This is a genomic window from Levilactobacillus fujinensis, from assembly GCF_003946335.1.
Taxonomy (GTDB): Bacteria; Bacillota; Bacilli; order Lactobacillales; family Lactobacillaceae; genus Levilactobacillus; species Levilactobacillus fujinensis.
The window spans coordinates 57,672-147,413 of sequence record NZ_RHNX01000002.1 but is presented as its reverse complement, the minus strand read 5'-3'; the positions used below and the strand labels follow the sequence as shown (position 1 = coordinate 147,413).

Below are 89,742 nucleotides of genomic sequence, written 5' to 3'. Positions count from 1 at the left end.
GCGGCCCATACTAAAAACTCCTCCCTAAGTAAACAAGCTTTGATTATTTGCTTGTCTACCTAAGTAGGAGTATAGCCCTGACTATAAACGTCCTTTGTCACACTCTTTTTTAGATTCTTACGTTATTTCGTTTTATGGATAAGCTGGCTGAGATTGTGACTGAGACGGCGAACGGTAGTCATTTTACGTTCCGCGTTGAGTCGGTGGACAATTTTAGGCAATGTTGTTGTCGCTGTTTGATCTTGACGGAAGGAATGGACGATCATGCTATCATAGGTGACCTTGCCATCCGTCGTGAGCTTAAACCAGTTGGGTTCCAGATTCTTTTCGGCGGTCGTGATATTTTCATCAGGCCAAACTAGATACTTATCAGGGTTGTGCTTAAGATAACGCTCTACTTGCCACCCAAGCTTGAAGTCGGACAATTCTTGCCAGCGTGGGAGCTTAGTATATTTGATGGCAAAATAAATAATACAGGCTTCCCGGAGCTGAGAGTTATGGTTGAGTTCGGTAACGGTGAGTGGACGAATGACCTTGTGCTTGGTTGTTGTGGACTGGGATGATGGCTGTATTGCAGGTGGTGTAGCGGATTTATGTTGGCTTGGTAAACTAAAAGTTAGCCCGCTGATTAGGATAATGCAGCCAAGCAAAATGATAAGATTGCGCTTTTTCATATTAACCCGTTCTTTCTCGAATTAGACTATGATTCCAGTTTACGAGAATTCATAGGGGAGAACAATAAGGGCAGAAAAAAATGACTAACCCTTAAACAATGGATTAGCCAAGAAAGTGATATTTAAATTTTAGTACCAGTGGTGACTCTGCCAGAAACGCTTAGCGTTAGTCCAAGTCCCATAACGACCAGCCACGTAAGAGTTAGCGGTCCGTTCCTGGTTGACTGCGGATAGGTCACCATGTAAGTAGGCCTTCAATAGTTGGTAACGACCATAACAGTTTCCATTACGAGCGGTGTACCGGTAGCCGGATTCACGTTTTGCGATCCAGTTCTTGGCAGCCTTTTGCTTACTGGACAGGCCAGCGTTAATTGCTGTAATTTGCTTCTTTTGACTAGCGGAAAGCGTTGCAGCTTGGGCGGTCGTCGTTTGTTCTGGTAAAACATTAGCTGTGACGTCAGTGACCATACCGAACGAAAAGCCGAATAGTAATAAGAGTGTTGCAAATTTTAATTTTAGTTTTGACATTTTTATATAACTCCCTGACTTGTCTCTTAATACTAATAGCATACCCGATTAGTATTGCAGTCATGTTACTAGGGAGTTAAAAGGACGTCACATCTATTAGCTTTATACGTGAGATTGGGTGATTAAAAGCCGTATTAAATCAAGACTTAACGTGTTCTAGACACTTGATTACTATCGCCGTAAATTAATCGCTTGGAACTAAAGAATCGACCTGTAATCCCTAGGGAAAGCCGGTCGATTGAGAGGTCAACGTATTAATCCAAAGTAACTAATGACGATAATTCCTAAGCCAATACGGTACCAGCCGAAGGGCTTGAAGTCATTATTTCGAATGTAATTCAAAAGGAATTTAATGGACAGGTAGGCAACCACAAACGAGATGATAACGCCGGTTAGAAGCACCATGAGTTGGCTGCCAGTAAAGGTATTACCGCTGACAAAGTATTTCAAAACTTTAAGTAGTGATGCGCCAAACATTGTGGGAATGGCTAAAAAGAATGAGAACTCAGTAGCCACGTAGCGTGAGGCACCAATCAAGATGGCGCCTAAAATAGTTGCTCCGGAGCGAGATGTCCCTGGAACCAAGGATAGTACTTGAAAGAGACCAATCATCAAGGCCAATTTATAGGAAATTTGATTGAGGTCCGTAAAGCGAGGACGCCTTGTCCGATTGAAGTTTTCAATCACAATGAAGAGAATCCCATAGAGAATCAGTGTAGCGGAAATGACTTGCCAACTGGTTAAGTCGCCGTCCTCCCATCAGTCATTTAAGGGAAGTCCAACAATGACTGATGGGAGGACGGCGACGATGACCTTGAACCATAACGTCCAGGTTTGACTGCGTTCAAGGTGATCTTTTCCGGGTGCCCACGGGTTGAGTTTGTTGAAATAGAGAACTAGAACGGCTAGAATCGCACCGAGTTGAATGACCACCATAAACATATTGATGAAGGCAGTCGATTCATTTAATTTAACGAATTCATCGGCTAGGTAAAGGTGACCGGTGGAACTGATTGGTAGAAACTCAGTGATTCCTTCGACGATGCCGAGAATGACAGCTTTAATAATTTCTAACACGACGAGGCTCCTTTGCAGACACAGAATGAAGTAAGTAACTCTAATCATAGATAATGACTGTGTAGAAGAGGTTACGTTTGTGTAAAAGCTCTGTAAATTAAAACGACCACCGGATAACGTTCAGGGTGGTCGTTTTTTTTAGTTATGTTCAGCAGTTACTTGTAAGCGAGTCTGCAATTGGCGGTAGATCACAGTGGACCCGAGGAAGAACGTGGCCGCGAGAAATGCGGACAACGGTAGTCGGTAGAACATGCTGGTTGGTAATACCAATGCCAACAAGGGGAACGCATAAGCAGCGGGGAGTTTGATACGCAATAATTGCAATAAGACAAAAACCACAGGCAGACTGATCAATGTGGTCAGTAACCAAGAGGCAAGTAAGAGGTGAACCAGCACACCGATAGTTGCCGCACCGCCTAAGGCAATAACGTGTTTGATTGCCGTTTTTAGAGTGTAGTTAGGCATTTGTGAAACTTCGAAAAAGACGACCAGAACGGGTGGAATACCAGCCATTTGCGGGTAACCGCAGGCCCAAACGGTGATTGCCCAGGCCAGAGCAGTGAGACTAAAACCCAGCATATGAGAGAAGCGTAGGGGCTGGCCTACAGGAAGCCCTTTATAATGGCCTTGAATTAAAACACCGATCATTAATAAGGCAGTAAATAAAAAAATAGCGAGAATAAATGACCAATGCGTGGCGTTGATGATGATGGGCAACAGGCCTGTAGCGAAGGCGGGGGCTAGGGTCGAGTGCAAAACGCGAAGTAAAACTAGGATTAGGATGAGTGTGACTAGGACTTTCTCTGGATAGTTAATCGCGATTTTGTTGACCAAGAAACCAATGATCGCTGTTCCGGATGGCGCAAGAAATATCTTGATGGGTTGGCGAATCCAAGTTTGATTTTGATAGATCCACATTCCAGTCGTGAGTGCGGCGATTTCGGGTAGGATGAGTTCGTCGTCATTGAGCCAGCTGGCAGCGGTGACCATGAGGAGAACAAAGGTAAAGCCAATGAGATAATTACCAAGTTCTCGTTTTGTGAGTGACATGTGAGTTGCGAGCCTCCTTTGACTGCTCTTTTCTGAAATTTTAATAGATTTAGTGCAAGTGAGTATGATTTTAACATACATTTTCAGAAAGCTCAGGTCGGAATTATATTTTGTTTACTTTCTGAAAAGAAAAAAGCTGAAATGAAACAATCTAAAATACATAAGAAATTATGAAGGCGGCTGCTGTAACCGCTGTTATATAGACGTTTTGATAATTAAGTAAAGGTTGTGTAGATGAACTGTACAGGGTTAGTGTAGTTGCCCAAATCGAATGAAAACTCAGGTAGACTGTGCAGTATGTTATTTCGATCGCATGAAGATAAAGCGGTCGAAATGGCCAATCGGTTAATTGCAGACAAATTCAGAAGGGATTTTGAGATATAGATGACTACCCGAGGAAGACAATTACGAGCAACGCTTGCAACTGCCCTAGTACTGATGCCCTTATTGACGCCAGTCGCTCATGCGCAAACGAGTATGACTCATCAGGTCTTAGCAAGCCAAGTGGCAGCGAAGACTCAGGCTGAACCAGCTAAAGCAGTGGACGTCAAGGGAAATACCATTGAACAGACAGGCAATCAATTAGCCTCAGGAATTAGTGAAAAGAAGATCACCTACAAGAACACAGCAGGTGATCGTACGGTCATGCACGCTGTATCGGTTGATCTAAAAGATAAGACAGCGGGACTGTATGCTGGAACGTTAGACGACAGTAAAGATATTGGGTTACAGACTGTTCGTGGCGAAGCCGAAGCTGCCATTAAAAATGGCCATCAGGTCGTCGCTGGACTCAACGCGGATTTCTTCAACATGGGAACGGGTGAGCCATCCGGAAACGTTGTTAAGGATGGTACCGAAATTCATGCAGCCAAAGCGAATAGTGGTGAAGCCTTCTTTGGGGTTAAGAAGAATGGTGAAGCCATGATTGGCGATCAGGGCCAATATGACGCCGTGAAAGGCGACTTACAACAAGCACTGGGTGGTCTAGGCATCTTGGTGAAACAAGGTGTCGTTCAGACTGGTTTGACTCAGTACGGCGACAACTTTGCCGCGCGTAGTGCCGTGGGTATTCGTCAAGATGGGACGGTTTTCTTCGTCACGGTTGACGGGAAGCAGTCCCCATACTCAAATGGGATGACGACGGCCGAGTTAGCAGAAACGATGAAGGATCAAGGTGCCGTTGAAGCACTTAACCTTGATGGTGGTGGGTCCGCAACGTACCTGTCTCGCACACCTGGGGATAAGGACTTAAGTTTAAAAAACAAGCCATCGGATGGTGAAGAACGTAAGGTTGCTAACAGTTGGCTGATTACAACGACTGAAAAATCCGACCATACGTTTGACCGTGCTCAGGTGTCGCCTAAGGATCAAGTCTATACGCCGGAGTCAACGATTAACTTTACGGCTAAAGGGGTTGATAAGGCCGGTTATGATGCAGAACTACCGGTTGATACAACTTGGTCGCTGCAAGATAAAGGTTTAGGTGAAATTGATGCGAAGACCGGGGCATTTAAGTCAAACGGTAAGACGGGTGACGTTACCGCTAATTTGATTCATGACGGCAAAACGGTTGGTCAAGCCACGGTAACGGTTGCGACACCAGATGCGATTGAATTTTTAAACAAGAAGCTGAGTTTAAAGACGGATTTTGTGTCTTCATTGGGCATGACTGCCCGTTATAAGGGGCGCGATGTCACGTTGAAAACGGGCGACATTGCGTGGGCACTACCTGCCGAATTAGGCACAATTGACGATCAGAATCAGTTACATACGGCTGGTAAGCATGCTAAGGGCACCATCACGGCCACGGTTGCTGGAACTAAAATTTCAGAATCGTTAGAAGTCCAGATTGGTCAACTACCAGTTGTGCTGTACGACTTTGAAAAAGGTTTGGACGATTGGAAGGTTAGTGGCTCAGGTCGTGGCGAAGAAAACAGCCTCTCACTGGCGAGTCCGGAAGATGGGCAAGTCCGCTTTGGTGACCACGCGATGGAGGTTAAATTTGACTTCACGACTGGACAAAAGGGAACCACACTGGGTGCCTATGCCGGACCAGAGGACAAGAAAGAAATTCCGGGCGTGCCAACGGCAATTGGCATGTGGGTTTATGCAACGCCAGAGGCTCAAGGATACTGGCTGAGAAGTCAAATTTATGATGGTAAGGGATCACACCAAGGACTTAATTTTACCGACCAAGTGAATGGAATCAACTGGACAGGGTGGAAGTACGTAGAAGCTGAAATTCCTGCTAGCTATCAAGGGCCATACTCAACTTTCCCTAAGCAAGTTGTGCGAATGATGGCGTTGAAGTCGGGTAAGCCTGGTGGTTCGCCACAGACTAAGGGTAGCATCTACGTCGATAACATCCGGGCGGTCTATGGTGCTAACGTTGACGATTTGAAGAGCCCAATCGTGGACAACATCTCCGTTGATGGTAAAACATTTAAAGATGGTAACATTACAATTACAACTAAGGTTCATGACGATAAAAATGATCCTAACATGTCCGGAATCGATTGGGAAAAGAACAAGATTTACGTTGATGGCCAGGACTTGACTGGTGATAGTACCAAGTACACTTTTGATCCAGATGGTACATTCACGCTGAAAGGGTACCAATATGCTAACGGAACGCATCATATTAAGGTTTCCGTGTACGACAAGTTTGGTAACCGAACGGATAAGGATGCCTACTTTGAAGTTCATACGAGTAATCAAACAGGAATTAATTTAGAAGTTGCCAAGAATGCGTCGGCTAAATTAGGAAGTACAGTTGGCTTTGATATCATGGCGGAAAACTTAGCCAAGGTTAAGTCAGGCGAGTTCGTCATTAATATCGGCAAGGGTTTCCCGGTTAAGGATGTCAAATTTGCTGTAGACTCTAAGGATAATACCGTTGAGTACGATAAGAATACTGGCATTTTAAAGTTACACGTTAAGGATAATACCACCGGAAAAGGAACGAATAAGTCGCTGGCTCATGTGACGTTAGATGTACCGACAGATACCGAGGCAGACGCTAAACTCGTTTTGCAATTAACAAACGGAACCGCTGAGTTTGTCGATGCAAGCAGCAATGCGGACATGCTGAGTACATTTGCATCGAAACCTACTCATATTAATATTGAAGCTAGCTATCAAGTGAAGCTTGGTCAAATGATTGTTGGAGCGGCAGGGATGTTAACTGTAACTGATACGCACAACAAGCCAGTTGGTGGTGCTGTTGTGACCATGAAGATGGCCGATGGTAAGACCGTTGAAGTGGGTAAGACTAACAGTCAGGGACAACTTAAGAGTGATAAGCTAACTAAAACCCCTGGAAAGTTCACTTTGACTGCGACTATTGGTAGCCATAGTAGCTTCCCAACACCAGCCCAGGCATTTGCACCAGAGAAGTCAGACACACCGTCTAATCTGCTGACTGGAGCAACGCAAGATCCAACAACCCAAAAGACGATTACGTGGTTCTCTAATCCAATCGTAGGTAAGCAAGCAGCAATTATGCAAATTGCACCTACTAAGGACTATACAGCTAAAAAGGAAAAGGCCTTTAAGGATTATAAAGGCGAGCAAAAGACGTTTACGTATGTTAGTGATAGCAAGGCTATTCGCGTAAATAGCGTGACGGCAAAGGGATTGCAACCAGGAACTGAATATACTTTCCGTGTCGGAAATGGGGAGAAATGGTCAGCACCACGTCAGTTTAAGACATTAACGGATAGCAAGAAGCTGAGCTTTAATATCTTTGGTGACACGCAGGTAAGCAATGCGACGCAATTAGCAGACTTTGACAAAATCATTGAGCGGCTAGAAACGTCTAAAAACAAACCGGACTTTGCGCTACACGTTGGAGATTTCAACGATGACCAGGCCGTCTTCAATGAAGCTGACATTACATCACAAATGTTTGATAAGCATCCCGTTTATGATTCCTTAGATATGATCCACGTCTTGGGAAACCATGAATACATGGGGGATGATGGTAGTAAGGCAACGGCAATGCTGGGAACACCAAGCCATAACGGCGCGCCAGTCAACAAGAAGGGAACTTTCTCAGTTGATTACGGCAATATGCACATTGCTTCGCTGGGTTGGACGAACAATGTTGATGAAATGAAGCAAGAATTAGATTGGTTGCGTCAAGATATGCAGGCCTCTAATAAGACTTGGAAGATTGTTGCGACCCACCAACCACCATACAACAAGAATCCATCTGATTCTGAGTCAACAATGTTCCGGAAAATGTTACCGCCAGTTTGTGATGAATTGGGTATCGATGTTGTCTTCAGTGGTCATGATCATTCTTATGGACGCACGAAGAAGCTCTTTGATAACAAGGAGAACCCAACCAAGGGGACCACGTATTTAGCGGCTGGACATACAGGGGATAAGACGTATGATATCTTGCCAAATGAGCCAGACGCTTGGAAATTCTTGCAAAATGAAAAGGACAAGAACCAAAAGGTTTACCTGACGGCCGAAGTTAACGACAAAGAAATGAAAATCGTCACGCGTGATCCAGATGGAAAAGAAGTGGATGCAGTAGATTTAGTTGCTAACAAGCATCCGCAAACAATTACCGGTGGCAACAATGGGCAAGGTGGTGGGCAAACAAATGGCGGAACCGATGTAGGCAAGCCAACGCCACCAACGAAGCCAACGGAACCAGGCAAGCCAACGCCACCAACGAAGCCAACGGAACCAGGCAAGCCAACGCCACCAACGAAGCCAACGGAACCAGGCAAGCCAACGCCACCAACGAAGCCAACGGAACCAGGCAAGCCAACGCCACCAACGAAGCCAACGGAACCAGGCAAGCCAACGCCACCAACGAAGCCAACGGAACCAGGCAAGCCAACGCCACCAACGAAGCCAACGGAACCAGGTAAGCCAACGCCACCAACGAAGCCAACGGAACCAGGCAAGCCAACACCACCGACGAAGCCAGGGAAACCAACGAGTTCAACATCGTCGACGAAGCCAACGGTGCCAGTGAAGCCAGTAACACCGGTGGATTCATCAAAACCAACTACGACAGCTTCAGCACACAAAAAATCAGTTCCGGCTGTCGTTACCGCAGTAAAGGGAATGGCACTTTACCGTAAGCCAGACTTTTCTAAGGCGGGTCGACTTATCGCCTATCGTCAACAAGCACAGATGCATCAACCACAATTTAAGGTCTTAGGGATGGCCAAGTCTAAAGCGGGTCATTTACGTTACCATGTTCGCGACATGAACAAGAAATCTAAGAGCTATGGTAAGACTGGGTACATTACAGCTAGTTCCAAGTACGTACAATCGGCTGAATATACCAAGGCAGTTAAGCTAGTCACAGTGATCAATGCTAAGGGATTGAATGCTTATAGCAATGGCAAACTAGCTGGCAAGACGAAGCACCATTACCATCAAGGCCAAGTGTTAAATGTAAAACGAATTGTGCGTCAAAACGGCAAGTATCGTTTCCAATTAGCCAATAAGCAGTATATTTCAGCTAACAAGCAAGATGTTCGAACTGGTAAGCACACGCAGCCAAAGACAGTTACTGTAAAGCAAAGCATCAATCTTTACCGCGATGTTAACTTCAAACATAAACTGCATCAAGTCTCAGCGAAAACAGTACTCAAGGTAACTGGATGGGACTACTCTAGCAAAGGTGTTTTTCATTACCGAGTTGCTGGGGGATATGTCACCGCGAGTCATACCTTAGTAAAATAGTCAGGCAGAATAGATAGCAAAGAAGCCATTACTTGTAGTGGCTTCTTTGCGTTGTCTGGCTTAAGCTAGACTGTCTTCCGCTCAATAATGGTGTAAAATCAAGCTACGGTTTCATCATTTGCTAGAATCAAGAAAGCTGGTTAAAATATGTTTCAAGACATCGCTCCCAAAGTATTCGATAATCACTATGAACAAAGGCGGCCACCGCGCATCGATGATTATGTCGTTATTTACAATGATCGTCAAGTTGTGTTGCGTCAAGAACGTGCGCTGCCGACATATCAGGAAGCTACGGCTAAATGGCAGTTAACTTCAAATCAGATGACGTATCTTTTTCAAATCGATCAAACGGCATTTTATTTAGTAGCAGCTAAAATCACACCAGATGCAGATTACCAATATGCTAATGCCCGGGCTTTTCGGAACTTTACGCCGGCTTGGTTGGGCTATGCTGGCGCGACCGCTGCGCATTTGGGCTGGTGGTATGAGACCAATCAATTTTGTGGTCGGTGCGGGCACGCCATGGTTCCCGACCAGCAGGAACGGGCCATGGATTGCCCAGAGTGTGGTCAGAAAATCTACCCGCATATTTCGCCGGTCGTTGTGGTCGGTGTTACCAGTGGCGATAAGATTCTACTGACGAAATACTTAACGGGTTACCAGCCTTACACTTTAATTTCGGGTTTCGTTGAAATTGGCGAGACGCTTGAAGATGCTGTACGGCGCGAGGTTCGTGAAGAGGTGGGGCTAGACATCCATCACATTCACTACTATGGTAGTCAACCATGGGCCTTTTCCGAATCGCTTCTTATGGGCTTTTTCGCAGAACTTGACCATCAAGAAGCCATCCAGTTGGAACACGACGAGCTGTCACAAGCGAGATGGTTCGACCGCAACGCCATGCCGGATGACGGTGCTAAGTTTATTTTAGCTTGGGAAATGCGGCAAGCTTTCCGTAACGCTAAGGCATAGACCACCAAAACTTTTCTTTTCGGTCAGGTAAGGTATACTAAAATTAAGTATAATTACCGTTCAGGAGGGACATCATGATTACTTTAAAATCAGCCCGTGAAATTAACGGGATGCAGGCCGCTGGCGACATTTTAGCTGGCCTCTTTCATGCGTTGGCCGATTATATCAAGCCCGGAATTACGACCTGGGATATCGACCACTTTTCTTACCAATACATCATCGATCACGACGCAACGCCGGGGGAATTGAATTTTGAGGGCTACAAGTATTCGACCTGTGTTAGTGTCAACGATATGATCTGTCACGGATGCCCCAGCAAGGACATTCTGATCAAACAGGGCGATTTGATTAAAGTCGATACGGTCATCGACTACCACGGTTACCTCAGTGATGCTTGCCATGCTTTTGTGGCCGGTAAGGCTTCCGCCGAAGTTCAAAAATTAATGGATGTGACGTTGAAATCCCTGTATCTCGGCATCGACCAAGCCGTTGTCGGCAATCGAATTGGCGACATTGGGCATGCGATTCAAGCCTACGCCGAAGATGAGCTGGGCTACGGCGTCGTCCGCGACTACGTGGGTCATGGCATTGGACCGACCATGCATGAAGATCCAGATGTTCCCCACTATGGCAAAGCGGGTCATGGGACACGGCTAAAGGCCGGCATGACCATTACCATTGAGCCCATGATCAACGTGGGCGATTGGGGATGTAGTGATCCCGCCGATGACGGCTGGACGATTCGGACCATCGATGGTAGTCTGAGCTGTCAGTACGAACACACACTGGTCGTAACCGACAATGGACCGAAAATCTTGACGTCGTTTGACCATGAGCTGGATGCCCAGTATTTAGGGTAATCTACGGACAAAAAAATTTCGTAATTAGCGGTCCCATTCGTAGGTAGCTTGAATAAAGTGAACTAAAAATAAAATTTCCCTTGGAATTTTTCGAAAATTAATGCTATGCTAATAACCAATTCGAAAAGTGCGTATAATTGATCAGCACGTCGGCTAGTTTCTTTAGTCGGCGTGCTGATTTTTTTGGCACTAATTTGCTAAAGGAGTGTTTATTTTTTGGAATTTCAACAACGATTACCACAGAATTTACGGGAAACAGTTTTATTTATGGCGGTTATCTCACTGATTTCGGTTAATATTATCGCACCGGTCATTACCGGACTTGAGGTTGGGTTTTCCGTTGCCCACTGGACTATGGTGTTACATCAGTTACCGCTACTTTGGCTGAGCGTCATTATTTTAGTCGTTTTGACGCAACAACCAGCAACTAAGATGGCCGGATACTTTTTGGGGAAGCGCCCAAGTTTTCGATCAGCCATGTTGATTACGACACTTTGCAATGTTTTTCTCATGTCTCTCGTGCTGACGATTTTGGGAACGTGGATCGGTACCGGTCAAGTTACGCTTGATCCTGTCATTCATTTTGCGGCGAAATGGCCGCGGAATTTCACTATTGCCTTTGTCATTGAGGCATTCGTTGCCCAACCTATCGCGCGATCCGTGATGGCTGGTGTCCACCGACTTTCTACTAATGGTGTCACGGATAAGGTGCGCTAAACGCTGTCATACCGCAAATGCTACAAAACCGAGCTTGTCGTTCAACGTGATTTTCGGTAAGCTGGTTTGTGGAGGCGGAGCTAATGAACTTTGCGGATAACTTAAAAAACATTCGCCATCAACAAGGGATGACTCAGGCTGATGTTGCGACGGAATTACATGTGTCACGAAAGACCATCTCAAGTTGGGAAAATGGGCGGACCTATCCGGATATCCTAACGCTAGTTAAACTGGGGGACGTTTATCAGATTTCTTTGGATCGCTTAATGAAAGAAGACTTAGGGATGGCACAGCATTATCAACATCAAGAAAAGGTTAGTCGTTGGAATGATCGCGTTGTAGAGCTGACAATTTACAGTAATATTGCTCTCTTATTTCTTTTTTACGTGCTCATGTTTTTGCCAGGCCATAGGTTGGCTGGCATTGCCGGTGTACTGTTGCTGATCAACCTCATTATTTTAGCGCCAGCATATCAGGATTTCGGAGCGTGGCGGGTTCATGGTTGGCATCTGGCATTGATCACGATCATGGCAATTATCTTGAACACCGTCATCGTTGTGACAATCACCGGACGACCAGAAGTTAGTATGTTGGCGTCTAACGCGGCAAATGGGGCCGTGGGTGCTGGCTATGCTTTTGGTTACGTGGTCGGACGTGCTATTTGGATCGGTACGTTGACGGTTAGCGGTATCTTTGCCATCTATGGTCGGGCCAAGCAAGTGTAAATTGGCCTATACCAAGTCGCTTACTCATGGTATAGTTGACCTAAACGAAAGCCAGAGGAGCGAAGCGAGTTGTACAAGATTATTACGAGTGATTTAGACGAAACGCTGCTGCGAAAAGACGGAACGGTTTCACAGGCTAACATTGATGCGATTGCGGCAGCTTCAGCACAAGGGGTTAAATTTGTCCCCAATACAGGTCGCAGTTTTACCAGTATTCAAGGCTTACTGCGACAGTTACATCTCTACCAGCAGCCTAACGAATACGTCGTATCATATAATGGTGGAGCCGTTATCGAGAATCAGGATAACCGCGTCATTGTTAGCAACGCCATGCCCTTTGAGGAGGCACAGCGAGTTTTTGACATCATGTGTCACTACGACGTCGATATTCACGTCTATACGCTAGACCACTTGTACATTTATCAGCCGCGGGATGACGACCAGCATTACCTGCAAACGCGGGGAGTCCACTTTGATGAAATGGTTGGAACGTTTGACCAATTCAAGGATGATCAGATTATGAAAGTCATCGCGATGAACCCAGACTTCGGTGTGCGGCAGCAGATGTTGCAAGCCGTGATGACGGCCTTCGACCAACACATTAACTGCACTTACTCCTCTGGTATTTACATGGAAGTTAACCACTACGGCGTTGATAAGGGGACGGCAATTTTGGACCTTGGTCAACAACTAGGGGTAACCGCCGCCGAAATTATTGCCATCGGGGATAACGCTAATGATTTGGGCATGCTGACCAAAGTCGGCTTACCAATTTCTGTGGCGAACGGTATTGATGAGGTTAAGCAGGTCGCTAAATTTGTTACACCGAATGACTACGAACGTGGCGTGGCGGATGCCATTGAAAAATTTGTTTTGTAAGCAATGAGGTCGGAAGTAAAACTTCTGGCCTTTTTTTCGTGACTTGACAGGATTCACAATCTCTCGTATGGTAGGACAATATTACGCAGAGAGGGGGATAGCCCCATGGATTTAGAAAAATTAATGGCGTGTGTCCCCGTAAATGGACAAGGACGTTTTTCCGTAGAGTAAATTTTAAGGAGAAATTACGATGAAAAACGTCCGTTACACAGTTCCATCATTGGGATTGATTATTGTTCTCGTTGGTTTTCCACAAATCAGCGAATCTATCTTCACCCCGGTACTTCCACAACTCCAGCGTGTCTTTGCGGTGAGTGCTAACCGGGTACAGTTGACCATGAGTACCTACTTTATTGCCTTTGCCATCGGTGTCCTCATTTGGGGGCAACTAGCCGATAAATGGGGCCGGCGACCCGCCATGCTAGCTGGGATTGCGGTTTACTTGCTAGGTAACTGTGGCCTGTATTTGAGTGGTAGTTTTCTGCCATTTCTAGGCTGGCGACTAGTTCAAGCCTTTGGTGCCAGCGCCGGTTCCGTGGTGACACAAACCATTATGCGCGAGAGCTTCAGTGGTATTACGGGTGCCAAAATTTTTGCACGTACCAGTGCGGCCATGGCATTAGCGCCAGCCTTGGGACCACTGATTGGTGGCCTCGTTCAGACCTATCTTGGGTACCGTAGCATTTTTGCCACGCTGGTAACGATGGCCGTTGCCGTGGGTCTGTACGCACTTAGCCGACTACCTGAAACGCGGTCGTTTCAAGTAGCCGTTCCACGTGTCAATCAACGGCAGTTAGTCAGTCGTTTGCTGACCGACTCGGTCGTGTGGGGGTACGGCATCCTGATTGGTGGTATCAATGGGATCTTATTTAGTTACTACGCAGAAGCCCCCTTTATCTTCATGACGCACTTTGGTTATTCTGCCGTACATTATGGCTGGTTAGGCCTGATTTTGGCGAGTGCCAGTCTGCTTGGTGCAGGCATCGTCAATATTACCCTGAATTTCTGGTCGCCCGAACGTGTTGCGATGGGGGGACTAGTCCTGAGTGTCATTGCTGGGACTGGTTTGCTAGTTGCGGCTAGCTTCCAGGTGGCAGTCGGCATGATTGGCAGCATCTTCATGACCTTTTTAGGCCTAAATATCACGTTGCCTAACGCCTTGAATCGGGCGTTAGTCGGTTACGAGGACGTTATGGGGAGCGCCAGTGGGTGGTTTAGTCTCGGCTACTATTTACTGGTCAGTGCTGTGACGTATGGGCTGAGCCGCCTGCACAACGGGTCAATCATCACGTTACCGGCATACATTCTGGGGATCTGTGCAGTGATGCTGGTCGTGTATGCACGGTTGGGCTGCCAGCATGGTGAAATTGATGTGGTTGATGACTAAATAGAACTGAAACGGCGACCTCACGGCGAAAACTGGGAGGTCGTTTTTATGAAATTATTTGTAAGACGTTCTCTCAGAATCCGAGCAGAAAATATGCTAAACTGGCCGTGAAATTCAGAGAGGAGCCGAAAATTGTGCAGAAAAAGTTAGAAACAGTGGCATACAGTGGACCCTTGAAGTTGCAGCGCGATGCTGTGGAAGGCAGGCAGGTCACTGTTCAGGCGAAAGTGGACCTGGACACCGGAAAGGTTCAGTTGATAGTGAATGATCGTGACCTCCAGCAGTTGCGACAGGATGCACATCAGAGTTGTCGCTAGATTTTGATGATGAGAGCAGTTATTGGTCTAAGCGCCGATAACTGTTTTTTTGTAGGGAAAAGTAAATGGCCATAATTAGTCCACCTGATTAACGGGCACAAGGTCGATTAAGCGTAGTGGCTGAACGGCTGGTTAGCGAATTAAATGTGACACTAGATACGTTAAAGTTCGCTTATTTTTATTTTTTATAGCTTTAAACGCGGCTATCTGGTATAGTTTTGAATGTAATAGCTAATAATTATCAATTATAATTTTATTAATGTTCGTATTTTAGGAGGAATCCACCGTGGATAAGTTTTTCAAGCTTAAAGAATCAGGAACCACCGTTGGCACCGAAGTTGTTGCCGGCATCACGACGTTCTTCGCAATGTCGTATATCTTATTTGTTAACCCCCAGATCTTAGGCCAGACGGGGATGCCGCAACAAGCGGTCTTCTTAGCGACCATCATTGCCTCGGTTGCCGGGACGTTGGTTATGGGATTATTCGCAAACGTCCCCTATGCCTTGGCGCCAGGGATGGGATTGAATGCCTTCTTCACCTATACCGTGGTGATGGGACTGGGGTTCAAGTGGCAACAAGCCTTAGCCCTAGTTTTCTTCTGTGGGATTATTAACATCATTATTACCGCCACTAAAATTCGGAAAATGCTGATCTCAGCGATCCCGATGAATCTCCAACTTGCCATTAGTGGTGGGATTGGGGCCTTCATTGCTTACGTGGGCTTAAAAAACGCGAACTTCTTACAGTTTACTAGTGATGCTAGCAATATCCTTTCGATTAACGGAAAGGCCTTTGATACAACCCAGAAGTCATTCAGCCAGGGCGTGGGAACTGTCGTAACTGGCGGCGGAATTGTACCTGCACTGGAAAACTTCAACTCACCCGCGCTCGTTTTGGCATTGATCGGGCTAGTTATTACGGTCATCTTCAAGGTACGAAAGGTGCCGGGGGCACTACTTATCGGAATCTTAACCACAACTGTAATCGGGATTCCGATGGGCGTAACCAATCTGCATTTAGCTAGCAGTTATTCGATTGGCTCTTCCGTGCACCAGTTGGGGACGACTTTCCTGGCTGCCTTCTCTCACGAGGGAATGGGGTCACTGTTTGCCGAGCATAACCGGGTCATCTTGGTGCTTATGACGATCCTGTCCTTTAGTCTTTCCGACACCTTCGATTCACTGGGAACGTTTATTGGAACGGGTCGGCAAACCGGTATCTTTTCTGGAAGTAAAGAGCTCGCCTTGGAAGGGCAACCGGGGTTCAAGTCTAAGCTGGATAAGGCACTATTTGCTGATTCCATCGCGACTGGCGTGGGTTCTATCTTCGGGACGTCTAACTTGACGACTTACGTAGAAAGTTCTGCGGGAATCGGTGCTGGTGGTCGAACCGGGCTGACCAGTGTCGTCGTGGCGATTCTTTTCCTTCTGAGTTCACTGGCATCGCCGTTGCTCTCCATCATTCCAACTGCCGCAATTGCGCCATCCTTGATTCTGGTCGGTATCATGATGATGAGTTCACTCAGCAAGATTCCATGGCACGACTTAAATGAAGCCATCCCGGCCTTTATGACCACGTTCATCATGGCCTTTGCCTACAACATCACCTATGGGATTGCCGCTGGGTTCATCTTCTACTGCCTTGTAAAAGTTGTCTTGGGAAAGGCAAAGGAAGTCCATCCCCTGATTTGGATTGTCTCCATCCTGTTTGTCATTAACTTTACGGTGTTAGCTCTAGTTTAAGCAATAAGAAAAGCGTCGTTACTGGTCTTTAAGATCGGTAGCGACGCTTTTTGGTGTACAGGGCTAAGACGGCAAGCTCTCAAACGTCTATTAGGGCGGCTGTAACGGCGTGACTCACCTTACCGGCCGCCGAATATGGACTGGAAAAGAAGCATGTCATAAAAGATAGGGTAATGAAGTCGATTTTGTATCTGTAAAGTTAACCAGTCATAGATTCTCTGATGTCAGTTCTTCCTATCGCCAGCGTAGTGCGACTAATTTAGCTTTCAAATCTTTAGGCATAGCGTTAAAGTGGCCTGAAAACTGACAAGCCTAACTAGTTGATATGCACAACTAGATGTCCTAAAATCTAAGCAGAATTAAGTAATTCGGCAGAGAGAACGGAAGGGACGACGCAAGGTTGAAATTTTTCAGGCGATTCATATTGGTGGTGACGTTAGCGATGGCACTTTTCGTTGTCAGCAATTGGCGTTCACTCAGCTACTACCGCACGGCATTAACCACGCTGATCGCCGGGGTAGTGACGGGGAAAACAACGACGACCAAATCAGCTGACTACCGATCAAGTGGGTACATCTTACGGAACACAGCCGATGCAACAACCCAAACTGGGGCCGACAATACGCCGGTCGAGGAAGCCATGCAGGGTGTCTTATTACAGAAAACGTACCGCTACCATTACGTCGCAGGCACACCAACGCGGGTGCAGCAAAAGTTTAACGCAGCGATTAAGATTTACAATCAAACTGGTATCGTCAAGTTGACCACTGGCACAGCCAGCACAAATGACAATCAAGTGACGTTGAGTGCCTACCGTAAAAAAGAGGAGCTCAGCCAGGGCACTGTAGAATTTGGCCACGGTGGTCCCCAGATTACGCAGCGTATCAGTTGGCGGGGCATCCAGACGACCAATTCCGGTAAAGCTAAACTCAACGTGACTTATCCCCAAGCAGTTAAGCTGTCCGTGGCCGTACACGAGTTGGGTCACGCTCTGGGTCTCGATCATAGTTCCGATAAAGATTCCGTGATGACCCCGATTGATCACGGCAATACGCAATTGTCCACCGCCGATGTACAGAGTTTGAAGCGTATTTATGACAAATAGGGATTAGCGAATCATCTATAGAAAACGCCCAATCATCAGTGCAAAGGGGCTGATGATTGGGCGTTTGTAGATTCAGTTAAAAGTTAGTATTAGGCTAGTGGCACTTTCCGGTCTAATTTTGGTGTGGTAATCGGACTGTGCGTCTGGAGGTAAGTCGTCAGAAGGTCAATATCCTGGCCGGCATTATCAACGATGGCGCCATGAGTAAAGGCGGCGTAGCCATCACCACCCGTGGATAGGTAGTCATTGGTTAAGACGTGGTACTTTTGGGTAGGATTGATGGCGTCACCCTTAGCTGTCTTGACGTCGGAGACTGTGAAGAGTTGATCGCCAGTTGTGGATGGACTGTACTTGTAAGTCAGGCCAGAAATCTGGAGGAAGTAAAGCTGAGACTTGGTGTACTGCTCGTTGAGTAGATCGACGATGTCCTTCCCCGTCATTTCAACGATGGGTTGGCTATTGCCGTAAGGCTGCATGTCGTAAAGCGTTCCCAGTGTCACTTTTCCAGCGGCATTCACGTTCATATCGCTCCGAATGGAATCGTTGCTGGTCACGGCGAAGTCGACTTGATGATTCTGTTCGTTAGCGGTCGTCCGTTGCGCATCAACGACCACGTAAGCTGCAGCGGATTCCTTGTTGTTGGATAGCTCGTTACTGATCGTCTTACCACCGGCGATGGCGCCGACTTCGGTGTTGATGATTGGGGCCACGCGGTTGTTAGCGTCAGCAATGATACCGTTGATCTTTTTAACGGTCTTGTCCTTGGTAAATGTTGCGGTTGGGTCGTCCTTCACTGAAAAGACTGGGGAAACCTTGGCCTTAACACTACTCTTGACGAAATCGTGCGTCTTGGTGCTGAGCTTAGCCGTAATGTTGGCATAGCCACGGCCCTGCATGCCAGCCTGAACGACTGGGACACCCTTGACGCGACCGTTAGCATATTGATGGCTATGACCGGCAAAGAAGATGTCGACGCTGTTCTTGGGGTCGATCTTATTCAGCTGTTTGAGGTCGTTGACGGCATCCCCAGTGGTCTTACCATTTTGGGTGACGGCGCCGGTATGACCGAGGACCACGATGGCTTTAACGCCCTTAGCCCGTAACTGTTTGTCGTATTTGGCAATGGTCTTGGCTTCGTTGAGTAACTTGTAGTTCTTAGCGATACCCGGCAAATTGGTGTTCAAGATACCAATGTAGCCAACCTTGACTGTTGCTTTGGTCTTTGGATCCGTGATCTTTTTAATCGTATAGGGTTTCCAGTTAGCCGGAATCTTGTTGGTCTTTTTGTCACGAACGTTGGCGATGACAATCTGCATGCCAGTCTTTACGAACGGATATTTCTTGATGGCTTGGACTTGTTGGGGATTCTTGATGCCCGTGGTGCTAGGCTTCTTCCCATTAACAAGGTTGCCATATTGACTTAATCCGTGGTCAAATTCGTGATTGCCAATGACTCCAACTTTGACGTTCATCGCTTTCAGTGTGCTTAAGGTTGGGCCGTCATCGAGTAGGGCCGAGTTGGCAGGGCTGGCACCGACCATATCGCCGGATTGAACGCGAACGGTGACGCCGTTGGCATGGGCCTTCTTAAATGACGTCTGTGCCTGATCGAGGTAACCGCCTAAACGCGCCACGGTTCCGGCGCCCTCAATCGTCTTGCTGTCCATGAAGAGTTTCCCAGTAGCTTGTAGCCCACCATGTAGGTCGTTGATACCTAAGAATTGAACGGGAATCTGGACATTCTTAGTCTTCTTAACGGGTTTAGCTTTTTTAGTAACCTTTTTGGCATATGCCGTGCTTTGCGGGCTTAGTGACGATGACGGACTCATTAAGCCACCGGCTACTGCTCCTAAACACCCTAATGCTCCTAATATGTATAACGTTTTACCTGACAAACTAGCCATGTTGTTGGCCTCCCTGAAATAAAGTGATAGCGCTTACAAATATGATAGTAGCATAGTTGAAGCAGATAAACAATATCACCCTTGTTGCTTTTGATGATTTTCCCATCCACAATAACAGTGTCTTGCGGTAGACTAAGGATAAAGATATTCGAGAGATGGGGGACGAACGATGGTAAATGAGACGGGTTACCTAGTGCGACACAGTTTACGGACGGAGTACTTTTCGACCGGATGGATGGTGTTTGAATTTCTAGTGGGGTTCTATTCCGGCGTGAAGGCAGGGTCGATCTTACTGATTGCCTTTGGCCTAGATAGTTGTTTGGAAATTGTGTCTGGGAGTACACTGATTTGGCGACTACGCAAGGAAGCAAATGGAGCGCCAACGGCCGAGATCGAACACGCAGAACGGCGGTCATCGTTGATTGTGGGAACGATTCTACTGTTATTAGCGGTCTACGTGACGGTGGTTGCTATTGCAAACTTGGTTCTTCATCAGGCTGCAGATACCAGCTTTTCCGGTATGGGAATTGCGATTGCTTCGGTTATTTTGATGCCATTGTTAACGATTCGAAAGCGGTCGCTGGGCAAGCAACTTCATTCGGCAGCACTAACTGAGGATGGCATGTGCAATATCACTTGTGCCTATATGGCTGCCACGGTGCTTGTGGGGGCGGCGTTGACGGCATGGGTCGGTTGGTGGTGGAGTGATTCCGTTGCCGCGTTGGTCTTAGTTTACTTCATTGCGAGCGAAGGCTGGGAGGCGTTTCAAGCCGGTCGCGGTCGCACAGATTGATGAACGGGTGTATGGCAGTTCGTCGTGGGAATTGGATGCACGGCTACACTGGTAAAATGATGGGATCATTCTGAAAAATGATACGGATGCGTGCTTCGAGACGGAGCTGGCTGAACGATTGCGACATAGGAATGTCACCAGTATTGAGGTGGGTGGGCTGCGAACCGAATACGCCGTGGACACAGCAATTCGCGTGGGGGATGGTCAAGGTTTTCAGATGGTGATTCAGTCTGGGCTGGAAACGACTTGTCATACACGCGAGCTAACTGCCGAGCAGATTCGCCGTCACCATGAGTGTATTTGGGCGGAGAGCTTCGCGACAGGTTGCATGCAATCCCTAGCAAAATAGAAGCTAATCGCAAACGATTGATGTATGATATTCTTGTGCACAACCGTTTTTTTAATTCAGCTGATTTAACGCGAAAGGATGAGGCGTTATGGCAACGATTTATGATTTTAAGGAAACTGAAATGAGTGGCCAGACCATTGATTTCAAAGACTATCAGGGTAAAGTATTATTAGTCGTCAATACCGCTAGTAAGTGTGGATTGGCGCCGCAACTAGAGGGAATTGAAGCTCTGTACAAGCGATATCACGACCAAGGGCTTGAGGTGCTCGGCCTGCCTTCCAATCAATTTCACCAGGAGTTAGATTCGGATGAAGCTACTAGTGACTTTTGCCAATTACATTATGGGGTAACCTTTCCGATGACCAAAAAGATTGCGGTCAACGGCGATGATGAAGACCCACTGTTCACCTATCTCAAGGAAACTGCGGGCCACGGACGTATCAAATGGAATTTCACCAAGTTTCTGATTGGGCGCGATGGCCAGTTGATCGACCGTTACGCCCCGGTTACTAAGCCGGAGAAGGTTGAGCCGGATATCGTTAAGGCTTTGGCTGAAAAGTCAGTTGCCCCTGAATAAATTCAGGGGATTGTCGCTCACATGTCTTGCAACACAGTAGTTCAACATACTATATTTAAAAAGGGCTTAAATTCTGGCATTCATCCCACGATTGAAATCGTGGGTTTTCTGCATTAACTTTAATAAATTTTGATGACGAAAAAGAGATTATCCAGTGACGGCTATGGCCAGTCAGGGTAATCTCTTTTGCACTTAATTATTTAGTTACTAATGACAGATACCACATGTCTTCACCTAGTGTGTAATCAAAGCGCCAACGCCAATCGCCACAATCATATAGACGACAGCGACCAATGCCGTCAGCCAGGTGCTTTTACTCCAAAATTTTTCTTCCATGGTAAATTCCTCCTAAGCGACAGTGGTTGCTGGTGTGGACGTCAGTTTCGACGTATTCAGCAGCAGAGAACTGGCAACGACCGACAGGGAACTGAGGGCCATCCCCAGTCCGGCAATCTCTGGACTCAACGAAAGGCCAAGGGCGAAGAATACGCCAGCAGCTACTGGAATGCCCAGTGTGTTGTAGACGAATGCCCAGAACAGGTTCAACTTGATTCGGCCAAACGTCTTCTTGCTGAGTTCTAGCGCACGGACGACATCTTGCAGATCGTTCTTGACCAAGACGATACCACCGGATTCAATGGCAATATCGGTGCCGGAACCCATGGCAATGCCAACGTCGGCGGTTGTTAAGGCTGGTGCGTCGTTGATCCCATCACCAACAAAGGCCACTGGACCGTCTTCCTGCAGGCGTTTTACATTATCGGCCTTGTCACCGGGTAACACGTCCGCAATCACATCGTCAATGCCGACTTCGGTGGCGACCGCCTGAGCGACTCGCTGATTATCACCGGTCAGCATGACGGTCCGTAAGCCGCGCTTCTTTAAGGCAGCGATGGCACTAGCAGAACTGGCTTTCGGTGCGTCTTGAATCGCAATTAGCCCAATGAGCTTACCAGCTAAGCCAACGACAACGACCGTCTTGGCCTCGCCTTGGAGCTTAGCCATTTCTCTGCTGAGTTCTGGCGTCAACGTGTAATCGGCGACTAATTTGTCATTACCGATGAGGGCGGCTTGACCGTTGACCGTGGCCTGAACGCCCTTACCTTCGATGGCTTTGAAATTAGTTGCGGCAGTGACGGGTCGTCCATCAGCCTTGGCTTTGTCCAGAATAGCTGCAGCGAGAGGATGTTCCGACGATGCCTCCAGGCTGGCAGCAACGTCGAGGACAGTGGTCGTGTCGCCCACGATGTCCGTCACTTGTGGATGGCCGGCGGTAATGGTTCCAGTTTTGTCGAAAACGACCGTCTTAACGCGGTTAGCAGCCTCAAGAACCTCACCATTTTTAATTAAGATACCCATTTTTGCGCTCCGTCCAGTACCGACCATTAAGGCCGTTGGGGTTGCAATACCGAGGGCACAAGGACAGGCGATGATGACAACGGAAACGGCGAAGAGCATGGCGCTGACCACGCTGGCACCAAGGAAAACGTACCAGACCGTGAACGTTAAAATGGCAATGATCAGCACAGCTGGGACGAAGATATCCGCAACCTTGTCGACCGTCTTTTGAATGGGGGCGTGACTAGTTTGTGCCTTCTTGACCATCTCAACGATCTGCGACAACAGGGTATCACTGCCGACTTTGTTGGCCCGAAACAGGAAAGTTCCTGTGCTGTTCATGGTCGCGCCGATAACGTGATCGCCAACCTTCTTGGTGACAGGCATGCTTTCACCGGTGACCATGGATTCGTCGATGGTCGAGGTGCCTTCGGTGATGACACCATCCACGGCAACCTTTTGACCGGGCTTTACGCGAACAATGTCACCAACAACGACTTCGGCCAGCGGAACCTTGACTAACTGACCATTACGCATAACTTCGGCGTCCTGCGCCTGCAGGTCGATCAGCTTACTAACGGCGCCCGAGGCCGAGTGCTTCATTTTTTCTTCGAAGTATTGGCCGAGCAAGATGAAGGTGACCACGAAGGCAGCACTTTCGTAGAAGACGACCTTACCCGTCAGCATTGCGTAGAAACTGTAGAGGTAGGCCGTGGCCGTTCCGACAGCGACCAACGTGTCCATGTTGGCGTGGTGGTGACGAAAGGCTGCCCAGGCGCTCTGGATGAAGGGGCGAGCAGAAACACCCATGACGGCGGTCGTCAGGAGAAACATGGTCCAAGCGCCACCGGGAAGCATGAAGCCAAAGGGAGTTGCCAGCATCTCCACGAGCATGGGGAGCGATACGATTAGTGAGAAGACGAAGCGGTTCTTAATGCTCATGAGTGAATGACCACCTTTCCGTGGAACATGTCCATGCCACAGCTGAAGTCAAATTCACCAGACTGGCTAGTATCGATAGTCACGGTCCGTGGTGTATTGAGTGGTAGGTCTTCGCTGAAATTGAGCGCTTGGGAGTGGACCTGATCCAGACAACCAGCGTCATTGATACGGTTAAAGGTCAGTTCGGCAGGAATGCCTTGTGTTAAAACAATTGTAGCGGGTGAGTAGCCGCCATCAACGGTAATAGTTGCAGTTTGCTTGTTTGTCATAATGAAGACCTCCGTTATTTGATAATGACCTTGCCATGAAACATGTTCATACCACACGCGTAATCGAACTCGCCGGCCTTGCTAGTATCAATATCGACGCGTTCATCTTGATCCTTAGGAAGAAATTGATTGATTCCAAAGTCAGGAAAGACGACTTGTTCCAGACAACTCGATGGATCTTTCCGGTTAAAGGTGATGTGGGCGGGAACGCCGCGTTTCAATACAACCGTGCTGGGGGAGTAACCACCGCTGACTTCAACGGCTACGTCTTGGGTATCATTCGTCACGGCGGCATCGACGGCTTGGGTTGTGTGTTTACCGAAGAACCACCAGGAGATGAAGCCGATCAGAGCGGCGGCAACAATGAGGACGATTAATTTGATCATGGGAAATCCCTGCTTTCTTTGTTTACATTTGTAATCTATAAAAGTAGCTTACCGCCATCGATTACATTTGTCAACATAAAATGTTTGTTGAATTTAGTTGTTGGGAGAAAATTATGTGTCGATCGGACGGTATTGTGGCTGGAGGCGTTCCTCACAGCAAATGGAATCTCTGACAGCTGGCGTGCGACTATTTCAACTAGGTCAGTGGTGACAGCGCCCACTGTCGCAAGAATAATTTGGCTTTCAAACACTAGCTGAGGGCTAAAAAAGAGCCACGACAGGTTTTGTCATGGCTCCAAAGTCGCTAGTTACTTGTTGAGATTCTTCACGATCTTAGGGTTGTACATCATTTTTTGGATGTGCGTAGTAATCTTGGCCATTCGGGGGAAGCCACTGAAGCCATTTTGGCCGTGGCCGTGGGTCATGATGACCAGTACATAACGTTGGCCATTGGGGAGGGTGACGATGGCGGCATCGTTGTTGGTGTCCCCGAGAAAGCCAACCTTGTCAGCAACGACCGTGCCCTTTTTGGCGGTGGCGGCACCAGCCGGAATCCCGGTCCGGTAGATCTGTTTATTCATGAGTGAGAGTAACCACTGTTGGTCGTGGGCGTGGTTAAATGGCGCCTGTTGCAATGCTAATTTCTTCAAGAGTAACGTCAGACTATAGGCCGTGGTGACGGACGCTTGGTTGGCAACAAAGGTCGGTGCATACCAGCCCTCACTGGCAATGAAGTCGTCGACGGTGGTTAAGCCATAAGCATCCAATACGCCTTCCGCAAAGTCATTTTCGCTATTCACGATCATGCGCTGGAAGCCATCCTTTTCGGTGAGCGTCCAATTGTAGTTGCCTAAATGATTCTGGTGGAATAAGTAGGCCGCGATGAATAGCTTGTAGGTACTAGCGGAGACCTCTGGCGTGTGGGCGTTGGCCGAAGTGGCGAGCTTGCCTTGCTTATAGAAGCGACGCGCTGTCTTGGATTTAGCCGCCGAGCTACCGGTGGTTGGCCCTAAGTTGTAGAAACTGACACTGGCAGTGTCATCAGCTGTAACCGATTTCAAGTACCGGTTCACCTTGTGTTTGAGCTGCTTTTGTTGAGATTTGATTTCGTGAGCAGTCGGGCCCTTAGTCTGTGCGACCGAGGTGGAATCAGCCTCTGTAGCGTTCTTCTGATGTGCCTGAACGCCGACGATGCTGGCAATACCGACTACTAAAATGACGAGTCCTAGCAAATAAGTGCGGTACTTATAGAGCTTTTGTAAAAATGATTGCGGTTCATTATGTCTCATCGGCTAACTCTCATTTCTTTAATTTATATGTCATGTGAACTAATTAATGGTTTTAATTATACGCTCAAAGTTTAGCGGCGTATACGAGAAATTCTTAAGTAAAACGCAAACATTTAAGAACGTCGTGTTACAAAAATTCAGTGGCATCTGGTTAGTAAGCGTGTGACCTCATTGTGCTTGGACTAAGCCATCAAAAAAGTGTTTCAATGAGGTTTTTCCCCCGGTCGTTCGGGTGCCCTCCAGATAGAGCATCTCGTTACGAACATTCTTATATTCATACAGGGTATTCGCGTATTCGACCACGATCTCGTCACCCATATCGTCCAAACACAAGTTGGCGAGGTTAGTGAGGCCAGTTTTAATGGCGCGGCGAATACGCTGGAACATGATTTTCTTCTCACGCTCGTCGATGTGATATTCCACGGCAAAGTCGATGTCGCGAAAGCTCAGATTTCGGTCGAGCATCATCTGACAAATGGAGAGAATATCAGCGGAACCAGCCTCGGAAGTGATCCCCAGAAACCGCAGAATGGAGAGAATCTTATCCTTTTGAACCCGATGGCGATCAACGGCTGGAGTGGTAACGTCGCCGCCTACGAGGGATTGAATGTGATTGAGCTTGGCTGCCATTTCGATGCTTTGGGTGACCTTTTCAATGACGGTCTTCACTTCAATGACGTTGATGGGTTTATCGATAAAGAATTCGATACCGGCTTGGTAGGCTTCTGCCCGCAGATCGCTGTCACGGACTTGAGAGATCATGATGAAACGCAGCGTAGGCTTGGCCGGTTTGAGCTTCTTAATGAGTTCAATGCCAGAAATCTCGGGCATCAGTAGGTCGGCCAACACAATGTCGATATCTAACAGCATCACCTCAGCCAGGGCCTGCTTGGCGTCGTGGGCGATGCCGACCACGGTATTGTTCGGATCCTTTTCCAATATCTGTCGTAGAATCATGGGGATGGATGGGTCGTCGTCAACGATGTAGAATTTCATGATTGCACCTCCTGAATGAGTCGTTGCTTGTTGAGCCGAACTTGAAAATTAGTCCCCTGGCCGAGCTTAGATTCGACGCTGATATCACCGTCAAATTGTTCTTGAACGATCAACCGGACGTGGGATAGGCCGATTCCCCGGTAAACATCACCAGTATTTTCGTTGAACTTTGTTGTGAAGCCGGGCGCAAAGATCATCGCCATGGTTTCCGCGGTCATCCCACTACCGTTGTCACCAACGTTGATTAGAATATCATCACCGGCATCGTTGACGGTTACGCGAATGATGCCACTGGGCTGGTCCAGCATGGCGTCCGCACTGTTAAAAATCAAATTGGAAAGAATAGAGACCACGTAGTAATGATTGGGAACGATGAGGTCGACTTGATTGTGGACCTCGATGAGCACGCTACGTTGCTTGACGTTCAAGCATTCGCGAATATAGCTGGTCGTGATTTTCAGAATTTCTGCGAGCTGCATGGGGACGTCTTGATCATCGTCGAAATAGTCGCCAAGGCCCCGAATCACGTTGAGATAGTTTTTCTTGATCTCGTGGACATCACGGGCAATGCCCAGGGCCATATCGCGGTCTTGTTCGTTGACATTAGCCTTTTCCAAGCGCTGATTGAGTTGGTAGGCATTTTTCATAATATTTTCAATTTCACTGATACTCTTGCGCATGAAGTAGACCTCACTTTTCACCGCCGAGGCGACCCAGATGAAGTGATAGTAACGTTCCTCGTGGTTCTCCTTGCGCATCATCAACGTGAAGTAGTGGTAGAGAAAGGCGAGTAGACAACTGACCAAACTACGGATCAGCGCGGTGATAAAGAGAATCTGAAATAATCGGTAGGTGTAGCCACTAAAGTTGGTGAGAATACTGACTTCGAGCAGGTTGGAAAGGTAGTCACATAGGAGAATTGCGAGGAAAAATGTGGTGTTACTGCGCTGCCCCCGGCGCCAGTAGAGCAGGTAATACAGGACGCCGTAACAGATATAAAAGGCGATGTCGGCTAGGACATAGAGGAGATTGGCATGCGGCGAAACGTCGTGACCGATGAAAAGTAGTACGCCACGAAAGAGTGGTGAGGCCACGGCGACGGCAAACAAAAGGTGCAAGGGATTCAAATCGGCGTTGAAATAAAGAAAAATGGGCAGTAAAAAGACCGACAGCGTCAAAATGAGGCCGGGAGTGTACGCAGAAATATTGACCTGTGAGGCAAGGGCAACGCACACGGCGGCAATTAAAATACGGCGGTAGCGTTCATGCACGATGAACCGAGATTGTTTAAACATGGAATGCTCCTAACTTTAAGTGGGGGTATTGGGGAAGAAACGGATGATGTCAGTCGCCTTACCAGGTGGTTTACATGAGATGTAACTGGCACTATTGGCGTCAAATCTAACAGTTGTCAGGATTATAAGTGACGCAACGCGCGGAATGGTCAGCCGTCAACCATAAAAGGATGACGTCCTTCAATGGGCTCAACGTCTAGTCATTGAAAAATTTAAGGTAGTCCGGGGGTGTTGTCGGCGTGCGACAATTTCCAGTAAACATAACAATTTTGAAATTATTTTACGACAGGTTTGAAGTAATTTGAAGTTCTGTGAAACCGCTTGCGTATACTGCCATTGTAAATAACAAAGGAGGAAATCACAATGTACAATTTACGTAACCGAAGTTTCTTAACCCTACTGGACTTTACCCCTAAGGAAATGGGTCACCTGCTACAACTGGCCGAGGACTTGAAGCGCGCCAAATATGCCGGGACCGAACAACAGAAATTGGTTGGTAAAAACATTGCTTTGATTTTTGAAAAGAATTCGACGCGGACGCGCTGTGCCTTCGAAGTGGGTGCTTACGACCAAGGCGCGCACGTCACATACTTAGGCCCAACTGGGACGCAAATGGGCAAAAAGGAATCTGCTAAAGACACGGCACGGGTGCTAGGTGGCATGTTTGACGGCATCGAATACCGTGGCTTCTCGCAACGGACTGTAGAAACACTAGCAAAGTATTCTGGCGTGCCGGTTTGGAACGGTCTGACCGACGAAGATCACCCGACTCAAGTACTGGCTGATTTCTTGACGGCTAAGGAAGTCCTGAAGAAAAATTACAGTGACATTCACTTTACTTATGTTGGCGATGGCCGGAACAACGTTGCCAACGCCCTGATGATTGGTGCGGCTATCATGGGGATGACCTACCACCTGGTATGCCCAAAGGAACTGAACCCGACACCAGAATTGTTGGCTAAGGTAAGAGCTATCGCGGCGAAGACCGGCGCAACTATCTTGGTCACCGATGACGTGGATAAGGGGGTCAAGGATTCGGATGTGCTCTACACCGACGTTTGGGTATCCATGGGTGAACCAGATGAAGTTTGGACGGAACGGATCAAGCTCCTGTCGCCCTACCGAATCACGGCGGAAATGATGGCCAAAACGGGCAACCCAAATGTGATTTTCGAACATTGTCTGCCTGCCTTCCACGACACTCAGACCAAGGTCGGTCAAGAAATCGCCGAAAAATTTGGCATTACCGAAATGGAAGTGACCGATGAAGTCTTCGAAAGTGACGCTTCAGTGGTCTTCCAGGAGGCCGAAAACCGCATGCACACAATCAAGGCCGTTATGGTCGCTACCTTAGGTGACTAGGAGGAAATCAACATGGCAAAAATCGTCGTCGCTCTCGGCGGTAACGCGTTAGGAAAATCCCCCGAAGAGCAATTAAATTTAGTGAAACATACAGCAACCTCGCTGATTGGCTTGGTTGCAGCGGGCCATAAGGTGGTTATTAGTCATGGAAATGGACCACAAGTCGGAGCCATCAATCTGGGAATGAACTTTGCGGCAGAACACGACCAAACGGCAGCCTTTCCGTTTCCCGAATGTGGTGCGATGAGTCAGGGCTACATTGGGTATCACCTGCAGCAGAGCCTGCACAATGAACTGCGTCACCGGGGTATCGACAAGGACGTCGCGTCGGTCGTGACTCAGGTCGAGGTCGACGAGACCGACCCAGCATTTCAGCACCCAACAAAACCGGTCGGCGCATTCTACAGTGAAGAGGATGCCCACCGCATTGAGATGGAAAAGGGCTATACCTTTGCTGAAGATGCCGGTCGGGGTTGGCGACAAGTGGTTCCATCACCACTTCCCAAGGCTATCGTGGAACTCAAGAGTATCAACGATTTAATTGAAAACGACAACCTGGTCATCGCTGGTGGCGGTGGTGGGGTGCCCGTCGTGACGACGGCTACCGGACTCAAAGGCGTTCCGGCCGTGATCGACAAGGACCGGTCGAGTTCGTTACTGGCAGCCAACATTGCGGCCGACCAACTGATCATTTTGACTGCGGTGGATGATGTGTACGTCAACTATGGCAAGCCAGATCAGAAGTCGCTGCGTAAGTTGTCCAGTCAGGATGCTAAACGGTACATCGACGAGGGGCAATTTGCTCCTGGTAGCATGTTACCCAAGATCGAAGCGTGTTTGGACTTCGTAGCCTCAGGCGCAGGCCGCACGGCATTGATCACGTCACTAGATCATTTGGACGACGCCTTAGCGGGCAATGTCGGAACGTTAATCACAGATTAAGCAAACTATAGAGCGTGGTCCAAAGGACGTTTTGGTAACGCCCAACTTGGACTGCGCTTCTTTTTAGCCATTATTTGAAAAGTAAGGGGTGGAAATTGTGGATACAACGACGCAACCAAAGAAAAAGTTCAAATTAAGAATGCCCGGGGCCTTCGTCATCCTATTTATCTTGACGATTGTTGCCGTCATTGCGACCTGGATCATTCCGGCCGGCTCGTATTCCAAGCTGGCTTACGATTCTGCAAAATCAGAATTGGTGATTACGAAGCCGTCTGGTAAAACGGAAGCGGTTCCGGCAACCCAGAAGCAACTCGATAAAATGGGAGTGAAGATTCAAATTGGGGAGTTCACTTCCGGGGGAATCACGCAAGCCGTTTCAATTCCCAATACTTATGAACGGTTGAAACAGCATCCGGCCGGTCCGGGTCAGATTACGAGTAGTATGGTCAGGGGGACGATTGAAGCCGTTGATATCATGGTGTTCATCTTCGTGCTCGGGGGCTTGATTGGGGTCGTCAAAGCCAGTGGGGCGTTTGAGTCCGGCTTGATGGCACTGACCAAGAAAACTAAGGGTCACGAGTTTATGTTGATCTTCATGGTAGCTGTCTTAATGGCTCTGGGAGGCACGCTCTGTGGGATTGAAGAAGAGGCGGTCGCTTTCTACCCGATTCTGGTACCGATATTTATTGCGATGGGGTATGACTCTATTGTCTGTGTCGGGGCGATCTTCCTGGCCAGTTCGGTGGGGACAGCATTTTCAACGATCAACCCCTTCTCTGTCGTGATTGCATCTAACGCAGCCGGCATTAACTTTACCGAGGGGATTAGCTGGCGGATCGGTGGGCTGATCGTTGCGACGATTTTCGTCCTGTTTTACCTGCACTGGTATAGTAAGAAAGTTAAAGAGACGCCCGCGTTCTCATATACCTATGAAGACCGGTCGTCCTTCAATAAAATGTGGTCCGTGGTATCTGATGAAGGCAGTGAACATGCCGACTTTACTTTTCGGAAGAAACTGATTCTGATTCTGTTCGTAGTGACCTTCCCAATCATGGTTTGGGGTGTGATGTCGCAGGGGTGGTGGTTCCCAACCATGGCCTCCTCATTCTTGCTATTTGCAATTATCATCATGTTCTTAACGGCCACTGGTAAATACGGAATTGGTGAAAAGGGAGTTGTTGATGCCTTTACCAATGGGTCTGCCAGCCTGGTCGGGGTCTCACTGATTATTGGGCTAGCCCGCGGAATCAACCTGGTGATGAATGAAGGCTTGATTTCTGACACGATTCTTCAGTTCTCTTCAACGTTGGTCCGAGGCGTAAGTGGACCCGTATTTATCCTGATTCAAATGCTGATCTTCTTCGTTCTCGGCTTCATTGTGCCATCATCATCCGGATTGGCTGTACTGGCGATGCCAATCTTCGCGCCGCTAGCCGATACGGTTAACATTCCGCGTTTCGCCGTGGTGACTGCCTACCAATTCGGACAATACGCGATGCTCTTCTTAGCGCCAACTGGTCTAGTGATGGCCACGTTACAGATGCTGGACATGAAGTATTCACATTGGTTTAAGTTCGTTTGGCCAGTCGTGGTCTTTGTCTTAGGTTTTGGTGGCGTGATCTTGGTACTGGAAGTGTTATTGAGCTAATTTGATTGCACGCTGTCGGCCTGTAAGGCGATGATTGGACTATCTCAGCCACAGTAACCATTAGTAGTGATTCAGAATTTCAGTCCTACATCGTATAGAAGAACACGTTTAGGCCAACTGATCGCCTGAACGTGTTCTTTGGCGTGCAAAAATGGGCATATAGCGGGATAAGTTAGCAAAAAGGTTGCCACGTACAAATATTTCACACAATATTAGTCAGGTTACTGACCTAGCCGGACGAAATCTGGTAGACTAAATTTATGACGTTGTGACACCGCTTCCATTTAGAGTGCATAACAAATTTAGGAGGATTTCACATGAAGTATCGGCATTTAGGAAAACAAGGATTACGCGTGAGTGAACTGGCATTGGGGAGCTGGATGACTGATGTGAGCGCGGGCAACAAGCAGGACTTGGCTGCCCAAAGTATCAAGTTAGCTTATGAAAATGGAATCAACTTCTTCGATTGTGCAGACGCCTATAGTGGTGGTGCGGCTGAGCGTTTCCTGGGTAAGACGTTGAAACAGTTTCCTCGCAAGGAATTGGTGATGTCCAGTAAGGTCTTCTTCCCAACTGGGGAGGGCGTGAACGATGGCGGCTTGTCACGTAAGCACATTACAGAATCATTGGATCAATCGTTGACCAACATGCAGACCGACTATCTCGACCTGTATTTCTGTCACCGCTTTGACCCGGAAACACCGCTGGCCGAAACGTTGACCACACTGAGTGGGTTGATCGATCAAGGAAAGATTCTCTACTACGGTGTTAGTGAGTGGCGGCCGGTCCAAATCTTAGAAGCGCAATTGATCATCCAGGAACGCGGCTTGCACCCAATGTCCGTAGTCCAACCCCAGTACAACATGTTCGATCGCTACATTGAACATGAATTGCTGGATGTTTGTGGCAAACTTGGTCTTGGGGTTGTGCCATTTTCACCGTTGTCACAAGGACTGTTGACTGGAAAGTACCGTAAAGGCCAAGCAATTCCGGCCGGGTCACGGGCAACCTATCAAGGACAAATCAAGGCATTGCTAACCGATGACAACTTGGATAAGGTCGAAGAATTGGTCAAGATGGCCGACAGCTTGGACACAGATCTATCGACGTTTGCCTTGGCTTGGGGCTTACGCGACCCCCGGATTTCTAGCTTGATTACTGGGGCCAGCAAACCGAAACAGTTGCAGAACAACCTAAAAGCCATCGACTTGGACATTCCAACAGAATATTTTGCCCGGATCGACAAGTTGTTCGGTTTTAAGAAGTTCTCTCGTCAAATTGGCTAAATATACAACTCCTGCATTAAAAAGCGTGTCGTTACAGACGCGCTTTTTTATCGCCTGATTAATGTGAAATTCGCAAATAAGCGTCATACCGGATATGTCCGGCCTCGCTTCCGGGTAGTGGGTGTGGTATACTAACGGTTCGTAAGAAATCCGGAATGTATAAAATTGTTAATTTTAAGACAACTTGAAACGACTATTTTTAGTCACAGTTCCAGGTAGCCTAAACCATCAAGGAGGAACCACGCGTGACACTCACGACCGCAACAAACTACTTACTCTTGACCGAAAGAATCGGGCAGAAACCGACTCTGCGGACCCGATTTACGGCCCAAGCCTACTTTGTCTTGGGCGCCTTACTCGATTTGATCGATCAACGAGTCCTGGTCGTGACGGGGGCCAATCTAGCCATTGCAGATGACGCGCAGTGGGAGAATCTACCGTCCTACTTGGCGGCCTTCAAGATGCGGCTACGTAATGATCTGATGCAGACGCCCCAACTGAAATCGATTCTAAAGCTAGTGACCAGTTGGGACATTGCCAATACCATTTACGATGGAATCGGTGCGGAGACGTTAGCCGCTGGAACCACGGCACGCGAGTTATTTCAAAACAACCTCACGCCGCATGTCATCTACGAGCCTAAGGATGCCAGTCGCGAGCAAGCAATTACGACCTTAAAACAGCAGTTGCAGTCCGGCCAAGTGACCCACACGACGTTGAACCTTTTGATCATTTTAGAGCAAGAAGACGCGCTGAAATGGTTGTTTGGTGAGGCCGACATGGCTGCGCTGGCAGGGCGATTACAACAAGTGACGGCCAATAGCGCTTATGCCCAGATGGTTAAGCAGCTGACCGCCGCTGCAAGCGAGATTATCGTGACCAAAAAGTTCTGGATGGATGGCTGGTTGAGTTAAATGTTAAGAAGACGAGGTCCTGCGGCGGTTCGTGAAGACGGATTGACACGGGGCCTTTTTACGTGGCACATTAAGGATGAAAGAAAACGTAAATTTTATAAATCGACTCCCGGATCGTTGTGCACCCAATTCATGGTCGACCAGAATCGACAGGAATTTTTTCAAAGCCGACAAGGAGTTATCTCGTTTGGCGAATGTTTAAATTCTGAGGACCCGTTAGCAACAAAATTTATAACTAGTGGATTGACTAGTCGTCACCAATGATATGGATGGTATTGACGATTGATCCCATTTTTTGCGAAAATAGTCAGGATAATTACCCTAAAATTGGTCAAATTCGGCAAAATATCAAGATATTTATCAATTCGGCCGTTCGAGCATTGTTTTGCGCCCGAAAATGCCCTATAGTTGAGTTGTGAAGACTTTATCAAAAGGGGATGTATGGCATGTCAATTACCATTTCGGCTTTGAAAGAAGCACCTGGCGAGAATCGGGTTGCTCTATCACCGGACGTTGTTCGCAAGCTGGTCAAAAGTGATTATCAAGTGCTGATCGAACAGGGGGCTGGTGAACGAGCCTTCTATCAAGATGCTGTCTACACGGATGCGGGGGCGAAAGTTGTCGATCGCGCCTCTGCTGTGAAGCAGGCGACCATTATCGCGACGGTTGACCAACCTGGCGACGACGTGGTTGATCAGTTACAAGCTGGCCAGACACTTTTAGGCTTATTATCACCATTAACGGATTTAGACTTCGTTAAGAAATTAGCGGCTAAAAAAGTTAATGCACTGGCATTTGAACTCTTGCCACGGACGGTTTCACGGGCGCAAACGATGGACGTTTTAAGTTCACAAGCCAGTGTAGCCGGTTACAAAGCAGCCCTGTTGGCGGCGGATCGATTCTCACGGTACCTACCGATGATGATCACTGCTGCCGGGACTGCTAAGCCAACCAAGGTCTTAGTCTTAGGGACCGGGGTTGCTGGTCTGCAAGCGATTGGGACTGCAAAACGATTAGGGGCAATGGTTTCCGGATACGATATTCGACCAGCATCACGGGGCGAAGTTGAATCCTTGGGGGCAACGTTCCTAACGACTTCTGTTTCGGCCACTGGTGAAGGCGGTTACGCGCGGGCATTGACTCCTGAAGAAACTGCACAACAACAGGCTGAATTAGCTGAATTTATTGCTCAGAGCGATGTGGTCATCACGACCGCACAAGTTCCTGGACGTCGGCCACCTTTACTGGTTACCCAGAAGTCGGTGGACGAAGCTAAGGCCGGAAAGCTCTTTATCGATTTAGCCGCCAGTGAGTTAGGCGGTAACGTTGCGGGGTCTAAGCCTAGCGAAACGGTGACGACGGCAAATGATGCCCAGATCGTTGGTGCTGGTGACATGGCCAGTCAACTGCCTGCTTCTGCTTCTGACATGTACGCCAAGAACGTTCAGTCAGTCATCACGGATATTACCAAGGATGGCGAACTGGTCTTTGACGTGGACGATGAAGTTGTTGGGGAGTTGCTCGCGACGTATCAAGGTGAAATTATTAGTAGTCGCGAACGTTCGGCGATGGATTTACCAGAACGTCACCCTGCTAGCGCGGAGGAGACGCCCGCCGATCAACCAGACGATAAAAAAGGAGTTGATCAAGCATGAGTGAAGAACTATTTACGAACTTAGCAATCTTTGTTTTGAGTCTATTAGTCGGATTTGAAGTTATGAGTAAAATTCCAGCAACCTTACAGACCCCAATGATGTCTGGGGCCAATGCGATTCACGGGGTCGTTGTCGTGGGGGCATTTGTCATCGCGGCCGAGGCTAATAGCTGGGTCTTCTATTGTTTAGCATTCTTTGGTGCCTTCTTTGCGGCCGTCAACGTTGCGGGTGGTTATACCGTTACCGACCGGATGTTAGGAATGTTTGACCGCAAACCAGCAGCCAAAAAGGAGGATGATCAGAAATGAGTGCCCTACAGACGATTTCTTCCTTAATTTATTTGGTATCCGCGGTCTGCTACGTTTTAGGTGTTCACATGATGCGTTCACCAAAGACCGCTCGGCACGGGAATGGCCTGTCAGCCGTTGGGATGTTCCTAGCCGTTATTACGATTATTGTCACGATTATTATTGAAGGTAAAATTGACGCCATTGGCTGGATTGTTTTACTCTTGGGCCTAGCGTTGGGGATCCTTTACGGGGTCGTCAAGGCGCGCAAGGTGCCAATGACCGACGTGCCACAACTGGTTAGTCTGTTCAACGCCGTTGGTGGTGGTGCTGCCGCCGTTATCGGGATCTTCGATTACTTACTTAAAGGTGACGGTGCTAGCTTAAGTATCGCGTTCTCCCTGCCAGTTCTGCTGGACGTTATTATTGGGGGAATCACCTTCTCCGGGTCATTGATTGCGACCGGGAAGCTTTCAGGTCACGTCTCCGGGAAACCAATTACGGTACCTGGGGCACGGATCTTAAACATCATTGTGGTCATTGCCATTTTAGCTTCAGCTTGGTTCATGATCGGTTACCCAACCAATATCTGGTACGTTATCTTAGCCTTGGCCATGAGTTTGGTCTTTGGGCTGTTGATGACGTTGCCAATTGGTGGGGCCGACATGCCCGTCGTGGTTTCTCTGTTAAATGCCTTCACTGGCTTAGCGGTAGCCTTTGCCGGGTTCGTTATCAATAACCAAGTCCTGATCATTGCCGGTGCCTTAGTTGGGGCTGCCGGGACCATCTTGACCTTACAGATGGCCGATGCCATGAACCGGTCCGTGGCCAACATTTTGGCTGGGGGCTTTGGGACTGGCGATAGTGACACGAGTAGTGCTGCCGATGCCGTTCCGGTTGATGTCAAGGAAACCTCTGCCGACGATATTGGGTTACAGTTAGCTTACGCTCAAAACGTTATGATCGTTCCTGGGTACGGCTTAGCTGCTGCCCAAGCACAACATGAAGTTGCCGAATTAGCCAAGGTTTTGACCGATAAAGGAATCAATGTGAACTATGCCATTCACCCAGTTGCTGGACGGATGCCTGGTCATATGAACGTGTTGTTGGCCGATGTCAACGTGCCTTATGAACAAATGAAGCAGTTGGACGATGCCAACCCAATGTTCGAAAGTACTGATGTTTCGCTGGTCATTGGGGCCAACGATGTTACCAACCCGTTAGCTCGGGAAAGTGGTAACGAAATTTCTGGGATGCCAATTCTGGATGTCGACAAGTCGAAGTCCGTTGTGGTCATCAAGCGTTCCATGAGTACAGGGTATGCCGGCGTGCAAAACCCATTGTTCTCCATGGACAACACGCAAATGTTCTTCTCCGATGCTAAGAAGGGGCTACAAGATATCGTGGCTTCTACTAAGCAATACTTGGAGTAATCGTCAGCTTGTCTGATTGCGTAATAGAATGTGTTAAGGCGTCACGTTAGTTACCAGTTATGGTTGCTGACGTGGCGCCTTTTTGCTGACGAAAATGAATCAGTTGGTTAAGGATGGTCGCACGCCGACGCTGGTTGTGCTGGATTATTCTGGACGTCGAGACCGTAGCAGCCACGTTAGACTTGGAATGGGGAGTGTGGCCATTTCGCACTAATTTAACGTTCGCTATTGCGAATCGGGTAACCGCATGTTATAGTGTAATAGTAAAATATAACACTAGGGAGGCAGGACAATATGAAGTTTGATGATAAGGTCCCGATTTACTATCAAATCAAGAATCACCTCTATCATGAAATGATGACCGGCACGCTGGAGCCAGGGGATAAGCTGCCGGCCGTTCGTCAATTGGCGGTGGATTTGACGGTTAACGTCAACACCGTTCAGCGGGCACTCGGGGAAATGATCACGGAGGGCACCATCGAGTCTCAACGGGGAAAGGGGAATTTCGTCACGATGGACAAAAATCGAATTACCCAATTAAAGGAGCAGTTGATTGTGGAGCAATTGGAGCGGGTCTACAACGAATTACATGCATTGAATTTGACGGATGAACAAATTATTTCGAGCCTGAAGACTTATATCGCAGGAAGGGGGCAGCAACATGACTAACGTTTTAGCGATTGAGAAGTTGACGTACAAGCACAATTTAAAAACGATTTTGAATGGTATCGACCTGACCCTGGAGACCGGGAAGATTGTTGGTCTGTTAGGGGAAAATGGTGCCGGAAAGACGACGCTGATGCGATTGATCACGGGGAGCGCAAAGGGGTCTGGGACGATTGCGGTGTGTGGTGATAGCGTGACGGCACACCACAAAAGCAATGTGAGCTTCACCGAACAACTGCGGGGATTCCGAGCAAACACGCGGATCGATCGCATTGCCGACTTTTATCGGACGGTTTATCCGGACTTTAGTGGGCAACGATATGAAGAGTTGGTGACCTTCCTGCAGATTGATACGAGCCTCAAGTTGGGTGCGTTGTCGAAGGGGATGAAGGAAAAGGTCGTTATTGCCTTGACCTTAGCGCGGCAGGCGCACTTGTACCTGCTAGACGAACCGTTTAGCGGGATCGACAGCATGAGTCGTAAGAAGATTATTAGCAGTATTATCAAATGGAAACCAGACGACGCGACGATGGTCATCAGCGATCACTACGTTTCAGAGATCGCACCGATTTTAGATGAGATCGTCATTGTCAAGGACCAAACGATTTACGCACACAAGCAGAGCGATGAGATTCGTGAGAAATTTGGGATTGGCATTGAAGCCTACTACGAAAGCTTGTACGAGGGGAGCGTTAACCATGACTAGTTTTGGGTCATTATTTAAGGTACTCGGTCGGAGCCGATTCCGACTGGTCAATAAGATTATTCTGGCAGAACTAGCGGTGATTGCCGTTACCCTGCTGTGGAGCTTGGCAACTAGGGGCATTGCCGATGGTGAACTGCTTGGGGTCACTGCGGCTTGGTCTGTACCCACAATCTGGATCGTCTTTATTATGCTCAGTATCGAAACTGAACGGGTCTATACGCGCGACACGTACCGGTTGATTCCAATTGGTGAAACGCAATTATATTTGAGTAACCTGATTACGACGTTCGTCATGTTTATCTACTTCGGCGTCATTCAAGTCGTCCTTTACTTGATTACGGCAACAGTAGAAAACACTTATTTTACGAAAATCTTGGCACAAATGACGGGTCCTGAATACACCACGCTTGAAGCAACTAAAGTTGTTTTCGGCGTCTTCGGCATGGCGCTGGCCATTTTCATCATGGGCTGGACAACCATCTCACTGGTCCATCTAGCGGTCAGTGCGACGAATAATTTCTTGCCAAATGTGAGTCGGCGGGCAGTGGACGTGGTCTTATACATCGTTGTCATCTACCTGGTGACGCGCGTGGCCATCTTCATGTTGAGTGAGTTCAACAATCTCGGCGGAATTCTGAGTGGCGGGCAACAAACTCAGCTCCTGATCAATATTGCTGGGGTGCTCGTGGTGGCCTTAGTTGAATCGGTCATCAATGTTTTCTTGTTGAAGAAGTGGGTTGAAACGATTCCGAACTAACGCGTAAAAGATAACTGGCAACTAGACCAAATCAGCACTGTAAAACCAATCTGGGTTTACAGTGCTTTTGCTTTACAGTGAAGATGTGGACCAAAAGAGAGCTGATTGTACTTAAATATGTCTAGTCATCGGGTGGAAATGGCTTGGAGCGGTACGACGTGCTTGAGCCCATAGCCGACGATCTTTTGGTCCACACGATTTTGTCGAAAAATGACTGAGTGGGTGAGCCATCTCAAGTTGACAAACGGTGAGGGTATCCATATGCTAAAAAGAGTGCTTTTGAGGGCGGAGGATAATCTACAAATTTTAGAAGGTTGTTTGGGGGCAGTTCCGCTCAAATTTTAGTACGAAATTACATATGAAGGTCGTTGGGCAAGTTATGCATAAGAATCGTTTTTCCTTCGCACTGATCATGGTCGGTGCGTTTCTCAGCGTCCTGAACCAGACATTGATGTCCACCGCTTTACCCGCAATTATGCGGGCGTTTCATATCACCACGGCGCAGGGACAGTGGCTCAACAACGGCTACTTATTGATCAATGCGCTCATGATTCCGACCACCGCGTATTTGATCAAACGGTACACGACCCGCCAATTATATTTTACGGCGTCGTTGATTTTTATCTTGGGCTCACTGATTGGTGCGACGGCACCGATCTATCCGGTCTTAATTGTTGGTCGGATGATTCAGGCGTTGGGAGCGGGTATCATTATTCCACTGGTCAACGTGGTTGTTATGACGTCGACCAAGCCCAGTGAACGGGGAGCGGCGATGGGCATTGTCGGATTGGCGCTGAATTTAGCCCCAGTACTGGGGCCAACGGTGGCCGGGGTTATTTTGGCCCATCTGAGTTGGTCCTATCTGTTCGGCTTAACGTTGCCGTTGATGGCGCTCGACGTGCTGTTAGCGCCTAAGTTCTTAGCAAATGTGGGCGACCTACATCGCCAGCCGTTGGACCGCACTGGGTTGTTCCTATCCGGACTGGGCTTAACGCTTGCGCTCTATAGTTTTTCAAATGTTGGTGAGACGGCATTTTTGTCGTTAAAGGGCATCGTTCCGCTAGCCCTGGGGATAATTCTGCTGGGATTGTTTGCCAAGAGTCAGTGGACAAAGACGGCGCCATTGTTGAATTTGCACGTGTTTCGTTACCGACAGTTCAATCTCCCACTGATCATTAACATGTTACTGATGGTCACAATGTACGGCAATTCCATTATTATTCCGGTGCTGGTCCAAAATGTGTTCCATCAAAGCGCACTGGTATCGGGACTAACGCTATTACCGGGGTCAATCTGCACGGCCATTATTTCGCCGTTGAGTGGTCGGTTTTACGACAAATATAATTTTCGACGAATGGTAATGGTCGGATTGACGATTGATATGAGTGGATCGTTATTGTTGAGTGCCACAGAGAGTCAGTCGTCAATGGCTTACGTAATTGCTGGGCAGACGATTCGCCAATTAGGATTAGTCCTAGTGTTGATTCCAATTCAGACACATGCCTGGTCAATGCTGCCGCTGCCGATGATTCCGGATGGCGTGGCAGTTTACAATACGTTGCGCCAGGTAGCAGCTTCGTTTGGGACAGCGCTATTGGTCGCTATCATTAGCCTGACGAGTACCAGTCACATTCACTGGTCAATGAATAGTCAGCTGGTGGGCATCAAGTTTAGCTACTTGTTGTCGACGGGGATGGTGTTTGTCTGCTGGCTATTGGCACGACAATTGAAAAAAGCAGAGTAAAAGAAAACGGGTTGATGGTGGTTTCCATCTGACCCGTTTTTTGTTGATTACCAAGGTTGAACGCCAAATTATGTACGCTATTTCTGTGACAGTAGAAGATTAGTACTGCGTTAAATTAAGGGGCAATGACCGCGCTCGGTTTGCCAGAAATTTCGCTTGCTGAGGGGATTGTCAACGGCAAATGGACGGGCTTTTGACTCAAATTAAGGTCAACCTCACTGCTTAGAAGAATAGATAGTAAACACCACTGACGCCGATGAAGAGGTAGACGAGATGCTGCACCATAACCATATTCATGCGGTTCAGCAGGTGGTTAGCGACAATTGTCCCACAGACGGCACCCACCATGCCGACGAGGATAATGGGGATGTCTTGAACAATCAGAATACCGGTGGTGACCCGCAGTGTGGTGATGTAGATGATATCAATCAGAAAAAAGGTTTGAATGCTGGCAATATATGCCGGCGTTGTTTTCGCCAGGGAAAGAAAATATAGCGCCATCAAGGGACCACCGATGCCAAATAGGCCGTTGAAAAATCCGGAAACAATCATGAAAATACCGGCGATGAGTAACGGGTATTGCCGATTATCGGCGTGCTTGAAGACCGAAAAAAAGAGGGCCAGGATCACGAGTAACCCGCCGAGCAGTGTTCGTAGAAGATGAACATCGAGGACATTACCGAGGTGAACGGACCAGGACGCGACACCAGCGTAGATGAGAAAGGGAATAATGATACGTTTGAGTCGAATTTCGTGGTGATAGCGAATCACCAGGGTGAGCACGCTGGCTGACATGATCAGTGCCGCTACACCAGCACTCTGGTCGATGGGAAGCAGTGACGGCAGGAAAATCATCATGATGATTGCGGCCCCAAATCCCGTGAGTCCTTGTACGAGGCCGGCGAGCATGCCGGGGATGATAATGAGTAACCAGGACATCTGGAGACCTCCTTTAAAATCTTTAAATTCAAGTCTGGACGTCCCAGTGAGAAAAGTCAACGGACCGGGATTGATGACCTTTTCATTATGTATTTGATAAGATATCATACAAAACACTTACATAAAGTTTGTCGGTCCTTTACATGAAATTGCTATTCTAAGACTATTCAGAAAGGGGAAATTATTAACTATGCGATTCCAGACAGTACTGGCAACACTCGGCTGCTCCTTAGTCTTAGCGACTGCGGTGACACCAGCCTACGCCGCTACCGCAACACCGACGGATGCACAACTGCAACCCGCTATCTCACAAAAGGTGAGCCGGCCAATTCATTTGAGTGGTCCCGAAAACATGCGCGACATGGGGGGCTACAAGACTAAGACCGGTCAACGGGTCAAGCTGGGTAAACTGCTTCGGAGTGACTCCTTAGAAAAGATGACAATTTCCGATCAGCTCCAATTGACGGCTAACTATCATTTGAGTGAAATCGTCGATTTACGGACGACGGAACAAATCTTGAAGAAACCGGATCCCGTGATGGATGGTGTGAAGTACATGCAAGCTTCCGTTCTGGGAACCAAGTCCAACTACGATAATGATGACGAAGGCATGTACTTCGACATGGCTACCAAGGGTGCTGCCCGCCGCAGTTACCGCAACCTGTTAGTCCAAATCTCCGAAAACAAAAAGGGTGCGTTATTATTCCATTGTTCCCACGGAATGGACCGGACGGGAACGTCGGCGGCCATCATTTATAGTATCTTAGGTGTAAGTAAGAAAGATGTTCAACGTGATTACTTACTGTCCAACACACAATTAAACGTGACGTGGGCTAAGCCAGCGTTACTGAACGCCTTCTACAAGCAGGTAAACAAGCAATATGGTTCCATGGATAACTATGTGAAGAAGGGCTTAAAGATTACGCCAGCACAAATCAAGGCAATCAAGGCCAACTTATTAACCAAAGCCGCTCACTAGTCAGAATAAAAAAAGCGACCAACTCACCTTTGCGAGTCGGTCGCTTTTGACTAGTTTAATAGTTATCCGGTATCCCGAGGGTGTGGACCTCGAGGTTGACGAAGAACCGGAAGAGAATTCCGGAGTAGTGACGAACGACCTTTTCAAGTTCTTTGCTTTGCATGTCACCGTTCCAGGTCATGACTTGGTAGGGTAAGCCTTGTTCTTCAATCCAGAAATCAGCCATTTTGAAGCCGTGATTTTCGAAGAACCGCCGCCGTTGGACACGTTGGGTGTAGTTGTCGGCCCGCGTGCTGAGATATTCGATGGTGACACTGAGCCGTTTCTGCGGGTAGGTGGCTTTTAGTTGCTCTAGTAGTTCGCCGCCATAACCCTGTGTTTGGCTGGCCGGTTCAATTGCCAGATAGAAAATGTAGATTGTGTCCTCATGAAAAATGAGGTAGGTGAACCCGACGAATTGATTGGCATCGTATAACGAGTAGAAGTGAACGATCGACGATTGCGCCTTGAATCGAAGAATGGAAAAAGGAACCTGTTCCGTTGTGGGCCAACTCTTCAAATATAAGCGGCGAACAGCAATCTGATCCTTGATTGACGTATGGTTGAATGGGGTTAAAGTAAGCGTAATCGTGACCTCCTAGGGTTAAAACTTGGCGAGAATCTTATCAATAATTTGGGCAAGCTGGTCGGCATTGACATCTAAAGTGCCAGTGAGCCAGTCGGAAAGAACCCCGATGGCACCAGCTGTGGTGAACGCAACAGTTACTTGAATCTCGGAATCGTTAGGGTCAAACTGTCTTTCGGTCATGACCCGCTGGGCAAAGAGATCTTTGAGTTGCCGCATGACTTTACCGCTCTTTTGGTTTCGTAGGAGAACGCCGAAGAGGGTGGCGTTAGTCGTCAAATATTGGGTAACGGCGCGAAAAAGAGCAGTAAAATTTGCATCGTCGGCATCACTAGGGTACGTTTGGTCAAATAGTTCAGTGAGATTGTCGATAGCCTCATTGATGATTTGATCATACAAGCTGTCGACGTCTGGATAGTGAACGTAGAAGGTTCCTCGTCCAATATTAGCGATTTGTGTAATCTCCGAAACGGTGATTTTGTGTAATGGTTTTTGCTGTAAAAGTTGTAACAAGGTATCTTTGATTAACCGTTGTGTTTTAAGCGTTCTACGGTCCATTGGTCGCCAACCTCCATACGCTATTTTGAAGACAAGTTACTATCTAATCTAATCATTATCGAAATGGTTCTAACTATGTTTAATCAACATAACGATATACAGTATAGGCACACAGTTTCAAAAAATCAACACCTGTTCAATAACTTTTAGTGAATTGCCACTTTGTAAGCGATTAACCGCGTATTTATTTAAAAAAAGGTACAAAAAAAGCCCCCATCAATCCGAGATGGAGGCAACTAGTTGATCCATAGGTTACATTTTGGAATGTACAGAGCAACTAGGCAGGTGCAAACCTGCATAGATAATCATACCTGTTCTATCGTAGAAAAGCTAGGGAAACTTGCAAGTTCTCCAAATTTTAGTTTTTAATGGTAGGATATGAGTTATCAAAAAACGAGGTGAATCAAATGCAAAAAACACGAATCATGCTCTACGTGACAGATGTTGATCGGACTGTTAGGTTCTGGCAGACTTACTTTGCGTTACCGGTTGCCGAGACAATGTCGTTACCAGATGGCTCCCAGAATGTGGTATTGACGCTGAATGCGGGCACTGAGCTCTCCTTATTTGCGCGTAGCTTCATTGCGACCTATTCACCAGAAGTTCTCAACAATGTGCCATCACTGATGTTGTTCGGCGAGCGCTTTGAGGAATTACATGACGAGTTGCCCGGCGCGACTGAAATCGTGGATGATAATGGTCAACGCGCATTTGGTTTTCCAGATCCGGACGGGACCTATTTCGCAGTTGGGCAAGTAAACTAGTGATTTTTGAAAAGTTGCGGCGTGAGTCACAACTTTTTTTCTCTGGAAAATACTGATATGACGGGGTTCTTTGATATTTAGTTAGTTTTTAGTTAGCTTTTGTTGTCAAAGGCTAACTAAAGTGCTAAGATAATGACACGAATTTAAAAGAGGAGGTTCAAAGTATGTCAGACGAAAGTCGTGATTTGTTGCAGAGCTTTGGTAAATTGTTTCAGAACCGAGAATTCTTAATGGTAGTTGGCCATCAACCTGGGATGGGTGGTCACGGCGGGCCTAACGGCGGTCGCGGCCAGATGCGATTACTGCAACTCTTACATCATGCCAAAAATGGGATGACCAATGCTGATATTGCGGAAATTCTGGACATTCGACCAAGTTCGGTCAGTGCCACTATCAGTCGCTTGGAGGACATGGGGTTGGTTGCGCGTGTCCCAAGCGAAGCGGATAAGCGTGCCGTTATTGTTAAATTGAGCGACCGTGGTCAAGAGATGTTTACCCAGTATGATCAGCGGGTAGATGGCCTGTCAGAGAAAATATTCGGTGGGTTAGATGCGGATGAACAGTCCGATTTGGAGCGGCTACTGACGAAGCTCAATCATCAGGTTGGCGACCTTGATTGGGGTGACCTGAATCGTCGTGGCAATGACTGGCCACATCATGGATTCGGTCCCCACTGGTTTTAAGCATATTTGAAATGAGGCGTAAGAGAAATGGAACGAAGAGTAGCAGCACCAAGTGTTAAGCGGTCACGAGTTGGCAGCAAATTTGATTTTCGGGGCTTTATGCATTTGATTCGTCAGACCAAGCCCAAGTACTGGCAGCTTTGGGTAGGCCTGGGGTTGGGAGCACTAGCCACGGGCGCCCAATTGGCCGTGCCTAAGTTTGCCCAATCCTTAATTAACGGACTGGGACAGTCGCTGAACCGACCACTGCTGATTGGCGTGATTGTGTTATTTATCGTTAGTGCCCTGGTAAGTGCGTTTTCGGGTGCACTATTAGGATTCTTTGGAGAAAACGTGGTTGCCCGGTTGCGGGAAATTCTGTGGCAAAAACTGGTCCGACTGCGGGTAAGTTATTTTGATAGCGTCAAGACGGGAGAAATGACATCGCGGCTCGTCAACGATACGATGCAGATCAAGGACCTGTTAGCCAACTCATTTCCACAAATGGTGACTGCCCTCTTACAACTTGGTGGCGCCCTGGTCATCATGTTGTTGATGGACTGGAAAATGACGGCCATTATGTTTATTGCCGTACCGTTGATGATGTTAGTCATGTTTCCCATCATGCGGCTCAGCAATAAGATTGGGCATCAACGGCAGGATACCATGGCAGCATTCAGCGGGGCAACTAACGAAACGTTAGGTGAAATTCGGTTGGTCAAGTCTTCCAATGCTGAAGAATATGAAACACGGACCGGTGGACAACAGATTAGCAGTCTCTATCAAATTGGATTAAAGGAAGCTATTTACGATGCCATTGCTGGTCCCGTTATGACGACGACCATGTTGGCGGTCTTTGTAGGCGTTTTGGCCTACGCCGCAGCGCGAGTTTCAGCAGGAACTATGAGTATGGGAACCATGTTCTCATTTCTCATGTATTTGTTCCAAATCATCGGACCAGCAGGAACTTTAGCACGATTCTTCACAACATTGTCGAAGGCTAGTGGTTCTACGGAACGCGTTCGTGATTTACTTGCGGAGCCAGAGGAACAATTGCTGACGGGAACGACACAGTCCGTCAGTGACCAACCCTTGGCCATGAAACACGTTGACTTTGCTTATGACGACGATGGTGAAATGATTCTTCATGATGTGAACTTTGCGGCCCAGCCCAACTCGGTAGTCGCCTTTGCTGGACCATCTGGTGGCGGGAAGTCAACAATTTTTGGGCTGCTGGAACGTTATTACCAACCACAGAATGGTCAAATTACCATTGGCGATCAGGATGTCGCCACCCTCAGTCTGAATGATTGGCGGTCACAAATTGGGTATGTCAGTCAAGACTCAGCCATCATGGCCGGCACGGTTCGGCATAACTTAACGTATGGGTCGGATCAAACATACTCCGACGACGAGTTGTGGCACGTTTTGCAATTGGCATCGGCGGACGAATTTGTCCACCACATGACCGACGGCTTGGATACACAGGTCGGTGAACGGGGCGTCAAAGTCAGTGGGGGGCAACGCCAACGTTTAGCAATCGCACGAGCATTTCTGCGGGATCCAAAGATTCTCTTATTGGATGAAGCCACGGCTAGTTTGGATTCGGAGTCGGAAGCAATGGTTCAACAAGCGCTAGGGCAACTGATGAAGGGCCGCACAACACTAATTATTGCGCACCGGTTGAGTACCATTGTGGATGCGGACAATATTTACTTCGTTGAAAATGGTCACATTAGCGGGCACGGGACCCATCAGGAATTGATGGCTAGTCTGCCAATCTACAAAGATTACGTTAGAATTCAATTCAAAGAATAGACCAGAAAAGACGTGAACCGTGTGAAAAACGCGACCACGTTTTTTTTACAGTTTAGATAAATTTTATCGTATTTTAATAATTATTTATTGTTTATCAATAACAAATGGCGTATTCTGAAATTAAATAGAGGAGGGACCTGTCGTGAAACGAGAAACGTTATTTCTAAAGTTAGCTTTGACCATTATCGGCTTGATTGTCATTGTGTTGGGAATAGTTGTGGTGCCATTCTTGGTGGATGGAACGACCCACATCATGCACGGATTCTCATTCGTTATGGGCGGTGGATTGCTGGTCACGTGTGGCTGCGTTCTAAACGCTGTCGTGCAGGCATATACGCTATTGCAGCGTGTTGATCAGAATACGGCGTTTTCACTGAAATCAATCACGGCGCTCAAACGAATTAAGTGGAGTGCCTATATCGTGGCCGTTATGTTCTTGGGGATGCTCCCGTTAGCTTATTGGTGGACAAATGCGGCTGATGCGCCAGGGATTTTGTTATTATCGTGTCTTATTTTGGCAGCTGCAACCGTTATCGGCATCTTCGCCAGTATCTTACAAAAACTGGTAGCCAATGCGTTTGCGTTCAAAACAGAAAATGAGCTGACAATATGATTGTAATTAATTTAGACGTCATGCTAGCGAAGCGCAAGATGACGTTAACGGAACTTTCTAAGAAGGTCGGTCTTACCATGGCGAACCTGTCAATTTTGAAAAATGGAAAGGCCCGTGCCGTTCGTTTTTCGACATTGACGGCACTCTGTCGCGTTTTACAGTGTCAGCCGGGAGACTTGTTGGCGTATCAGGAAAATAGGGAAGAATAAGGTATAGGAAAAGGGACTGTGACAACCGCCACAGTCCCTTTTCCTATACAGATTTTTGGGCTACTTTACTAACTTAACAGCATGTTTCGTGTAGACTACATGCCAGCCCTTTGGTAAGCCAGAGACGTGTTTGAACTTTCCTTTGTGTGCGTGGAAAGTGAGAACCTTCGTCCCGTTCTTTAAGGCGTCAGAGGTTAACTTCAATGTCCCGTTCAGTTTGGCGGTCTTCTTAATGTTGACGTGAGCATCGCGACTTAGCTTCAGTTGACCAGCTTTTGTTTGTTGGAAATTACCTTTGATGGTGACCTTAGTCGTTGCCAATTGAAGTTGGCCACCCTTGATTGTAAGGTTTCCCTTACCCAATGCGGAAGGGGTTGCTAATTGCAAGGCACCGGCCTTCAACAGAGTCCCACCGGTGTAGCTGTTATTTCCACTCAACGTTAGGCTACCAGAACCAGTCTTTGTCAATTGGCCCTTACCGGCAATATTGTTACGCCAATTATCCTTAGCGTTGAATCCGCCTTGGCTGGCATCCATGTTAACCGTGACTTGGTCATTGAGAGCGCCGTAACCGTTGGCAGCGGAGAAGAGGTCTAAGCGGCCCCAACCTTCAGCATCGTCCATAACGGGATAACCGGACGGCATTCCCGTCGTGAATAAGACGTCACGCCGTTGGGTTGCGTTTAGGTAAGGCAACCGGGTTGCTAAGAGGACTTCGGCACCCTTTGGAACGCGCATGGCTTGTGTTGTATTTCCAGTTTGACTGAAGCCGTAAGTCATCCGAAAACGGTAAGCATCCCGGTTCGTTTGGTAATCTTTGAAGTCGTCGGTTGCAGACAGTTCCTTGGTCTTCAACAGGGAGTCGGTATGAGCAACGGCGTAAGCTTGCTTCATTAATTCTTGATTCTTAGGATCGTTCAGAGTAGCGGCAGTCATAGCCGTTCCAACCATCCGACCACCCATCACGGCTAATGGTGAGTGTCGGCCGGCTAGGATTCGGTCGTAGCCTACTTCGGAAGAACGGGTGATCAGTTCTTGAAAGCGTTCGGGTACGGCGTAGGCCAACGCTTCACCAGATTCAAAGGCAGCGGTTGTGTGCCCACTTGGGAAGTCGTAGTCGTCAGCTTTAGCAGCGGCCATGACCTTAGAAAGGGCTGGGACAACTTTAACATCAGTACTTTGACGGTAAGGACGGACGTAGCGGACAACGTGTTTTACCACACCAGTACCAGAGAATGGTGAACTTGCTGTGGTGTCGACGAGCTTAACTAGGGGACCAAGTGGGGAGGTCGTTGATGCCCAAGTCACCTTACTGTAGGGTGCATCTGCAGGAAGAGGGGTACTTGGCATGTCATTAAAGTCGGTCTTGGCGTCAGCATTTTTAATGAATGCTGAGGCGTAAGGCCCCAAGCCAGAAACCAAATTGTAACGCAGATTCCGACGGTCAGTCAGATAGGAACGCGTGGCTTCCGCGTCAGTTCGCTTCTGCGTAATGGCAGCAGCCTTGCCCACATTTTCGCCTAGTAAGACGGGGCTCAAAACTTTGTCGTTATTCCAGTATGTAGAGAACTCAGCCATCTCACCAATGACGGGGTTGTTGGTCTGCGTCGTGTTTTTCTTGACGTTTTGTTGATACGTGTCCACAAAGTAGCCGTAAGGGGCTTCGTGTGTGGAGAGATCATCGGCAGTCGTTGCAGCACTGGCCACGGTTGTTGCCATGGGGAGTGTCACGGCGACTAAAGAAAGAATTGTTGCGGCGCGTTTGGTCCAAGTACGTTGCCTAGTTTTCATGAAAATACCTGCCTTTCAAAAGTGCGGTGACGTTTTCATTTCCGGTTACATTCACATCATAACGTAGTGATTAGTGATTGTCAGTAGGGTTAATTAAAATAATACACTAACCACACAAAACTATTACATAGCGTTCGGAACCACGTCTCATGAGGGTTGGTTTAAAAATTAAGTTACTTAATTGCTCCAAGGGGTAAAACGATAGCAATTCGAGTTGCTACCGTTTCGAAATAGATTTGGCTATGATAAAACAGAAATCACCAAATATTTTGGGAGGAAGTTCTGATGATAACTTTTGATGAATTGACCGCAAGTTTGACCGCGCCGCTAGAGGTTCCCGTTTTGGAAGATGAAGAGTGGTACGGTGGTTGTGTGGCTGATGGTTCGCAATACCCATTAACTCGTGAGAGTACATATGAGCTTGATTTGATTCATTTGGTGAATGGCAACCAGGTTGCTCCGATTTTTCTGTCCACTAAGGGTCGGGCAATCTGGAGTGCGACGCCGTTCAAGCTGACATTAGCTGATGGTATTTTCCATATCGTCACGCGTGATGCCGTTTCAATGGTAACCGGGGCTGACGGTCTCCGTGGCGCTCAGCAAGTGGTCGCTGAGCAAGCCTTTCAGTTGGGCAAAATGCCGCCACGAGCATTTTTTGACCTACCTCAATGGAATACGTGGATTGAGCTACTTTATCAACAAAATCAGACTGATGTCTTGAAGTACGCACATGGTATTGCTGATAATGGGTTTCCAGCAGGAATTATTATGATCGACGACTTATGGGCCGACTACTATGGTCGCTGGGAGTTCTCCGCACGTAAGTTCCCTGATCCTCGAGCGATGGTCGATGAGTTACATGATATGGGGTTCAAGGTCATGGTTTGGGTCTGTCCATTTGTCAGTGCGGATTCTATGGAATACCGGGAGCTACGCGATAAGCAGATGTTGTTGCGTGAGCCATCAGGTGAACCTGTGGTCCGCGAATGGTGGAATGGCTACAGTGCCATTTTGGATTTAAGTCATTCAGCGACTTATGACTGGCTAAAAGGGACACTGCAGAAATTGCAAGCAGATACAGGTGTTGATGGCTTTAAATTTGACGCAGGCGATCCACATTTCTATCAAGAAACCGACATCTCAGCCGGCGAATTGAGCCCACAACAGCAGACCCAACTATGGGGTGAGTTTGGTGCAGAGTTTCCTTATAATGAATTCCGGGCCAACTACCGCAATGAAGGCGCACCATTGGTTAATCGCCTACAAGATAAGCGTTTTGAGTGGGGCAAAGACGGTCTGTCTGAACTGATTCCAGATACGATTGCACAAGGCCTGTTGGGATACTATTTTAGCTGTCCAGATATGATTGGTGGCGGTGAAATTCGGAGTTTGATCACTCTCGATCATTTTGATCAGGAACTCATCGTCCGTTCTGCGCAGTGTTCAGCATTAATGCCGATGATGCAGTTTTCCGTGGCGCCATGGCGGGTACTGGATAAAGAACACCTGGCACTCTGCCGGCAAGCGGCGAAACTTCACCAGCAATTTGCCGACGATATCGCAATTTTAGCGGAAAATGCTGCTCAAACTGGTGCACCAATTGTTCGTTCCATGGCTTACGACTTTGCCGAAACGAAGCGGCAGTATTTGAACACGCAGTTCATGCTGGGAAATGATTTCCTGGTTGCGCCAGTACTAGAGCCACATGCAACACAAAAGGCCATTTACTTCCCTGCCGGTCAATGGCAAGCCATCACTGGTGAGGCGACTATCATTACGGGACCAGCTGAACGGCAAGTACCGGTAACCCTGCAATCTTTGCCAGCTTACCGTAAGTTATCGTCAAATTAAGGGAAAATGGGGCGCAAGATTATGGAAAACAATACAAATCACGGTTGGGTCAGCCGGACTTCTTATGCGTTTGGGGCATTTGGGCATGACTTATTCAACCAGGTTATGAACAGCTACTTTATTATGTTTGTCACGAATCACTTATTTAATTCGTCAGACACGGCCTACAACAATAAAATGATTGGGGTCATGACGACCATCATCTTTGTTCTTCGGGTCGCTGAGTTATTCATTGATCCCTTCATTGGGAATACGATTGACAAGACGCAGACCCGTTGGGGAAAATTCAAGCCCTGGGTCGTTGTCGGAACCATTGTTTCTGGTTTAGCCATGATGCTCTTATTCAGTGATATGTGGGGCCTGACTAGCAAGCCAATGTATTACCTATTCATCTTTACCTTCGTCTACATTGTTATGGATATCTTCTTTGCCTTCAAAGATATTGGTCTGTGGTCCATGCTACCAGCGCTGTCTTTTGATTCACTGGAACGGGAAAAAACCGCAACGATTGCCCGGATTGGCTCTACGTTAGGGGGGACGATTGTTACCGTAACAATTATTCCAATGATTTTAATGTTTTCTGCCACCAACGAGGGCGGTACTGGGGATAGCCGGGGGTGGTTCCTGTACGCCGTCGTTGCTGCAATAATTGCACTTTTGGGAGCGGTTTCAATTGGATTTGGGACTAAGGAAGTTAACTCTCGTTTGCGGGAAAATAAAGAAGAAACTGGATTTAAGAAGGTACTGTGGATCCTGGTCCACAACGATCAGTTGCTTTGGCTGGCATTAGCGTACGTCCTGTATGGTTCAGGGGTCTACCTGACCAATTCATTAATGCTGTACTACTTCACTTACGTTTTGGGCGACGCTGCAAAATTCTCCATTCTGGGGATGTTGAATATGGGGATTGGTCTACTTGCCGTTTCCCTGTTCCCGGCGTTAGCTAAAAAGTTTAAACGACGGAACGTTTTCGTCATCTGTATCGTCATCATCTTCGTTGCCATTGGTTTGTTTTCATTTGCCGATAAGAATCTCTGGTTAGTTCTGTTAGCAGGTGCGCTCTTCAACCTGCCACAGCCACTGATTTTCTTAGTGGTTCTGATGACCTTTACGGATATCGTGGAATATGGACAATTGAAGTTGGGCCACCGAGATGAATCGTTAGTTCTGTCCATTCGGCCACTGGTCGATAAATTGTCTGGCGCGATTGTGACTGGTATCACTGGGATGACGGCAGTGATGGCCGGCATGTCTGGTAATGCTAAGGTTAGTGCAATGACGTCTAGCAACGTGTTGACGTTGAAAGCTATTATGCTTGGTACACCCATTGTGACCGTGATCATTGGGAGTATTATCTTCTTGAGCAAGGTTAAGATTACCGAAGAAAAACATGCGGAAATCGTTGCTGAATTGGAAAAGACTTGGGGCAAGGACGACGCAGAAAAAAAGTAGGTTAAAAAAAGTTGGGACATATGACGTATGTTTCAACACCATAGTGGCGTAAATAAAAAGTTGCTTCTTTCAGAACCGTTAGATTCTGAAAGAAGCAACTTTTTGAGTTATATCCCAGTCACAGCTTTTTAGATTACGGCGCGAACGTCTGGCGATGGTGATTAGTGGCGAAGATTTAACTGAATCCGGCAAAGTAATTCCGGCATGAATAAGTGGAGGTCGTGGCCCAACTCAGTTGTGGGCTGTCGCATGTCGGTTAGTGCCCAGCGCCGAATATAGCTGACGAAGCCGTCCACGTAGAAATGGAGCGCCTTTTGCTCATCGGTCGAGAGCGATTGGTGCGTGCTGTGAATAATAATGGTGTTAGAAAACTCGCGGACTAGCTCACTACGGAAAAAGTCAGTGAAGGAGTTTTGACCGGTATCTTGAAATGTCATTTTGAAGAATGCCTGATGGGATTTGAGATAGGTCAAGGATTTGGTAAAAATCCCTTCCCACGTGTACTCATGGCAGTCTTTGAAAATTTCAGTCATCGATTCCTGGTAGTAGCAATTAATCACATCATATTTATCAGCGAAGTATTTGTAAAAGGACCCCCGACTCACGCTAGCTTCCTGGAGAATGTCGTTCACCGTTATGTTCTTGATTTCCTGGTGCTGGCCGAGTGTGTAGACGGCGTTGAAAAGCTGTTGTCGAATATCCATTTTTTCACCAACTTTGGACAGAATATAGACTTTGTTTAGTAATGAACAAAAAGCACGAATCGTCTCTTACTTATCATAAGCGTATCTGGTACATTGGACAAGTAAGCGTTACCCAACCAGTACAGAATAGTTAGGGGCGTTGAACCATAAGCAAGCTTAAGTTAAGTGTAGGAGGTTTTTGTGATGAGTTATCAATTTTTGCAACCAAAGACGTTAAAATCTGGTGTTCAGATTAAGAACCGAGTGGTTTTACCGCCAATGACGGAATGCATGGCATTAGAGAACGGGGAGGTTTCCCGTGAAGAGTTGCGCTATGCCGACATTCATACCGGTGGTGTGGGAATGTTTATTACCCCAGTTGCTTACGTCAATGCCCGAGGCAAGGGGTTCGAAGGCCAATTGTCGGCCGCCGAGGATCGGTTCATTCCGGGTTTGAGGAAGTTAGCACGTGCTATCCAGAAGAATGGGTCGAAGGCCATCTTGCAGATCTTTAGTGTTGGTCGGATGTCGACTTCCGCTATCTTACGGGGACAGCAGACCGTTTCCGCCAGTGCAGTTGCGGCGCTACGTCCCGGGGCTGAAACGCCAGTGGCATTAACGGCTACCGAAATTGAACAGACCATCACAGATTTTGGCGAAGCAACGCGCCGGGCCATTGCGGCTGGATTTGATGGCGTTGAAATTCACGGTGCCAATACGTATCTGATTCAACAGTTCTTCTCACCACACAGTAATCGCCGGACTGACAAGTGGGGTGGCTCCGTTGAAAAACGGATGACCTTCCCGCTACGAATCGTGGCTGAAGTGCAACGCGCCGTTAAGGAAAATAGCAATCGCCCATTTGCAGTGGGTTACCGATTCTCGCCAGAAGAAATTGAGGAACCCGGAATCACCTTGGCTGATACGCTAAAACTGGTTGCTAAGTTGGATACCTTGGGCTTGGACTACCTGCACGTTTCCATGGGAAATGTTTGGCGGACATCTCTGCGTGATCATGATGATCAGGAACCAGTAATCAAGAAGATTCAGCGCGCAGTTTCTCAGACACCCCTGATTTCCGTTGGAAGTATTGACACGCCAGCAGATGCTGAACGCGTCATGACGGCCGACATTGACTTTGTCGCTATTGGTCGGGAGAGTATCCGGGAGCCACAATGGGTCGAAAAAGTTGTAGCAGGTGCTGAAGATAGTATTCGCTATACCCTGCCACTAGCCGATTTAGATGAGTTGGGTATTGCGTCACCTTACTTCGACTTCTTAGCTGGAATGGATGCTGGTGGCGCTCACATAGGTTTTGTGCCAGCATTGAACCAACCTACTATGGCCGATGCAGAAGATCCTGTCTTTAAAAAATAGATCTTATAAATAACGGACGTCGACGAACCGCAATGGTTTGGTGGCGTCCGTTTTGACTGCTCAAGGCTTGAAGGCTAAATTAGTCATGCTGTTTTTGTGACAGCTACGTTAATGGCCGCCAGCTCTGATTGTGCACGTCATTTCAACCACTTGGCTACCGGCTAAGTTCGTGTGTTAAGGTGGCGTTTCCCCAATGTTCCAGGGAGAGTAAGATGTTGTGAAACATACAGCCACTATCCGTAAGCTGATAGCTGTAAGCATCGTCTGCTATCGTTTCAATCAACCCAAGGTCCGTGAGTTGTTTAAGCCGCAATAGGAGGTTGAAGGTTGAAATTCCACGAACGGTGCGTCGGAGCGCCATGAAATCTGTGGGTTGAGGATCGAGTTGATACAAGATGAGGGCGTACCAACGTTGGTGGAGCACCTCGACGCCAAGTTCGCTGCCGAGGTTGAGCTGTGTTAATGCCATGTTGCCAGATCCTTTCTGATATAATTATTGCAGCTGAAGGTAGTTAAATAACCGGTAGCTCAGCCGAAAGCCAAATGTCTTGTCCGGATTATCGAAATCGATTTCAATTAACCCCTGAATCTTGGCGAGCCGTTTAGACAGGCTATTGCGGTGTAGGTGCAGTTGTTCAGCAGTCGTGTTGATGCGACAATCGTTTTCTAAAAATTCGTAGAGGGTGGCGAATAACGCCGTATGATGGTCGTCATCGTACTGTTTCAAAAAGAGAAGTTGGGCGCACATCGTGTTCTTTAGTAACGACGAATCTTTGACCTGTGACAAAATAATGTAGATGTTGTACTTCTGCGTAGAGTTCACGATAGTTGCCGTGTGTAACTGGTGCGCGAGGTGACTGGCTTGTCGACAAATTTGCAGGAACTCTGGCGTTTTGACGACATCTTGATAGGCTTCGGAGATGAAGAAGTAGTGATCAAATTCTTGTCCCAGTCGGGCTAATTGTGGACGTAGCTTGGGGAGGTCGGCCTCGTTTAGTAGGAAAATTAGTTCTTGTTGTGAATCCTCTGTCAGTGGGGACGGCGTAATCAGGTCGCGCAGGGCCGTCACGAACTCAGTTTGGTTCGTCGTTTTGGCTGTGGCGGTCACACAGACGATGCGGTCACGACCACCGACGACGCGGCGAAGGAGGCTGACGTCGGTGGTCGTGGGATGGGCTAATAGGGTTGCCAGTAAGTTATTGACCTCGCCTTGATTAGGATTCAGCGCATAGCGATCAATGAAGTGGTTGAGAATCTGCAGTGCCAACTGAACCTGGTGGGAAATCAATGGATCACTTTTGGCCTGTGCGGTAAAGAAGTACCAGTTATTGAGCGCCAAAGGGTTGACGATATGACGGATGAACGCATACTGCCCCTGATGGTAAGCAGTTGCATGGTCCGTGGGAGATAACCAGTCTGCCGGTACCTGTGTTAGGGTCAATCGTCCCTGACTGATAATATGGCCGTGTTGATCGGTCACTAAAACGGCCTGATTCAAGTAGTCAGCGAGTAAACCGGTAATCTGATCGATGGTCGTACATTCGATGGCTTGAAGCAAAAGTGTCTCAGTTTCCATGAGCGGCCTCCTTAGTGTTCAAAGTGCACACCTTGATTTTATGTTAATGGTGATTAGCCACACTGCTATAGCTTAATAGCTAGTGCAATAGTGTTATCACGCTGGAAAGTAGCTTATCATTTGAAGGGCAAAATGTCCACTGAAAAAAAGACTTGCAGTAAATTACGTCAATGGTAGCTGGCTTTTAATCGAAACCAGTGCGTGTGGCGGTCGACCATTTGGTGGGTGAGGCCATCTTTCGTAGATCATAACTGTAAGCGGTCCCATAATATGCTACGATGAGAACGGAAAAACGACTTTGAAGGGAGCAACGAACATGCCAATTTCAGTTCAGCAGCATCAATTTCATCTGCAGACCGACCATACCAGTTATATTCTTCACGTCATGGAGAACGGAGAATTGGGACAGTTGTACTATGGACAGCGGATTCATGACCAGGCCAACTATCCCGATCTGACCGTTCGCGAAGAGCACGGCGCGATTCCAGCATGGCGGCTTGATCGACCAGACTTTCAACCGGAAACTTTAAAGCAGGAGTTCGCCAGCTTAGGCAAGGGAGATTATCGTGATCCGGCGTTTCAAGTGACTTCACCGGATGGGAGCCGGATTTCAGAATTTCACTATCAGAGCTACCGAGTGACAGATGGAAAACAGCGGCTGAATGGGCTACCATCGACCTTTGCGATTGGTGATGATGTCCAGACACTGACGCTTACGTTACACGATGACGTGGCCCAGTTAACGCTGGACTTGCAGTATGTAATTTTCCCCCATCAGGACGTTATTGTGCGGAGTGCACGCTTCGCGAATGGCGGCGAGCAGACGTTATTGCTTGATCGTGCCATGAGCAGTCAGCTGGATTTGCCGGATGCCAATTACGAGTTGTTACAGTTTTCCGGGAGCTGGGCGCGTGAACGGCACTTGGTGCGCTCACCACTTCATAGTGGGTCACAGAGCATTGGCAGTTTGCGGGGGGCTTCCAGTCATCAACAGAATCCGGCCATGATTTTGGCCCGCCCCACAACGGATGAAGATCACGGGTCGGCGTTTGGTTTTAACCTGATTTATTCCGGGAACTTTTTGGACCAAGTTGAGGTCGACGCCTTTGATACGGCGCGTATTTTAACTGGCATCAATCCGGAAGAATTCGGCTGGCAGTTGACGCCTGGTGCGACGTTCCAGACGCCGGAATCCGTACTCAGTTACACGACTGCCGGCTTGAATCAGTTGAGTCAGCAAATGGGTGAATTTTATCAACACCACTTGGTGAACCCACACTTTGCCCAGACGCCGCGGCCAGTACTGATCAACAATTGGGAAGGGACCTACTTTAAATTTGATGAGGCCAAACTGACGGCGATTGCTAGCGAAGCCAAAAACCTGGGAATTGAAATGTTTGTGCTGGATGACGGCTGGTTCGGCCACCGTAACGACGATACCACGTCTTTGGGGGACTGGGATGTGTATGCACGGAAATTACCTAATGGAATCGCCCATTTGGCCGACAGAATTCATGACATGGGATTGAAATTCGGATTGTGGTTCGAACCGGAAATGATTTCGATCGATAGCGACTTGTACCGCGCCCATCCGGAATGGACAGTCAAGACACCCCACCGGGAAATGACGCCCGGACGGAATCAATTTGTTATTGACATGGCGAATCCGGAAGTTGTTGACTATCTGTATGGTAAAATCAGCCGACTGATTGAAGATGCCCAGCTGGACTACATCAAATGGGATATGAACCGCAATATCACGGAGGCCTACAGCCCAACCTTACTAGCTGGTCAGCAGTTGGAATTTGCTCACCGTTACATGCTCGGCGTTTATCAACTGTATGGCCGCTTGACGACAACATATCCAGATGTGTTGTTTGAATCCTGTGCTTCTGGAGGTGGTCGTTTTGATTTAGGCATGATGGCGTACGCACCACAAGCCTGGACTAGCGATGATACAGATGCCGTGGAACGTTTGAAGATTCAATTTGGCACGTCGTACGGTTATCCGCAAGCAATGATGGGCGCACATGTGTCGGCTGTGCCGAATGATCAGATGGGTCGAATCACGCCGATTGAAACGCGGGCGGCCGTGGCTTACTTTGGTGACCTTGGCTACGAATTGGACGTGACGACCTGTTCGGCTGCTGAAAAGGTGGCCATCAAGAAACAGGTTGCTTTCTACAAAGCCCATCGCGAGCTGTTCCAGCAAGGTAAGTTCTACCGTCTGGATAGTCCGTTTACGGGTGATGGCAACGTCGGTAGTTGGCAGGTCGTCAGTGCGAACGGTCAACATGCAGTTGCGGCGCGGTATCAAGTGCTGAATCATCCGAATCCAGCATACAATCGCCTCTATTTGCGCGGATTGCTACCGACTCAGCAATACCGGATTGCCGGTAATGACCACGTTTATTACGGCGATGAGCTGATGAATGCTGGCGTTTTCATCCCACACGTACAAGACAGCACGGAGGGAATCGAGGAGTCATTTGACTTCAGTTCCCAGCTATTAGTGATCGATGCAGTTGAAAAGTAAAAAGTGACAATTGGAGGCGATTGCGCTACAGTCGTCTCTTTAGCGTATAATGGGACTAATATTTAGCGGAGGTGGCGGCGATGAAAATTCTAGTGACGGGCTTTGACCCGTTCGGTGGCGAATCGACGAACCCGGCGCTTGAGGCAGTGGAACAGTTGCCGGCAACGATTTCCGGGGCGACAATTGTAAAGTTGGAGATTCCGACCATCTTTAATCGGTGTGCAGAGGTCGTGCGAGCGGCTATCGTTCGCGAGCACCCGGATGTGGTTTTGAGCGTTGGTCAGGCGGGGGGTCGCGCAGCCTTGACACCGGAACTGGTTGCCATTAATTTGAGCGACGGTCGCATTCCGGATAACGCTGGGCAGCAACCGGTCGACCAACCAATTCAGACGAATGGGGAGACGGCTTACTTTACACAACTGCCGGTCAAAGCCATGGTGGCGGCGATTCGGGCGGCTGGACTGCCAAGTACTGTGTCGACGACGGCCGGAACTTATGTGTGCAATCATATTATGTATCAGGTTCAGTACTTGCGGGCGACTGAGTTTCCGGAGTTACACGCGGGATTCATGCACATTCCGTTTCTGCCAAGTCAGGTGACCGAACGCCCCAACGTGCCGTCGATGTCGTTGACGGACGATGTGCGCGGAATCACGGCGGCGATTACGGCAATCGTCCAGCAAACAGAGTGAGCCGGAAGCGCTTCTTCAATGTGGAGGAGCGTTTTTTAGTGTCAGCACTCAAAAATGGTCGAGTTGCCGGGACATTTTGCGTATTGGTACCGTCGTTTAGCGAAGTGTTCTATAATTATTTATATAAGTGAGATTGGAGGAATTATCATGCAGAAATATACTGCAGAGTTTATGGGGACTTTTATGCTGGTCTTCTTGGGTACGGGCGCTGTAACGGTCGCCGCGGGGAATACATTGACGATTGGGCTGGCTTTTGGGCTGGCGATTACAGTGTCGGCGTACGCATTTGGCGGCATTTCCGGTGGACATTTTAATCCGGCAGTGACGACGGCTATGTTGATCAATCGGCGCATTGGCGGTAAGGACGCGGCGGGCTACATTGTGGCGCAGGTATTGGGGGCGACGGTGGCGTCGGCCTTTATTAAATTATTTGTCAGCGGACTGGGTTTAGCGACGAACCAATTGGGGCAAACGGACTTTCCCAAGATTTCTATGGGCTTAGCCTTCGTGGTAGAAGCACTCGTGACGTTCCTGTTCCTGCTGGTGATTCTAAACGTGACCAGCGACCGTCATGGCAACGGAGACTTTGCCGGTTTGACGATTGGGATAACCTTGGCTTTCTTGATTATTGTGGCACTAAATCTAACGGGCGGTTCATTGAACCCAGCCCGGTCATTTGGGCCCGCAATCTTCGCTGGTGGTAGCGCGCTGTCGCACCTGTGGCTGTATATTTTGGCGCCAGAAGTTGGTGCAATCTTAGCAGCATTCGTTGGCCGAATGATGGGCAGCGAAGACTAGATTAGAGAAAAAATACCGGAGTGGGACATAGGGTGCAGGTTTCGACACCATAGTAGCGTAAAGAAAAGTTGCTCCTTTCAGAGTCGTTAGATTCTGAAAGGAGCAACTTTTTGAGTTATATCCTAGTCGCGTATTTTTGAAATCCTATGATATTCGGTGTTGCTAGAGAAATCTGTTGCCGCCTTTTTGTCAATCAGTGATTTCATGAACGCGGAAAGCGACAATGTCGGCAATCAGTTCTTTGGGGAGCGGTTGGTCGTAAGGCAGCTGAATTGCCCCCTTGGACGTGTGGTAGCTGGCAAGCTCTTCAGTGAAATGTGCAATGGGCGAAGCCGTGGGGTAGAGACCGAGGTGATGTTTGGCCGCAGCAAAGTAAATGACGGGCTTCCCGGCAACATAGAAGGCGGGCATGCCGTAGCTGAGCTTCTCGGTCGCGTCGGAAAGTAGTGATTTGAGCAGATCGTACATGGCGACGAGCTCGGTGTGATGGTCGGCATCGGCCGGGGTGGTGAGGTAGGATTGGATGGGGGACATGGGTTTTGGGAGCTCCTTTTTGATGGGATTTATTCAATTAATTATATCAGTTTTTTCTGTAGCTACCATAAAATTCAAATGAACTTATATTGCTTAGTATTGTTGGTATATCAGGGCTACAATCAAAAATATGTGAGAAAGAATAATGTTATTTTTGATGATATAGGTTGATAGCTCTTTGGATTTTAAGCTTGTTTGAAATAGTAGCTTTAAATGCAACGCTAGCTTCTAGTATAATTAAAACATAGGTGTAAATCTAAAACTACTAATTGAGAACTGAAACATGGGGAATTAATGAAATTAAGATGCGGCAAGAGTCTCTAGCCAATGACGTTGTCCTTGTTTGGTGAAAAAGTGCCTCTGACCAATTTGATGGTCAAAGGCGTTTTTTCAATACCTATCTTTTTTGACTGACTTGGTAGTTGGTAGGCTTAAAATCGGCTTGGCTGATAATTTCCGGTGTTAGTATCTTAATTTTACGATGGCTGGAATCACCATAGACTCTGTAGATCACATATGATTGGCCATTATGCTTACATGTTTCGAAAAACTTCAGTTCATTAGCAGACATGAAAAAAGGGGTTGTTTCTGATGGATTATAGGTCGTTTTAACTTCAATATAGAGATCCTTAATTTGGGAAGGATCTTTAGGATCAATGCACTGAGACAGAATATCGTAGCCAAGACCATCACCATCTTCTTTTGAAACGTGTTTAAGTTTGTCTCGAACCTTTGACAGTAGTGGGTCTTTTGCAAGCCGATTCTGTTCATAACTCATTGCGTATTCTTCACCTTGTTTGCCAGATGAAGCTGCATGTTGTGAGAGGGTGTTATAATCGGGTTTAACACCATACTTTTGTAAAACGTCATAGGGCTGCTGGTCTTCACTTACCCGAGAATCAGTTGATTCAATGGTTGAGTAATCGACCGACCGATGGGAAGTGTTGGCGAGTATGACATCGACAGTTTTCATATAATCTTTTGGTTCAAGCAGTAGCTGTTGTACCTGCTGATAGCATTCAGACATATTGAGCAGATCATTTGTTAACGCGGAATTGCTGTCGTCACTTAACTGAGAAATATCGTAATATTTGCTGAGGATAGTGCCGTCTTCATACCCAGTAACCAATCGTGAAGACTTATTGTCCGTTCGATTCAGAGAAATGCACTGGCCAGAGAACTGCATGAGACTTGCCGAAGACTGGAGTCGACTGTAAAAAAAGCTTGAAACGAATTGGATTTTATCCTGGGGATCGTTATTTTTATATTTTTCCTCGAAAAAGGTCCAACCTTGGCCTAGTGTTAAATAGACACCTTTGTAATCATTCGTAAACAGAAGGACAATATAGATGCCATGCTGGGCTGTTGTATTTAGAATACTATCGTCTTGGATTGCAATCCAAGGGATCTCGGCCCAATTACCAACGCCAGCTGAAAATTTGGCATGATAACTTGTTGGCAATTTATTTAAAGAGAGTGCTTCGACCAAACTACTTTTGCAGTCCCTAATTAAGGTATTCTTGGCAAATGATCGGGATACCTTTTTTTGTACCGCGTATTCATTTGATATTCTTTTGAACAGATTAACAAGCTTCAAATTCATTCCTCCAAGGCGACAGTTTAGTGATCACTTAAACTATACCATTGAAGATAAAGATGAGTAAATATCATATTTAGTCCAACTGCTATTTTGACTAATAGTAGATTTAAAATGTATCTTCAACAATATTAGCCAGTATTTGTACGCGGCCCCACTGAAAATCGGAATGGTGATCCGGCCTTAAATTGAAATCCGGCGACGGCCTTTACGACTGAAATAGGAGACTGGCACCGCTCCAGCTAAGTATCGTGCTGCTCAACTTCTCTAACTCCTAAAACAAAATCACACCAACTAACGCAAAAACGGCCATCGCTTCCCAGCAATGGCCGTTTTCCTATGCTTTCTTTTTCAACCGTTGGTATTCGGTTTCACCCAGCAAATGATGTAAGGCTTGATCTTTTTCTTGATGATTCGATCGACCCAGCCAGTAGAACAGCAGGCCCAGACCGATCCAGACCGCTAGCATGATATATTCTGTCGGCCACGCTAGCGCTACCGGTGACTTAGGATATAGTGTGCTAATCGCGATGATTACGGCTAGTAAACCACCCAGCGTGCTTGGCCACAGGTGGCGCAACCGAAAGCCAGCATCCAGTGTTGGGTAGTCGCGCCGTGTCCGGCGTAGCGCCATTGCCGTAATTGCCCAAGCCATCGCCACAAAGAAGCCGCCCAGGTCCAGAAAGTACGTCATTGCGCCCTTACCTAGCCAACCAAAGCCGATTGCAAATGCCAACACGAGAATCGTTGCGTTGATCGGTGTATTGCGTTTGACACTGATCTCCGCAAACTTTGGCGGTAGTAGACCTGCACGGGCCAGTGATAAAATCAACCGGGGTGCCGCCGTAAACAGGCCGATAAAGCTGGTAAATAATCCGAGAAAGGCAATCAGGTAGGCCGCCATTCCCAAAAGTGGGAAGCCAGCCTTCGTGAATGCTGTGATCGACCCCATTGGGAACGTCGCCGTTTTGTGCCACGGGTACACCCATGCGCTGGCTAGTAGCACAACGATGTAGTAGCTCGCCGCGAGCAAAATTGCGCCGACGACTGCTTTCCCGATCTTCTTTGGTGGCATCGCCGCTTCTTCCGCCAAAATCGTCACAACTTCCCAACCGGTCAGAAACGTCATGGCGGGCAACACGAAGCGGACCACGTTAGCAAATGGTTGGCTACCTGCGCTGAATGCCGGCCAAAAATTTGATGGCCGCCCTTGCGTAAATCCAGTGACGACCAATGCGCCACCCAGGATGAGTAATCCAATGAAGAGCACCGCCTGCACACCAGCGGTTAATTTTGTGCCACGAATATTGAGTGAGAAAATGAAGAGTGTAAACGCAATCCCAATTGCCAGTTCAATCAGTGAGACGTGAGCACCCGCAATCGTATAGCCTGGCCCGGCCGACAACTGGGGAAAAATTGTTGCCAATAACATGCTAGAGGCGGTAACGTAAAAGGACAAGGCGCTCAGGTAGGCACCGAGAATTGCCCACCCCGTAGCGAAGGCCCACCGTTGACCGAACGCCAAATAACTATAAACGACCGGCCCACCACTACGCGGAAAAATCGAGGAGAGTTCCGCAAAAGAGAGGGAGGCCAGAATCGTAATAAAGGTGGCCAGAACAAAGCCAAAAATTTCGCCACCCGCGCCATATTTATCGAAGAAAATACCATTGGTGTAGATCCAGCTGCTGCCAATCACGCTGGATGCGCCTAAGATCAACAGGCGGGGAAACGAGATGTGTCGGGACAAATTTTGCATAATTATCGCTCGCTTTCGTCAATGATGTTCATCCGTCAAAATTCTATGTACTTGTGAAATAGCTTCCCTCATTCTACACGATGTAAGCGGTATCAACAACGAATATGGTTTGCTAAATTCACAATCCAATTAAAACGAAGATGCCGACCCAGCGACAACCGAAAAATCCAACTCAAATTAATTTCAAAACGCACAAATTTTCCAACTCTTTTTACGGAGTTAGTCAGTAGAGAGGGGTGCTTACAATGGAGATTCGAGCAGCACGACGGCAACGACTAGAACAGTTAGGAATGGCGGAGCGGCATCAATTTTATGGCCGCTTTGAACGGTATGGCTATAAGGCTGGGTATCGCGGAGAGGAACCAACGCTTCTCCTGCGCGAAGTTCGACTCGTAATCGGTGGAAAACTCATGGCCAATCATCTCTGGTTCAATCTGACAAAGGGATTTGGTGATCTAGGTCAGCTTCAGCGGGGGGACATCGTACAATTCAATGGTCGCGTCGACCGTTATGTGAAGGGTTATCAAGGTGTTAAGGACCGCATTTCGCGTGATACGGTGATCGACTATCATCTCAGTCGTCCCACTCAGGTTAAGATGCGCACCCCTATCGATAGGTTTCCACGGCTGGCTTTGCCAACAGAGCAATGGCAGGTCATCACGTTAATTCAACGGTTAAATCCTGTCCTTGATGGGCGCAGGCGAGATGAATCAGCATCTACAGGTTAATCATAAGCGTTCAATACGGTTTGGGAGTGGCCACTGCATGAGTTGGTTCTGCAGACGACCTATCTTTTCACAGTCAATGATTCAGCAAACTTAGCGCTTTTTTTTTTGCGTGCAACCAATCACGTGTCTACAACGGTTGCACGCTTTTTAGCTACCACGTTTCTTAGCCAAATCAATTGCCTCCCGCTGCGTTTTCCACTACAGTAGAGCCACTAGTGAAAATGAAATGGAGGAATGGCAATGACCTCACCCTTAAGATTTGACGACACAACCTATCAGTCGGCCACGACGACCGTCGATGGCGTGGCGGTGACCTATCGGTATTTTACGGGCCTGACTTACGTAGCGCAACCAGTCGATGATATTCAGAAGCTCAACGTTTTTGTCCCGGAAGCGTACTTTAATGGGCAACACGTCAATGGCTATAATCGTGTGAGTGCACCGATTTTTATGCCGAACACAGTCGGTGGCTACATGCCGGGACCACGGGATTATCCCAGAAATTCCCAGCCATTTAGCCGTGGCGAGACAATTCTTAAGGCCCTTAAGCAAGGCTATGTTGTGGTTTCGGCTGGTGTTCGTGGTCGGACCCAGACGAATTTTCAGGGCGAATATATTGGGAAGGCCCCAGCGTTTATTGTGGATATGAAGGCCGCAGTCCGTTACGTGAAATTCAATGCCGGTCGGCTTCCAGGCGATCCCGATAAGATTATCACTAACGGAACCAGTGCCGGCGGGGCGACCTCAGCATTAATGGGAGCCAGCGGTAACGCCGACTTCTTTGATACCCCACTTTTGGCGCTCGGCGCGGCTCCCGCAACCGATGATGTTTTTGCCGTTTCCGCATACTGCCCGATTCATAATTTAGAGCATGCCGATGCCGCCTATGAATGGGAGTTTAGCGGTATTTACCAGTGGCATCGTCAGAAGATTCGAGTAGTCAACAATCGACGCATTTGTACACCGGTCCATGGTAAATTGACCCCGGCTGAACGGCGACTGTCGCCAATTTTGAAAGCTGATTTTAGCGGCTATCTCAATGAGTTACACCTTACTGACGACATTGGCCGGCCGTTGACATTGACACCGGAAGGCAACGGTAGTTTTAAGGATGTCATTATCGCCCAACTCCGTCAATCAGCCCAAGAAGCCCTGACAGCCGGTGTTGATGTGACCAAGTACGCCGGCGTAACGGTTGTCGCTGGACAGGTGACTGATTTAAATTGGGACCGTTATCTTCGGTCAATCACCCGGATGAAGGGCGTGCCAGCCTTTGATACTCTTGATCTGAGTAGTCCGGAGGCAGACTTGTTCGGCAGTCGCTTGGTGGCTGCTAAACATTTCACGCCGTTTGCGCAGGACCATACAGCGGTTACCAGTCAATTGGCCGATGCTGATTTAGTTGCGGCCATTGATCCGTTAACCTATCTGCTAAAACCACAGAGTCACATCGCCCAGCATTGGCGGATTCGCCATGGAGCCGCTGACCGTGACACCTCGTTTGCTATTCCGATGATTCTTGCGACTAAATTAAAGAACAATGGGAAAGACGTTGACTTCACCTTTCCATGGGCCACACCTCATAGTGGCGATTATGATTTACCAGAACTCTTTTCCTGGATCGATAACCTCTGTCAACCGCGCTAATTAGAGCTTAAAAAAGTGATCACCTCACTTCAGGGATCACTTTTTTTGACTAAGGTAATGAAGGTTGAGATCGTTATCGGGTAGGCCGTAAATTTTAATGGCTATAAGATTGTCAACGATTGATGGTTGAATACAATCGGGAACTATCGGACAGGTAGAATCTCAACTGGGCCAAATGCAGTCGTTTAGTTGGCGTCGTGACATAACTTAAAGGTTGCGTTTCAGTTTACTTTCACCCGCTGCTTTTTTACAGTTGAGTAAAGCAACGAAAAGGGGGGATTGCTATGCATAGACTCTATGTGTTTGTGCCACTGTTAAATATCGTGGGTGAAATTTACTTTTTACTGATTTTAACGTTTGTACCAGATGCATTAACGAGCCTGGGCGCCGAGCTCCATTGGCAAGTGGGATCCCTTCGGTTGGTTGCGATATTAGGCGTTATTGTGTTTCTGACATTCTTTGCGCGCAGTCGGTGGTTAAAAATGGTGGGTTTGATTGTAAATGCTGGTATTATTGCCTTTATGTCCGCTTTCCTCTGGTACAGCAAGATTGCGCCAACCATTAATGAGTATGTTTGGTTATGGTCTTTGTTAATGATTTTTAATCTTGGCTTGATTGGTTGGGACTGGGTTCAATTATCTCGTCATAAGTGAAAGCGTGTGTCTAAGGGGAGTTAGGCGATGCGATTGTTCTTTGGGACACGATTTGACAGTAAAAAGTTAGGAATCAAAAAAGAGGCGCCAACAGCGCCTCTTTTTTAGTACAGTTCTGATTTCAACTTAATTGCATCCGCCGCCGTAATCTCACGGACCACACGAGAAGGATTACCGACTGCCAGGCTGTTGTCTGGAACGTCACGCGTAACAACACTGCCAGCACCGATGACACAACCGCTGCCAATCGTGACGCCGCCGATGACCGTGACGTTGCTACCAAACCAACAGTTGTCACCAATCTTGATCGGCTTGTCGTATTCGATATCAAATAACGTTCCGTCGGCATGCGGCTGCAAGTTACGTTCTTGATAACGTAACGGGTGCATTGGCGTAACCAACGTGACATTGGGGCCGAACCAGCAGCTATCACCAATTGTGACCAAGCCACAGTCAAGGACCGTAAAGTTAGCGTTAGCGTAGAAGTGCTTACCCAGATGGGTGTAACAGCCATAGTCAAAAAAGATAGGTCCCTGTAAATAGGTGCCCTCGCCGTGGTCCGGCACTAGTTGGGTCAAGAGGTCCTCACGCTTCTCATCTTCATCATCAAACGTTTGATTGTACAGCTGAGATAGTCGGTGGGCAAGATGTAAACGTGTATTTAACTTCGCATCGCTCGGATCATACAGTTTGCCGGCCAACATTTTTTCTTCTTCGGTCATTGCTATTAGTAAAGCTCCTTCTTTAGTTCAACGGAATCTTCTTCAGTGATAGTTCGAATCACGCGACAGGGATTCCCAACTGCTAGTGAGTTAGCTGGAATATTACGTGTGACCACACTCCCAGCGCCAATCACGCTGTCATGGCCAATCGTGACGCCACCGGTGACGGTTACGTTACTGGCCAACCAACAATTAGCTTCGACGGTCAATGGTTTGCCGTATTCCTGGTCGTATTGGGAGCCATCTGGTCTGGTCTTTAAGTTGCGTTCCCGCGAAAGCAGCGGGTGCATGGGAGTCACGAAGCTGGCGTTGGGACCAATCATACAATTATCGCCGATGACGACGTCGCAGGTATCCAGAATGGTCAGGTTAGCGTTGAGGTAAACGTCCTTGCCAAAGTGGGTATGGGTTCCGTAGTCAACAAAGGCTGGCCCCTGAACGAAGAGCCCCTGAGGTTTGTCCGGAAACAACGCATCTTGAATTTCTTGTCGACGAGGGCTCTTTTCGGGCGTTTGTCCCAGTTCTTGGCAGAGAGCGTGGGCGGTCACGCGACGGGCATCCAGCTCGGGAATAGTGGCATCGTATAGTTTGCCAGCTAGCATCTTTTTTTCTTCTTCAATCATTTGCTTTTGAACACTCCCTATTAAATTTAAATAATAATACCGTTACAATGGTCAACTTCATGTTGGATGATCTGAGCGACGAAGCCGGTGAACGTCTGGTGCTGTTTTTGAAAGTTTTGGTTTAAAAAATCCACGTCGATACTTTGATAGCGGGTCGTGGGCCGTTCGCCGGAAAGCGACAAACAGCCTTCCTGAGTGGCATAGGTACCGGACTTCTTGGTGATGATCGGATTGACCATCGCGACGGGAATCACGCCCATATCGACGACGATGATTCGCAAGTTGATGCCAATCATGTTGGCGGCCATGCCGACACAATTTTCACTATTGGCCTTAAGTGTGTCGAGTAAATCAGTGATGGTTGCGGCGTCGGCCTTAGTTGCCGGACGGGACTTTTGTGCTAAACGAGCTTGGTCGTGAACGACGGATTTAATCATGGGCAGCCTCCAAAAGTTGTTTGAGTTTCGTGGTGGTGTTGTAGTTACGGGCGCTGGTCTGCTTATAAAATGGGGTACCAGCAATTTTGGCATAAAATGAGCGGCTGAAATTGTCTTTTAGCGTTGACGTCCAGAAAATCACGGTGGGCGTCACCAACACCTGATCGTAATCGGGGGTAACTTGACTATTGAGCCAGTCGTCGTTTTCCGCCACATAGGTGTTCAGCTTGAATAGCGCATTGTGTCGTAACAGGGGATCGGTTCCCCACCAAGCCGGTGCTTGCGCGAAGTCGGCCAGAAAGTCCGGCTGGCTCAGCAGACGAAAGTCGATGGGGAAGTCGAAGTTGGTCGTCAGGACAGACGTCACCATGGCCTCACAGGTTGCCGCGGACTGATTGCTAGTCAAAAAGAGATTGCCACTGTTGATGTATGACCGGACGTTAGTAAAGCCGGCGATAGTCAGTAAGTTGCGTAGCGCAACCATGGGGACGCGGTGATTACCCCCGACGTTGATGCCCCGCAAGAGTAAGAGATAATTCACAGCACACACCTCCAATTTAAATTCTAGTATAGCATGTTAAGCGCTGTCATTTTAGTTGTAATTTCTACAGACTAAAGATTGCGAGCGTCACAACCCTTATTATGATTGTTATGACAACGCTACTAAGGCTAAAGTTAGGTAACGTCGTTCGGTCATCACCTTATCAGTCGACGGATACGGGCTGAATCGGGGCGAACACAACTTGAAGCCTTGAAAACGCCGAGTCTCCAAGCTTGATGTTCTACTAAGCCAATATCTGCTGATCTCTTGGCTTACGTAGTTAGTCAAAATAGGACTAATAGCAGAAATGATGTTACAAAACCGCCTCGTATATCGTTAGTAAGAGAGCACGACTAATTAGACAGATAGCGTATAAACTGAGCTGCCGCTGGCGACAACGTCCCACGGGGATAGACCAGCTGCAGGTGGCTGACCATCGGTGTCGCAAAGGGCCGCAAGACAACATCATTGGTCATGAAGGGCGCGGCGGACTTGGCAAATAGAAAAGTGATCTGTGAGGTGTGAGCAATCATGGCGAGCAGCGTTTCAATGTGGGGCGTAGTGAAACGAATATTAGGCGTAAAACCGGCCTGCTGATAACGGGCGGTCATTTTTTCGTAGACGCCGGACCCAGGACTTAGCGAAACCACATCAATGTTTTGGAGGTCGCGCATCTCAATAGTGGCGAGCTGTGCCAGGGGATGAGTTGCTGGCAACACGACCTGTAGTTCATCGCTGGCCAGGGTTACGGCGTCAAATTGAGTTTGATTGAGCTGCTGGCTCTGGACGTCGCGAAGAATGCCGACGGCGAGTTCCTGGTTCTGTAGTTTGGCCAGTAGGGTGGCACCTTCCAATTCCTCCAGCCGCAGGTTGATTTGGGGGAAGTCTTGCATGAAATGCCGCATTTTTTTGGCCAGTCCATATTGTGCCATGACCGGTACGCTACCAATGTGGAGAGTACCCCGCCGCAGTTCTTGATAGTCGGCCAACTCGGTTTGTAACAAGTGAACCTGCGCGGTAATCGTCTGGGCGTAACGGAAGAAGACTTCGCCACTCTCCGTGATGGTCAGCTGACGCTTATTACGGGTTGAAATCAAGGCCACGCCAAGCTCATCTTGCAAGCTGCGTAGGCGCTTAGACAGCGCCGATTGCGAAATGTTCAACGCGACGGCGGCATCGGAAACGTTGCGAGTCCGATAAAGCGTGATAAAGTTGTCAAAATCGTCGATCGTCATAAGCGGCTCCTTTCTAATAAATGCTGTTATTCCTGTTAAGCATAACGTTAGTCGAAACTTGAATTGTTTGCAACTGATTTAACGACTATCCTAATCAGTGTAAACCAATTCAGGAGGTAATTTCATGGCAAACGAACCGTACGACTTACGAAAAGTATTAGCCGAATTAAAAACGTATCCTGGCCAGTATCACGCTACCGATGTCGCAGTCGATCCCAACGCGGAGCTCTCCGGTGTTTATCGTTATATCGGTGCGGGTGGGACCGTTGAGCGACCAACTAAAGAAGGCCCAGCCATGATGTTCAACAACGTCAAGGGATTTCCGGGGACCAAAGTATTGACCGGACTGATGGCTAGTCGTAAACGCGTTGGGTTGATGTTTCACCACGATGCGAAAACACTAGGTCAATTTTTAAATGACGCCGTGGAACAGCCGATTCCACCAGTTATGGTTGATGACGCACCAGCCCATGAGGTCGTGCACAAAGCCACCGACCCGGGTTTCGATATTCGCAAATTAGTGGCCGCACCGACCAACACACCAGAGGATGCCGGCCCCTATATTACGGTGGGCGTCGTCTTGGGATCCAACAAGGCTAAGACGATGAGTGACGTCACGATTCACCGGATGGTTCTGGAAGATAAGGACAAGTTGGGAATTTATATTATGCCCGGTGGTCGGCACATTGGGGCATTTGCCAAGGAATATGAGGCGGCAAATGAACCCATGCCGATCACAATCAACATCGGGCTAGATCCGGCCATTACCATTGGCTGTACCTTTGAGCCACCAACCACACCGCTTGGTTACAACGAACTTGGGGTGGCAGGTGCCATTCGTCAGGAAGCTGTGGGGTTGACACCGGCACTGACCGTCGATGAAAATGCCATCGCCCGGTCCGAATTTACTCTGGAAGGCTACATCATGCCTAACGAGCGAATTCAAGAGGATATCAATACGCATACTGGAAAGGCGATGCCTGAATTTCCGGGATACGATGGTGATGCAAATCCCGCCCTTCAAGTGATTAAGGTAACGGCGGTGACCCACCGGGAGAAGCCAATTATGCAAAGCGTCATTGGTCCTTCCGAAGAACACGTTAGCATGGCTGGTATTCCCACTGAGGCTAGCATCTTGGAGCTCACGAACCGGGCGATTCCTGGTAAGGTACTGAACGTTTATAATCCGCCAGCAGGTGGTGGCAAGCTGATGACCATCATGCAAATTCACAAGGAAGACGAAGCTGATGAGGGGATTCAACGGCAGGCAGCCTTGCTCGCGTTTTCGGCATTTAAGGAGTTAAAGACGGTCATCTTAGTGGATGAAGATGTCGATATTTTCGATATGAACGATGTCATTTGGACGATGAATACCCGCTTTCAGGCCGATCAGGATATCATGGCCTTGCCGGGGATGCGGAATCATCCGCTCGACCCGTCGGAACGACCAGAGTATGACCCCAAGTCGATTCGAACACGGGGGATGTCGTCGAAGTTAGTGATCGATGGCACTGTTCCGTTTGATATGAAGGACCAGTTTGTTCGGGCTAAATTTATGGATGTGCCGGATTGGCAGAAGTATTTGAAGTAAGAAGGAGGGGTGGACGATGAAAAAAATTGTAATTGGCGTGACTGGCGCGTCAGGGACGATTTACGCGATTGACCTATTGAAAAAGTTGCAGGCGAATTCGGAAGTGGAAACACACTTGGTGATGAGTGCGTGGGCCAAGAAAAACTTAGCTCTGGAGACCGATTATACATTGGATCAGATCAAGGGCCTAGCCGATGTGGTGTATAGCGATCGTGACCAGGGTGCCGTGATTGCCAGTGGTTCATTTCTAAATGATGGCATGGTCATCGTGCCCGCCAGCATGAAGACGGTTGCCAGCATTGCCTACGGGTTTGGTGAAAATTTAGTGGCTAGGGCGGCCGATGTGACGATTAAGGAACAGCGTAAGTTGGTCATCGTGCCCCGCGAGACACCATTGAGTGTGATTCATTTGGAAAACCTGACCAAGTTGGCTAAATTAGGCGCGCAAATCATTCCACCAATTCCCGCTTTTTACAATCATCCACAAACCATTCAGGACTTAGTCGACCACCAGAGCATGAAGGTACTAGACGCCTTTGGAATTCCACTGGCAACAGCGAAACGTTGGGAGGGAGATTAACCATGCCAACGTTTCGTGTGACACAGGAGAATTATACGATTACTGCGGACCTGACGGTGATTGGCAAGGATCTACTGATTGTGGTAACTGGTGGGAGTAATCCGCATATTGGCGATGTGACCACTTTGACGAGAGCAACGGCGTTACGGACCATCAAATATCCCAGCCACAACGGTCGGTTTCACAAGGACAACTTTGTTGGCGAACGGATTGCTCGCGTGGTTCAACCAGTGTTGCCCGGCAGTTGCACGATTACAGCGGGCATCCACGTCAACCAGATCACCAAAGCACAAATTGCGGCGTCGGCACCAATGGGTGAGGCACTGGGGCGACAGATTGTGACCTGGTTGCGGGAACACCCTGTGACCGCACCGGCACCGGAATACTACGGGAGTAATGAACAGCCGCAGTAAAAACATACCAGAACTAAAGGCTGGACTAGATCAAGACGTCTAATTTTGGCCTCAATATCGTTGTTAGAACAGTCATAAGAGATATTTTGAAACTTTCAACCAGTAGATATAGTCAAAAAAATCGGTACACCACGGATATTTGTGGGGCACCGATTTTTTGGTATAACTATCTAATAGTTGAAGGTTAAATTATTTACGTTACTCTTGTGACCGTAGAGATTGTTCCCGTTAACCTAGTTGAGACGGTTGCACTCTGACTGCTAGAGATTCCGCTGGTTGTGGGGCACACTGCCAGCCAAAAATCGGGCTGCCGGCTCACCTGAAAGCCGGCAAGTTCAGCCGTCTCTCAGGTCATCTCACTGGCTGATATTGCCTAATGCTAGTCTCAGTATCGTTGTTACAACAGTCATAAATAGTGTTTTAGAACGTTCAATCTTTAGGTGGCAGTGCAGGCTAACCGCTAATATAATTTTCCTTCAGACTCTTGTCGTATTTTACAACGGAGTGCCGGAAAACCTGTGGCGTGCAGTCGTTGAATTGCTTAAAATTACGGTTGAAGCTTTGGGCGCTAGCGTAACCACAGTTATAGGCAATCTGGGTGATCGACAGGTCCGTATTTTTCAGGAGTTGACGACTGTAAGAGATTCGGTAACTATTAAGGTACTCAGGAAATGAGAGGTGCATGGTTTTCTTGAACGTCTTCGATAGATAGGAATAGTCAAAGCCAATTTTGCCAGCCAAGTCTTTTAAGGTACAAGTTTCCTGGAAGTTATTGGTGACGTAGTCTAAAATTTGATAAACGGTTTCGAATTGTGAAGAGCGCTTACGTTCGGTGAATTCCGTTTGTTGAACAATAGTGTCACACAGGTTATAAAGTAGGCCTTTGATGCCGTAACTTGTCGAGGTTTTGGAAAAGTTCAACGGTTGTTTCAGGTAGATTACGGGATTGACGGGCACCATTTCTTGATAGTGTTCGCTGAAGGAACCAATAAATTCTGGTGAAAAAATAACCACGGTAACCTTAGTTGCTGGGGCCATATCAAAGCCGTGAATCTGGTTCGGGAAAATAATGATGAATTGTTTGGGGTCGACGTGATAATTGGCATTGTCGATTTGGACGTGTAGTCGCCCGCGCTGGACGATCAATAGCTCGTAAGCACGGTGCAGATGAAGCGGAAAGTTGAGGTCCTCTAAATCGAAATATTTGAAGACCGGGGTGCTTTCCATACCGAAGTATTGGAAAAATGCCATTTTGTTCACTTCCTTACAAAAGCAATTATTGTTCATTAATAGCCAAAAATCAATATATTATTATCGGACCATTTAACTTACACTAATTACAAGATTTAGTTAAGTCGGTTCCACAGGATGAACGGAAATCATCAGTCAAATGTGGCAGGAGGAGTGAAGGATGTCAACATATTATGTCTCTAAACAGGGTGACGACCAAAACGTCGGGAATCAATCGACTCCGTTTTTAACTATCAATCATGCAGCACAGATAGCAAAAGCTGGAGATGCAATTATTGTTCATCAAGGAATTTATCGTGAGCAAATTGACCCTCGCCGATCCGGAACGGCAACACACCGGATTACCTATCGTGCGGCCGCCGGAGAGCACGTCACCATCAGTGGCGCCGAAGTTGTGACCGGCTGGCAACGCGTGGCACAGGGAGTTTGGCAAACGGTCATTGATAACCAGCTATTTGGAAAGTGTAATCCCTTTGCGCAACAGTTGCGCGGAGATTGGCTGGAACAGAGTAATGGCTGTCATACCGGTGATTTTTATGTCAACGGCCAGTCATTTTACGAAGCCAGTACGTTAGACGAGGTTTTGGCCGGTGTCAACCGGCAAGCGGTCACGGAGTACATTACCAACGTGACGGTACCTGATCCGCATGCTGAACGGACACAGTACTTATGGTTTGCGGAAGTCGGGAAAAACCAGACGACACTGATTGCGAACTTTCACGAGTTGCAACCAAATCAAGAATTAACAGAGATCAATGTTCGCCAGACCTGTTTTTACCCGTCGCGATTAGGGATTAATGATATCACGATTGCTGGGTTTGAAATTTGTCAGGCAGCGACGCCGTGGGCACCACCAACGACCGAGCAAGTTGGGATGGTCGGTCCCCACTGGGCCAAGGGCTGGGTGATTGAGGATAACAATCTACATGATGCCAAGTGTAGTGCAATCAGTATTGGCACACCGCAGCTCGGTGAAGAGAATGCATTTTCTAAGCATCACGATAAGCCAGGGTATCAATATCAGCTGGAAAAGGTATTCGAAGCGCAGCGCTTAGGGTGGAATCGAGAAACGGTCGGGTCACACTTGATCCGTAATAATGAGATTCATCATTGCGGTCAAGGCGGGATTATTGGTAATCTTGGAGGAATTTTCAGTGATATTCGTCATAACCACATCTATGAGATTGGTATGAAGTTTGAATTTAGTGGCTGGGAGATTTCGGCATTGAAACTACATGCGGGTATCGATACGGTCATCGAGGACAATCAAATTGATCACAACACGCTAGGGACTTGGCTAGATTGGCAAGCACAGGGGACACAGATCTTACGTAACTTGTATCATCACAACCTGCGTGACCTACTGATCGAGATGTGCCATGGACCGTTCTTGGTTGCAGAAAACATCTTCGCGTCAGCCCACGCAATTGATGAATTCTCTCAAGGTGGTGCGTTTATCAATAACCTGATTGTCGGTGAAACAATCATTGAAAATGTATTGAACCGCGCGACACCGTATCATCTTCCCCATAGTACGGCCATTAAGGGATACGCAATGGTTTATGGGAGTGACGATCGGTACTTGAATAATATTTTTATTGGAATGGCCGATCACTCACATACCAATGGTACCAAAGCTTATGATGGTAGTTCACTGTCCATGAAAGATTTTGTGCAGGCCGTTGAAGTCCGCTTGCCAGGAGATGTTGAGTTGTTTGAGACGGTTCGACAACCGGCCTATATCGACCATAATGTCTACCTACAGGGTGCCCAAGGGTTTACTAAGGAAGTCCATGCGTTTAAGGATGCTGATTTTGATGCCGACTTTGTTGTGAGCCAGTCAGGAAAGACGGTTAAGGTCAGTCTAAAAATGCCGCCGACCTTTCAAACTTTTTGCGGTCGAGTTCAAAGTACGGCAACCCTCAGTCAAACGCGACTGTCAGAAATGAGGTTCGAAAATCCAGATGGGAGTGCGTTACGACTGGCACACGACTACTTTGGTTGGCCGAATGACAAGGGTGGAGAGAACGTGCCCGGACCATTTAGTCAGTTACGTCCCGGCGACAACGAGATTGTCGTTTGGGAGAGTCCATTGGAATAATTAATTTAAAAATGTAAGCGAATTCAACGATAATTAAATAAACGAAACTAAGGTGACCGAAATGAGTAAAGAAGAACAAAGCGAACCAGCTTGGGTCGATTCCATTCCGGACGAGCGCCAACCTAAGGCTCCCATCAAAATTGGGATTGCGACTGGGCTAGGGGCACTCCTCTGGTTAGGCCCGTATCTCGGTGTGAACGCGGTCTTACTGCCAGCAAAAGTTGAACAGATTATGCCAAGTAATAAGGCTGCGGTTGTTGCTTTAATGGCTTCCGCCGCAATGATTGTTGCGACACTAGCTAATATTATTATTGGTGGTTTGTCTGACCTGACCCGTTCGAAATGGGGGCGCCGGACACCCTGGATAATTACCGGATCAATCGGTGGGTGTGTCATGTTGGTCGTCTTCAATATGGTGACATCCGTCACGGGGCTTGTAGTCTCGTGGTGTGTCTATCAAATCTTTTTAAATGCGATTGTTGCACCATTATTGGCTATTATTTCTGACCAAGTCGCGCCTAAACACCGGGGGACGATTTCTTCCATTTATGCCTTTGGGTACGTCATTGGTCAATACGGTGGTCAAATTGTCGGGGCACAGTTCTTAAAGTCGATTGGCACTGGGATCATCGTCATGGGTCTGTTGACCCTGTTAGCGGGACCAATCGCAGCCTTGATCGTCCGGGAACCTTCTAGTCATGCGATGCCTAAAAAGAGCTTTACCTGGAACATGTTCGTGCAAAACTTTATTTTTCCATTACATAATGCCCGGGATTTCTATCTCGCTCTCTTTGGGAAAATGTTTATCAACACGGCAACGTCAGCCATTATGGCCTATCAACTGTACATCTTGAGCGACTATATCCGGTTGAATACGAATGGTCAGCAACGCTATGTTTCCTTGATTTCAACGTTACTCATGATTACGGCAATTGTGATGTCGATTACAGCTGGTCCGATCTCCGATAAGATTAAGAGTCGGAAGATCCCTGTCTTTACCGCAGCCTTGTTAGTTGCGATTGGGGTCGCTATGCCTGCCATCTCTAACGCACCGTGGACCATGTTAGTTTATGGGGCCGTTGCTGGTTTGGGGATGGGAATTTTCTTCGCCGTTGACCAAGCTTTGAATTTGGAAGTTTTGCCCAATCCAGAGAATGCAGCAAAGGACTTAGGTATCTTGAATTTGGCCAACACGGGGTCACAGATTCTTGGACCAATTGTGGCTGCTGGCATTGTCACGGCTGCTGGTGGTAGCTATTACTGGATTTTCCCGATCTGTTCAGCACTAGCCTTAATTGGTGGCGTAATGGTTCTAATGATTAAAGATGTTAAGTAGACCGTTTTAAGAGTGAAAGGTGTGACGAAAAGTGAAAGCAACGCAGTATGAAACCACGCAGCAGGAAAAATTAGTCACGAAGCAACTAGCGACAACAACAGCCGTCAATCATAATCATTTAAACGTGGGAACAACGCAACAACAGGAAATCTGGGGATTCGGTCAGACGTTTAATGAACTTGGCGCCGTCGCATTACAGGGGGCACCAACTCAAGCCCGGGACGAAATTATGGATGACCTCTTTAAGCCGGGGGTGGGGATGAACTACAGTATTTGTCGGATCCCAGTGGGTGCTAGTGATTATGCCGTCAGTTGGTATAGCGCAGATGAAACACCGGCCGACTATGATTTAGTCGATTTCTCCATTGAACGAGATAAGAAGTATTTACTGCCTTACATCAAGGACGCCCTGAAGCGGAATGCCGATTTGAAATTCTCCGCATCACCATGGAGTCCGCCAACTTGGATGAAGACGAAACCGGTCTATAACTATGGCGTCTTAAAGCATGATGCGAAGACACAGCAAGCCTATGCAAACTACTTTGCAAAGTTTATTCGGGCATACGATGCGGAAGGTGTCCACATCAGCGAACTGTACGTTCAAAACGAGCCACAGCGGAATCAAAAATTTCCTTCCTGCTACTGGACAGGTGAAGAACTCCGCGACTTTATTAAGAACTACTTGGGACCGACCTTTGCCAAGCTAGGGTTGAAGACCGACATTTGGTTAGGGACGATCAACTCACCACTAGAGGATACGGAAATGACCGCGGATACGACGACGGACTATCCCGTTATTACGGAGACCGTATTGAGTGACCCGGAAGCCTACCAGTATATCAAGGGCGTCACCTATCAGTGGGCCGGTAAGTCAGTACTTCAGCGAACGGTGCAATCCTTCCCTGAACTCAATTACCTGCAATCGGAAAGTGAATGTGGGAATGGTCAGAATACGTGGACGTATGCGGAATACGTTTTCAATTTATATCGACACTACTTCAATAATGGCGTTAACGGTTACCTGTACTGGAATTCTGTACTGAATGCTGGTGGTGAGAGTAGCTGGGGCTGGCAACAGAACAGCTTGATCTCAATCGATGCGGAGTCTGGTGCAATTACTTATAATCCGGAATATTACGTCATGAAGCATTATGCCCACTTTGTTAAGCCGGGGGCACACATGTTGACTTACGATGGCCATTTGTCAGGGGAATCAATTGCCTTTGAGAATCCGGACGGTCAAGTGGTTGTGGTCATGTCAAATAGCATGAATAGTGGTCGCGACATTACGCTGGAAGTAAAGGGCGAAATCTTCACGGCAGCGGTTCAGGCGCATTCGTTTAATACATTTGTCATTGAATAACACACAAAAGAGTCTGGGGCACCTCCCAGGCTCTTTTGTTATTCAAGTTTAGATCATCGAAACGTGTGCCAAAAGGCAATCAATTCCGCTTAAAATTGAGAATCAAACAATCCAAAATCAGGATTACTCAGTTATCGGTCTTAATGCTCACCGGGTAACCGCCTTTTATCCCACTCTCTTTGTGTTCTCAACGATTATTAGCTAAGGCCGAAAGTTCCCAAACACCTATTATGACGGTTTTAACGACAATATGATGACTAAGATTAGGCAACTTAGTTTGGTCATCGCATTGCCGGCCAGTTGTTTAGTTGAGTCAATTTGCCGATGTGCCGGACCGTTTAGTGAATCTTGTCGTTCGGCGTATAATGGAACCAAATTATTGAGGAGGGTCGATGCCCATGCGAGTCAACGTTTTACAACATACGCCCGATGAAGGCCCCGGTGCCATTCGGGACTGGGCACACGCTAAGCGTCACACGATGTTTGTCTATCATCCGGCACAATTTGGTAAGTTGCCAACTGCGGCCGAAACGGATCTACTGGTCATTTTAGGGGGACCAATCAGTCCCAACGATGACTTACCGTGGATTGCTGCAGAACGGGAGCTGATTGGACAGCTATTGGCCGCACATACGCCAATTTTTGGTGCATGTTTCGGTGCGCAACAGGTGACCAAACAGTTAGGGTATGTGGTAGGAAAGTCACCGGCCAAAGAGGTTGGCTGGGCACCCGTTATCCGCCAGAGCAATGTGATCCCGGGGTTGCCAGACCAGCTGACCGTTTTGCATTGGCATGAGGATATGTTTGAAATTCCGGCTGACGCGCAATTGCTATTTTCCAGCGCGCGCGTTCGGAATCAGGGTTATCTGTACAGTGATAACGTTATTGGTCTTCAGTTCCATCTGGAACCCCTGGCCGACAACGTCCGTGAAATGGTTGTGAACGATGGGGACTACATTGCTGGATCCGTACTCGGGCAACCGGCGGCGAAAATTCTCGCGACGCCGGTTCCATTAGAGAATCAGCTGGTCCTCTTTCAACTATTGAATTTTATTACTGAAGCGAATTAGAGAGGGCGGACAAAAGAGCTAGAACCTGGGGTTTTGTCCCAGGTTTTTAATTTGAAATTAAAGATGAGCTGAAGGTTGAAAGTTACAAAACACACATTATGACCGTTGTCACAATGATACTGGGTCTAAAATTAGGCAACGTTGTCCAACCATCGCCTTACCGGCCGGCAGATATGGGATGGAACGGTGCGAACACAACTTGAAGCCTCGAAAATACCGAGGCCCCAAGCTTGGTTTTCTACTAAGCCAGTGGGAAAAATCACCCACTGACTAAGTAGAACGACGTGCCTGAGCCCATATCTGCCGACCTCTCGGCTGACGTAGTTGGTCTGAGGCAATGTAGTTCAGTCGCCGCCTTAACGGTTGGCAGATATGAGTTGGGACTAGAACCAATGACGATATTAGGTGCGGGTTTAGCTAAGAAGCGTCAATCAGTTTTTAGGATTAACGGTTCAAGTGGCATACTGTTATGGTATAATCATTTTCGAAGTTAAATGGTTGGCCGTCGACGGGGACTTTCGGCGGGCCCGTTACTTCAGAGGAGGAGTTTTTTATGGTGAAACACAGAGGCTTTTTTGTGATGGCAACCTTGGGCTTAGCATTATTCAGTGGGGTAGCGGCAACGACCACTACGGCGAGTGCTAAGAAGAGTAGCAAGCCAAGTTTGGTCATGATTACCAGCCAGACCAATTCGTCGACGTCACGAGGCACCCAGCAGTTGGTGACCAATCGAGACGTTAAGGCCTTGGTCATGACCGATGTGAACACGCAGAGTGCGGAGACGGTCGTCATTCCAAAGAACACGGCACTGACGGTTTTGCAGAAGCAAGCGGGCGGTGACGTCGTTAAGGTTGCCGGTAGTGAGCAACAGTTATTCGTCACTATTCCGGCGCAGGTCACCTACAGTAACCGGGCCATCAAACTGACTAAGGCTGACTACAAACGATTGGTCAAACAGTCTAAGGCATGGGCTGGAAAATTAAGTGCGAAGCAGGTCAAGGTCGTGGGTGACTATACGGGTGACGCTTACGAACAGATGAATGCCGCTTTGCGGAACCCAAATAAGCAGGCTAGCAAGAAGACACAGCGACGGGTGCAGTCATTGCAGACTAGTTTGAAGTCTTTCAAACTGACGAAACCATTGACTGTTTACCGCGGAACCTCAACGGTCGGTCTGAAGCTATCATTGGGTAAGAAGGCTGTTAAGCCGGGTGCCATTTACCAAGATGCCGCCTTTTCTTCAACGAGTCTGAACACGACGATTGCCAAGAGTTTTGCCAGCAAGGTTATCTTAAAAATCAACTTACCAGGTGGTTATTACGGGGCCTACATCGATCCGATTTCAAGCAATAAGGGGGAAAAGGAATATCTGTTGACCCCCGGAGCAAAGCTGGTCGTAACCAAAATTCAGACGGTCAAGGCCCATACCACGACACATCTGTACGTCAAGATCAAAAAGCACGCAACCAACCATACAGAACATGAAAATTACACGTATCAATTAGTGACGATGAATTTAATGCAGTAACTGACCGAGACGTTCTGACACCAATCATGGTGCTGACAGAACGTCTTTTTTAGTGTGTGGGCACTCACTTTTTTAAGAAAAGCTATTGCAATCTGAAAGAATGGTGTTATATTAAAGTCGGTAAGTGAGTAATCACTCCGACCATAAAAGTAATTGAGCAATTACTTAATTTTTACCGGCAAGGAGAGAGTAATCTTGCGAAAAATTAGCTATCGTACCCTTCAAGATGATGTGGTGACAAGCCATGAGCAAGAGTATCGTTTATCGCTGGATTTTGATTGGCAGGTATCTGGCAAGCTGTGGCAACGACGGATTGTTCGGTTATTAGCCAAGACCATCAGCGTTGTTTATTGCCACTGGACAGTGACTTTCAAGAACGCCTGGCGATTAAAGGCAAGTGGGCAGCAGGGCTACGTGCTATACGGGAATCATACACAGCCGACGGGGGATGTTTTAATGCCGTATTACTTGGGTGATTACCATTGGTTCAATGTCTTAGCTAGTCCGGCCAATCTGGGAATTCCGGTGATTGGCCCCTTGACTTGTCTCGGCGGTGCGCTACCAACGCCACAGAGTCTTCGACAGATGCGCGTGTTCAACTCGACCGTCACGGAAAAATTGCGGGCGGGGGAATGGGTGGTCATTTATCCTGAAGAGCACGTTTGGCCGTATTATACCGGGATTCGACCATTTAACTTTAGTGCCTTTCACTTTCCAATTGCGGCGCACGTCCCAGCCTACTGTTTAACGACGACCTATCGTAAACGGTGGTGGTGTCGGCGGCCCAAGCGAATTGCTTACGTTGATGGGCCATTTGAGCCGGATCGGAGCCTGTCCGCTAAGCAGCAACAACATCAGCTGGCCAATCAGATTCAAGCGTGCATGACGAAGCGTACGGCCATGAGCAACGCAACTTATATCGATTATGAGGAGGAATAAGTGGTGAATATTCTTTATTGTGGAGATACCAATATGAAACGGGGGTTGTTGATCTCAATCCTGTCGCTAACGAGGCAGGTCAAGGAGCCACTGAACATCTATATTCTGACGGCGTTTATGCAAAATGGTGATCAAAAATACTATCCGTTAAGCCAGCAGACAGCAACGGAGCTTGACGTATTAGTTCAGACAACCAATCCCGAAAATCATGTGACACTGATTGACGTGACAGCCTTAGTTGCAACAGCCCCGCCAACGGCTAACTTGGACACGATTTTTACACCGTGTTGCATGCTCCGACTGTACGCCGATCAGGTTACCGAGCTGCCCGCCAAACTTTTATATTTAGATACCGACGTAATCTGCCGCTTGAATTGTCAGCCATTCTATCATCAAAATCTGACGGGACTCGAACTGGCTGGGGCCCTAGATCACTATGGTCGCTGGTTCTTTCATCAGAATTGGGACCGTTTCGATTATTTGAATTCTGGGATTCTGCTGCTCAACTTGGCTGAAATCAGACGTACCGGACTCTTTGCCCGTTGTCGGGTGATGTGCCAAACGCAACGGATGTTCATGCCGGATCAGTCGGCCCTTAATAAGTTAGTCACCCATAAGCGGTTACTGCCACGACGATACAACGAGCAACGGCGGCTACAAGGCAATACGGTCTTTCAACATTTCACGACAAGTTTCCGCTTCTTTCCTTGGTTGCATACGCTGACGGTCAAACCATGGCAGGTCGACGAAATGCACAGTAAATTAAAATTACATGAATACGATGACATTCTAAATGACTATCAAAAACTAATTGTTACCTTATAAGGAGGACTTTATGATGACCCAACCTATTCCAATTTTCTTTTCAATCAATGATGCCTATGCACCGTTTCTTTCTGTGGCAATTACCTCAATTGTTGCCCACGCAACACCGGAGAACCAGTACGAGCTAAACGTTTTGTATGATGATCTGAGTCCGGAAAATCAGGAACGGTTGGGAAGTTTAGCGACCGCCAATGTGGCAATTCACTTTGTACCGATGACCGATCGCCTGAGTGCGCTACAGGGTGAACACATGAAGTTACGTGGTGATACCTTTACGTTGACCATCTATTTTCGGCTATTCATTGCAGCCATGTTTCCGCAATACGACCAGGCAATTTACCTGGACGCAGATGTTGTGACCACGACGGATATCGCCAACTTATTTCATTATGAGTTGGGGACGAACTTGGTGGGCGCTGTCGCAGATACCTTTGCAGCGGATAACCCTCAGAGTATTCAGTACGTGGAGCAGCATTTACAGTTACCAATCGCCGATTACTTCAATTCCGGCGTGATGCTAATGAACTTACGGCAAATGCGCGCGGAACGGTTCAATGAAACATTCAGTCATCTACTGACTGCCTATCACGTTGAATTTATCGCGCCTGACCAAGACTACTTGAACTTGTTGTGCCGGAATCGCGTGTTGCAATTGGACCAAGCTTGGAACGTGATGCCAACAACTCAGGCACGGGTCCAGGACCCAAAGATTCTTCACTACAGTTTGTTCGGCAAACCTTGGCATTACAGTGACGCCCAGAACGGTAGCTATTTCTGGGAACTGGCACCAAAATCACCATACTATGATGAAATTAAGGCGATTCAAAAAGCTTACACGGATCAGCAGCGTGAGCAGGACCACACGACGGAACAGGGACTCTTAGGGCAACTCGAGAAGTTTTCACAACTCAGCAGTGATGACGTCCAGCAGATTCGAACAGAATTGGAGTGAGCACTATGATTATTGGTGGTATGAAGGAAAAAGTTGTGGCCAACATTGAACGGGACGCGGTGGCCGGCAATCTGAATGCTAAAGTCGAAGTTAATGATCCGGTCTTCACTAAAACTGAGCAAAAGACCGTTATCCAACAATATCTCCACCAGGATGGGACATGGCGTTACCGCATGAATAATCATGTGTCACGACGTGTAGCAAGTTTAGCAACCCGGTACTTCAACCGCCGAACTACTTTTGAAGGGGTTGCTAATCTCAAAGGGATTACCGGTGGCGCCATTATTACCAGTAATCACTTCAACCCACTGGATAACACGGTCGTTCGTCGGTTGGTGCAGCGAACGAGCAAAAAGCGACTGTACATTGTTAGTCGCGACACTAATTTAGAAATGGGGGGCTTCATCGGCTACCTCATGCGCTACTACGATACGATTCCCATCAGTGACGATAAGGAGTATGCTGGCCGCGTCTTTCCCCAATTGGTCGAAAAGGTGTTGACCGCAAAGCAATATCTCTTGATTTATCCCGAACAGGAAATGTGGTTCAACTACCGTAAGCCGCGGCCAGGTAAGCGAGGCGCTTATTACTACGCGGCAAAGTTCCAGGTACCTATCATCTCCTGCTTCGTGGAAATCGTGGACTTGCCGCAGGTGGACAATGCCGAATTTGACCAGACCCGTTACGTAATGCACGTGCTCAAGCCAATCTATCCGGATCCCAATAAGTCGGTACGGGATAACAGCCGCGCCATGATGGCCATCGATTACCAACAGAAGAAGGCAGCTTATGAGGAAGCTTATGGGAAGTCGTTAACGTATCGGTTTGAACCGGACGATGTTGCTGGTTGGCGGGGTGAACGCCTGCCGGTTGGCGTTGAAGAAGGGAAGACGGTATGATATGAACCGTTGTTCGGTGGCCAACACCTGAAGGGCCATCTTACTTGGACAAACATGACAGGTTTTTATGAGGTTTCGGCCTTTGGCGGTATAATTACGTTAGACGACGAATTCAAGTATTACCTTATAGAAGAAAAAGTGAGTGGAGCGACGATTGATGAAGAAGAGTGACCAGCAGCGGCAGAATATTATTGACGTGGGCCGCGAGTTATTTGCGGAAAAAGGCTACGCGGAGACATCTACCCGGATGATCAATGAGCAAGCGGGTATCGCGGAAGGGTTATTGTACTACTATTTTCCCAAGGGTAAACGGCAGTTGCTGGACACCATCGTCCACGAAGGAATCGTTGTCCGGAAAAATATGGCAGAAATCCAATTGCAAGGTTGGCGGTCAGATAACCTGGAGGAACGTGTCGTGAACTTGTTCAACACCTTCTGGAAATCGTTCAACAATGATGCTGGTTATCAGTCCTTTCTGATTACGATTAGGGAACGAACACTGCTATCCGACGAACAATCGCAATGGCTAATTAGCACAATTGCCGGTGTTGAGAAGCGGATTGCAGTGGCCCTTCGAGAAGTTGACCCACGACCTGAACGCCAGGAACGACTGGCAGATATTGCGCAGCTGATCATGTCCATTTTTCAACGAACGGTCTATGATGAATTGCTGATTCGCGATAGTCGCAACCCGGCGGCAATGAACCGGGAGGATATTCGCCGTGAAATTCGACTCGTGTTGGCGTTAGTTTAAAAAGTGAAGAGAGTGGGAGTAGAGTCAGCTGTCACTTTCGCATAAGTTTCAGCAATATAGATTGGGAGCCGCGACAGTTGTCAGGGCGCCCTTTTTTTACTCCCTATTTTCCAGATGGTTTAGCTTGCTGTTCATTTGTGAAAACGCTACCATACAAATATAGATACACGGCACGTAGAAAGGGTGAGTGGCATGATAAGTAACTGTCCGGGAACACCGAAGATTGATCAAGTATTTCTTCTTTACCGGTAAAGGGAGTGTGGACAAGCACACGATTGCAGTCAGTTCGGTGGCTCAGTTGGTCGATCAGGATTATCGTGTGGTCCTAATCAACGGACCCGGGCAGCAATTTGCGGGACCTTTTCTGACGAATCGACATCGATCAATTGCAACTGTGCCGAGCCAGGATGTGGCTAACTTCAATCCGAATACAACTATAGATTATCGCGAGCACGTGATAGGCTGATATGAAAATTAGTGTGAAAAAGGTTACAAAAAGCTTTGGTTGCGAATTCGAACTGAAAGCGCTATCATTCAAATAGACATGGTCCGTGATTAATGAGCCGGTGGACAGTTTGAAAGCACGTGATCGGTTGCAAATCGGTCCGGAGTTGAGGAGGAGCAAGATGACGCAGATTAAGATTTACGAAGGCACGTCTAGCTGTGCGACTGGTCAAATGGAAAGTGGACTGGTGGCCGATCTGGCCCGTATCTCCATGGCAACACGTACACTGAATCAACGAGAAGATGTGCAACTGGTACGTTATGACCTGATGCAGGACGGTAGCCAGTTCATTTGTGATCAGCGTGTGGCCGATTTGATTGCGGCTAAGGGTGGTGCGGCATTGCCAATCACGATGGTGGATAACGAAATCGTCAAACAGGGGCGGTACCCAACGACACCAGAATTGACGCGTTATTGCGATGGGACTTCGGTGACATTATAAGTCATCAATATAAACGCTGAAGTTCAGGCTGAAAGCGGTAAGGCATCACTTATGACTGTTGTCACAACGATGCTGGGCCTAAAATTAGACAGCGGCAACCGGTTATTGCCTTACCGATCGACGGAGTTAGTCTGAGGCAACATGGATTATGCGTCTAGAAACGTTATTGGGTTATACTTAAACCTTGGTACATCAAAAAGGAGTCTGGGAAAAAGCCCCAGACTCCTTTGGTATCTTCGAATTTACATTGCTGAAACGGGGGACAAGAGGCAACTGACTCCGCTTAAGACTGCTAACTGAAGGTTGAAAGTCCCAAAACACAGATTATGACTGTTGTCACAACGATACTGGGTCTAAAATTAGGCAACGTTGTCCATCCATCGCCTTACCAGCCGGCAGATATGGGCTGGAAACGGTGCGAACACAACTTGAAGCCTCGAAAGCACCGAGTCTACAAGCTTGGTTTTCTACTAAGCCAGCAGGAAATCCACCCACCGACTAAGTAGAACGACGCGCCTGAGCCCATATCTGCCGACCTCTCGGCTGACATCGTGGGACGACCTGGGAGACTGGGAGACGCCTGAGCTTGGCGGCTTTCAGGCGAGCCGGAAGCCCGTCCTTTGGCCGAAGGCGTTCCCCACAGCAAGCGGAATCCCTGACGGCCGGAGTGCGGCTGTTTTCACTAATTTAGCCGTGACATTTTCTACTCTCATTCCTATGACGACTTATTTTTGTTTAGCCGCGGTTTGAATCTGCTTGCTAAGTTGTGCCTTGACGGTACCATAGTAGCCGGCACTGTAAAGACCGCCGTCAACGGGCACATCGATCCCAGTGACGTAGGAAGAATCCTTGCTGGCCAAGAACAGGGCGGCACCAGCTAATTCACTGGTTTTACCGGAGTGGCCGAGTAACGTCATTTGGCCCATGACATCTTGACCGTGAGCTCGCTCCAAAATGGCCTTGGTCATGTTCGTCCCGCCAATGAATCCTGGTTCGATAACGTTGCTCCGGATTCCCCAGTCAGCGTAAGAGTAGGCCGCGTTCTTGGAATGGCCCACTTGGAAGTAGAGTAAGCCGTCGAAGGCGTCCCGTACATGCCACCGAGGGAAGAAATGTTAATGATCGCCCCTTCGCCAGAAACCTTTAGCAATGGGGCACAGGTTTCAATCCCCATCATTGGGCCAGTAACGTTAACGGCCATAATGTCGTTCCACTTGTCGATGTCGACGTTTGGAAAGGCGGTTGCGGCGTTGGTGCCAGCGTTGTTGACCAAAATGTCCAGGCCACCGTAAGTCTCTTGGGCCACCTTGACGGCGTTATCCCAGTTTGATTGTTCGGTGACCTCGAGGTGAACGAAGCTGGCTTCACCACCCTGAGACTTGATGTCGTTAGCGATGGTTGTCCCGAGTTCTTCTTTACGACCGCCGATTAAAACTTTAGCGCCTTCAGTAGCATACAGTCGGGCGATAGCTTCACCAATGCCGCTAGTAGCGCCGGTAACTAAAG

80 protein-coding genes and 2 pseudogenes (1 of these 82 cut by a window edge) are annotated in these 89,742 nt (G+C 47.9%); 54 read left to right on the top strand and 28 right to left on the bottom strand.

Annotation, left to right across the window (positions count from 1 at the left end; genetic code table 11):
- Positions 1-122 precede the first annotated feature (122 nt).
- The 4 genes and pseudogenes from EKM89_RS01510 to EKM89_RS01495 all read right to left on the bottom strand — a co-directional run bounded on the left by EKM89_RS01510 (position 123) and on the right by EKM89_RS01495 (position 3,329).
- Positions 123-674, bottom strand: a complete 552-nt coding sequence (locus EKM89_RS01510; RefSeq protein ID WP_125685393.1) for a hypothetical protein — start codon at positions 672-674, stop codon at positions 123-125.
- A 129-nt stretch (positions 675-803) separates the two neighbouring features.
- On the bottom strand, positions 804-1,202 hold the full coding sequence (locus EKM89_RS01505) for an aggregation-promoting factor C-terminal-like domain-containing protein (RefSeq protein ID WP_125685392.1): 399 nt from the start codon (positions 1,200-1,202) through the stop codon (positions 804-806).
- Positions 1,203-1,448: 246 nt separating this feature from the next.
- Positions 1,449-2,279 (bottom strand): annotated as a pseudogene (locus tag EKM89_RS01500) (undecaprenyl-diphosphate phosphatase).
- Between the two features lie 138 nt (positions 2,280-2,417).
- Positions 2,418-3,329: a hypothetical protein gene (locus EKM89_RS01495; protein WP_125685391.1), complete on the bottom strand. Its 912-nt coding sequence runs from the start codon at positions 3,327-3,329 to the stop codon at positions 2,418-2,420.
- Between the two features lie 384 nt (positions 3,330-3,713).
- On the opposite strand from EKM89_RS01495, the gene EKM89_RS01490 reads away from it, so the two are divergent.
- From EKM89_RS01490 to EKM89_RS01445, 9 genes are all read left to right on the top strand, one after another.
- The gene (locus EKM89_RS01490) at positions 3,714-9,044 is read left to right on the top strand and encodes a phosphodiester glycosidase family protein (protein WP_125685390.1); all 5,331 of its coding nucleotides are present in this window, start codon (positions 3,714-3,716) and stop codon (positions 9,042-9,044) included.
- Positions 9,045-9,191: 147 nt separating this feature from the next.
- Positions 9,192-10,016, top strand: a complete 825-nt coding sequence (nudC, locus tag EKM89_RS01485) for an NAD(+) diphosphatase (protein ID WP_125685389.1) — start codon at positions 9,192-9,194, stop codon at positions 10,014-10,016.
- Between the two features lie 74 nt (positions 10,017-10,090).
- The gene (gene map / locus EKM89_RS01480) at positions 10,091-10,876 is read left to right on the top strand and encodes a type I methionyl aminopeptidase (protein WP_125685388.1); all 786 of its coding nucleotides are present in this window, start codon (positions 10,091-10,093) and stop codon (positions 10,874-10,876) included.
- A gap of 216 nt (positions 10,877-11,092) precedes the next feature.
- Entirely contained in the window at positions 11,093-11,593 is a 501-nt protein-coding gene (locus tag EKM89_RS01475; RefSeq protein ID WP_125685387.1) for a hypothetical protein, read from the top strand.
- Between the two features lie 83 nt (positions 11,594-11,676).
- Complete coding sequence (locus EKM89_RS01470; RefSeq protein ID WP_125685386.1) at positions 11,677-12,318, top strand: helix-turn-helix domain-containing protein; 642 nt, start codon at positions 11,677-11,679, stop codon at positions 12,316-12,318.
- A gap of 69 nt (positions 12,319-12,387) precedes the next feature.
- The gene (locus EKM89_RS01465; RefSeq protein ID WP_125685385.1) at positions 12,388-13,197 is read left to right on the top strand and encodes a Cof-type HAD-IIB family hydrolase; all 810 of its coding nucleotides are present in this window, start codon (positions 12,388-12,390) and stop codon (positions 13,195-13,197) included.
- Positions 13,198-13,387: 190 nt separating this feature from the next.
- Entirely contained in the window at positions 13,388-14,584 is a 1,197-nt protein-coding gene (locus tag EKM89_RS01460) for a multidrug effflux MFS transporter (RefSeq protein ID WP_125685384.1), read from the top strand.
- 603 nt (positions 14,585-15,187) lie between these two features.
- A complete protein-coding gene (locus EKM89_RS01450) occupies positions 15,188-16,645 on the top strand; it encodes an NCS2 family permease (RefSeq protein WP_125685382.1) in 1,458 nt (485 codons plus the stop codon).
- Positions 16,646-17,087: 442 nt separating this feature from the next.
- Positions 17,088-17,750: a matrixin family metalloprotease gene (locus tag EKM89_RS01445; protein WP_164510469.1), complete on the top strand. Its 663-nt coding sequence runs from the start codon at positions 17,088-17,090 to the stop codon at positions 17,748-17,750.
- Positions 17,751-17,839: 89 nt separating this feature from the next.
- On the opposite strand, the gene EKM89_RS01440 is transcribed toward EKM89_RS01445, so the two are convergent.
- Positions 17,840-19,654 (bottom strand): bifunctional metallophosphatase/5'-nucleotidase, encoded by a 1,815-nt coding sequence (locus EKM89_RS01440; protein WP_125685380.1) that lies wholly within the window; start codon positions 19,652-19,654, stop codon positions 17,840-17,842.
- A gap of 169 nt (positions 19,655-19,823) precedes the next feature.
- On the opposite strand from EKM89_RS01440, the gene EKM89_RS01435 reads away from it, so the two are divergent.
- The 3 genes from EKM89_RS01435 to EKM89_RS01425 all read left to right on the top strand — a co-directional run bounded on the left by EKM89_RS01435 (position 19,824) and on the right by EKM89_RS01425 (position 21,373).
- Positions 19,824-20,447 (top strand): cation transporter, encoded by a 624-nt coding sequence (locus tag EKM89_RS01435; RefSeq protein WP_125685379.1) that lies wholly within the window; start codon positions 19,824-19,826, stop codon positions 20,445-20,447.
- A 118-nt stretch (positions 20,448-20,565) separates the two neighbouring features.
- Positions 20,566-20,796, top strand: a complete 231-nt coding sequence (locus EKM89_RS01430; RefSeq protein ID WP_318530989.1) for a cysteine hydrolase family protein — start codon at positions 20,566-20,568, stop codon at positions 20,794-20,796.
- 88 nt (positions 20,797-20,884) lie between these two features.
- The gene (locus EKM89_RS01425) at positions 20,885-21,373 is read left to right on the top strand and encodes a glutathione peroxidase (RefSeq protein WP_125685377.1); all 489 of its coding nucleotides are present in this window, start codon (positions 20,885-20,887) and stop codon (positions 21,371-21,373) included.
- Positions 21,374-21,721: 348 nt separating this feature from the next.
- On the opposite strand, the gene EKM89_RS01420 is transcribed toward EKM89_RS01425, so the two are convergent.
- The 6 genes from EKM89_RS01420 to EKM89_RS01395 form a co-directional block, all read right to left on the bottom strand.
- Positions 21,722-23,653: a copper-translocating P-type ATPase gene (locus tag EKM89_RS01420; protein WP_125685376.1), complete on the bottom strand. Its 1,932-nt coding sequence runs from the start codon at positions 23,651-23,653 to the stop codon at positions 21,722-21,724.
- The gene (locus EKM89_RS01415; RefSeq protein WP_125685375.1) at positions 23,650-23,922 is read right to left on the bottom strand and encodes a cupredoxin domain-containing protein; all 273 of its coding nucleotides are present in this window, start codon (positions 23,920-23,922) and stop codon (positions 23,650-23,652) included. The genes EKM89_RS01420 and EKM89_RS01415 overlap by 4 nt, the downstream gene beginning before the upstream one ends.
- A gap of 14 nt (positions 23,923-23,936) precedes the next feature.
- Complete coding sequence (locus EKM89_RS01410) at positions 23,937-24,308, bottom strand: cupredoxin domain-containing protein (RefSeq protein WP_125685374.1); 372 nt, start codon at positions 24,306-24,308, stop codon at positions 23,937-23,939.
- A 308-nt stretch (positions 24,309-24,616) separates the two neighbouring features.
- Positions 24,617-25,597 (bottom strand): serine hydrolase, encoded by a 981-nt coding sequence (locus EKM89_RS01405; RefSeq protein ID WP_125685373.1) that lies wholly within the window; start codon positions 25,595-25,597, stop codon positions 24,617-24,619.
- A 168-nt stretch (positions 25,598-25,765) separates the two neighbouring features.
- Entirely contained in the window at positions 25,766-26,593 is an 828-nt protein-coding gene (locus EKM89_RS01400) for a DNA-binding domain-containing protein (protein WP_125685372.1), read from the bottom strand.
- Positions 26,590-27,888: an ATP-binding protein gene (locus EKM89_RS01395; protein ID WP_125685371.1), complete on the bottom strand. Its 1,299-nt coding sequence runs from the start codon at positions 27,886-27,888 to the stop codon at positions 26,590-26,592. Before EKM89_RS01395 ends, EKM89_RS01400 begins: the two co-directional genes overlap by 4 nt.
- 363 nt (positions 27,889-28,251) lie before the next feature.
- Here EKM89_RS01395 and argF point away from each other — a divergent pair, with 363 nt between their 5' ends.
- The 12 genes from argF to EKM89_RS01335 all read left to right on the top strand — a co-directional run bounded on the left by argF (position 28,252) and on the right by EKM89_RS01335 (position 41,288).
- Positions 28,252-29,250, top strand: coding sequence for an ornithine carbamoyltransferase (gene argF / locus EKM89_RS01390; protein ID WP_125685370.1), 999 nt, complete (start codon positions 28,252-28,254; stop codon positions 29,248-29,250).
- A gap of 12 nt (positions 29,251-29,262) precedes the next feature.
- Complete coding sequence (gene arcC, locus EKM89_RS01385) at positions 29,263-30,192, top strand: carbamate kinase (protein ID WP_125685369.1); 930 nt, start codon at positions 29,263-29,265, stop codon at positions 30,190-30,192.
- Positions 30,193-30,331: 139 nt separating this feature from the next.
- Positions 30,332-31,840, top strand: coding sequence for a YfcC family protein (locus EKM89_RS01380; RefSeq protein WP_125685398.1), 1,509 nt, complete (start codon positions 30,332-30,334; stop codon positions 31,838-31,840).
- Between the two features lie 317 nt (positions 31,841-32,157).
- Positions 32,158-33,126, top strand: coding sequence for an aldo/keto reductase family protein (locus tag EKM89_RS01375; protein WP_125685368.1), 969 nt, complete (start codon positions 32,158-32,160; stop codon positions 33,124-33,126).
- Between the two features lie 245 nt (positions 33,127-33,371).
- On the top strand, positions 33,372-34,040 hold the full coding sequence (locus tag EKM89_RS01370; protein WP_125685367.1) for a hypothetical protein: 669 nt from the start codon (positions 33,372-33,374) through the stop codon (positions 34,038-34,040).
- A 446-nt stretch (positions 34,041-34,486) separates the two neighbouring features.
- Complete coding sequence (locus EKM89_RS01365) at positions 34,487-35,695, top strand: NAD(P) transhydrogenase subunit alpha (protein ID WP_125685366.1); 1,209 nt, start codon at positions 34,487-34,489, stop codon at positions 35,693-35,695.
- Positions 35,692-36,003: an NAD(P) transhydrogenase subunit alpha gene (locus EKM89_RS01360; protein ID WP_048732835.1), complete on the top strand. Its 312-nt coding sequence runs from the start codon at positions 35,692-35,694 to the stop codon at positions 36,001-36,003. Before EKM89_RS01365 ends, EKM89_RS01360 begins: the two co-directional genes overlap by 4 nt.
- Positions 36,000-37,415 (top strand): NAD(P)(+) transhydrogenase (Re/Si-specific) subunit beta, encoded by a 1,416-nt coding sequence (locus EKM89_RS01355; protein ID WP_125685365.1) that lies wholly within the window; start codon positions 36,000-36,002, stop codon positions 37,413-37,415. The genes EKM89_RS01360 and EKM89_RS01355 overlap by 4 nt, the downstream gene beginning before the upstream one ends.
- 294 nt (positions 37,416-37,709) lie before the next feature.
- A complete protein-coding gene (locus EKM89_RS01350; protein WP_125685364.1) occupies positions 37,710-38,084 on the top strand; it encodes a GntR family transcriptional regulator in 375 nt (124 codons plus the stop codon).
- Positions 38,077-38,787: an ATP-binding cassette domain-containing protein gene (locus EKM89_RS01345; RefSeq protein ID WP_125685363.1), complete on the top strand. Its 711-nt coding sequence runs from the start codon at positions 38,077-38,079 to the stop codon at positions 38,785-38,787. The genes EKM89_RS01350 and EKM89_RS01345 overlap by 8 nt, the downstream gene beginning before the upstream one ends.
- Complete coding sequence (locus EKM89_RS01340) at positions 38,780-39,544, top strand: ABC transporter permease (RefSeq protein ID WP_125685362.1); 765 nt, start codon at positions 38,780-38,782, stop codon at positions 39,542-39,544. The genes EKM89_RS01345 and EKM89_RS01340 overlap by 8 nt, the downstream gene beginning before the upstream one ends.
- Before the next feature lie 379 nt (positions 39,545-39,923).
- Positions 39,924-41,288, top strand: coding sequence for an MDR family MFS transporter (locus tag EKM89_RS01335; protein ID WP_164510468.1), 1,365 nt, complete (start codon positions 39,924-39,926; stop codon positions 41,286-41,288).
- A gap of 222 nt (positions 41,289-41,510) precedes the next feature.
- On the opposite strand, the gene EKM89_RS01330 is transcribed toward EKM89_RS01335, so the two are convergent.
- Positions 41,511-42,227, bottom strand: coding sequence for a sulfite exporter TauE/SafE family protein (locus EKM89_RS01330; protein WP_125685360.1), 717 nt, complete (start codon positions 42,225-42,227; stop codon positions 41,511-41,513).
- Positions 42,228-42,417: 190 nt separating this feature from the next.
- On the opposite strand from EKM89_RS01330, the gene EKM89_RS01325 reads away from it, so the two are divergent.
- The gene (locus tag EKM89_RS01325; protein WP_125685359.1) at positions 42,418-43,206 is read left to right on the top strand and encodes a tyrosine-protein phosphatase; all 789 of its coding nucleotides are present in this window, start codon (positions 42,418-42,420) and stop codon (positions 43,204-43,206) included.
- A 55-nt stretch (positions 43,207-43,261) separates the two neighbouring features.
- Here EKM89_RS01325 and EKM89_RS01320 read toward each other — a convergent pair whose 3' ends face one another.
- Both EKM89_RS01320 and EKM89_RS01315 read right to left on the bottom strand, forming a co-directional pair.
- Positions 43,262-43,786 carry a GNAT family N-acetyltransferase gene (locus tag EKM89_RS01320; protein WP_382333664.1) on the bottom strand — a complete coding sequence of 175 codons (525 nt, stop codon included), beginning with the start codon at positions 43,784-43,786 and terminating at the stop codon, positions 43,262-43,264.
- A gap of 63 nt (positions 43,787-43,849) precedes the next feature.
- On the bottom strand, positions 43,850-44,389 hold the full coding sequence (locus EKM89_RS01315) for a TetR/AcrR family transcriptional regulator (RefSeq protein WP_125685357.1): 540 nt from the start codon (positions 44,387-44,389) through the stop codon (positions 43,850-43,852).
- 407 nt (positions 44,390-44,796) lie between these two features.
- Between EKM89_RS01315 and EKM89_RS01310 the strand changes: the two genes are divergently transcribed.
- From EKM89_RS01310 to EKM89_RS01290, 5 genes are all read left to right on the top strand, one after another.
- Entirely contained in the window at positions 44,797-45,153 is a 357-nt protein-coding gene (locus EKM89_RS01310) for a VOC family protein (protein ID WP_125685356.1), read from the top strand.
- A 164-nt stretch (positions 45,154-45,317) separates the two neighbouring features.
- A complete protein-coding gene (locus EKM89_RS01305; protein ID WP_125685355.1) occupies positions 45,318-45,836 on the top strand; it encodes a MarR family winged helix-turn-helix transcriptional regulator in 519 nt (172 codons plus the stop codon).
- 27 nt (positions 45,837-45,863) lie between these two features.
- Positions 45,864-47,633 (top strand): ABC transporter ATP-binding protein, encoded by a 1,770-nt coding sequence (locus EKM89_RS01300; protein ID WP_125685354.1) that lies wholly within the window; start codon positions 45,864-45,866, stop codon positions 47,631-47,633.
- A 142-nt stretch (positions 47,634-47,775) separates the two neighbouring features.
- Positions 47,776-48,246, top strand: a complete 471-nt coding sequence (locus EKM89_RS01295) for a DUF2975 domain-containing protein (RefSeq protein ID WP_125685353.1) — start codon at positions 47,776-47,778, stop codon at positions 48,244-48,246.
- On the top strand, positions 48,243-48,455 hold the full coding sequence (locus EKM89_RS01290; RefSeq protein ID WP_125685352.1) for a helix-turn-helix domain-containing protein: 213 nt from the start codon (positions 48,243-48,245) through the stop codon (positions 48,453-48,455). The genes EKM89_RS01295 and EKM89_RS01290 overlap by 4 nt, the downstream gene beginning before the upstream one ends.
- 60 nt (positions 48,456-48,515) lie before the next feature.
- Here the strand turns inward: EKM89_RS01290 and EKM89_RS01285 are convergent, their stop codons facing one another.
- Positions 48,516-50,246, bottom strand: coding sequence for a phosphatase PAP2 family protein (locus EKM89_RS01285; RefSeq protein WP_125685351.1), 1,731 nt, complete (start codon positions 50,244-50,246; stop codon positions 48,516-48,518).
- 285 nt (positions 50,247-50,531) lie between these two features.
- Here EKM89_RS01285 and EKM89_RS01280 point away from each other — a divergent pair, with 285 nt between their 5' ends.
- Together EKM89_RS01280 and EKM89_RS01275 are read left to right on the top strand one after the other, a co-directional pair.
- Positions 50,532-52,097, top strand: a complete 1,566-nt coding sequence (locus EKM89_RS01280; protein ID WP_125685350.1) for a glycoside hydrolase family 31 protein — start codon at positions 50,532-50,534, stop codon at positions 52,095-52,097.
- 21 nt (positions 52,098-52,118) lie between these two features.
- Entirely contained in the window at positions 52,119-53,549 is a 1,431-nt protein-coding gene (locus tag EKM89_RS01275; RefSeq protein ID WP_125685349.1) for a glycoside-pentoside-hexuronide (GPH):cation symporter, read from the top strand.
- 161 nt (positions 53,550-53,710) lie between these two features.
- Here the strand turns inward: EKM89_RS01275 and EKM89_RS01270 are convergent, their stop codons facing one another.
- Positions 53,711-54,253 (bottom strand): TetR/AcrR family transcriptional regulator, encoded by a 543-nt coding sequence (locus EKM89_RS01270; RefSeq protein WP_125685348.1) that lies wholly within the window; start codon positions 54,251-54,253, stop codon positions 53,711-53,713.
- A 183-nt stretch (positions 54,254-54,436) separates the two neighbouring features.
- Here EKM89_RS01270 and EKM89_RS01265 point away from each other — a divergent pair, with 183 nt between their 5' ends.
- Positions 54,437-55,609, top strand: coding sequence for an NADH-dependent flavin oxidoreductase (locus EKM89_RS01265; protein WP_191988737.1), 1,173 nt, complete (start codon positions 54,437-54,439; stop codon positions 55,607-55,609).
- A gap of 154 nt (positions 55,610-55,763) precedes the next feature.
- Here EKM89_RS01265 and EKM89_RS01260 read toward each other — a convergent pair whose 3' ends face one another.
- Both EKM89_RS01260 and EKM89_RS01255 read right to left on the bottom strand, forming a co-directional pair.
- Positions 55,764-56,078: a winged helix-turn-helix transcriptional regulator gene (locus EKM89_RS01260; RefSeq protein ID WP_125685346.1), complete on the bottom strand. Its 315-nt coding sequence runs from the start codon at positions 56,076-56,078 to the stop codon at positions 55,764-55,766.
- Positions 56,079-56,102: 24 nt separating this feature from the next.
- Entirely contained in the window at positions 56,103-57,185 is a 1,083-nt protein-coding gene (locus tag EKM89_RS01255) for a PucR family transcriptional regulator (RefSeq protein WP_125685345.1), read from the bottom strand.
- A 316-nt stretch (positions 57,186-57,501) separates the two neighbouring features.
- Between EKM89_RS01255 and EKM89_RS01250 the strand changes: the two genes are divergently transcribed.
- From EKM89_RS01250 to EKM89_RS01240, 3 genes are all read left to right on the top strand, one after another.
- Positions 57,502-59,721: an alpha-galactosidase gene (locus EKM89_RS01250; RefSeq protein ID WP_125685344.1), complete on the top strand. Its 2,220-nt coding sequence runs from the start codon at positions 57,502-57,504 to the stop codon at positions 59,719-59,721.
- Between the two features lie 80 nt (positions 59,722-59,801).
- On the top strand, positions 59,802-60,413 hold the full coding sequence (gene pcp, locus EKM89_RS01245) for a pyroglutamyl-peptidase I (RefSeq protein WP_125685343.1): 612 nt from the start codon (positions 59,802-59,804) through the stop codon (positions 60,411-60,413).
- Between the two features lie 147 nt (positions 60,414-60,560).
- Entirely contained in the window at positions 60,561-61,211 is a 651-nt protein-coding gene (locus EKM89_RS01240) for an MIP/aquaporin family protein (protein WP_125685342.1), read from the top strand.
- A 189-nt stretch (positions 61,212-61,400) separates the two neighbouring features.
- Here EKM89_RS01240 and EKM89_RS01235 read toward each other — a convergent pair whose 3' ends face one another.
- The 3 genes from EKM89_RS01235 to EKM89_RS01225 form a co-directional block, all read right to left on the bottom strand.
- A complete protein-coding gene (locus EKM89_RS01235; RefSeq protein WP_125685341.1) occupies positions 61,401-61,745 on the bottom strand; it encodes an iron chaperone in 345 nt (114 codons plus the stop codon).
- A 397-nt stretch (positions 61,746-62,142) separates the two neighbouring features.
- Positions 62,143-63,342, bottom strand: a complete 1,200-nt coding sequence (locus tag EKM89_RS01230; RefSeq protein WP_164510466.1) for an MrcB family domain-containing protein — start codon at positions 63,340-63,342, stop codon at positions 62,143-62,145.
- Positions 63,343-63,679: 337 nt separating this feature from the next.
- Entirely contained in the window at positions 63,680-65,101 is a 1,422-nt protein-coding gene (locus EKM89_RS01225; protein ID WP_125685339.1) for an APC family permease, read from the bottom strand.
- Between the two features lie 245 nt (positions 65,102-65,346).
- Between EKM89_RS01225 and EKM89_RS01220 the strand changes: the two genes are divergently transcribed.
- From EKM89_RS01220 to EKM89_RS01210, 3 genes are all read left to right on the top strand, one after another.
- Positions 65,347-65,829, top strand: coding sequence for a hypothetical protein (locus EKM89_RS01220; RefSeq protein ID WP_125685338.1), 483 nt, complete (start codon positions 65,347-65,349; stop codon positions 65,827-65,829).
- A gap of 240 nt (positions 65,830-66,069) precedes the next feature.
- A complete protein-coding gene (locus tag EKM89_RS01215; protein ID WP_125685337.1) occupies positions 66,070-67,476 on the top strand; it encodes a subtype B tannase in 1,407 nt (468 codons plus the stop codon).
- Positions 67,477-67,760: 284 nt separating this feature from the next.
- Positions 67,761-68,129, top strand: a complete 369-nt coding sequence (locus EKM89_RS01210; protein ID WP_125685336.1) for a hypothetical protein — start codon at positions 67,761-67,763, stop codon at positions 68,127-68,129.
- A 104-nt stretch (positions 68,130-68,233) separates the two neighbouring features.
- On the opposite strand, the gene EKM89_RS01205 is transcribed toward EKM89_RS01210, so the two are convergent.
- From EKM89_RS01205 to EKM89_RS01185, 5 genes are all read right to left on the bottom strand, one after another.
- A complete protein-coding gene (locus EKM89_RS01205; RefSeq protein ID WP_125685335.1) occupies positions 68,234-68,851 on the bottom strand; it encodes a sugar O-acetyltransferase in 618 nt (205 codons plus the stop codon).
- 5 nt (positions 68,852-68,856) lie between these two features.
- A complete protein-coding gene (locus tag EKM89_RS01200; protein ID WP_125685334.1) occupies positions 68,857-69,474 on the bottom strand; it encodes a sugar O-acetyltransferase in 618 nt (205 codons plus the stop codon).
- Between the two features lie 26 nt (positions 69,475-69,500).
- A complete protein-coding gene (locus EKM89_RS01195) occupies positions 69,501-69,911 on the bottom strand; it encodes a peptide deformylase (protein WP_125685333.1) in 411 nt (136 codons plus the stop codon).
- Positions 69,904-70,452 (bottom strand): DUF1697 domain-containing protein, encoded by a 549-nt coding sequence (locus EKM89_RS01190; RefSeq protein WP_164510465.1) that lies wholly within the window; start codon positions 70,450-70,452, stop codon positions 69,904-69,906. Before EKM89_RS01190 ends, EKM89_RS01195 begins: the two co-directional genes overlap by 8 nt.
- 353 nt (positions 70,453-70,805) lie before the next feature.
- On the bottom strand, positions 70,806-71,687 hold the full coding sequence (locus EKM89_RS01185; protein WP_125685331.1) for a LysR family transcriptional regulator: 882 nt from the start codon (positions 71,685-71,687) through the stop codon (positions 70,806-70,808).
- A gap of 124 nt (positions 71,688-71,811) precedes the next feature.
- On the opposite strand from EKM89_RS01185, the gene EKM89_RS01180 reads away from it, so the two are divergent.
- Genes EKM89_RS01180 through lpdD form a run of 3 tightly spaced genes read left to right on the top strand, consistent with a single transcriptional unit; the run spans position 71,812 to position 74,271 of the window.
- On the top strand, positions 71,812-73,278 hold the full coding sequence (locus EKM89_RS01180; protein WP_125685330.1) for a UbiD family decarboxylase: 1,467 nt from the start codon (positions 71,812-71,814) through the stop codon (positions 73,276-73,278).
- Positions 73,279-73,294: 16 nt separating this feature from the next.
- Positions 73,295-73,858, top strand: coding sequence for a UbiX family flavin prenyltransferase (locus tag EKM89_RS01175; protein ID WP_125685329.1), 564 nt, complete (start codon positions 73,295-73,297; stop codon positions 73,856-73,858).
- 2 nt (positions 73,859-73,860) lie between these two features.
- Positions 73,861-74,271: a prenylated flavin chaperone LpdD gene (lpdD, locus tag EKM89_RS01170; protein WP_125685328.1), complete on the top strand. Its 411-nt coding sequence runs from the start codon at positions 73,861-73,863 to the stop codon at positions 74,269-74,271.
- Positions 74,272-74,724: 453 nt separating this feature from the next.
- Here lpdD and EKM89_RS01165 read toward each other — a convergent pair whose 3' ends face one another.
- Positions 74,725-75,522, bottom strand: coding sequence for an AraC family transcriptional regulator (locus tag EKM89_RS01165; protein ID WP_125685327.1), 798 nt, complete (start codon positions 75,520-75,522; stop codon positions 74,725-74,727).
- A gap of 160 nt (positions 75,523-75,682) precedes the next feature.
- Here EKM89_RS01165 and EKM89_RS01160 point away from each other — a divergent pair, with 160 nt between their 5' ends.
- The 12 genes from EKM89_RS01160 (at position 75,683) to EKM89_RS01105 (ending at position 88,236) form a co-directional block, all read left to right on the top strand.
- Positions 75,683-77,623 carry a DUF1565 domain-containing protein gene (locus EKM89_RS01160; protein ID WP_125685326.1) on the top strand — a complete coding sequence of 647 codons (1,941 nt, stop codon included), beginning with the start codon at positions 75,683-75,685 and terminating at the stop codon, positions 77,621-77,623.
- Positions 77,624-77,684: 61 nt separating this feature from the next.
- Positions 77,685-78,959: an MFS transporter gene (locus tag EKM89_RS01155; RefSeq protein ID WP_125685325.1), complete on the top strand. Its 1,275-nt coding sequence runs from the start codon at positions 77,685-77,687 to the stop codon at positions 78,957-78,959.
- Between the two features lie 31 nt (positions 78,960-78,990).
- Positions 78,991-80,322, top strand: coding sequence for a glycoside hydrolase family 30 protein (locus EKM89_RS01150; RefSeq protein ID WP_125685324.1), 1,332 nt, complete (start codon positions 78,991-78,993; stop codon positions 80,320-80,322).
- A gap of 398 nt (positions 80,323-80,720) precedes the next feature.
- Positions 80,721-81,392 (top strand): type 1 glutamine amidotransferase, encoded by a 672-nt coding sequence (locus tag EKM89_RS01145; RefSeq protein ID WP_125685323.1) that lies wholly within the window; start codon positions 80,721-80,723, stop codon positions 81,390-81,392.
- Positions 81,393-81,945: 553 nt separating this feature from the next.
- Positions 81,946-82,920, top strand: coding sequence for an ADP-ribosyltransferase (locus tag EKM89_RS01140; protein ID WP_125685322.1), 975 nt, complete (start codon positions 81,946-81,948; stop codon positions 82,918-82,920).
- A 195-nt stretch (positions 82,921-83,115) separates the two neighbouring features.
- Complete coding sequence (locus tag EKM89_RS01135) at positions 83,116-83,859, top strand: lysophospholipid acyltransferase family protein (protein ID WP_164510464.1); 744 nt, start codon at positions 83,116-83,118, stop codon at positions 83,857-83,859.
- 3 nt (positions 83,860-83,862) lie between these two features.
- The gene (locus tag EKM89_RS01130; protein ID WP_125685320.1) at positions 83,863-84,684 is read left to right on the top strand and encodes a glycosyltransferase family 8 protein; all 822 of its coding nucleotides are present in this window, start codon (positions 83,863-83,865) and stop codon (positions 84,682-84,684) included.
- A gap of 10 nt (positions 84,685-84,694) precedes the next feature.
- On the top strand, positions 84,695-85,636 hold the full coding sequence (locus EKM89_RS01125) for a glycosyltransferase family 8 protein (protein WP_125685319.1): 942 nt from the start codon (positions 84,695-84,697) through the stop codon (positions 85,634-85,636).
- Between the two features lie 5 nt (positions 85,637-85,641).
- Positions 85,642-86,535, top strand: coding sequence for a lysophospholipid acyltransferase family protein (locus EKM89_RS01120; protein WP_125685318.1), 894 nt, complete (start codon positions 85,642-85,644; stop codon positions 86,533-86,535).
- Between the two features lie 157 nt (positions 86,536-86,692).
- Entirely contained in the window at positions 86,693-87,289 is a 597-nt protein-coding gene (locus EKM89_RS01115) for a TetR/AcrR family transcriptional regulator (RefSeq protein ID WP_125685317.1), read from the top strand.
- 223 nt (positions 87,290-87,512) lie between these two features.
- Positions 87,513-87,755 carry a hypothetical protein gene (locus tag EKM89_RS01110; RefSeq protein ID WP_125685316.1) on the top strand — a complete coding sequence of 81 codons (243 nt, stop codon included), beginning with the start codon at positions 87,513-87,515 and terminating at the stop codon, positions 87,753-87,755.
- A gap of 160 nt (positions 87,756-87,915) precedes the next feature.
- Entirely contained in the window at positions 87,916-88,236 is a 321-nt protein-coding gene (locus EKM89_RS01105) for an arsenic metallochaperone ArsD family protein (protein WP_125685315.1), read from the top strand.
- Positions 88,237-88,961: 725 nt separating this feature from the next.
- Here the strand turns inward: EKM89_RS01105 and EKM89_RS01090 are convergent.
- Positions 88,962-89,742 (bottom strand): annotated as a pseudogene (locus tag EKM89_RS01090) (SDR family NAD(P)-dependent oxidoreductase) (it continues 22 nt past the right edge of the window).

Excerpts from the sequence above, each read along its gene's own strand:
- EKM89_RS01400 (WP_125685372.1), bottom strand. The coding sequence starts at position 26,593 with ATGAAATTCTACATCGTTGACGACGACCCATCCATCCCCATGATTCTA.
- EKM89_RS01290 (WP_125685352.1), top strand. The coding sequence starts at position 48,243 with ATGATTGTAATTAATTTAGACGTCATGCTAGCGAAGCGCAAGATGACG.
- EKM89_RS01225 (WP_125685339.1), bottom strand. The coding sequence starts at position 65,101 with ATGCAAAATTTGTCCCGACACATCTCGTTTCCCCGCCTGTTGATCTTA.
- EKM89_RS01275 (WP_125685349.1), top strand. The coding sequence starts at position 52,119 with ATGGAAAACAATACAAATCACGGTTGGGTCAGCCGGACTTCTTATGCG.
- EKM89_RS01310 (WP_125685356.1), top strand. The coding sequence starts at position 44,797 with ATGCAAAAAACACGAATCATGCTCTACGTGACAGATGTTGATCGGACT.
- EKM89_RS01330 (WP_125685360.1), bottom strand. The coding sequence starts at position 42,227 with ATGTCCTGGTTACTCATTATCATCCCCGGCATGCTCGCCGGCCTCGTA.
- EKM89_RS01345 (WP_125685363.1), top strand. The coding sequence starts at position 38,077 with ATGACTAACGTTTTAGCGATTGAGAAGTTGACGTACAAGCACAATTTA.
- nudC (WP_125685389.1), top strand. The coding sequence starts at position 9,192 with ATGTTTCAAGACATCGCTCCCAAAGTATTCGATAATCACTATGAACAA.
- EKM89_RS01380 (WP_125685398.1), top strand. The coding sequence starts at position 30,332 with ATGCCCGGGGCCTTCGTCATCCTATTTATCTTGACGATTGTTGCCGTC.
- EKM89_RS01355 (WP_125685365.1), top strand. The coding sequence starts at position 36,000 with ATGAGTGCCCTACAGACGATTTCTTCCTTAATTTATTTGGTATCCGCG.
- EKM89_RS01250 (WP_125685344.1), top strand. The coding sequence starts at position 57,502 with ATGCCAATTTCAGTTCAGCAGCATCAATTTCATCTGCAGACCGACCAT.
- EKM89_RS01425 (WP_125685377.1), top strand. The coding sequence starts at position 20,885 with ATGGCAACGATTTATGATTTTAAGGAAACTGAAATGAGTGGCCAGACC.
- EKM89_RS01350 (WP_125685364.1), top strand. The coding sequence starts at position 37,710 with ATGAAGTTTGATGATAAGGTCCCGATTTACTATCAAATCAAGAATCAC.
- EKM89_RS01140 (WP_125685322.1), top strand. The coding sequence starts at position 81,946 with ATGGTGAAACACAGAGGCTTTTTTGTGATGGCAACCTTGGGCTTAGCA.
- EKM89_RS01260 (WP_125685346.1), bottom strand. The coding sequence starts at position 56,078 with ATGGCATTAACACAGCTCAACCTCGGCAGCGAACTTGGCGTCGAGGTG.
- EKM89_RS01280 (WP_125685350.1), top strand. The coding sequence starts at position 50,532 with ATGATAACTTTTGATGAATTGACCGCAAGTTTGACCGCGCCGCTAGAG.
- map (WP_125685388.1), top strand. The coding sequence starts at position 10,091 with ATGATTACTTTAAAATCAGCCCGTGAAATTAACGGGATGCAGGCCGCT.
- EKM89_RS01240 (WP_125685342.1), top strand. The coding sequence starts at position 60,561 with ATGCAGAAATATACTGCAGAGTTTATGGGGACTTTTATGCTGGTCTTC.
- EKM89_RS01215 (WP_125685337.1), top strand. The coding sequence starts at position 66,070 with ATGACCTCACCCTTAAGATTTGACGACACAACCTATCAGTCGGCCACG.
- EKM89_RS01360 (WP_048732835.1), top strand. The coding sequence starts at position 35,692 with ATGAGTGAAGAACTATTTACGAACTTAGCAATCTTTGTTTTGAGTCTA.
- EKM89_RS01325 (WP_125685359.1), top strand. The coding sequence starts at position 42,418 with ATGCGATTCCAGACAGTACTGGCAACACTCGGCTGCTCCTTAGTCTTA.
- argF (WP_125685370.1), top strand. The coding sequence starts at position 28,252 with ATGTACAATTTACGTAACCGAAGTTTCTTAACCCTACTGGACTTTACC.
- EKM89_RS01155 (WP_125685325.1), top strand. The coding sequence starts at position 77,685 with ATGAGTAAAGAAGAACAAAGCGAACCAGCTTGGGTCGATTCCATTCCG.
- EKM89_RS01440 (WP_125685380.1), bottom strand. The coding sequence starts at position 19,654 with ATGGCTAGTTTGTCAGGTAAAACGTTATACATATTAGGAGCATTAGGG.
- EKM89_RS01460 (WP_125685384.1), top strand. The coding sequence starts at position 13,388 with ATGAAAAACGTCCGTTACACAGTTCCATCATTGGGATTGATTATTGTT.
- EKM89_RS01270 (WP_125685348.1), bottom strand. The coding sequence starts at position 54,253 with ATGGATATTCGACAACAGCTTTTCAACGCCGTCTACACACTCGGCCAG.
- EKM89_RS01490 (WP_125685390.1), top strand. The coding sequence starts at position 3,714 with ATGACTACCCGAGGAAGACAATTACGAGCAACGCTTGCAACTGCCCTA.
- lpdD (WP_125685328.1), top strand. The coding sequence starts at position 73,861 with ATGCCAACGTTTCGTGTGACACAGGAGAATTATACGATTACTGCGGAC.
- EKM89_RS01410 (WP_125685374.1), bottom strand. The coding sequence starts at position 24,308 with ATGATCAAATTAATCGTCCTCATTGTTGCCGCCGCTCTGATCGGCTTC.
- EKM89_RS01435 (WP_125685379.1), top strand. The coding sequence starts at position 19,824 with ATGGTAAATGAGACGGGTTACCTAGTGCGACACAGTTTACGGACGGAG.
- EKM89_RS01395 (WP_125685371.1), bottom strand. The coding sequence starts at position 27,888 with ATGTTTAAACAATCTCGGTTCATCGTGCATGAACGCTACCGCCGTATT.
- EKM89_RS01175 (WP_125685329.1), top strand. The coding sequence starts at position 73,295 with ATGAAAAAAATTGTAATTGGCGTGACTGGCGCGTCAGGGACGATTTAC.
- EKM89_RS01305 (WP_125685355.1), top strand. The coding sequence starts at position 45,318 with ATGTCAGACGAAAGTCGTGATTTGTTGCAGAGCTTTGGTAAATTGTTT.
- EKM89_RS01185 (WP_125685331.1), bottom strand. The coding sequence starts at position 71,687 with ATGACGATCGACGATTTTGACAACTTTATCACGCTTTATCGGACTCGC.
- EKM89_RS01220 (WP_125685338.1), top strand. The coding sequence starts at position 65,347 with ATGGAGATTCGAGCAGCACGACGGCAACGACTAGAACAGTTAGGAATG.
- EKM89_RS01165 (WP_125685327.1), bottom strand. The coding sequence starts at position 75,522 with ATGGCATTTTTCCAATACTTCGGTATGGAAAGCACCCCGGTCTTCAAA.
- EKM89_RS01470 (WP_125685386.1), top strand. The coding sequence starts at position 11,677 with ATGAACTTTGCGGATAACTTAAAAAACATTCGCCATCAACAAGGGATG.
- EKM89_RS01255 (WP_125685345.1), bottom strand. The coding sequence starts at position 57,185 with ATGGAAACTGAGACACTTTTGCTTCAAGCCATCGAATGTACGACCATC.
- EKM89_RS01315 (WP_125685357.1), bottom strand. The coding sequence starts at position 44,389 with ATGGACCGTAGAACGCTTAAAACACAACGGTTAATCAAAGATACCTTG.
- EKM89_RS01445 (WP_164510469.1), top strand. The coding sequence starts at position 17,088 with ATGGCACTTTTCGTTGTCAGCAATTGGCGTTCACTCAGCTACTACCGC.
- EKM89_RS01510 (WP_125685393.1), bottom strand. The coding sequence starts at position 674 with ATGAAAAAGCGCAATCTTATCATTTTGCTTGGCTGCATTATCCTAATC.
- EKM89_RS01120 (WP_125685318.1), top strand. The coding sequence starts at position 85,642 with ATGATTATTGGTGGTATGAAGGAAAAAGTTGTGGCCAACATTGAACGG.
- EKM89_RS01505 (WP_125685392.1), bottom strand. The coding sequence starts at position 1,202 with ATGTCAAAACTAAAATTAAAATTTGCAACACTCTTATTACTATTCGGC.
- EKM89_RS01340 (WP_125685362.1), top strand. The coding sequence starts at position 38,780 with ATGACTAGTTTTGGGTCATTATTTAAGGTACTCGGTCGGAGCCGATTC.
- pcp (WP_125685343.1), top strand. The coding sequence starts at position 59,802 with ATGAAAATTCTAGTGACGGGCTTTGACCCGTTCGGTGGCGAATCGACG.
- EKM89_RS01125 (WP_125685319.1), top strand. The coding sequence starts at position 84,695 with ATGATGACCCAACCTATTCCAATTTTCTTTTCAATCAATGATGCCTAT.
- EKM89_RS01200 (WP_125685334.1), bottom strand. The coding sequence starts at position 69,474 with ATGATTGAAGAAGAAAAAAAGATGCTAGCTGGCAAACTATACGATGCC.
- EKM89_RS01495 (WP_125685391.1), bottom strand. The coding sequence starts at position 3,329 with ATGTCACTCACAAAACGAGAACTTGGTAATTATCTCATTGGCTTTACC.
- EKM89_RS01285 (WP_125685351.1), bottom strand. The coding sequence starts at position 50,246 with ATGAAAACTAGGCAACGTACTTGGACCAAACGCGCCGCAACAATTCTT.
- EKM89_RS01145 (WP_125685323.1), top strand. The coding sequence starts at position 80,721 with ATGCGAGTCAACGTTTTACAACATACGCCCGATGAAGGCCCCGGTGCC.
- EKM89_RS01160 (WP_125685326.1), top strand. The coding sequence starts at position 75,683 with ATGTCAACATATTATGTCTCTAAACAGGGTGACGACCAAAACGTCGGG.
- EKM89_RS01195 (WP_125685333.1), bottom strand. The coding sequence starts at position 69,911 with ATGATTAAATCCGTCGTTCACGACCAAGCTCGTTTAGCACAAAAGTCC.
- EKM89_RS01300 (WP_125685354.1), top strand. The coding sequence starts at position 45,864 with ATGGAACGAAGAGTAGCAGCACCAAGTGTTAAGCGGTCACGAGTTGGC.
- EKM89_RS01105 (WP_125685315.1), top strand. The coding sequence starts at position 87,916 with ATGACGCAGATTAAGATTTACGAAGGCACGTCTAGCTGTGCGACTGGT.
- EKM89_RS01375 (WP_125685368.1), top strand. The coding sequence starts at position 32,158 with ATGAAGTATCGGCATTTAGGAAAACAAGGATTACGCGTGAGTGAACTG.
- EKM89_RS01420 (WP_125685376.1), bottom strand. The coding sequence starts at position 23,653 with ATGAGCATTAAGAACCGCTTCGTCTTCTCACTAATCGTATCGCTCCCC.
- EKM89_RS01415 (WP_125685375.1), bottom strand. The coding sequence starts at position 23,922 with ATGACAAACAAGCAAACTGCAACTATTACCGTTGATGGCGGCTACTCA.
- EKM89_RS01180 (WP_125685330.1), top strand. The coding sequence starts at position 71,812 with ATGGCAAACGAACCGTACGACTTACGAAAAGTATTAGCCGAATTAAAA.
- EKM89_RS01365 (WP_125685366.1), top strand. The coding sequence starts at position 34,487 with ATGTCAATTACCATTTCGGCTTTGAAAGAAGCACCTGGCGAGAATCGG.
- EKM89_RS01205 (WP_125685335.1), bottom strand. The coding sequence starts at position 68,851 with ATGACCGAAGAAGAAAAAATGTTGGCCGGCAAACTGTATGATCCGAGC.
- EKM89_RS01235 (WP_125685341.1), bottom strand. The coding sequence starts at position 61,745 with ATGTCCCCCATCCAATCCTACCTCACCACCCCGGCCGATGCCGACCAT.
- EKM89_RS01265 (WP_191988737.1), top strand. The coding sequence starts at position 54,437 with ATGAGTTATCAATTTTTGCAACCAAAGACGTTAAAATCTGGTGTTCAG.
- EKM89_RS01210 (WP_125685336.1), top strand. The coding sequence starts at position 67,761 with ATGCATAGACTCTATGTGTTTGTGCCACTGTTAAATATCGTGGGTGAA.
- EKM89_RS01335 (WP_164510468.1), top strand. The coding sequence starts at position 39,924 with ATGCATAAGAATCGTTTTTCCTTCGCACTGATCATGGTCGGTGCGTTT.
- EKM89_RS01115 (WP_125685317.1), top strand. The coding sequence starts at position 86,693 with ATGAAGAAGAGTGACCAGCAGCGGCAGAATATTATTGACGTGGGCCGC.
- arcC (WP_125685369.1), top strand. The coding sequence starts at position 29,263 with ATGGCAAAAATCGTCGTCGCTCTCGGCGGTAACGCGTTAGGAAAATCC.
- EKM89_RS01405 (WP_125685373.1), bottom strand. The coding sequence starts at position 25,597 with ATGAGACATAATGAACCGCAATCATTTTTACAAAAGCTCTATAAGTAC.